A 114,926-nucleotide genomic window follows, 5' to 3' on the forward strand; every position below is an offset into this window, starting at 1 on the left:
CGATTTGCCGAGCCTGCGCGGCGCGTTCGCCGAGGACCTGCAGCGCCGGAAGGACAACGAGGCCCGCAAGCGACAGATCGACATCGACGGTGAGTTCCAGATCGCCTGGACCACCCACACCGATGACGACCGCGCCTTTTTCTCTCAGTTCTCCCACCAGTTTCGTCTCCGCCTCCCTCTGGTCGGAGCTGTACAGCATGACCGCAACCGTCTTTGCGTCAACGAGGCTGATCGGCCCATGCCGGTATTCCAGCGGGTGGAAAGCCTGGGTCATGATCTGGCTCATTTCCATGAGCTTGAGCGCTCCCTCCAGGGCGACGCCGAAGAGGGGGCCTCCACCGAGAAAGACGAAATGCGACCGGTCGGCGATAATTCCAGGAAGTGCCGCATCGAGAGCGCTCGCGAGCTGCCGGGCGGAATTCACGACAGAGGCAGGAACCTTCTGCCCGATCATCTGCAAACCGAGAAGGACCATGAGGCTCGCCGATACCGTCATGACGATACCTTCGTCCGGATGGGTTTCGGCCGCGATCATCCGATCGCAATTTTTCGCGAGAGAGCTTTCCTGTTCGACGGTTATCGCCGTCACGAAGGCGCCGGCGGCCCGGCTTGCCTTTGCCGCGGCGACTGTCTCCGTCGTCTCGCCGCTCCGGGAAAGCGCGACGACGTGCGTGTTGCGCCACTCCGGCCAGAAAGCCGACGGCCGGGTTTGCCATTCGGCACCGGGGACCGCGATTGCCTTGCGTCCGGCCATATTGGCATAGGCTGCCAGCGAGAGCGCAAGATTGAAGGATGTGCCGCAGCCGACGAAGACGAGCAGCTCCGCGCGGTCGTCGGCTGAATTCAATTCAATGGCCTTCTCCCAATAGGGAAATTGCTCGAAAATAACCTTTTCGGTCGTGCTCATGAAGTCTCCGATTATTTGACGGAACCAGCCAACAGGCCGCTGACGAGGTAACGGTTGAGGAAAATGACGACGAGGGCGGGGATGACGATCGCGATCGAGCCACTCGCGGTGATGAGCCCGTAGTCGATGAAGTTCTTCGTGACGAATTCCGGGATCAGAACCGTTAGGGGCTTCGTTGCCTGCGGCGAAAAAATGAGCGGTACGAGATACTGCCCCCAGGCACCCAGAAACGTAAGGATTGCCGCTGCCGTCAGACCCGGTCCGGCCAGCGGCAGGACGATGTTGAAGAAGATGTAGAGCCGGCCCGCTCCGTCGAGTTGCGCCGCCTCTTCCAGTGCGATCGGAAGAGCTTCAAACACGCTCCGCAACAGCCAGAGCGACAGAGGCAGGAAGGCCGAGACATAGATCAGCGAGACGCCCACATAGGTATCGACGAGATGCAGCTTGATCATGATCTGATAGAGCGGGATCAAGACAGCGTAGGCAGGAATGGCCAGCGTCGCGACGACAGCGATAAAAAGCACTTTGCGGCCAGGAAACTGAAGCCTGGTGAACGCGTAAGCCCCAAGAGAGGATATCGCGACGCAAAGCAAGGTGGCAGCGATTGAGGTCACCACGCTATTGAGCAACGCGGCCCGGAACTGTTTGAACACCTCCACACCTCCGATCCGCGCAATATTGATGCCAAGCAGCCGGGAGTAGTGATCGAGCGTAAAGTGCTGCGGAAAGAAGTTGATCGGTCGGGTCGAAAAGTCTTCGCTGGGCGTAACCGAACTCGCGATGGTCCAGTATATCGGCCCCAGAGACCAGATCAACAGGACGACGACACCGGTCCAAATTATCATTCGATAGGCAATAGTAGATCTCATCAGTCGAACCGTGTGTTGCGATAGACGCGAAGGACGTAAACGAGCGAAATCAGCAGAGACACGAGAGTGATCACGACCGATAGCGCCATGCCATACGAGAAGCGGAGATTCTGGAATGTTTCGAGGTAGATCTGCACGAGCACCGGTCGGGTCTCGAGGCTGGCACCCGCCAGAACCCACGCCTCGTCGAAGAGATTGAAAGCGTTCACGGTTGCGTTCGTCATGGCGACAGCGATCGCACTGCGAACCAGCGGAAGGGTTACCCATCCGAACATCTGAACGCGCGTCGCCCCATCGATCCGCGCAGCCTCATAGAGATGCGCAGGGATGCTCTGCATCGCGGCAAGGACGATGACGATCGTCAAAGGCATCATGCGCCAGACATGGACGACCGTTACGGCGACGATGGCGCTGGTGCGATCGTTGAACCAGACATGATTTTCGAAGGGGAGCCCCAGCGCAGAAAGAATACCGTTCAACAGACCCGCGCCCGGTTGATAAATCCAAAGCCAAATGACCGAATTCACAACGCCGGGCAGCGCCCAGGGCAAGATCACCGCTGCGAGAACCCACTGCCGCCCGACCTTGATCTGATTGATGAGAGCGGCGGCAAGAACGCCGAACACGGTTTCGGCGGCGACAGCCAGAACAACATACATGAGCGTGTTGCTCCAGGTCGTCGCGAGCTGGCCATCCGACAGCATTCGGCTGTAGTTCTCAAGACCGACGAATGGCGTGCCGGCCTGCATGGGGTTGACCCTGTGCAGGCTGTCCCAGACGGTTCTTCCCATCGGGTAGAAGACCAAAGCTGCCATCGTGATAATGATGGGCGACACCAACAGCAAGCCGAGTGTGGCGTCGGCGTTGAAGCCGACCCCACGCTTGCTCGTGGCCTCTTCGGACGCCAAAGCTGTCATTGCGCCATTGCCTGCTTGGCGGCGGAAGCGATAGCCTCCATCGCCTGGTCGACGCTCATCTGTCCCTTGGCAGCGCTATTGATCGCCGTGTTTACACCACTGGAAAATTGCGGGTACCAAGGCGGCGTGCCTTGCGGAAACAGCGGCTCAACCGTCTTCGACTGTGCCACCAGAGCGTCGCCGCTGTTGAGCTTTCCGGACTCGTTGAGTTCGGAAAGCGCCGACGTGCGTGTCGGCAGGAAGCCGTTCACAGCATTCTTCTTCTGGAAGTCCTTGCTGGTAAACCATTTGACGAAGGCGATCGCCGCCTCCTTGTTGGGAGAGACGTTTGGAATAGCCAGCGCTTCCGGAAGGCCGAAACTGCGCGTTTCACCGCTGGCCGTCGGCACGAGGATCGCCTCTACCTGGCCGGCGACTTTCGACTGCTTGGGATCGTTCATCTGGCCAAGACGACCAGGCTCACCGGAGATCATGATGCTGGTGATGCCCTGCGCGAACATGCTCTCATTGATCTGGCTGTCCTTCAGGCCAGTGGACGCCGGATCGACCAGCCCTTCCTTGAGGAGCATCAGCTCGAAAGCAAGCGCCTTGTAACCAGCCGAATCCGGCGAGGTGAAGAGCGGATTGAAATCCTTGTCGAAGAGTTCGCCACCGAAGGCCTTGGTCAGCAGATACCAGCTCGTAGACGCACCTTCCGTCGCTGAAACCGGCAGGCCGATCGGATACTCGACAGTGCCTTTTTCCTTGATCTTCTTGGCTGCAGCGACCAGGGCGTCCAATGTTTTCGGCATCTCGGTGATGCCTGCATCCGTGAAATGCTTCTTGTTGACGAGCATCACCCGGAAGTCGTTGGTATAGGGAATTCCCAATAATTTGCCGTCAACCGTGAAGATCTTGGCAACGCCGATATCTTTAACCGTATCGGCGTCGATCACGTCGTTGAGCGGCATATACCAACCGGCCGCGCTGAACTGACCGGTCCAGGACCAATCGAATTCGGTGACATCCGCTGGCGCTGTCCCGGCAACCAAAGCCGTCACCAGCTTCGGGCGGATGTCGTCCCACGACAGGGTCTGCAGGTCGACGTGAATGCCGGTTTCGGCTTCGAAGTCCGAGGCGATGTTCGGTCCCTGCGGCGATGGCATGAGCACCGTGATCGACTGACCGGCAAGCGGCTTGGCGTCCTGGCCAAGAGCGGGTACGGCGATTGCCAAGGTCGCCGATGCAAGTAGAGGCAAGATCAATTTATGCATGTTCCCATCCTTCATTATTCTTGAGCTCAATTCACTGGGATACGCAGTCACCGCCTTCGGCCGTGGCCACGATTTGCCCGAACCAGCCGTCGTCTAGTGGCCAGTCGAGAAGTTGGGCGGCAGCCAGGAGCGCGCCGCCAATCGGGGGAAGTTTCGGCAAAGCCGGAGGCCTGCCAATTCGCCGTTCGAGCGCCTCCAAAAGAAGCCGGCTCGAAAAAGTACCGCCGGCATAGGTCCAGTCGGCATCCGGATCACAGTGGCCGGCAATTGCCTTATGATGCTTCGCGAGTTCATCGGCGGCCTGCTCGATCAACCCGACCGCTCCTTTGTCGCCGCCAAGTGCGATCTGATCGACGAGGGCCGAAATCGCTGCAATGTCCGCCCGTTCATTCGCCAGGGAGCTGGCCCAATCGCCGAGCCCATTCATGGGATTGTTCAAGTCGATGCGAAGATGGTCAAACAGGGCCTTTGCGAGAGCCGTTGCCGGAGCACGCCCGTCCAGGCTTTGGCTGACGAGATTGAGCGCCCTCTGCCCGATCCAATGGCTGCTGCCCTCGTCACCGATGAGATCTCCCCAGCCGCCGGTCCGCGCCGACCGCCCTTTGGAATTACGCGCCCATGCCATTGAACCCGTGCCGGAAAGAATAAGGATACCCGGCTCGCCCGCAAAAGCACCGAGGTGCGCCGCGTCGACGTCGTTGAGGACGCGCCGGTGGACGTTTGGGAACAGGCGCTCGATCGCATCGCGCTGTAGAGCCGACAGGCGTTCGACCTCCCCGTAGGCGGGCAGCGCTGCGGCGACGGCCGCCAGATTTCCTTCATCGCGAAAGGGAAGGAGATGCTGATCCAGCTCCTGGAGCCAATTCGGATTGTCCATGGGATTGACGCCATGGCCTAGCGAACGCCGCAATATCCGGCCACGCTTGTCCGCGAGGGCAACCAACACCTTGCTTCCACCACCGTCGATGCCGAGGATCAGCGCGTCGCTCACTCTTTCGCCCTCAGATCCGCGATTGTTGCGTCAACGCCGAAGTTGACAAGCTCCTCGCGCCAATGCCGCGAAAGCCCGGAATCGGTAATGACTTTCGCGGTGTCCAGCGGCGCGACTTTGTAGGTCGCCGTGGTTCCGAATTTCGAGGAATCGGCCAGGACGAAACGATTGGCGGACCGAGCCAGCATGCGCCGGTTGAGGCTCGCTTCCGCACTGTCCACGCTGTAGATCGCACCGTCGGAGCTGATGGCGCTGGCGCCAAGAAAGAGCTGGTCGAACCATAATGTTTCCAGCATTGTCTCTGCCTGAGGTCCGACAAGCGACGCATTCTCGCTACGCAGCTGACCGCCGAGAAGCACCACTTCCAAATTCGGAATATTCAGGAATTCCTGCGCTACCGTCAGGCCGTTGGTGAATATCCTGAGCGGCATGGGGTTGATGCGAACGAGGCGCGCAAGCTGCAGGACGGTGGTTCCCGCGTCGAGAAAGATTGCCGTACGCGGATGAAGCAGGTCGTAGGCCGCAGTGGCAATCGCCCGTTTGGCCGATAGATGGCGCTTTTCGCGCTCCTGAAAGGCAACCTCAACCGATGATCCTTCGGCAATGCGTGCTCCACCATGCACGCGATCAATGGCGCCCTCCTGCTCGAGGATCTGCAGGTCTCTGCGAACCGTGGCAAGCGATGCTCCGATCGCATCGGCAAGCGCCTGGATGGTCGAAAAGCCGTTCGCGTAGAGGTGGCTGCGAATGGCGTCCAGCCGATCGACCTTCACTCCGACTGCCTGGCTCAACGAAAACCTCCCTCACGATAGATCTCAATTTCGGTCACATTTTCATCTCAAATGATCAGTGTCAATCAATTTTATGACGTTTTGTGATTTATTTGATGGGGCCTGGACATGAAAAAGACGCGCCGTGAATTCACGGCGCGTCTAAAACGAATGAATTGCCATCCGCACCAGTGCTTGTGGCGGGCTTACCCGCGGGATCTCACTGATATCTCGGCAACAAATCGCCGTGCGCGTCGATCAGGTCGTCGACAAGGTTCCAGATTTGGTCTGGAGACAATTCCGCAGACGTGTGCGGATCGAGCAGAGCGGCCTGGTAGATGCGCTCTCGGTTTTTTGTAAGAGCCGCCTCGACCGTCAACTGCTGCACGGAAACGCTCAAGTTCATGACGGCGGAAAGCTGAGAGGGGATCCGACCGACTCGGACCGGTTGAATTCCGTTTCTGTCGACATGGCAAGGCACTTCCACGATACATTCATCGGGCAGATTCTCGATTAGGCCGTTGTTTGGGACATTGCCGTATATCAGCGCCGGATTGCCAGTCACCGCGGCATGAATGATGCCGGCCGCGTATTCGTTGCTGCGGCACACCTCGATCGGCTTGTCGCCTTCCAGTTCCTTGCGCAGGGCATGCCACTCTTTGATCTGCACTTCGCAGCGCCGGATGTATTCGTCCAACGGGATATTGAGCTGATCGATGAGATCCCCCCGTCCCTCCTTGATGTACCAGGAGGTATACTCGGAGAAATGCTCGCTGGATTCGGTGACAAAGTGGCCGAGTCGTCTGAGCACATCGAACCGCACCCGATCGTCCGGCGGAACGCGGCCATCGGCGGCGAGCGCGTTCAGTCTCGGATAAAGGTCTTCCCGCCGTCCGTCGCTATGAACTTTCTCAAATTTCAGGAAGAAGGCGACGTGATTGATCCCGGCCGAAACGTAGTTCACGTCGGCAATGTCCTCGCCGAGGCATTGCGCGAGATGCCCGGCTGTGTGCTGCACACTATGACACAAGCCGACGGTGCGGATTTCCGGGGCCAGATCCTTGATCGCCCAGCAGTTGATGGCCATCGGATTGACGTACTGCATCAGAAGAGCCTGCGGACAAACCTCCTGCATGTCTCCGCAGATCCCCTCAAGGACTGGTATCGTCCGCAAGCCGCGGAAAATGCCGCCGATGCCAAGGGTGTCGGCGATCGTCTGACGCAAACCGTATTTCTTCGGAATGTCGAAGTCCGTGACGGTCGCCGGTTTGTAGCCACCGACCTGCATCATGAGGATCACGAAATCAGAACCGCGCAGTGCTTCCCGCCGGTCGAGTGTGGCGTCGATCCTGACGTTTGAAAGCTTAAGCGACTCGCAGATCCGGCGAGCGACGATCTCTGACGTCTTCAATCGCTCTGGATCGATATCGAAGAGGCTGATGACGTAGTCGCCGCCTCTCTGTGAGGACAGGACATCTCCCAGAATGTTCTGTGCAAAAACGGTGCTACCAGCGCCTACCAGGCAAATCTTCGGCATTGCAATCTCCCCATCGGTTGTGATTGCTTATTGCTCCTTCTAGATCAGAATTTCTTCCTGACATCGGCCTATTAATTCCGGAATTCGAGTCTCAGCCACATGAAACATCCCCAAAGCCGCGGCGAATGGATTGGATCCCGAGGGGAGTTCTTGATCGAGCGTCACATCGCTGACGCGATGGCCGCACCGCATTGGCATGACCACGTAGAAATAAACCTGCTCATGGCAGGCCAGATGACCTACCTTTTTAATGGAAGGCAGGAACAGGTGGAGGCCGGCCGCCTGGTTTTATTCTGGGCGGCAATTCCCCATCAGACGATCGCTGTTAGCCAAAATGCGCCGCTGGTATGCCTCTATCTTCCCCTTATAGATTTTCTGGGTCTGCCGGTGGACAGGAAAGCAAGGCAGTCGATCATGCAAGGGAGATTTCTGGCGCAGGCAAGTCAGGAAACGATGGACGCGTTGACCCTCCCACGATGGGAAAAGGAATGGCAGTGCGGCAGTGCGGCAAGACGGAGATTGGTCGTGGAGGAAGTACGACTGCGAATACGACGTCTGATCCTGGACAATGCTGAAAGCGACAATTCGCCAACCCATGTCTCTCCGACATCGTTGGCCGGCCAGGCGGTGCGACACGTCGAGTTGCTGATCGACCTCATCAATTCCGGCTACGCAGATCCGGTAAGCGTAGCCGATCTCGCAAAACTCGCGGGCATGCATCCAAGCACCGCCAACAGCGCTTTCCGAAAGGTTTTGGGAATATCAGTCAACGAATACCTGACTCGACATCGGATTGCCCGGGCGATGCAGCTGCTGACGGACACGGACGATCCGATCCTCCAGATCGGTTTTGACTGTGGGTTTGGTTCCAGCAGTCGCTTCTACGAGATTTTCAAGGAGCGAACGGGTACGACCCCCCGTCATTTCCGGGAAAGGGTGAGCTCCAAGAACACTCCAGTGCCCTGATGAGATTCCAACCGACGAGGTCGTGATGGCTCTGGGTGCCTACCTATTTCGGCTCACTACCTGAGCAGACGAGTGCGGCGTGCGCTTCGACCTCACGCGGATCCAGCGTCGCCGTTTGGTCCCGGCGATAGATCTCGGCGGAAATCACCGTCAGGCATCGATCAAAATCGGAGGGACGGATGAGGATCGCGCCACCAACGATGATCGCGGAAAGCAAGATCGCGCCTGCCAGCAGAATATCACTTCTGACCATGTTCCCTAGCGCGACCGTCGCACGGCTTTAGTGGAGCGTGCCGCTGATCACCATTTTTGACACGAATGCGGAAAGAAGCTGGCTATCGAAATGGCCCGGCGAATTCATCATCATGTTGATCGCCTCTGCTTGCGAGAAGGCGCGCTTATACGGCCTGATCGTGGTCAGCGCCTCGTAGACGTCACAAATCGCCGCAAGCCGGGCGACGTAAGGGATCTTCTTTCCGGCGAGCCGATCAGGATAGCCGGAGCCATCGAACTTTTCGTGGTGGTAGCGACAAATGTCGAGCACCGGCTTCGGAACGTGCGCGACATGAGAAACCAGCTCATATCCCCGCTGAGGATGCCCGCGGACAAGATCCATTTCCTCGGCCGTCAGCTTACCGGGTTTCGTCAAAATTTCGTCCGGGAGCGCCATTTTTCCAAGATCGTGAACCAGTCCACCCAGTCCCAATACCCGCACATCCTCTTCTCCATGACCGAGGCTGCGCCCTAGGGTGATCATCAGCGCGCTTACCGCCAGCGAGTGGAGGAACGTCAGCTCATCTTTTTCCTTCAGCTTTGCGACTGCGATCAGCGCTCCGGCGTTGTCGAAGGCTGCCGACATGATCCGCTCCACAGCTGCGCTTGCCGCATCGCTGGCGAAAGAGGCTTTGATCCTGGCGTGGGCAAGCATTTGACGGATCTGCGGTCTTGTATCCTCGACGCATTCCCTCGCCTGTTTGATATCCTTTGCCGAAAACACGGCACGAAGCTGGGCGTCAAACGCAGCCCGGTCGATGTCCTGTGCCCCGCCCGGATCGACATCCGCGCCTTTTCGGACGTCGATAACGACCGTCATCAGGCGGTTTGCCATCAAACTCTCGACCTGACCGGCGGCCGAGATCAGGAACGGCTTGAACCGGCGTGTCCTGTCTTCCCCCTCGATTTCGACGTCCTCGACATACATTCCTACCCGCAATTGGCTGACATGTATTCGTTTTCGCATCTCTGATCCGTTCAAAATGATCTTGGTACTCAAGCGTTGTCTCAGGTATCCGGGGCTGGCCCGAGCGCGAAAACTCGCTCAAGCTATAGGGCTCCGGCACGGGTCTTGTCTTGGTCGAGCCGTTGTCCATGCTGCTCTAAAATGGCCGCGGCAACCGTTCGATCGACTGCTTTCGAAAACAGATAGCCCTGTCCGAGCTTGCAGCCGAGCTGGCTCAATTGAACAGCTTGGGGTTCTGTTTCAATCCCTTCTGCGACGACCCGGATTCCCAGCTTGTGAGCTATTCCGATCAGGCCCTCAACGATGAAGGTCCCAGCGTCGCCCGGCACCATGCGGTCGATGAAGGACTTGTCGATCTTGATGATGTCGACCGGCACCGTCAGCAGGTGGGTCAAAGACGCGTAGCCCGTGCCAAAGTCGTCGAGGGCAACCCGCAAGCCCTTGGACCGAAGAGCCTTTATCTCGTCCGCTACGACATAGTCCCGTTGTCCGAGATAAACCGATTCCGTCACTTCGAGGATGATGTGCTTGAGAGGAACCTCCGCGTCCCCGAAAATTCGGCACAGCCTGTCTTGCAGATTACCGCCACGAAAATCTGCGGCGGACAGATTGATGCCGACATGCCGGAGAGGAAGGCCTCGGGCGAGCCAGCTGCGGATGTCTCTCGCAACTCTAATCAACATCCGTTGCGTCAGCTCAGCAGCGATATGCGCGTCTTTTGTCGCCTCATGGAAATGCGCTGCGGCTATGATTTCGCCTGAAGGCGTGGTCATTCGACACAAAGCTTCGAAACCGACAATTTCCCGCGTATCCAGGCGCAAGATCGGTTGGTAATGCGCGTCGATTCGATCGTCTTCCAGGGCGACACCCACGTCCCGAACCGCCCTGAAGCGTCTAGTCAGGGCGGTGCCCAGGCCGGGATAGTGTTGCACGTACCGGCCGCGGTTGTGTTCCTTCGCATGATAGAGCGCCACATCGGCGTTCTGGCGGGTCTGGTCAGGGTTTGTTTCCGTCTCCGCCAACGCACCGCCAATCGTCGCGGCGGGAAAGACAACATGACCGTCGCATGTTGAAGGAGAGGACAGTGCTTTGAAGATGTCGGTTGCCCTCGCATTCAGATCAAGGTCTTTGTCGTCCGACACAATGACAGCAAACTCATCTCCACCGAGCCTAAAGGTGTTTTTGGCGCCTGCTGTCGCGGAGATCCGGTCTGCGACCACTTGAATCAATGCGTCGCCGGCTGCGTGCCCGAACGTGTCGTTCACGAGTTTCAAATTGTCGATATCAACAAGCAAGAGGCCCCAGGCGCGCCCGGATCGAGGCAGATCTTCGGCGAGAAGCTGGTTGAAACGAGCGCGATTCGACAGTCCCGTCATAGCGTCGCTGTATGTCAGCCGCTGACGTTCCATCACCCGTTCTTCGCGATCGATGGCGATTGTACAGAGATGGACACAAGCCTCGACGAGGTCCCGTTCGACGGCCTTCGGACCGCCCTGGTCTCGATAGTAGAAGGCGAAGGTGCCGATCACCCGCTCGCCGCTCTTGATCGGGCTGGACCAGCAAGCCCGTAACCCCAACGGAAGAACCAGGGACTTGAAGTCCTGCCAACGAGGATCGGTCTCGATATCGGTGACAACGACCGCTTCTGCGAAATAGGCAGCAGCGCCACAGGAGCCCGCAAGAGGTCCGGCTTCAAGATTGTCGACAGCCGCTGAATAGTCAGGCGGAAGGGAGGGTCCAGCAAGTGTGTGAAGACGGCTCCCGTCGAACGTCAGCACCGAAGCGATGATCCCAGGAACGGCGGCCTCAACCCGGAGGCAAAGTTGCTCGATCGTTGCTGCCAACGGTTCCCCTTTGGCAATCATTTCCAGAATGGCATTCTGCAACTCAAGGATCATGACGTCACTTCCCGGAAGGAGACCCTCCGTACCAAACCGACTTTCAAATCAGGTTACGCCGTTGATTAGATTTTGATCGAATGAACGCACTCGCGAGCCATCAGCGACCGAGCCCCCAAGCGGGGTTAAAGGGTCCAGACCCGAGGCCGGGTCGATCGGCTCACGCAGACCTTGAATAATCGATTGTGGGACTCATCTCCTTTTGCTCGTGGAGCAGACGTTCCGGGCTGTGAATGGGTGTGATGCCCGGATGGCGCATGCCCGGCGCATAATCGCCTCTGGTTGGTTGGCGGGCTTGGTGCCCTGTTCCACGATGCCATGCCGTTTGAGGCAGACGTCCTCGACCGTCGGCTTGCTTCATTCAGATGTCACGGAGAGCAGAACATGACGAAAGTTCCAACTATCGCCCGTATCTGGCGCGGTCGCACGAAGCCGGAATTTGCCGATGAATACGAAGCTTACAATCGCGCTGAGGGAGTTCCGCCACTGCTAAAGACGGCACTCGGCGTCCAATTGCTGCGCGAAGATCGAAAGGATGAAACATGGTTCACAACGATCTCCTACTGGGCCGACATGCAATCGATGACGGCGTTTACGAAAGGTGATCCGGAGCAGGTTCATCATCTGGCGCGAGATGCCGAACTGCTGTGCGAACTTCCGGAGCGTATCCAGATACACAAGATCGTGGTCCCTCCAAATCTGCGTTGAGCGTTGTTAGCTGCCTTCCTACAGGTCCCGCGTTTTTTGCCAGCCAGAGATAAATCGTAGGATTCCCGTGGCTTTCATCAAGCCAAAACGTTTTGGCTTGACTCCCAAAACGTTTTGGAGAATCTTTTCGCACTTCGGGAGGAAGGATCTTGGCCAATCTCAAACAACTCGCGCAATCGCTGGGACTGTCGATCACCACGGTGTCACGTGCGCTCGACGGTTATGCCGATGTATCGGCTGCCACGCGCGAGCGGGTTCGCGAGGCCGCTGACAAGGTTGGCTACCGGCCGAATGCTTCGGCCCGCCGCCTCCGCAGGCAACGCGCTGAGCTCGTTGCCGTCACGCTGCCGAGCGATCCTGGCCATATCGGCCCTCCGCATTTCCTCGATATGTTGTCCGGCTGTGCCGAACATCTTGCTGCTGCCGGCCTCAATCTGGTGATTGCGCCCGTGCCGCGCGGCGAGAGCGAACTCAACATCTGCCGCCGCTTCGTCGATGGCCGGCGCGTCGACGCCATGCTTCTCGTCCGCACCAAGCGGAAGGACGAGCGCGTCGAATTCCTGCAGTCGCGTGGCATTCCCTTCGTTACCAACGGCCGCACCGAAAGCCTGCTGCCGCATCCCTTTATCGACGGTGACGGCTTTGCCGGCTTCCGGGCCGCGACGCTGCGTTTCCATGCCGCCGGCCACCGTCGTATCGGCCATATCGCCGGCCCGCAGGAATATTATTTCGCACATGACCGCTGCCGTGGCTGGCGGGCGGCAATGGAGGAATGCGGCCTTGCGCCCGACCTCTGCGCCGAAGGCGCGCCGTTGGAACAGGGCGGTTATCTCGCAGCACTCGAACTTCTGCGCCAACCGTCGCGCCCGACCGCACTCGTCTGCGCCACCGACGAAATGGCGATCGGGGCACTCCGGGCACTGCGCGAGGTCGATGGCGGCAGCCAGATCAGCATTGTCGGCCATGACGATCTGCCGATGGGCGCCTTCACCAGCCCGCCGCTCTCGACCATGCGCATGACCGGCGAACACCTCGGCGCGAGCTTCGCCTCGCTGCTGCTGCGCGCCATTGCCGGCGAACCCGCCGAAGAACTCCAGGAGCTTCACGCGATCGAATTCGTCGATCGCGACAGCCATCGCCGTCCCCTGAAGGCGGCATAGACAGCAGTGCATCTCAAACAAAGAACAATGAAGGAGGAGAAGATGAAACATATCATGTCATTTGGGATTCTGGCTTCCACCGTGCTGGCCTTCGCCTCGCCGGTGCTTGCCCAGACGGTTTTCGTATCCACCCAGCTTCGTCCAATCGAGGAAGCGACCGTCGTCCGCGAGGAACTCCTGAAGGACGTCGGCTCGGTTGACTACGTGGTCGAGGAGCCGCCGCAGTTTGCCGTCCGTATGGAAGCCGAACGCCAGGCCGGCAAGCACACCGTCAGCCTCGTCGGTGCGCTGCATGGCGAGCTTTCGCCGCTCGCCGACAAGGACACGCTCGAGCCGCTCGACGATCTCGCCAAGAAGCTGGCAGCGAGCGGCATGCCGCAGTCGTTGCTCGACCTCGGTAAGCTCGGCAAGTCGACCCAGCAGTACATTCCCTGGATGCAGGCGACTTATGTGATGGCTGCCAAGAAGGAAGCGCTGCAATACCTGCCTGATGGCGCCGACGTGAACGCACTGAGCTACGATCAGCTGATCGAGTGGGGCAAGAATATGCAGGAGGCGACGGGCCAGCCGCAGATCGGCTTCCCGGCCGGCCCGAAGGGGCTGATGGCGCGTTACTTCCAGGGCTATTTCTACCCCTCCTTCACGGGCGGTGTCGTGCGCACCTTCCAGAGTGCTGATGCGGCCGCCGGCTGGGAGAAGCTGAAGACGCTATGGGCCTATGTAACACCGAACTCGACCAGCTACGACTTCATGCAGGAGCCGCTGGCAGCCGGCGAAGTCATGGTCGCCTGGGACCATATCGCCCGTTTGAAGAATGCCATTTCTGCCGCACCGGATGATTATGTGGTCTTCCCGGCGCCTGCCGGTCCCAAGGGTCGCGGCTACATGCCGGTCGTTGCCGGTCTCGCAATCCCGAAGGGGGCGCCCGACAAGGCCGGCGCAGAAAAGATCATCGAACACCTGTCCATGCCGGACACGCAGCTCCTGACCGCCTCGAAGGTCGGCTTCTTCCCCACCCTGAATGTCAAGCTGCCGCCGGATCTCGATGCGGGCGTCGCCCTGCTTGCCGGTGCGGTCAGCGCCACCCAGGCTTCCAAGGACGCGGTCATCTCGCTGCTCCCGGTCGGCCTCGGCGACAAGGGCGGCGAATTCAACAAGGTCTACATGGACAGTTTCCAGCGCATCGTGCTGCAGAACGAGCCCGTTGCAGACGTGCTGAAGGCCCAGGGCGCCACGATGGCCAAGCTGATGACCGACACGAAAGCTGCCTGCTGGGCGCCCGATGCCAAGAGCGACGGCCCCTGCCCGGTCGAATAAATCCGCTTAGCAGGCGTCCGGGCGAAATGCCCGGGCGCTCCTTCACCACTCTGCTCGTCAAGGCGGGAGCCGATGACCAATAGCCGACACTGGATCCCCTATCTGCTGATCCTGCCATCCGTCGCCTTCCTGGCACTGCTCTTCGTCGTGCCGCTGGTGCAGACGATCTGGCTGGCGGTTTCGGACAATGGCGCGCCATCGCTCGCAAATGCCGAGCGCATGGTCACCGATATCAATTTCACCCGCTCGGTGAAGAACACCTTCCTGCTGACGATCGCGGTCGTGCCGGTACAGATCGCCATTGCGCTTGCCATGGGCACGATGGTCGCCAAGGTCGGCCGGGGACGCGAGACGATCCTGTGGATATGGACTATCCCGCTCGGCATTTCCGACCTCGCCGCCGGTCTCGTCTGGCTGTCGATCCTGCAGAATACCGGCTATCTGAATTCGCTGCTCTTCGGCCTCGGCATCATCGGCAGGCAGGCAAGCTGGCTTTCCTACCAGACACCGGTCGCGCTCTTCATCGCGATTGCGGTGGCCGAAATCTGGCGCGGCACGGCAATCGTCATGGTGATCATCGTTGCCGGCCTTAACCAGGTGCCGAAGGAATTCAGCGAAGCCGCCGAAATCTTCGGGGCTGGCCCGTGGACGCGCTTCTGGCGCATCACCCTGCCGCTGATCCGTCCGGCCCTGCAATCGGCGCTGATCCTGCGCACCGTGCTCGCCTTCGAGGTCTTCGCGGTGGTCTATGCGCTCGGCGGTCGCAACTTCCCGGTCCTCGTCGGCGAGGCCTATAACTGGCAGAACCAGAACCAGAACTACAGCGTCGCGGCCGCCTATGCGGTGCTGATCATGATCATCTCGCTTGCCGCCACGCTCATCTATCTGAAAGCCTTGAAGGTCGATCCGGAGCGCCTGCCATGACCACGGATACCATCAACACGGCTGCGGACACCTCCAACGCCGCCGGCTTCATCTCCTCGCGGCGCTGGTTGCTGTGGAGCGGCATTGCCGCACTCTGTGCTTGGGTGCTGGTGCCGATCTATCTGGTCGCGCTCGGCGCACTCGGCGGTCGCCAGGGCGTCTATGTCTGGCCAAAGACCGGTCTTCCCACCGGCATTTCACTGGAGCCCTTCCTTCTCTTCCTGAAGACGGAAGGCGTCGTCCAGTCCTTTCTCAATTCGCTGGGTGCGGCAGGCATTACGGTGGCGCTTTCGATCCTGCTCGGCGCGCCGGCCGGTTATGCGCTCGCCCGCTATGATTTCCGCGGCAAGGACAGCTACCGGCTTCTGGTGCTGCTGACCCGCGCCTTCCCGCTGGCGATCCTGGCGCTGCCGCTGACGGTCTCCTTCATCCGGCTCGGCCTCTACGACACGATCCTCGGCGTGGGCCTCATCCATACGGTCCTGGCGCTGCCGTTTGCCGCACTGGTCACACAAGGGATTTTCCTCGGCGTGCCGAGGGAATTGGAGGAAGCCGCCTGGGTGTTCGGCTGTACCCGCATCCAGGCCTTCTTCAAGGTGGTGGCGCCCTTGGCGCTTCCCGGCATCGTCGCGACCGCGGTCTTCGCCTTCGTCATCTCGTGGAACGAGGTTTTTGCCGCCTCGGTGCTGACGGTTCGCAACCGCACGCTGACGGCCTACCTGCTGACCGTGCTTTCGGAAAGCCCGATGCACTACCGCTTTGCCGGGGGCCTGATGCTCATCCTTCCCTCGGTTGTCTTCATCTTCGCGGTCAGGCGCTACCTCTTCGCGATCTGGGGCATTTCCTCCAAATAACGGGATCAGAGATATGGCCAATATTGTCATCGACCGCATCCGCAAGAGCTTCGGAGCCTTCCAGGCGCTGAAAGAGGTTTCGCTGACGATCAACGACGGCGAATTCGTCTCGCTGCTCGGTCCGTCCGGCTGCGGCAAGACCACGCTGCTGCGCATCATCGCCGGCCTCGAGACGGCAACCTCGGGAGATATCCGCATCGGCGACAGGTCGGTGATCGGCCTCGCGCCCCGGGATCGCGGGCTTGCGATGGTCTTCCAGAACTACGCGGTCTTTCCGCATATGACGGTTTACGAAAACGTCGCCTTCGGGCTGCGGATGCAGAAGGCCGACGACGCACGCGTGAAGACGCAGGTCGAGAAGGCGGCCGGCCTCCTTCATATCGAACAATATCTCGACCGCTACCCGAACAAGCTTTCCGGCGGCCAACGCCAGCGCGTCGCCGTCGCTCGTGCCCTTGCCGTCGAACCGAAGGTGCTGCTGATGGACGAGCCGCTTTCGAACCTCGACGCGCTGCTTCGCCTTGAAATGCGCACCGAACTCAAGACCGTGCTGCAATCGGCGGGGACTACGACGATCTACGTCACCCATGACCAGACGGAAGCGATGGGCCTTTCCGACCGCATCGCCGTCATGCATGGCGGCGTGGTCGAGCAGGTCGGCCATCCGGTCGAGATCTATAATCATCCGGCGACACGTTTCGTCGGCGGCTTCATCGGCAACCCGCCGATGAACTTCATCCAACTGCCGGTTACGAACGGCCATGTGGCGGCCGGTACAGAACGGCTTGTGGCGCCGCAGGAATCCGGCAATCAAATCATCCTCGGCCTGCGCGGCGAGGCCGTCGAACTCGCGCCATTGCCGCAGGGTCTCGAAATGAGGGTGCGGGTTGCCGAGCCGATGGGCTCGCACCTGCTTTTGACCGGTTCGATCCACGACCAGCCCGTCCGCGTCATCCTGCCGGCCTCGGAGACCGTGAAGAGCGGCGAGATGATCGGTCTGAAGCTTGACCAAAAGCGCATCACCTGGCTTTCGCCCGAAAGCGGCAAGTCCTTTCCGGCCGTGCTGGCCTAAGAATACCGGAGTACCCAGAATGAACATGCATATCGACCAGGCGAAGCGCATCCTCGCCGCCAACGATCGCGGCGGCTATACGGTGCCGACCGACCGGCTCTATCCCTTTCAGTGGAACTGGGATTCCGCCTTCGTCGCCATGGGCTTCGCGCTCTACGATATCGATCGCGCCTATCGCGAGCTGGAACGGCTGGTCGAGGGTCAGTGGGCGGACGGGATGATCCCGCATATCGTCTTTCACGCGCCAAGCGAAACCTATTTCCCGGGGTCGAACGTCTGGCGCACTGAGCATACGATCCCGACCTCCGGCATAACCCAGCCGCCGGTCTTCGCGATCGCACTGCGCAAGCTGCATGAAGCCGCTGGCAACGATGCCGAGACGCGCACCCTGCCCCTCTACGAGGCGGCGCTGAAATGGCACCGCTGGTGGTATTCCGCCCGCGATCCCGATGGCACCGGGCTCGTAGCACTCCTGCATCCCTGGGAAAGCGGCAGCGACAATTCTCCCGCCTGGGACATCGCGCTCGCTCGTGTACCTATCACCACTGATACCCCCGTCGTGCGCAAGGATACCGGCCATGTCGATGCCGACATGCGTCCGCGCGACGAGGATTACCGCCGCTTCATCCATCTCGTCGATACCTATGCTGCCTGCGGCTGGGATCCGGCGAGGCAATGGGAAAAGGCATCCTTTAAGGTCGCCGAGATCCAGACGACCGCAATCCTGCTCAAGGCGGGCGAAGATCTGGAACATCTTGCCCGCCTGTTCGGCCGGACGGAGGACGCGATCGAGATCGCGGCCTTCAACAACCGCACTCGCAAGGCGATGATGGCCCAATGGCGGCCGGAGCTTTCGCGCTTCGTCTCGCGAGACCTGATCTCCGGCGAAGATGTCGAAGCCGCAACGCAAGCCGGCTTCATCCCCCTCCTTTCGCTGGACCTCGACAAGCAGGTTGCCAATGCTCTGGTCTCGGAAATGAAGGCTTGGTCCAAGGATCTCAAGGTTGCCTTCCCGACGACCAAACCCGGCATCGCCAGCTGGGAGCCGAAGCGCTATTGGCGCGGCCCCGCCTGGGCGATCATCAACTGGCTGCTGATCGACGGACTGAAGCGCAATGGCCATGCGGATGCGGCCGAAGAGCTGCGGAAATCCACCATCGCGGCCATCGAAACGGAAGGTTTCGCCGAATATTTCGACCCGGTCACCGGCGAAGGCTGCGGCGGCCTCGGCTTTTCCTGGACGGCTGCAGCCTATCTGTGGCTTGAGCGTGGCAGAGTGCTCGCCTGAGCATCGATCCTCATCAATCCGGCTGCCATGGCTGCATGGTGAGCACGTTGCCGCCCAGCTTGGCGAAGGCGCGCTGGCGGCAGGAGAAGACCAGGATCTGCTGGTCGCGCGATTGGCGGTGCAGCGCATCGAACATCCGCTCGATCCGGTCGTCGTCGGAATAAACAAGCGCATCGTCGAGGATGACCGGCGCCGGCCGGCCGTCGCGGGCAAGCAGCCTTGCGAATGCGAGGCGGGTCAGCACCGAGAGCTGCTCCCGCATACCGCCGCTCAGCCGGTCGACATCCTCGTCCAGGCCGTTGCGGCGCACGATCTGCGGTAGCAGCGTGTCGCCGTCGAAGGTAATCGAGATGTCGTCGAACAGCAGGCCGACCAGCGGGGCGAGTTCGTTCATGACCGGCTTGAGATAGAGGTCGCGCGCGGCTGCCCGCGTCGCCGTCAGCGCCTTGCGCAGGCGATCGAGGACGGCGACCTCGGTTTCGAAACGCTTCACCTGCTCCCGCGCCGCGTCAAGCAAACCGCGAGTTTCCAACCAGTTTTCTTCCACCGCACTGTCTGAGCGGGTGCGAATTTGACCGCCGAGGTCGGCAAGCTCCTCGCGTAACCTGGCAATTTCACGCGCTGCGGCGTCGGCGACCGAACGTGCCCTGGCAAGGGCGGCTTCCGCGCCGGCGAGGTCCCGCCCGGCTCTGCGCAAAGGCCCGGCCCGGAGTTCAACCGCGTCGAGTTGTTCTTTGGCGCTGGAAAGCCTGGCCGCAAGGTCCCGTTGCAATTCCGGTCGGCCGGCTTCAGGACCGATGATCGCCGCGATGGCCTCGAGGTCATGGCCAAGTTTGGCGTGCTCCGTCTGCGCCCGAAATATTGCCTCGCCGGCCTCCGTGCCCATCACCGATGCTTCCCGCGCCCGGTTTCGCGCCAGTTCGATACGCTGCGTCGCATCCGCGAGACGGGCGCGCACCTCTTCCGGGTCGGCGTCGAGTTCGACTGGATCCTGGCTGAGTTCCGCAAAGCGTGCGGCATCGAGGTGAAGCTGGTCGATGCCATTCGGCGCCACGTCTGCGAATCGCTGGCGTGCCCGCACCAGTTCCTCCTGCTTGTTCCGGGCGGCAATATCGCGCTGTCGCGCCGCCCGCAAACTGTCGACTCCGAGCCTGGCAAGCAATGTTTGGCGCGTGGCTTCCGCGCTTTCGAGCGCCCCGTCCTGTTCTGCCTGTCGGCTGGAATGGATCGTCAGGGTGCCGACGCCTGCGATGTCGAGCCTCGCCACCCCGGCAAAACTCTTGTCCTCGCCCCCCGGCAAAGGCTGGCGGTCCATGCTCACCGATCCGGAGGCCTCCTTGAGGTAGTCGATCCTGAGCCTGGGAAGACCGACCTCGGCTGCTGCACGCAAGCCAACGATCTTGAGGTCCAACGCTTCGAGCCGTTCGATCGCATCGGCGGGAATGGCGAGCAATGCATGCGCAGCCTCCCCGTCCTCGATCTGCCGCCGCGCCGCTTCGGCCTGTTCGAGATGCAGACGAACCTCCGCCAGCCGCTCTGCGGCGTGGCGCGAACGAAGCGCCGCCTCCAGCCGGGCCAGCAATTCGCGGTTTACCCGCTCTTCCTCTTCGGCCGCCTGAACCTCCGCCGTTGCGGCCTCGCTTTCAACAAGCGATGCCGCGCGTCGCTCGGCTGCATGTGCAAGCTCTTTTTCCGTCACGGCGAAACGCCGCGCGAGTTCGTCACTGCGGTTCAATGCCGCGTGGAAGCGGTCGAATGCCTGCTGTGCCTCATCGCGGCGGCTGGCGGCCAAGGCAGCTTCGGCATCGAGTGCCTTGAGCTCCCTGTCGTGCAGTTTAGCGGCCACGAGCACCGACTCGGCATTGGCAATCGCCGTCTTTCGGCCGGCTTCCTCATCAGGGTTTTCCAGTTCGCTGAGTCTCGCTTGCACTGAGCGGCGTCGGTCGAGCGCGCCGTGCAGCATCTCCACCTCCTTGGCCAGCCGCGCCTCTTCCGCCTGCAGCCGGTCACGATCGTCGAGCGCGGCGGCAAAGCGGCCTCCCGCCTTTGGCCGGAGCGTGGCGGTGACAAGGCGGTTGAGTTCCTCCTCGCAGGCTTCGAGCACCGCCGACATGCGCCGTCCGCCGGTCAGCGCCTCCACCTCGCCCTGCACCGAAGACAGCAGGCTTTCACGCACTCGCTTGTCGTTTTCTTCCTCGCTCTTGCTGCGATTTTCGATGCCGGTGACGCCCTGGCGCACCCAGAGCAGGCCTGCCGGGCCGGCAGTTCCGCCGGAAATGAGATCGCCGATGAAAGCCTCGGCCTCGTCGGCCTGGGCGACGAGCCGGCCGCTGCCGAGATCGGTGACGCTGGCGCGCCGGCCGCCATAGAACTGCTTGGTCAGGCGGTAGCGTCCGGCTTCGATCGTGATATCGGCCTCGACGATCGGATTGCCGCCGCTATAGGGGCGCAGCATCTGCACGCTCTTTGGCGTGCCGCCGTGCGGCTGGAAGAACAGGGCATGCAGCGCCTCGAAACAGGTTGATTTGCCGTGTTCGTTGGCGGCGCTCAGCACATTGACGCCGTCGGCGATTCCTTCGACGGATATGCCGCGGCCGGCGAAGCGTTTGACATTGTGAAGGCGAAGAGCGTTGAGTTTCATCGATCAATCGCCTCGCAATAGGAAAACAGGCGGATCAACGCTTCACGCGCCACGCCCCTGTCATCGCCCGAGCGGGATTGGTCGAGGCTTTCGGCAAGCAGCAACTCCGCGGTATCGCGCAGCGCACCGGCTCGGTCGATGATCTCGAGATCATCGCTTTCGCAATCGGTCCCCAGCAGTTCCGAATCGATCTCCAGATGCGCAAATTCCGGCGCGACCTGCTCCAGCAGGCTGGTCATTGCTGTGCGCCCGTTCAGCCGGGTACGACCGGACAGCGCGACGCGCAACAGGGTTTGTCGCCGCGCGAACGGGTCCGGCAGCGCAGCCTTCAGCGCTTCAACACCGTCCTCCGACGCCAGCAGGGGAAGCTGCAACGTCTGCCAGGAAAAGCTGGCGGTCGCGACTGCAGTCGTCGTCGGCATCGCCCCCTGCCCGGCAATCGAAACGACCATCGCCTGTCCCGGCCGGTCATGCTTGAAACGGTCCGGCTCGGGCGCGCCACTATAATATGTTCTGGCGTCGACCGCGATCGATCCGTGCCAATCGCCGAGCGCCATATAGTCGAGGCCGGCCAGCGCCGCGCGGTTCGGCGCAATCACGTTCGTGGCCGTGGCATCCTCCGAAAATTCCTGGATCGGGCCATGGGCGAGGCCGATGCGGATCGCGCCGTCCGGCGTCCCGGCACCGGTCATCCATTCGGTCAGGTCGCGGCCCGGTCGCCTGGTCGTGCAAGGCGCCGGCAGCAGGATGATATCAGGTCCAAGCGGAAGCGGCGCCGCTTCCGTTGCCAGGATGACATTATCGGGCAGCACGCCGCGCGCAGCACTCCAGAGCTGGTCCGCCAGCAGCGAATCGTGGTTGCCCGGCAGCAGAACCCAGCGCAGCGGCGTATTCCGGGCCATCTCGCCAAGCGCCTGGCGAAGCACGGCAGGCGTCGGCGTCTCGGTATCGAAGGTGTCGCCCGCAAGCAGGATGACACCAGCCCCATGCTCTCGTGCCGCACCGGCAAGCCTGGCGATCACGCCATGCCGCGCCTCGCGCAGGCGCCCTCTCAAATCCTCGGGAAGATTGCCAAATCGCTTGCCAATATGAAGGTCCGAACTGTGCAGGAAGGAAAACATTAACCAGCCATGTTTGCGATGCGCCGCGAGCCTTCGAGCATGGTCTACAGCGCCGCGCGTATTCAGATGCGCGGCAATGAGCCCCGTCCGTAGTCTCGTGATTCCGCTGTTCCGGGACAGACCATGCCTCCCGACAACAGGCGAGGCAAGCCTATCCTGGCCGAACAAGCCGTTATCCAATGCTTGTCTAATTTTGAGTGATGTTTGACACCATATCGACACCCGTTCACCGATGAGGATCGCCGCTGATACCGCCCCAGAACCTCCGGCGGAATGCCGCCTGATCCTAGGTAGCCGGGTTGAATACCACCATCGTTTCGTCGGCCATCTCCATCGTGCCGTGTCGTCTCACGGCCGAACGCCTGTGGACCTTGCTGGCAGGCGGCAGCCTCAGGCCTCCAATATCGCGGGGAGCCGTTCGCGAAGCTCCTTTACCAGCACGCGTTCATTTTCCGAGTAGTCGACCGGAACGTTCACCAGATGAACGCCGCCGCCTGAGAATGCCTCTTCGAGAACCTTTTTGAACTGGCCGATATCGTCGACCCTGGTTCCCTTGGCGCCGTAGGATTCGGCATATTTCACGAAATCGGGATTGCCGAAGGTCATCCCGAAATCCGGGAACTCGTCCACCGCCTGCTTCCAGCGGATCATCCCGTAAGCATTGTCCTCGATGACAAGAACGACGAGGTTGAGCTTCAGCCGAACGGCGGTTTCGAGTTCCTGGGAGTTCATCATGAAGCCGCCATCGCCTGAGATCGCCATGACCCGCCGCTCCGGGTAGAGCATCGAGGCAACCATGGCAGACGGCAGCCCCGCTCCCATCGTTGCAAGAGCATTGTCGAGCAGCAGCGTGTTCGCCATTCGCGTGCGGTAGTTGCGGGCGAACCAGATCTTGTACATGCCGTTGTCGAGCGCCAGGATGCCATCATGCGGCATCACCTCTCTTATATCGTGAACCAGGCGCTGTGGCGTGAAGCGATCCTCCGTCGCCCGCGCGGCGATGCGCTCGAGAATGCGTTCCCGGAGATGAAGAAGCGCCTGCGCGTTCGGCAGCTTGCCCTCGAGGCGATCCGCCAGCGCCTTGAGCGAAGGGCCGATGTCGCCGATGACTTCGGATTGTGGGAAATAGACCTGCTCGACGGTCGCCGGCTGATATCCGACATGAACGACCTTCGGGCCGCCTTTGCCCATGATGAACGGTGGCTTCTCGATCGTGTCATGGCCGATCGTGATGATAAGGTCGGCCTGTTCGATGGCCTCGTGGACATAATCCCGCTCCGACAGCGCGGCGGTGCCCATATAAAGTTCGGTTCCGCCGGGAACCGTTCCCTTCCCCATCTGAGTGGTAAAGAACGGAATGCGCGTACGGATCACAAACTGGGCAATGTCGGAGGTCGAGCGGGGACGCGAGGCGGCGGCCCCGAACATCAGAAGCGGACGTTTGGCTGCGGCGATGAGGGCGGCAGCGCGATCGAGGGCCGCATCGCTTGCCGTCGGCAGTTCGAGCTGATGCGGCGCAATCAGCGCCACCTCCTGGCATTCCTCGGCCGCAATATCTTCCGGAAGCTCCAGATGCACCGGCCCCGGCCTTTCCTCCTGGGCGATGCGGAACGCCTCCCTGACCGTGGTCGGGATCATCTGCGGCGACACTATCTGCCTTGCGAGCTTGGTCAGCGGCTTCATCGACGCGACGACGTCGACCACCTGGAAACGCGCCTGGCGGGACGAGAGGATACCCTTCTGACCGGTTATCATCACCATCGGCATCGCACCGAGCAAGGCATAGGCGGCACCCGTCGAAAGGTTCAGAGCACCGGGCCCGAGCGTCGTCAGGCAGACGCCGGGCTTTCCAGTCAGGCGACCATAGGTCGCGGCCATGAAGGCCGCCGCCTGTTCGTGTCGGGTGAGGACGAGTTCAATCGACGACTTGCGGATGGATTCGACGACGTCGAGATTCTCTTCGCCGGGAATGCCGAAGATGCGCTCGACACCTTCGTTCTCAAGCGCTGCCACTAGAAGATCGGAGCCTTTGGTCATGGATCGTTGCCCGTGCTGTTTGGTTCGAGGCTTCCAGAAAGGAAGGCCCCTCGAAGATATGTTCTTTTCCGGGCCTGTCCATGCGTTCGGCGGCATCGGCGGCTTTTCGGTGGTCGCACGATGAAATCGTCGATGTTCAGCCACAGTTCCAGCTTGATTTTGGACTGTGACGGGTACTTGCGACGTCATTGAGCGCAATTGGCTGATATGGACGTCCCCAAGCGCTCCCTGAGAATGAAGTTCGCAGGAGTACTGCGGGTATTCGTAGCCAGCGCTCAGTCGAAAAATACGTCTTGGTCTTCACCTGCGAACTTGAAGTCGCCTTAAGACCAAGAACAAAATTAAAGATATTTGCGCTGCCTGCTTCGCGCGTGAAGCTGAGATAGGACCCGAATCGTTCGTATTCGACATTTCGAAGGTTTTGGATCGAGGCAAGAGTATCTTCGAAATCACGCCAGCAGGCCTGCTTCACAATGATCTCGAAAATGCGCAGGACGGCCGGGGCGAGACGTCCCTGAGCGTCGGTCGTCGGCCCAATGATCTTGGCGCGGATCTCAACAATATCGCCCATTTCATCTCCACGAACCTTAAGGAAGGTTGAGCTGAGGGGACGCACCTCGTCCCGTTCGTAGATGCGCTGAAAATAACATTCATAGCTGCGATTTCGCATCGATGCGGCTTTCCATTCGCTCATCTCGATGCCGGCCCCTCGAAGAGCACCGCAAATATTCGGCCCCGAGACGCGCCACATCCGCAGAAACTGACTTGCCAATTCCAGCTTCGGGACCTCGATCAGCTGCAGCGATATCGACGTCGGCGGGAGGGAAGAAGGAGCTTCCGGATCGGGGCGGGCGGCTATGCCAGAAGATCGGGCAGCCTTATTGAGAGCTCGATTTTCAAAGACCCCGACCGGATCTTCGAGGTGGTGGACTTGACGATAAAAAACAACCATGCCTGCAAGAAGCAAAACAGATATCAAAAGCCCCGCCCAAAGCAGAGACCAGCCGTTTCTCGGCAATGGGAAATTCCGGTTCCAAAGTGGGCTGTCGCGAGGAGGATCGACTGCTGATAGCACTTTATCCACGGCGCGACCCCACAAGCAAAATAGGAGCGGCTGCGAGTTCGAACTCAATCAACCTCGATCCTATTTGCGACCCACCCGCGTCGGTCGGCGCTTGGACCGATCAGCCCCTGCTGGCGACTCCTTCTAAGGTGAGCGACGGATGTGAAAAACGGTATAGTCTGTCCGACTCACCTTCGATACTGTAAGTGTGAAGTTGCGTTTGTCGAGCGTCAAGCGGCAATCCCAGTGGACGGCGTTCGCCCTCTAAAATTGGTGCGGAAGAGCGCACGGGCGGCCGACAACTGCACTGGCCCAGCATTGTGATCCAGCCCGTCAAGGAAGTGCTCGCCCGCCCGATGATTATTTTCCGTCCGTGTTTCCCGATTGTTTTGCGGCTGCCTTGAGCACGCCTTCCTGCAGATCCGCCTCGTCTGCAAGAATGGCGGCGGCCTCGTTCAGCAAGACGTCTTTTGCATTCTTGCGGGCATTCTCGATGGCAATATCGGCACTCAGGCTGCGCTCGCCTGCCTCCAGGCCGTCATCTCCAAGATCCTCGCCATCCCCTGCTTCCGCTCGATCCTTGAACCGTTTCTCGCGAGCCGTCGCTTCTTTGCGACGTTCGGCTTCATTGAGGGAAACGACCCCTTTTTCGCGCTGCGCCTTGAGGTCGGCAATGTCTTTTATCAGGCGTTGGAAGTCCGGATCGCTCTCAACCCGCGCATCATGGCGGCTTTGTAATGTCGGCAGCAACGTCGTGACGTTGTCGACAGCCGTGTACTTTGCAGGTTTAATCTGCGCCCACGGCAGGGCATTGTCATAACTGGTCTCGCCGAAGCTCTTCGGATCGAAAAGTCCTGGCAAGCTGATATCGGGCGTCACGCCGTGCAACTGCGTCGTACCGCCGTTGACCCGGAAAAACTGGGCAATCGTTACCTTTAGCTCCCCCAACTCGGGTTTGCTGTTGCGGACGATCCGGTCGAGATCGACGACGGTCTGAACGGTGCCCTTCCCGAAACTGGGTTCGCCGACGATCACGCCGCGGCCGTAATCCTGGATTGCCGCGGCAAAAATCTCCGAAGCCGACGCCGACCCGCGATTGATCAGGACACCCACCGGGCCTGTCCAAACAGGCGCTGCAAGCTCCGAGCTCCTGACCTCGACCTTGCCATCGCTGCCGCGTTGCTGAACGACCGGACCATTGCCGATGAACAGGCCAGTCAAATCGATCGCCTCGTCCAACGAGCCGCCGCCGTTGTTGCGCAGGTCGATGAGAACGCTGTCGACCTTTTCTTGGCTCAGCTCGCCGAGAAGCTTGGCGACATCGCGGCTGGCGCTCTTGTAATCCTTGTCTCCTTTGCGCTTGGCTTCAAAATCCTCATAGAATACCGGCAGGGTAATGATCCCGATTTTACGCGTGGCGTCGCCCGCTTTTACGGACAACACAGTCTTCCTGGCGGCCTGCTTGTCGAGACTGATCTTATCGCGCACCAGGCTGATGACGCGATGCGTGGCATCAGCTCCGGCATCTGCCGGCAGGATGTCCAAACGCACGATCGAACCTTTTTTCCCGCGTATCATCTGCACGACTTCATCAAGGCGCGTGCCCACCACGTCCTTGATCGCGCCGTCCTTGCCTTGACCGACGCCGGTAATGCGGTCTCCGACCGAGAGCTTGCCGGACAGCTGTGCCGGTCCGCCCGGCACGAGCTCGCGGATCGTCGTGTAGTCGTCGCGCTCCTGCAGAACCGCACCGATACCAAACAGCGAAAGCTTCATCGAGACATTGAAGTCGGCTGAAGCGGCCGTACCGAAATAGTCCGTGTGCGGATCGATCGACGTTGCGTAGGCGTCCATGAACGATTGGAAAACGTCGTCGCTTTTGAACTTGTAAGCGCGCTCGAGTGTGTTTTCATAACGTTTGTCGAGTGTTTCTCGAATGGCCGCGTCGTTTTGGCCGCCCAGTTTCAACCGCAACCAGTCGCTCTTGACGCGCTTGCGCCAAAGCTCATTGCTCTCGGCCTCCGACTGCGGCCACGGCGCTTTATCGCGCAGCACCGGATAATTTTCCTGCGCGCTGAAATCGAAGCCCTGTTTAAGCAGGTTGCGCGCATAGTTCATGCGGTCGACAACGCGCTGCTGATACGCTTTGAAGATCGCAAACGGGATCTTCAAGTCTCTCTCCTCGATGGCATCATCGATCTCGCTGCGGTCGGACATGAATCCGTCGATGTCGGCTTGCAGGAAGAGCATGCGGTCCGGATCAAGTGACTTGATGAACCCATCCATGATCCTGGCCGACAAGGCGTCGTCGAGTGGGACGGGCTTGTAGCTATACCGCGAAAGAAATTGCGCGCTCAACTCGGCGGCTTGCGCCTGTCGCTTTAGAGGCGCCAGTGCAGGCGGTGATGCAACTTCAGCATATGCGGACTGTGCAATTGCAAGAAATGCACCAAGGAAAAAGTAGGCTATGCGCATTCAGCGTTGATCCAATTCTTCATGCCGAGTGTCGATGTGCGATCTATGTGACGCAATCATGGTTTTTTGGCAACCAAATGGCAAACGACACAGTTTGCAAAGCTGCGGACATATCCGGCACGTGGTTGGCGTCTCCGCAGCCGGCGCTCAATCCGCCTGCACGTCTTGCCAGGAATCGAATGTCGCAGCCTGACCGCGACGGCATCCGCTGCGGTCGACAAGATCCCAGACGATGGCTTTTTCGATATAGAAACGCCGCCCCGACTTGGCGATGCGAAGTCCACGGTAGTCGGCGATAAAGCCATTCGCCGCCACGGCATTCAAAAGTCTCTCACGTTCCGCGCGATTGGGCGCCTCCGCCGAAAGACGCGATGGCAAAGTGATGAACTCGTCCCGTGAATATTCGAAGCAGGCCTGGGCCGCGCGGTTTGCGTAGATGAAGCGCGGATCGGCGTCGGTGTTGTGGGCAAGGACAACTGCCGGTGACCGGTCGTAAAGCCATTCGGCGCCTTGGCTTTCCGGCGCCAGACGCCGTCCTACGCTTCGTTCGAAGCTTTCTGCCATCAGTGCGTAAAATTCGGGGTCGTATGACAGGTCGAGGCCGGCGTCGTTGTAGTTGGCAATCATGCTGCGCATCCTGGATAGCGGCGAGAAATGTCGAAAATAATGTTCTCGCTTGAAAGGCTAGCTCCAAATGCGACGCGGTCAAGCTGGGCGATCGGGACTTCAGGCGTCGTCCTGGAGGTAGCGTTCCGCGAGCCTAGCCCACATTGCCGCGCCGACCGTCAGGCTGGCATCGGCGAAGTCATATTTGGCGCTGTGCAGGATAGCGGAATTCATGCCATTGCCGAGACGCAGGAAGCTGCCCGGCTTGTGCTCGAGAAAGTGCGAGAAATCCTCGCTACCCGGAATGAGCGGGCACGTCGCAACCTTGTCTTCGCCGACCAGTTCCATCGCGACGATCCGGGCAAAATCCGTCTCATCAGGCGAATTGACGACAACAGGATTGCCGCGATCGTAGTCGATCACGAGGGAAGCATTGTGCCCTTCTGTCACCGAGCGGGCGAGCTTGGTGATGCGTTCCTGCAGGAGGTCGCGAATGCCAGGCTCGAAGGAGCGCACGCTCAATGCGAGCTTGGCATATTCCGGAATGACGTTGACTGCATCGCCGGCATGGATCGTGCCGACGGTGATGACCGCCGTCTGGGTCGGATCGAGGTTGCGCGAGATGATGGTCTGCAGCGAGACGACGAGGTTGCACGCCACGACCACGGGATCGATGGACAGGTGCGGCCGCGAGGCGTGGCCGCCTTTGCCCTTGATCGTAATCTCGACGGTATCCGACGCCGCCATCATCGGGCCGGATCGCAGCAGGATGGTGCCTTCGGGAGCGCCGGGATGGTTGTGGAGGCCAAAGATGGCGTCGAAGGGAAACCGCTCGAACAGACCGTCGGCGATCATCGCCTGGGCGCCGCTATTCTTGCTCGCCTCTTCAGCCGGCTGGAAGATTAGCGTCACCGTGCCGTTGAAGCGGCGGGTGCGGGCGAGATATTCGGCTGCGCCGAGCAGCACGGTCGTGTGGCCGTCATGACCGCAGGCATGCATCTTGCCGGGGGTGCCGCTGGCATAGGCAAGTCCGGTTTCCTCGACGATCGGCAGCGCATCCATATCGGCGCGGATGGCGATGCCCTTGCTGCCCTTGCCTGCGCTGAGCCGGGCGACAACGCCATGACCGCCGACATTGCGGGTCACGTCATACCCCCAGCCTTCCAGCTTTTCGGCGACATACCTCGCTGTTTCCGCTTCTTCGAAGGAGAGTTCCGGATGGGCGTGCAGGTACTGGCGGGTCGCCTTCAGCTCTGCCTCCATGGCTTCGAAGTCGGAAACGCGGGCATAGGCATTGTCGAGCGTGGGCATGAAAACATCCAGTCTTGATCGAAAAGGGCGATTGCTCCGGCCCGAAGGTCGAAGCAGAAGCTGACACCAGTCAGAGAAAACGGGCGAGAAAAGCCTGGGTCCGGGGATGTTGCGGATTGCCGAGGACATCCTCGGGCTTGCCCATCTCGACGACACTGCCGCCGTCCATGAACACGACCCGATCGGCCGCTTCACGGGCGAAACCGATCTCGTGGGTCACGACGATCATCGTCAGGCCCTGTTTGGCCAGATCGCGCATGGTGGAGAGAACTTCGCCGACCAGTTCCGGGTCGAGCGCCGAGGTGGGCTCATCGAACAGCATCAGCTTCGGCTTGATCGCCAGGGCACGGGCGATGGCGACGCGCTGCTGTTGCCCGCCGGAGAGCTGACGGGGATAGCTACCCGCCTTTTCCGACAGCCCCACCCGCTCCAAAAGCCGCAGGGCGTTCTCGGTCGCGGCCGTGCGGCTTTCTCCGTGTACGCCGATCGGAGCCTCGACGATGTTCTGCAGCACCGTCATATGCGGATAGAGATTGAACTGCTGGAACACCATGCCGATCTTGCGCCGCTGGCTGGCGATCCCGTTGCTGGACAGCTTTTCCAGCCGGTCTTTGCGAAGGCGATAGCCGATCTGTTCGCCATCGACTTCGATGAACCCCTTGTTGATCGCCTCGAGATGGTTGATGCAGCGCAGGAAGGTCGATTTTCCCGACCCGGACGGGCCAAGCACGACGACGACTTCACCCGGCATGACGTCGAGGTCGATCCCCTTCAGCACTTCGAGCTGGTCGAAGGATTTGTGGACGTTGCGGGCTCTGACGAGAGGCTTTGCAATTTCGGCAGCGGTCAATGGCTTGCCTCCTCGACAAGGGTCTCGGATTTGGCGGCAGCGGCGGTGTTGCGCCGTTCGCTGCGACCGTAATACGCCTCGATATAGCTCTGGCCCAGATTGAGGATGGAGGTGATGAAGAGATACCAGAGGACCGCGACCAGCAGCATCGGCACGATCTCGAAGGTGCGATTGTAGATCGACTGGACGGAATAGAGCAGATCGGCCATGGCGATGACGCTGACGAGCGACGTCGCCTTGATCATGCTGATCAGCTGGTTGCCAGTCGGCGGCACGATCGAGCGCATCGCCTGCGGAATGATGATCCGCCACAGTGCCCTTGCCTTGGTCATGCCGAAGGCTTCCGCCGTCTCGAACTGGCCGCGATCGACCGAGAGCAGGCCGCCGCGAATGATTTCGGCCATATAGGCCGCTTCGTTCAAGGCAAGGCCAACGATCGCCGCCGTCATCGGCGTGATCACCGAATTGGTCTCCCAGCTGGCGAGCGTCGGGCCGAACGGAATGGCGATCGAAAGTTCGGGGAAGAGGGTCGAGAGATTGTACCAGAAGATCAGCTGCACCAGGAGCGGCGTGCCGCGAAAGAACCAAATGAACAGCGACGCCAGCGAACGTGCGAGCCGGTCATTCGACAGCCGGGCGATCGCCAGTCCGAGGCCGAGAACGATGCCGATGGCCATCGCAACCACCGTCAGGCCCAGGCTGACGTAAAGGCCGTTGATGACAGTCGGATCGAAGAAATAGGCCGCGACGACAGGCCAGCCGAAATTCTCGTTATGGGCGACGATCCACAGGAAGTTCGCGGCGATCAGGAGCACGGCCACCCATAGGACGAGCCGGCCCGTTTGAAAGGGCTTGTGGGCATGGGCAACGTCCCGGAAGTCTGCACCGCCCAAAGGCGGCGCAGCAGTCGTGCGGTCATTGCTCATTTCGGCAGGGCTCCACCAAGATTGATGCCGGGCTGCTTGATCATGTTGTTCTCAAGACCCCACTTCTTCATGATGGCGGCATAGGCGCCGTTATCCATCAACGCCTTGATCGAGTCGAGCAGAACGGGGCCGAGCGGCGAGCCTTTCGGCACGACGGCGCCCTGATAGAGATCGTCGAAGCCGTTCTTCTGGCCGACGCCGCTCAGTTCCAGCTGGCCGTTTGCCTGAGACACGAAATAAGTCAACGGCGCCTGCGACGAGAAGAAGGCATCGGCGCGTTTGGAGCGGACCGCCAGGATCGAGCTCGGCTGGTCGGTATAGGACTGCACTTCGGGCGCCAGCTTGCTCGCCGCCTTGCATTTTTCGACCTGGGCCTGGATCACCTTTTCGGCGGAGCCGCCGGCCATGACGGCGATGCGATTGCCGCAGGCGCTGTCGAGCGAGGTGATGGCCTTCGGATTGCCCTTCTGGACGGAGAAGACCACGTATTCCTGAACCCAGTCGATGAAATCATTGGCCTCTTCACGGGTCTTGAAGTCACCGATCGGGCCGAAGGCGAACTGGTATCGGCCGGAATTGATGCCGGCGAGCAACGCGCTCAACCCGCTGACGGTTTCGTGCTCGATCTCGACGCCGAGCATCTGGCCGATCGCATCGGTCAGATCAGCGCTGGCGCCGGTCAATTTTGTACCGGTGACGATCTCATAGGGAGGAAAGGAACCGTTGTTGACGGAGATCATCTTGCCGTCCGTGCGGATCTTCTCCGGCAGGCGGGCGCGAAGAGCGTCGTTGACGGTCTGCTTTGGTACGGCTGCCTCCTGAGCGAAGACCGAAGTCGTCATCATCAGACCCAGCAGGGCGGCGGAAGCGATCAGTTTCGAATGCATGTCATTCCCCTTTTTGGTTTTGCGAAAATAGTAATTCAACGATGAGGCCTGCGAGAGTTTCACCGGGCTTTGTTCATCTGGCCTTGGCATGCCACGGAAACAGATCGGCGGGCGTCAAAAGGCGCGGCATGATCTTCTGTTCGTAGAGTTCCTCGGCAAAGTCGGCGATCATCGCCTCGTTTTCGGCAAGCCCGCTGGCCCTCCAGGTCGGCGGTAAGTCGGCCGCGCAGCGGCGCAGCTCGTCGATCATCCAGGGCGTGGTGTCGGCGTATTTCTCACGCTTTTCCAGCCACAGACACTGGGACTCGTCGATCAGTTCGCTGAGTACATCCATGATCCAGGGATGCTCCCGGACGATGTCAGCCTTGAAGCCGATCAGATGCATGCCCGGGATATAGCCGACTTCGCGGAAATAAGTGACTTCAGCGGCGCGAAAATCATCCAGCACCTGGCGCAAGGGCGATTCCTGATGGAAGAAGCCCTTCGGCATGAAAGGCGTGAACACGGCGTCAAGCCCGCCATCCAGCAAAAGATCGACCATCGGACGCTCGCCGGGAGCAGGTTCGATGCGGCCGGGCCGTCCAAAACCATCGAGCCGGTCGACAATCGGGTGAGCCTCCGTCAGGCGCCCGGCATACCACATGGCATCCTCGACGCCGACGCCTTCCCGGCGCAACGCAGCACGGGTCCAGGTATTTCCTGAATCGCGCCAGCCGGTCACGCCGATGTTCTTACCGGCCAAATCGGACAGCTTGCGGATCGGACTGGCCTTGGCGGTGATAATGCAGCGATGGCGGAAGCCGCGCATGATGAAGTTCGGCATGCCAATGACCCGATCATCGCCGTCATGACGCATCTGCGAATAGCGGCTGAACGACATTTCCGCGGCGTCATGCGCTATGTCATCGGCAAGGCTGGAGACCAGAGTGCCCACACGATCCACTTTAATATCGAGACGGGAAGAGCTGACATCACCGAGCACAAGCGGTGTCATGTAATCCCAGTCTCTAAGGGCGATGCGAAGCGTCACAGGCATGCAAAAACTCACTGAAATGGCTCGACGAGGGGCAAATTAAATGTTCAAAATGGTAAGTACAAATGTTATTACGTTATTGAACATTTAAAGTGAGAAAAAAATGGGCGACGCGATCGAAGCCTCCTGGTTTGCCGAAAAAATAGCCGACCGAAGCATCAGGGGGATCGCTCTCGAAACGAGCGCGCTGATCCGTGCCGGTGTCCTGCCCATTGGGACGCGCCTGCCGGCGATCCGCGATATCGCTTACGAATTGCATGTCAGTCCGGCAACGATCTCCGAAGCCTGGAGCGAATTGCGGCGGCAGAAGATCATCAGCGGCCGGGGGCGCAACGGCACCTGGGTCAGCGGCGACCGCTTTGTCGCCAAGCCGGAGCGTCTCGCTAGCTCGGGAAATTATGCGGCAGGTGTGCTCGACCTCACCTTAGCTGGACCGGATGCAGCGCTTCTTCCTCGTCTCGCCGAAGCAATGGCCTATGGCGCGTCCGTTGATGACCTCAACAGCTATGAGCGCAGCCGGATCGTCCCTGAGTTGAAGGACGCCGTTTCAGAGCGATGGCCTTATGAGGCGGAAGCCTTTCTAGCTACCAATGGCGGTTACAACGCCGTCTATACGATATTGCATGCGCTGGTTTCCTCGGGTTCGTCGGTCGCGATCGAACATCCGACCGCGATGCGGCTGCTCGATATTCTGGAAGACCTCGGCGTAAAGATCATCCCTGTCGCCTGCGACGGCGAAGGCCCCTTGCCGGATTCGCTGCGCGACGCATTGCAGCAACGTCCGGCGGCTTTTCTATTCCAGCCGCGGCTGCATTCCGTGACCGGCGTTGCGGTCAGTTCATCCCGCCTCGGTCTGCTCGGAGATGTGCTGGAAGACAGCGATACGCTTATTATCGAGGATGACGGCGTCGGCGACGTGTCGGCGGCACCTCCGCAGTCGCTGGGCGGCCGATTTGCAGAGCGGACGATCCATATCCTCTCACTCTCGAAAAGCCTCGGCCCGGATCTGCGTCTTGCGGTTTTGTCGAGTTCCGCGCCGATCGTCGATCAGATCCAGTCTTACCGCTCCTTCAGCGCCGGCTGGACCAGCCGTATCCTGCAAGGTGCCACCGCCTGGCTACTGCGCGATCCGGCAACCTGGCGGCTCATCGCCGAGGCGCGCGAGATCTATCAGCAGAGGCGGGACGCTCTTGCCGTTGCGCTCGGCGAACGGGGCATAGCGATACCGCCAGGCCAGGGCCTGTGCCTCTGGGTGCCCGTCGTCTCCGAACCATTCGCGATGGTGACACTCGCCGCACGCAATATCGCCGTCAATCCAGGCAGCAAATTCTCGGTCCTGCCAAGCAGTCACATCCGTGTCGCGACCAGCACGCTCAGCGATCGCTGTGAGGAAGCCGCCGATGCGATCGCGCTTGCTCATACGCCGTGAAAGGCAGGACCGCAGCCCACCTCTCTGATCCCCAGTCATTCCACCTAAGTCCGGAAACTACTTTCCCTCAAGCCACTCCTGCAGCTCTGCCTCCGCCCGCTCCAGAGCGCTGTAGTTCAAAAGTTTGCGCAGGAAAGCGACCGTGACGGCGCGGGCGCGCAGATTGAAGCGGCCGTCCTCGTGGTCGTCGCCGGCGCTCTGGTAGACGTCGAGCTTGTCGTAGAGCTGCTGCAGGCGGTTCTGCACGCTGCGCAGCGAGAGACTCCGGCGTTTGGCGATGGCCCGGTCTGTGAGGCCGAGCGCGATATCGACGAGGATCTCGTATTCGGAATCGGTAAAGCCGTTCGTCTGGCCGAGGCTCTTCTGCTGCAGGCCCCGCACCTCGCGGTCGATGACGCACTGGCTCTCGATGAAGATCGAGCGCAGCGCAAGCTTCAGCCGCTCGTCGGAAGCGGATTTCAGCACGTAGCCATAGGCGGCGCCATCCGGCACGATGCGGGAGACGCCGCGCACATAGGCCTCGTCCGAGTAATTCGACCAGAACAGGATGCGGGTTTCCGGCCGCTCCTTCCAGATGGTGCGCGCCGCCTCGATGCCGTTGCGGTTGGCCATCTGCAGGTCCATGACGATATGCGCCGACTTGTGGTCGCGGGCGAGCTTCTCGCCGGCGGTTCCGTTCTCCGCCTCGATCACCGTGTCGCATTCCGGCAGGGCCGCGTTGACCGCCTCGTGCAGATAGGACCGGTGTAGCGGGTCGTCCTCGACGATCAGAACCTTCATGGTGCCCTTCTCCTCAGTTTGGCCCGCTCGGCGGGTCGTGCGGTGCGAGCGGTAGCACGACGCGCACCACAGTCCCGCGATTGTTGTGGCCGGGCCCGGTCGTGAAGCGCGCCGAAATCAGCCGCGCACGGGTCTTCATATTGTCGATGCCGCCGCCGATCCGTCCCCGCGCCTTGGCGAGCCCGGTCCCGTCGTCGGAGATTTCGATCGACAGCCGATCGTCGTCGGCCTCGAGCCGCACCGTGACGGCCAGCGGCGCGGCATGGCGCACCGCATTGTTGATCGCCTCCTGCGCGATCCGGAACAGCGCGACACTGACGGTCGGTTCCAGTCGCTCCAGCGCGCCGTGCGTCTCGTCGACAAGGCCCCATTCGATGCCCGATCCCGTGTCGCGGGTCGATCGGTCCAGATGATGCTCGATCGCCTGGGCGAGGCCGAAGAGCTGGAGCACGGAGGGTTTTGCCTGTTCGATGATCTGCCGCAGATCCTGCATGCAGTGCTGCAGGGAGCGGGAGATCGGTTCCAGCGTCTCGGGCGCCAGCTCGCCGTTGCGCGACAGCCGATCGATCCGGCGGGCGAGCCGCGTCAGGTCGGCGAGCGTCTGGTCGTGCAGGTCCATGCCGATGCGCTGGCGTTCCTGCTCCAGCGCTTCGGTAAGTTTCAGCGCACCTTGCCGTAAGCCCTCCTCGCGAGCGCGGGCCTCCGCCTCGACGATCGCCGAGCGTTGCGCCTGCTCGGCCGCCTGCAGCGCGAAGAAATAGGGCGTCAGCAGGTCGGCGATGATGCGGGCGCGTTCGATATCCTCCATCGTATAGACGCCCGCCCTGTGCGACGAACAGGAAAGCGCTGCGATGATCGTGCCCTGCACCTTCATGGGCACATGCAAGCGGCTTCTCAGCGACTGTTCGACGATCGGCCGCTTGAATGCGCCCTCGAAGTGGAAACGCGGATCGGTCATGGCGTCGTCCGCCAGCAGAAAATCAACCTCGCCCCGGAGCAGCGAGCGGATTGGGCTGTTGACAACAGGCGCGCCGGCCAGGCCGCCCCAGGCAGTCTCGATGCCCGTCTCATAGGCGGTGTGGTAGTTGCCGCCCTCGAGCAGCACGCAGACATCGAGATGGTCGTGCGGGATGATATGGGCGACCTCTGCCGCGACGGAACGGATAGCCGAGCGAAAGTCGAGCTGGCCCGCGAGCAGCCGGGAAATGCCGAGATAATGGTCGAACATGGCTGCGGGTACGAGATGCAGCATCGTCAGTTCCTCCCGAGACGGCGCCGGGCTCCTCAACCCGCCGCGACTCCTTCCCAGTAAGCGCCTGCGGGAGCGCCGCCGTCTTGCGTAAACCCGCAGCTTGTTGCGCAAAACCCGCAAACGGATTGCCGCCTTGCCCCTGTACAGGCCGATCGATCTCCCGCATCCTGCCCTTACTGAGAGGAGGAAGCTCAGTGCAAGAACAATTTTCACTCGGACCCGATTTGGCCGGCAGGAGTGAAGCGATCCGCCGACCGGCGCGATCATCAGGGAGGAAGACATGACAATCCGCAAGATGCTTCTGGCATCGGCCGCTATTGCTTGCGCCGCGATGCCCGTTTCCGCCTTTGCCGACACGTCGGCCAAGAAAATTGCCCTATCAAACAATTATGCCGGAAACTCCTGGCGCCAGGCCATGCTGACGAGCTGGGGCAAGGTGACGGGCGAAGCCGTGAAGGCCGGCACCGTTGCCGCAGCCGATCCTTTCACCACCGCCGAGAACCAGGCGACGGAACAGGCCGCGCAGATTCAGAACATGATCCTGCAGGGCTATGATGCGATCGTGCTCAACGCCGCCTCGCCGACGGCGCTGAACGGCGCGGTCAAGGAGGCCTGCGACGCCGGCATCACCGTTGTTTCCTTCGACGGCATCGTGACCGAACCCTGCGCCTGGCGCATCGCCGTCAACTTCAAGGAAATGGGTCGCAGTGAGGTCGAGTACTTGTCGAAAAAACTTCCCGACGGCGGCAACCTGCTCGAGATCCGCGGCCTTGCCGGTGTCTTCGTGGACGACGAGATCTCTGCCGGCATTCACGAGGGCGTCAAGCAGTTCCCGCAGTTCAAGATTGTCGGCTCCGTTCACGGAGACTGGGCGCAGGACGTGGCGCAGAAGGCTGTTGCCGGCATCCTGCCGAGCCTGCCCGACATCGTCGGCGTGGTGACGCAGGGCGGCGACGGTTACGGCGCCGCGCAGGCGATTGCCGCGACCGACCGGAAGATGCCGATCATCATCATGGGCAACCGCGAAGACGAGCTGAAGTGGTGGAAGGAGCAGAAGGACGCGAAGGGTTACGAGACCATGTCCGTCTCCATCGCGCCTGGCGTTTCCACGCTCGCTTTCTGGGTGGCCCAGCAGATCCTCGACGGCAAGGAAGTCAAGAAGGACCTCGTCGTGCCCTTCCTGCGCATCGACCAGGACAATCTCGAAACCAACCTCGCCAATACCCAGGCCGGCGGCGTCGCCAACGTGGAATACACGCAGGCAGACGCAATCAAGGTCATCGAGCAGGCAAAGTAATTCTCCCGGCGACTGCCGCGCGACTGCAGAAGGTCGCGCGGCATTTTTTGCAAGCAGGCATGGCGGGCAGCATGGATGACGTTTTGAATGCGGTGATCGCCGTCGATGGCGCCAAGGTGAGTTTCGGCGCAGTCAGGGCACTCGATGGCGTGACCCTTCGCGTCATGCCGGGAGAATGCGTCGGGCTTGTCGGGCACAATGGAGCCGGCAAATCCACCATCGTCAGCGTGATCAACGGCGGTCTCACACCGCACGAAGGAAGTGTGGCGAGCGACGGCGAACGGCTGGAGCGCTATGGCATCAACGCTGCGCGTGCCCGCGGTGTGCGCTGCGTCTTCCAGGAGCTTTCGCTCTGCCCCAACCTTTCGATCGTCGAAAACACGCGCATCATGCATCGCCATCTCGGTGGCTTCGGTTGGCGGAAGCGCGCCGCGAAAATCATCGAGACGAGTCTCGACGCCGTCTTTCCCGGCCACGGCATCGACAGAAGCCGGACCGTGGGAGATCTTTCTATCGCCGAACGGCAGATGGTCGAAATCGCCATGGCCTTTTCCGACGCCGGCATTGCGCCGAGGCTGGTGATCCTCGACGAACCGACCTCGTCGCTCGATGCAAGCCTTGCCCGGCAGATGCTCGACCATGTCCGCCGCTTCATCGCCACGGGCGGGTCCGTTATCTTCATCTCGCATATCCTGCACGAGATCCTCGAAACCGCCGACCGCATCATCGTCATGAAGGACGGTCGCGTCGTCGCCGAACGTCCGGCGCAGCGATTCGACCATTACGGCCTCGTGGAAGCGATGGGCACCGTTGCGAAGGAGGAGACCAAGCAGCGCTCGGGCCGTCAACAATCCACCGCTCCGCTCATTCTGTCCCATCAGGTGAAGGGCCTTTCCTTTGCGGCCCGCAAGGGGGAGATCATCGGACTGGCGGGTCTCGCGGGCCATGGGCAGACCGAGCTCCTGCTCGCGCTGCATGCCGCCCAGTCCGGCAATTGGCTGCCGGAGCGCGATCCGCGCGTCACCTTCGTCGCCGGCGACCGCCGTCTCAACGGTGTCTTCGAGCTGTGGAGCATCCTACGCAACTTCTCCATCGCCTCGCTCGGTGACCTGTCCCGGCGCGGCCTCATCCTCGCGGACGAAGAGCAGACGAAAGGCGCCGACTGGAAGCGGCGCATCGAGATTCGCACCCCCGATATGGACAACCGCATTCTGTCGCTTTCCGGCGGCAACCAACAGAAGGTGCTCTTTGCCCGCGCGCTTGCGACGCGCGCACCTGTCGTGCTGATGGATGATCCGATGCGCGGCGTCGACGTCGGCACCAAGCAGGAGGTCTACGCGATCATCCGCGAGGAAGCGGCGCGCGGCCGCACCTTCATCTGGTACTCGACGGAGATGGACGAGGTCCGCCTCTGCGACCGCGTCTACGTCTTCCGCGAAGGCCGCATCACGACCGAACTCGCCGGTGATGCCGTCAACGAGACGAATATCATCGCCGCCTCCTTCGAAGGGGTCGCCGCATGACGTTTCGGCTGTCGTCCGACGCCATGCGTCTTGCTATTCCCGCCCTGTCGCTGACGTTGCTGCTCGCCGCCGTCTTCTGGCTGCAGCCGCGCGCCATGAGCTATGTCGGGCTCAACCTGCTGTTCAACCTGGCTGTGCCGATCGCGCTTGCGACGATCGCTCAGATGATCGTGATGGCGGTGAACGATCTCGATCTCTCGATGGGCGCCTTCGTCAGCTTCGTCGCCTGCGTCACCGCGACCTTTCTGCGGGATGCTCCCGTGATCGGCGTGCTGATCCTTGCCGGCGCGATCGCCACCTATGCGGCGCTCGGCGTCGTCATCTATCTGCGCAACCTGCCCTCCATTGTCGTGACCCTCGGCATGAGCTTCGTCTGGGGCGGCCTTGCCGTATTGCTGCTGCCGGCACCGGGCGGGCAGGCGCCGGACTGGGTCCGCTGGCTGATGACAGTCAAGCCGCCGCTGGCGCCGATGGCGATCGTCGCCAGCATCGTCATCGCCGCCGTAGCCCATCTTCTCGTCATGCGCTCCTCGCTCGGCGTGCTGATGCGTGGCATCGGCGGCAACCAACGCTCGGTCGAGCGCGCCGGCTGGTCGATCGTCGGGGCGCGCGCGAGCGCCTATGGTCTTGCCGGCCTCTTCGCGGTGCTCGCCGGCATTGCCCTCGTCGGCCTGACCACCTCGGCTGATGCCAATATCGCGCTGCGCTACACGCTGCTGTCGATCGCCGGCGTGATCCTTGGCGGCGGCGAGTTCATCGGCGGCCGCGTCTCCCCGATCGGCGCCGTCATCGGCGCGCTGACACTGACGCTCGCCGGTTCGTTCCTGTCCTTCCTGCGCATCTCGCCGGACTGGCAGATCGGGGCTCAGGGCGCAATCCTGATCATCGTGCTGGCACTTCGCCTGATGCTGAATCGCCTGGAGAAGCGGGAGAAACGCCGATGACCCCGCTTCTGCGCCTGTTCGGCAAACCTTGGATCTGGTCGTGGCTTGCCGCCTTCATCGTCTGGTTCCTGACGATCATGGTGACGCTCGGCGCCAGCACGCTTGGCCTATCACAGGCAGCACTGACCTTCGCGGCCTTCTCGGTCATCGTCGGCATCGGCCAGATGTTCGTCATCACGCTCGGCCCCGGCAACATCGATCTCTCGGTGCCCGCCACCATGACGCTTGCCGGTACGGTGGCGTTGAAGCTGATGAATGTCGAAAACGGCATGATCTTGCCCGGGTTCCTAGTCGCCATCGTCATCGGCTTCGTCGTCGGCCTCGGCAACTATGCACTCATCAAGGCGCTGCGCATTCCGCCGATCATCGCCACGCTGTCCATGAGCTTCATCGTGCAGTCCGCGGCGATCTGGACGAACCGGGGACTGCGCATCAAGCCTCCGAGCGTGCTGGCGGAATTCACCACGTCGCACACGCTCGGCGTGCCGAACGTGGCGATCGTCGCACTCCTCATCTCGCTGCTGGCCTGGTTCCTGCTCGAGAAGACGATCTATGGGCGATGGATCTCGGCGATCGGCCAGAGCATGCCGGCCGCGCGCATGGCGGGCATACCGGTCGACGGCACGCGTTTTGTCACCTACCTTTTCTGCGCCGTGCTCGCTTCGGTCGCCGGCTATCTGCTCGCCTGCTTCTCGGGCGGCGCCGCACTCAACATGGGCTCGGAATATCTGCTGATGTCGATCGCCGTCGTCGTGATCGGCGGCACGGCGGTTGCCGGCGGCGATTCCAACGTGCCGGGCATCTGGGGCGCATCGCTCTTCATGTTCCTGGTCGTCTCCATGCTCAACACGTACGGGCTCGGCGCGGGTATCCGCCTGATCATGACCGGCCTCATCATCATCAGCGTCATCATGCTCGCCGGCGGTCGCCGAGCCGGCATGCGATAATTAGGAAGACCGCTATGGCCGAGGCCAGCATTTATGAAATCCACGACCCGCGCTTCCGGCAGATGATCGTAACCAGCGCCGGCCTCGACGAACTCTATTCCGGCTGCCGCTGGGCGGAGGGTCCCGTCTGGTTCAACGACGCGAACCAGCTGCTCTGGAGCGATATTCCCAACCAGCGCATGCTGCGTTGGACGCCCGAGAGCGGCGTTTCCGTCTATCGCCAACCGTCGAACTTCACCAACGGCCATACGCGCGACCGGCAGGGACGGCTGATCTCCTGCGAACATGGAACGCGCCGCGTCACCCGCACCGAGGTCGACGGCTCGATCACCGTGCTCGCCGACCGCTTCGAGGGCGGCAGGCTTAATTCGCCGAACGATGTGGTGGTGAAATCAGACGGCACGATCTGGTTCACCGATCCGACCTACGGCATCATGTCGGACTATGAAGGCTATCGCGCCGAGCCGGAGCAGGCGACCCGCAACGTCTACCGGCTCGATCCGATGACCGGCGCGCTTGCGGCGGTCGTCACGGATTTCACCCAACCGAACGGTCTCGCCTTCTCGCCCGACGAGACAATCCTCTATGTGGCGGATTCGGCCGCCAGCCATGACGAAAGCCTGCCGCGTCACATCCGCGCTTTCGACGTGGTCGATGTCAACAGGCTGACGAACGGCCGCGTCTTCTGCCTCATCGACAATGGCATCCCGGACGGCATCCGCACCGACGTCAACGGGAACCTATGGTCGAGTGCCGCCGATGGCGTGCATTGCTTCGACCCGGCAGGCAAACTAATCGGCAAGATCCGCGTACCCCAGACCGTCGCCAACCTCACCTTCGGCGGGCCTCAACGCAACCGGCTGTTTATCGCGGCGACGCGGTCGGTTTATTCGGTTTACGTTGCTGTGAGCGGGGCTCAGCTGCCGTGAGGTTGGTCGCCTTGAACAGGTTCGAACGAGCGGCCCCTTGGGAACAATAGAGCTGTTGAAAAGCCGGGGCCGTCGGGTGCAGCAATATCCGTTTCGAAAACCTTTAAAAACAAACCCGGTTCATTCGATTGCCGAAAAAAACGCCGGGATCTGTTGCTCGAAGAACTTTGAGAACGAGGCGATACGCGGCGGTAGTGCCTGATACGGGGGGTAATAGAGTGTCAGCCACAAGTCCGGCGGCGACCAGTCCGGCAGGACGTGGACAAGCCGTCCGGTCCGAAGATGCTCGGCCACATGGAACTTGGGTAGCATGGCGACCCCGGCGCCGTCGGCGGCCATGCTCGCCAGCACCTCTCCGCTATTGGCGCTGAATGCCCGGCCCGCAGAAAACGTGGCGCTACCACTGCCGTCCGACAGCGTCCAGGTTTCCCGCTTGCTGTCACCGCTGTAGGCCAGGCAATCGTCGGGAATGAGCTCGTTCGGATGCTTCATGTCGGCAAACCGGCTGCCCGGCGCTGCGACGAGGATACGGCGCACGACACTGATCTTGCGCCAGATCGTGAACTTGTCCGAGGGTGCCGCGGAAATGCGGATTGCCAGATCATAGTCGTCATCGATGATGTCAACGAGTCCATCCGCAAGCGAGATCTCGAAGCTGATCTTCGGGTAGCGTTCCTTGAATGCCGAAAGGATGGGCGGCAGGACCTGCCGGCCGAACCAGGTCGGCGCGCTGATTCGCAGGCGGCCATGATCCGCCTTGTGGGTATTCATCACGTCCTTGCGTGCGTTGTCCAACGCCTGCACCACCGGCTGTATCTGGGCGGCGAAGATCGCGCCGTCGGTCGTCAGCGATACCTGGCGCGTGGTCCGCACGAAGAGTTGCACGCCCAGGTCTTCTTCCAGGGCTGCGATCGCCCGCGTGACGGCTGCGGGGGTCATGTCGAGTTCGCGCGCGACCTGCGCGAAGTTCCGTTTCTCGGCGGCCAGCAGAAAGGTTCGCAGCAGCTTGTAGTCGTTCATTGATTATTTCATCCATGGCAATTCACTAACAATTATTATTGCAATTCCGACCGATGATCAACGGGCGTAGGTTTTCAATCACACCAGACAAACCAACGCCGCCGCGGAAGGGCAAGCATCATGATCAAGGATATCAAGGGACTGCATCATATCACGTCGATGGCATCGGATGCCCGCCAGAACAACGCATTCTTCACAGACACGCTCGGCCTGCGCCGCGTCAAGAAGACCGTGAATTTCGACGACCCCAACGTCTACCACCTCTATTACGGTGACGAGGCCGGCACCCCCGGCTCCGTCATGACCTACTTCCCTTTTCCCGACGTGATGCGCGGCCGCCCGGGCGTCGGCGAAGTCAGCGAAACACAGTTCGCGGTGCCCAAGGGCTCACTCTCCTTCTGGCAGGATCGCCTGTCGGCAAAGGGAGCCGGTAACCTGCATACCGACACTGCCTTCGGCGCTGCCCGCCTCCTGTTCAAAGGGCCGGACGGCGAAGGGTTTGCCCTTGTCGAAACGGAAAACGATGGCCGCAAGGCCTGGAATGGCGCCGGCATCGACGAAAGCGTCGGCATCCGCGGCTTCACCGGTGCCAAGTTCCGCCTGCATGACGCCGCTGCCACGTCCGAACTGCTCGGTTTCATGGGCTACCAGCGCGCTGAGACGGATGGCGATGTGACCCGCTTCATCATGCCCGGCGGCAATGGTGCCGATACGATCGACCTCGAGGTTCTTGCGAAAACGCCTTTCGCAAGGCAGGGCGCGGGTTCGGTGCATCACATCGCCTTCGCCGTCGAGAACCGCGCAAAGCAGCTCGAAGTTCGCAAGGCCCTGATGGATACAGGATACCAGGTGACACCTGTCATCGACCGCGATTACTTCTGGGCTATCTACTTCCGCACACCCGGCGGCGTCCTGTTCGAAATCGCCACGAACGAACCCGGTTTCGACCGCGACGAAGACACGGCACACCTCGGCGAGGTTTTGAAACTGCCGGCTCGTTACGAGCCCTATCGTGACCAGATCGAAGCCGGGCTAACACCGCTCGCCGCCTGAGGTCGCTTTCCAACAATAAGGCGGCATAACTTTCAAGACGTGCCGCCTTCCCTGCCCCATTACCTACCTTCAACCCAGTCAAAGGAAGACACGAGATGTCCAGCAAGCTTCAGGTCCTCACCCCGCAGAACAGTCAGATCATCTTTATCGACCAGCAGCCGCAGATGGCCTTCGGCGTCCAATCGATCGACCGCCAGGTCTTGAAGAACAACGTGGTCGCTCTTGCCAAGGCAGCCAGGATCTTCAACATCCCGACGACCATCACCACCGTCGAGACCGACAGCTTCTCGGGCAACACTTTCCCGGAACTGCTCGCTGTCGTCCCGGACAATGATATCCTTGAGCGCACGTCGATGAATTCCTGGGACGACCAGAACGTCCGCGACGCGCTTGCCAAGCAGGCTGCCGATGGCCGCAAGAAGATTGTCGTCGCCGGCCTCTGGACGGAGGTTTGCAACACGACCTTCGCACTCTCCTGCATGAACGACACCGACTATGAGATCTACATGGTTGCGGATGCTTCCGGCGGCACGTCCGTCGATGCGCACAAATATGCGATGGACCGCATGGTACAGGCCGGCGTCGTTCCGGTCACCTGGCAGCAGGTCCTGCTCGAATGGCAGCGCGACTGGGCTCGCAAGGAAACCTACGATGCGGTCACGTCGCTGGTGAAGGAGCATTCCGGCGCCTACGGCATGGGCATCGATTATGCTGTTACGCATGTCCACGGTGGTGCCGAACGCGTCAAGCACGGCAAGCGGATCGGCCCGAACCCTGCCAAGTAAACCGTCAATCACTCCGGCCGGCTGCGTCCTGCCGGAGTGATTTTCTTTCACCACGCGAGGTTCCCCCATGAAACTCTATCTTCTTTCACTTGGTGCCGGCCTGCTGGTGGGCGTGATCTACAGCCTGCTCAATGTCCGCTCGCCTGCCCCGCCTGTCGTCGCGCTCATCGGGCTGCTCGGCATCCTTGTCGGCGAGCAGCTCGTACCGCTGGCAAAGAGCATCTGGGCTCGAGAGGCTGTCGCCGTCTCCTGGTTTCATCAGGTCAAGCCGCACATGTTCGGTCACCTGCCGAAAGGTGGGGAAACCGTGGTGGCGGTGAACCCACCCCATCAAGATTTAACATCGGGGAAAAGCTGATGACGACGCGCCGCACATTCCTGGGCGCAGCATCGAGCCTCGCCTTTTCAAACTTGTTTTCACAGGCCGATGCCGCCGATCCCATCAAGACCGGAGACGCTTCCATGTATGCAGATATCGTTCTTCACAATGGATTGATCACGACGCTTGATCGCGCAAATCCGAACGCCACCGCAGTCGCCGTCAAGGACGGCCTATTCATGGACGTGGGTACCGACCGCGACGTCATGGTGCTCGCCGGACCGGATACGAAGATCGTCGATCTCAAGGGCAAGCGTGTACTGCCTGGTCTGATCGACAATCACACCCACGTTGTGCGGGGCGGTCTCAACTTCAACATGGAGCTCCGCTGGGACGGCGTCCGCTCGCTCGCCGATGCGATGGACATGCTCAGACGGCAAGTCGCCATCACGCCTGCCCCACAATGGGTGCGTGTCGTCGGCGGCTTCACCGAACACCAGTTCGCCGAAAAACGCCTGCCGACGATCGACGAGATCAATGCTATTGCACCCGATACGCCTGTCTTCCTGTTGCATCTCTATGACCGCGCACTACTCAACGGTGCCGCCCTTCGCGCCGTCGGCTATACCAAGGACACGCCGAACCCTCCGGGCGGCGAGATCACGCGCGACGCCAGTGGCAATCCGACGGGACTTTTGCTTGCCAAGCCGAATGCGGGCATTCTCTATTCGACTTTGTCAAAGGGCCCCAAGCTTCCGTTCGAATATCAAGTCAATTCCACCCGCCATTTCATGCGCGAACTCAACCGGCTGGGCATCACCGGCGTCATTGATGCCGGCGGCGGATTTCAGAATTACCCGGACGACTATGCGGTGATCCAGAAGCTTTCGGACGAGGACCAGCTTACGGTACGTCTGGCCTACAATCTCTTCACGCAGAAGCCGAAGGAAGAGAAGCAGGATTTCCTCAACTGGACGCAGTCGGTCAAATACAAGCAGGGTAACGACTATTTCCGCCACAACGGTGCGGGGGAGATGTTGGTCTTTTCCGCCGCCGACTTCGAAGACTTCCGTCAGCCCCGCCCGGACATGCCGCCGGAAATGGAAGGCGAACTGGAGGACGTCGTTCGGGTGTTGGCCGAAAACCGCTGGCCTTGGCGGCTTCACGCCACCTATGACGAAACGATCAGCCGCTCGCTCGATGTGTTCGAGAAGGTCAACAAGGATATCCCGCTCGAGGGCCTCAACTGGTTCTTCGACCATGCCGAGACGATTTCCGATCGCTCGATCGACCGGATCGCAGCGCTCGGTGGCGGCATCGCCACGCAGCACCGCATGGCCTATCAGGGCGAATATTTCGTCCAGCGATACGGCCACGGCGTTGCAGAAGCGACACCGCCGATCAGGCGCATGCTTGATAAGGGCATCAACGTCTCCGCCGGCACCGATGCGACGCGCGTCGCCTCCTATAACCCCTGGGTCTCGCTTTCATGGATGGTGACCGGCAAGACCGTTGGCGGCATGCAGCTCTATCCACGTGCCAACTGCCTCGACCGCGAGACGGCGCTGCGCATGTGGACCGAGAAGGTCACCTGGTTTTCCAACGAAGAAGGCAAGAAGGGCCGGATCGAAAAGGGCCAGTTCGCCGATCTCGTCGTGCCGGACAGGGACTTCTTCACCTGCGCAGAGGACGAGATCTCGTTTCTCACCTCGCAGTTGACCATGGTCGGCGGCAAGATCGTCTTCGGTGCGGGCGACTTCAAGTCTCTCGACGAGAACGACGTGCCTCCCGCCATGCCGGACTGGTCTCCCGCGCGCACGTTCGGCGGCTACGCTGCATGGGGCGAACCGCAGGGCGCAGGCATGAACTCGTTGCGCCGTACCGCGATCTCGACGTGCGGTTGCGCCAGTTCCTGCAACGTTCATGGTCACGACCACGCCGGTGCCTGGACATCGAAGCTGCCGATTGCCGATCTCAAGGGCTTCTTCGGTGCGCTTGGTTGTGCCTGCTGGGCCGTCTGACCCCGCGCGGTTAGCGACCACATTGAGTGGGCAGCGGCCTCCGCTGCCCAATTTGCTCTACCAGATCGTTTATTGCGACAATCGCAACTAAATCGAAATAATTAATGCAATTGCTGGAGGTAATCTTTCTGGCCAATATCGCTCCACTAACGGCAAACAAAGCCCCTTGTTTCGATCGACTACACGACAGGAGCAGACATGATTGATCATTTTTCGTCCACCCGCCACCGGGACTCGCTTCTTGCGCGGATCATCGCTGCACCAGCGACACGGTTCATCGCGCTGCTCGCTCTCTGCGCGGCCTATATCCAGGGGCCGCTCACCAAGCTCTTCGATTTCCAGGGCGCAATCGCTGAAATGAACCATTTCGGCCTGCGTCCCGCGGCACTCTTCGCAGTCACCGTTATCGCCTTCGAATTGGCGGCCTCGGCCATGGTGGTGTCGGGGATCCTTCGCTGGGCAGGAGCGCTGGCGCTCGCCGGGTTCACGCTCTTTGCCACCCTTATCGCCCTTCGTTTCTGGGAGCTGCCCCCAGGCATGGACCGCATGATGGCAACCAACGCTTTCTTCGAACATCTCGGGCTCGCTGGCGCTTTCATCATTGTCGCCGCAAATGATCTGACCAAGGGAGCTGGCAAATGAGCGCTACCAAATCCTCCGGGGGCAGCTTTGCTCCCCTTGCCCAGCCAGTCTTCGCAGTACTTTGGGCTGCAACCGTCCTCGGAAATACCGGCAGCTTCATGCGCGATGTCGCCAGTTCCTGGCTCATGACCGATCTATCGGCCTCCCCGGCCGCCGTCGCGCTGGTGCAGGCGGCCGGAACCCTGCCGATCTTCCTCCTGGCAATTCCTGCGGGCGTGCTCACCGATATTCTTGATCGTCGCAAGTTTCTGATTGCCGTGCAGATTTTGCTCGCGTCAGTCAGTGTAAGCCTGATGATCCTGGCAAATACCGGCATGCTTTCGGTCAGCGCGCTGATCGGCCTGACCTTCCTTGGCGGGATCGGCGCCGCGCTAATGGGGCCGACCTGGCAGGCGATCGTGCCGGAGCTGGTGAAGAGAGAGGACGTCAAGAGCGCCGTCGCGCTCAACTCGCTCGGCATCAATATCGCGCGGTCGATCGGACCGGCCGCCGGGGGACTTCTCCTTGCAGCCTTGGGTGCAGGCGTCACCTATGGCGCGGATGTTGCGAGCTATCTCGTCGTCATTGCGGCGCTCGTCTGGTGGCCGCGGGCAAAGAATGCAAATGATACGTTGGCTGAAGGCTTCTTCGGCGCGTTCCGTGCAGGCCTGCGCTACACCCGCGCCAGCAAGCCCTTGCATGTCGTACTTTTGCGCGCGGCGATCTTCTTTGCCTTCGCCAGCGCCATCTGGGCACTCCTGCCGCTCGTCGCCCGACAATTGCTCGGTGGTGACGCAGGCTTCTACGGTATCCTGCTTGGCGCCGTCGGCGCTGGCGCAATCGGCGGCGCATTGCTCATGCCTAAATTGCGCGAACGCTTTACTGCCGACGGCCTGCTGCTCGGTGCCGCTGTTATCACAGCACTCGTCATGGGCGCTTTGTCGTTCGCGCCGCCGAAATGGGTCGCCATCATTGTTCTGCTCTTTCTCGGAGCTGCGTGGATCACGGCCCTGACCACGCTGAATGGGGCAGCGCAGGCCGTGCTACCGAACTGGGTCCGCGGTCGCGGTCTGGCGGTCTATCTCACCGTCTTCAATGGCGCGATGACGGCAGGTAGTCTTGGCTGGGGTGCCGTTGGTGAAGCTGCTGGAGTGCCGGGAGCGCTGCTGATCGGCGCGGCGGGACTGCTCATCGCGGGCTTCATCATGCATCGCTTAAAGCTGCCGGCCGGCGACGCGGATATGGTGCCATCCAATCACTGGCCCGAACCCTTGGTCGCCGAGCCGGTAGCCCATGACCGTGGCCCGGTCCTGATCCTCATCGAATACCATGTCGAAAAACATCATCGCACAGCCTTCCTGCATGCGCTGGATGAGATGTCCCACGAGCGGCGGCGGGACGGGGCCTATGGATGGGGGGTGACCGAAGACTCCGCCGATCCGCAAAAGATCGTCGAATGGTTCATGGTCGAATCCTGGGCCGAGCATCTTCGCCAGCACAAACGGGTTTCAAATGCCGATGCTGATCTGCAAGGCCAGGTCCTCGCCTATCACTCGGGAACGGACAAACCGGTCGTGCGGCATTTCCTGACAATCAACCGGCCGGGAGCCGCCTAACAACGCGGGATAGCAGCATCCCCCCCTACCCTCGAATCATAGCCACTAAAGGATCACGGTACCGGAAAATGACCGAGAACATCCCCTCCATCACCCGCCGCAGCGCATTGCTTTCCGGAGCTGCCGCCGCAGCCACCATGGTACTTCCCACATCGTTTGGCCTAGCAGCCAACGCTGCTTCCACCACCACCTCAATCAAAGGAGACAATAGAATGGGCTATATCACCACCAAGGACGGCGTCGAAATCTTCTACAAGGATTGGGGTCCGAAGGATGCCCAGCCGATCGTCTTCCACCATGGCTGGCCGCTCTCCTCGGACGATTGGGATGCGCAGATGCTGTTCTTCCTGGCAAAGGGCTTCCGCGTCGTGGCACATGACCGCCGTGGCCACGGCCGTTCTGCTCAAGTTTCTGACGGTCACGACATGGACCACTATGCCGCCGATGCCTTCGCGGTCGTAGAAGCGCTCGATCTGAAGAACGCCGTTCATATCGGCCATTCGACTGGCGGCGGCGAAGTTGCTCGTTATGTTGCAAAATTTGGCCAGCCGGCCGGCCGCGTCGCCAAGGCCGTTCTGGTCTCCGCCGTTCCGCCGCTGATGCTGAAGACCCCAACAAATCCGGGCGGCCTGCCGATCGAAGTGTTCGATGGCATCCGCAAGGGCGTCGCCGAGAACCGCGCACAGCTCTTCGTCGATTTCCCCACGGGTCCGTTCTATGGTTTCAACCGTCCTGACGCCAAGGTCTATCCGGGCGTTATCCAGAATTGGTGGCGGCAGGGCATGATGGGCAGTGCGAAGGCCCATTACGATGGGATCAAGGCCTTTTCCGAGACGGACCAGACGGAAGACCTGAAGGCAATCGCCGTTCCGACCCTCGTCATGCACGGCGACGACGACCAGGTCGTGCCGATCGACAACGCGGGCAGGCTGTCCGTGAAGCTAGTCCAGAACGGCACTCTGAAAGTCTACAAGGGTTATCCGCACGGCATGCTGACAACCCACGCTGACGTCCTGAACGCCGACCTCTTGGCATTTATCCAAGCGTGATTGGACTGTCCGGGTGTGACTGCCTTCGCCGCACCCGGATCCGGCCGAACAAACCCGACGAAGCTGGCTGTCACCAGGACAGTCCTGAGCGGTCCGTTCCGAAGTTTAGCTCAAAGCCGAGCGGCGCTGCTTGACGGTTTTCTGTCAGTGTCGGTTACGCAAGCGCCAGTCTGCAGGAGGCACTCCGACGGCCTTCGTGAAGGTTGCGACGAATTCATTTTCCTCCGGAAACCCACACTCTGCAGCGATCCGGGCAATAGTTTCACCGGTTCTGCTCAGTTGCGATTGGGCTTTGCTCATTCGATATGACGCAATCCATTCCGAAACAGACTGCCCGGTCGTGCTCAGAAATCCGGAACAGAGCTCATCGACTGAAAACCCGCATGCTTCGGCGATCTTATCGACCGGAGTGCCGCCTGACAGGTTGGCAGCTATGTACGCCTTGATGCGCTTTTCCTGCAGCGGAGACAACTGACCGGTGCCCGAAAGGTGCTGGATGGGGGACCGCCCGTAACGATGCGCAAGATGGGCGCTTAACGCTAATCCGATATGAGGAAGCAGTGTGTCCCTGACCTCTTCCGGCATGTCGAACATCGGTATCAGCGCACCGCCGATATTGCGGACCACCTGATCGTTTATCCCGCGGCAGGTTGTCAGGTCATCAATACGCGGCTCGCCTGCTTCCTCAAAGAGCTCGATAAAAAGCGCGCTTGGGATATGAAACACGAGTGCTTCGAAGCAGCCACGAATCGAAATTGCGGCGCCATTCCTCAGACTGATGAGACACATAGAGCCTCTGGAATAGGTCTTCAGAGGTGTCCGTGTTCCGTCGGGCAGAACGTCGCGATGATCAACGTCGACGAGATAGAGCATGAGCAGAAAAGCGTCATCAGCCGGCAGGACGATTGTATGTTCGCCATTGCCATAGGAATGCTCGAGATGGACGACAGCCAGCTTGGCTTCGCAAAGGGGCCTGATTACCAGCGCCCTTGCGGCCGTAATCTCAAAACATGCCGCAATTCTCTCACTGACCGTCAACGCTTCACTCACATGTGTCTCGATCATCCTGGCTGGGGACTATATAGCCGTACCGACGAGATGCCGCGCTTCCAAATTTCCTACACAGGTTTCAAACGGCAATCTTGAACAAAAGGATCCTTGCGGAGCCGATTGAACAAATTGTCGTGAGGCAAGCATAGCGTGGGAAAGCTACCAAAACCGGTAGGTCCCGTGTTCGAGTGTCTAAAAATGAAAGAACTGCGTCGTGGTCCAAGTTCTCCCCCACCGCCACCAATCTTCCACTCGAAACTCGATCGACGGGTTCGGGTGCTCGTTGAAGCAGTTGTCGATCAACCAAAGCCTGCCTGGTTCAGACATTGATATCTTTCGGAAGGCGACAGCCAAAACTGAACTTGATCAGGTCATGACGCCGGCAAGCGATCGAGGTTTTGTCGTCGGGGTTTCCTCGCTCGGTGGCCACACGCGGCGCATCTTCCACGAACATCACGCGACAACCCACGACTTTGCCGAAAACTCGATTTATATCCGTGATCTCTCGGAACCGTACAAGGCAGACCTGGGCGGGCCCTTCGATTTCGTTTTGTTTGAAATCTCGCCAGCGTCTCTCATCAAAATTGCCGATGATGCAGAGATACCACGCGTGACCTCCCTGTCAGCCGAAATCGCATCGAAAGATGTCGTGCTTGCCAATCTTGCTCGGGCGCTGATTCCGGCACTCGAAAAACCGGAAGAAGCCAACGCGCTGTTCGTCGACCAGATGACGACAGCCATCGGCACCTATCTGCTCCAGCGCTACGGCGGCCAGCCCGTTAAAGTTTCCGATAGGTCGCAAAAGCTTTCCCGCTCACATGAGGATTTGGCGAAAAGTCTGCTTCGCGAAAACCTAGATGGCAACGTGTCAATTTCCGAGGTTGCAAAGCTCTGCGACCTTTCACGCGGATATTTCATTCGCGCATTTCGCGACACAACCGGCATGACGCCTTACCAGTGGCTTCTTCGTGAGCGAATAGACCGTGCCCGCGACCTCTTGCGGACCTCAAATGCTCCGCTCGCCGAAGTGGCCATCGCCTGCGGTTTTGCGGACCAAAGCCATTTCACGCGCGTCTTTGCAGGTATAGTCGGCACTACGCCTGGCAATTGGCGGCGTAACGCCTGATCCAGACAAGCCCTTGGTAAGGTTCTGCCCAATAGAGGGTCTTGACCCAATACGAACCGTCGTCCCGGCACTGTGCAAAAAAAGCTCGGCGGCCCGCGTATGCTGGCCGCTGAGCTCCACGTAAATCTCTTCATCAAGTGGGCTGAGTGAGCCCTCCGCTCAGGTCTGGCAGGCTATGCATCTTTCGGATCAGATCAGCCGCCCGCTCTCCAATGACAACGCAGGGCGCCATTGTATTACCGGTGGTGATCCTCGGCATGATCGAGGAGTCTGCGATGCGCAGGCCATCGACGCCGTACACCTTGAGTTCGTTGTCGACCACCGACATGCTGTCGCGTCCCATTTTGGCTGTGCAGGATTGATGCCAGTAGGTGACCGCCGAACGCCGGATAAAGTCGATCGTCCCTGACCTGTAGCGCGCGCCCGGAGCCGCCTCGCCTGTCACCAGTGGCGTGAAGGCATCGCTGTTTCCGAGTTCGCGACACAACTCGACCGCAGCCAAGGCGGCCGCCATGTCTTCCGGCGCGCTGAGCGAATTCGGTTCGATCAGGATGGGGTCATTCGTATTGGGGCCGGAGAGCCGCAATCGACCACGGCTTTTTGGCTGGGCGAGACCGTTAAACATCGTCCACCCATGTTGCGGCGTTTCGAGGCCCGTCTCGATCGGTGACGGCACAGCGAACTCCAACTGGCACTGAAGAATGTCCGGCTGCGCAAGACGCGATTCGCTTTTCCAGTAGAGTTTTGCTTCGCAGCCGCTACCACCGACGGCTTCTGGTTTTCGATATGCCCAGGTGCACCCGAATGCGAGATGATCCTGATGATTGCGCCCAACGCCAGGTAAGTGTTGAACCACGGGAATGCCGTGGGCTTGCAGCTCATCTTCTGGACCTATGCCCGACTGCATCAACACTTTCGGAGTGTTGATCGCGCCTAGCGACAGTACCGTTTCGCAACGCGCAGTGAATTGACGCAACCGATCATCGACGAGAACCTCGATCCCCGTCACGCGCTTGCCATCGAAGATGAGGCGCGTGACCAGTGCGTTGGTCAGCACAGTCAGGTTTGGGCGCGACATGAGCGGGCTGACATAGGATCCAAAGACAGACTCCCGCTTGCCATCCCGGATCCGCAGTTCAGCGATAGATGCGCCGCCCGGGGCCTCCATCATTTCACCGTTCGGGCTATCGTAGACGGGAATGCCGATAGTGGATGCCGCACTCAACAAGGCCTCTGCGATCGGTTGGGGCGCCTGCGGCTGCGCTACGTAGGCCGGTCCTCCCATGCCGCGACGCGTTGGGTCCGGAGCGCCCTGCCAATCTTCGATCCGGCGATAGTAGCCGAGGATAGACTGATAGCCCCACGCGTCATCGCCGGCTTCAGCGGCAAAGTGGTCCCAGTCCCCCTTGTGTCCTCTGGCCCACACCATGACATTGATGCTCGAACCGCCACCGAGCCCCTTGCCCATGCTGAGAGGAAGACGTCGTCCATCCAGGCCGGGGGTCGGTTGTCCAACAAAGCCCCAGTCACGGCTCGAGCCGAGATTGAGCGGCCACTGCGCAGGGTTCGTAACGGTTTCGGCCGCATCGTCCCCACCCGCCTCGAGCAGCAGAACGCTCGCGTTCCCATCCTCTGCTAGTCGCGCAGCGACAACGGAGCCGCTGGACCCGGCGCCGCAGACAATGAAGTCGAAAACATCACCGACCTCGCGCTGAGGAGTGGGCGGATTTTCGGGTGCATTCTGGTCATGGCTATTCAGCTTCACGTGACTACCTCCGTGAATGGATTCAAAATAAATAGCGAAATTGCTGGGGATCCCGGGGGCGAATGCGGGCAATGGATCCCAGTCCGAGATCGTGCGGCCTTCCATGTGCTCGCTTCGGCGCGACCTCGCTCGATTCGACAGCCCCTGCTCGTCGTCATCGGGATAGTGCGGACTGTCCCGATGAGGCTACGTCTGTCATTGCTTCTTCGCCGAAACGGCCTTAGCGGCCTGATCAATGGTATCGGCGACGACCTTCGGCTGCGTCATGAACAGGGCGTGGCTTGCCGAAACCTTGGTGATCTTCGCCTTGATGCGCTCTGCCATGTGGATCAGCATCGCCTGATCGAATGCCTTGTCTTCGGTAGCGATGACGGCCCAGCTCGGCTTGGTGCGCCATGCAGCATTTTCCAACTTCGTGCCGAACGCCGACATGTTGATCGGGACCTGCGCATCCCTCATGAATGCAACATCCGCATCGCTGACGTCATGAGCAAAGCCAGCCTTAAACTTTTCCGGGCTGACATATCCAAAGCCATCTTTCGTGGTCTCAATGACGAATTCCGATGCAGGAGCAAATCCTTGGTATTGCTGTGCCGTTGTCTCGCCGGCATCGGGGGACAGAGCAGAAACATAGACGAGGCCAGCAACCTTTGCGTCGACGCCCGCTTCCGTGATGACCGTGCCGCCCCAGGAATGTCCAACGAGAATGACCGGACCATCCTGCCGTTCCAGCGCACGTTTGGTGGCGGCAACGTCGTCTTCGAGGGAGGTCAGCGGGTTCTGGACGATCGTAACGCGATAGCCGCGCTTGGTGAGATTGTCGTAAACACCCTTCCAGCCAGAACCGTCTGCAAACGCGCCGTGGACAAGCACAACGTTTCTGACGGACTGGTCTTGAGAGATGGTGTCCGCTGCGTTCGCCGGCAATGCGGCAGCGGACAGTGAGGCTGCAGCAACAATTGCGGCTACGGTGGTCGTGGTCTTGCGTGTCATGGCTATCTCCTCGTTAACTGCGATAACTGTTATCGCGATATATGTAAGCTCGCAGACTTTAGATTGCTCGTCAAGATAATTCTTATCGCGATATTTATTTTTGCTATTGCATAGGCTATATGGAGATCTACAGGAGCTCAGAATGACCGACCGCCACAACGACCCGCCCGCTCTGCACGACCAATTGTGCTACGCAATTTATACAGCTGGTATTGCCATCCAGCGTGCTTACAAGCCCCTTCTCGATGAGCTGGGCCTGACATACCCGCAGTATCTCGTGCTCAACGTGTTATGGAGCGAAGATGGACAAACGGTGGGTGCCATTGCCAACGCCCTTGCCCTGGAATCCAGCACGCTGACGCCGCTTCTAAAGCGCCTCGAGGTATCCGGCCTCCTGCGTAGGACCAGAAACCTGAGCAACGAGCGCCAGGTGTTGATTGAATTGACCGACGAAGGCCGGGCATTGCAGCACAAGGCAGGCTGTCTCAGCGATACCTTGCTTGCTGCCTCGACCCAGAAACCGCAGGACTTGGCCGCTCTGAACCGCGACGTGCGTTATCTCCGCAACGCGATCTATTCCCACATCGGCGGATGGGACGCGCCGACCTGATTTGCCGTGCATGCCGGCGCCTAGGCTGTTGGCACTGTCCCTCCATCGATCGTATATTCGGTACCAGTGATCGAAGCAGCCCGGTCGGAGGCGAGGAAGGCAATCAGGTTTGCGACCTCTTCCGGTTTTGCCGGACGACCGAGCGGAATGCCGCCCAGCCCGTCCATGATGATCTTTTTGCCGCCCTCGAGGTCAGTACCGGCCTGCTTCGCCAAGCGCTCTGCAAGGTGGACCGAAGCTTCCGTTTCGATCCAGCCTGGCGACACCCGAACGACCCGGACACCTTTGGGCGAAACTTCCTTCGAAATTGCCTTGCTGTAAGTGGAAAGCGCTGCCTTCGCCGCAGCATAGGCCGTCGTCGATTCCGGAAGCGGCAGGACTCTCTGGATGGATGTCACATGCACCACCACACCGTTTCCTTGAGCGACCATGTCCGGAACCAGTTGCCGATCCAGGCGAACGGCTGGAAAAAGGTTGAGCGACAGCTCCTTATGCCAGTCGTCTTCCGACAGCGCAGAAAATCCACCGCCGGCCGCTGACGAACCGCCTAGCATGTGCACGATGATATCAACGCCGCCCAGACGTTGGCGCGCGGCATCCGCGACGATTGCACAGCCTTCCTCGGTGGTCAGGTCCGCTTCAACGAACAATTCATCCGGCAAGGCTTCCGGACGCGCCCGCGCTGTCGTCAGCACCTTCGCGCCGAGTTCCTGAAACAAACTGACGGTCGCAGCGCCGGCGCCCTTGGTCCCAGCCGTAATGAGGACGCGTTTGCCTTCCAAATTGAGAAAGTCAGTCATTATTGGATCTCCAGCCTGACGATCTTGCCGTCTTTGATGGCAAAGTCGTAGGCGAGGGTCACCGGGCTACCGGGAAACTGGCCGCTCACTTTGGCTCGGATGAGCGCTTTGTCACCGTCGACCGTGCATTCCAAAGGTTCAGCAACGTACTGAGCCGACTTCTTCGCAGCCACCCACCATTCTCGGATTGCGGCGACGCCTTGATGGCGCGCTCGTTCGTCTTCGACGACGGCTTCGACCGCAAAGGTGTCCAGCAGCGCATTCGCGTCATTGCGACGGTCTGCTTCAAAGTACGTGTTAATGATACCGGGCATATCCATTGTGTTCTCCTCATAACCTAACCGATACTTATCCCTCGACCATTGCATAAATAAGTGGGATAAACCGGCATGCGATGATGAACAGATCGGGACAATGGAACTAACCAGCCTGAAGGAACTTGAAGCGGCCATTGCAATTGCCAGGCGCGGGACTTTTCGAGCAGCGGCCATTGATCTCGGCATGTCCACGACCGCGTTGAGCCACACGATTAGCAGGCTCGAGGCGGGACTTGGCGTGCGGTTGTTCAACCGCACCACCCGCAGTGTGTCGCTAACGGACGCCGGCCGGTTGTTTGTGCAGCAGGTCAGGCCCTCGCTGCAGGATCTCCATGCTGCTCTGGATCTGGTACGCTCCCACCGCGAGACTCCTTCCGGAACCATACGGATCAACGCAGCGCCGTTTGCGGCGCGCGCCATCATCTCACCGCTCGTGCTGGAGTTCCTGCGCCGCTATCCGGACATGAATGTCGATATCGTTACCGAGGGTAAGATGGTCGATATCGTCAAGGACGGGTTCGATCTGGGCGTCAGGGTTGAAGGCCTCGTTCCCAGCGATATGATTGCCGTTTCGCTCGGCCGGCCTCAGCGACACGCAGTGGTTGGGTCTCCCGAGTATTTCGGGAAACATGGTAAGCCCATGGTCCCTCCGGATCTTCTCAATCACAGGTGCATTCGTGTGCGCCTGCCAGACGGCTCCTTGTTTCGATGGCGGTTCGAAAAAGACGGCGAGCCGGTGCAGATAGACGTGCGGGGGCCAATCGCACTCGATGAGGCCAGCCTTACGCGGACAGCCGTGCTCGAAAGCGCCGGCGTGGGCTATCTCTTCGAACAGGACATTCTCTCGGACATAGAGGCGGGGCGCGTTGTTCGTGTTCTCGAAGATTGGACGCCGCCGTATCCAGGGTTGTGCCTATACTATCCTGGACGCCGAAATCTATCGGCCGGCGTCAGAGCATTCCTCGACCTAGCTCGTGAGTTCTCCCGAAATGCGACTTGACCCACGGCCTTCACCTTGACGGTTTCGAACCGTTCAAGGTGAATCCTCCTGCGTCGCTCCTGTCTACCGCCCGCCCTGCTACTGCGCTGGCTCCAGCATGGCGCAATCTTCACCGCCGGTGCACTCGCCCGACAGGGTGCGCTGACCAAGGGCAATGATAAGGACGGTCGCGGCCCCGGCCGCCGCAGAGACCCAGAATCCGCTCTGGGGACCATAGCTGTCGACGACCCAGCCCGAGACGAAGGCGCCGAGCGCCATACCGATACCGATGCCGGTCATCACCCAGGTGACACCTTCCGTCAGCACCGATTCCGGCACGCGACGCTCAATCAGTCCGAAGGCCGTTATAAAGGTCGGCGAGATCGCGATGCCGCTGACGAAGACGGCGACAGCAAGCAGGGTTACCGAGCTGCCGGCGACGAGCAGCGGCAGCGAGGTCAGTGCGAGAATAGCAACAGCGATCAGCAATTGACGATGCAAGGGGATGCGCAGATTGAGCGCGCCGAGAGTCAAACCCAATAGGAAGGAGCCGAGGGCATAGACACCGATGACCAGGCTTGCCGCATTCGGCTGACCAAGCTCCTTGGTAATAGCGACAACACTCACTTCAGCGGTTGCGAAGATCGAGCCGACGAAGATCAGCGCGAGTGTGATGATCTGCACCGGACGCTGCCGGATCGCCGAGCCAACCGAAGCCGCGCCGGCGACATAACGCACCTTCGGCTCGGTGCCGCGCTGCACGATGAAGGCGGCCGTCCCGAGCGCTAGAAAAGCTGTGCTCACCATCATGCCGGCTTCCGGGAAAAGTGACACGGCGAGCCCCACCGACAGCGAAGCGCCGGCGATATAGACCAGTTCGTCCGCGGCACTTTCGAACGCGAAGGCCGTGTTGAGCTCAGGCTGGTTGCGAAACAGTTCCGTCCAGCGCGCCCGCATCAGCGCCGGGATGCTTGGCATGGCTGCCGCGAGGAAGGCTGAGGCAAACAGCGTCCACACCGGCCAGTTCTGGTTGGCCGCCGCGATCAGCGCGATGAACGCCAATACTGATACGATGGTTGTGGGAACGACCACTGCCGTCTGGCCCAGCCGGTCGACCGCTCGCGAAATCTGCGGCGAGATCACCGCATTGGTGAGCGCATAGGTCGCCGACACGGCGCCTGCCAGCCAATATTCACCATGCGCCTGGGAGAGCATGGCGACGATGCCGATCGGCGCCATGGCGATGGGAAGCCGTGCGAAAAAGCCGGCTGCGGAGAAGCCCTTGGCCCCAGGTGCCGCGAATATTTGTCTATACGGATTTGACATGGCACGATCCTTCCAGTTATCGGACAGAGCACTTATATACGGAGCGTATGTGTTTAGATAATGCATACGTCCCGTATGTCAATGAAAAAGATACGCGGCGTATGCCAATGGAGAAGCCATGCGCAAACCGCGCCAGGAGATGATCGCAGAGACCCGCGGCAAACTTATCGCAGCCGGGCGGCGTGCCTTTGGCACGATTGGCTACGCGGAAGCCTCAATGGACGATTTCACCGGCGAAGCGGGACTGACGCGCGGGGCCCTCTATCACCATTTTGGTGACAAGAGGGGCCTGCTCCAGGCCGTCATCATGGAAATCGACGCGGAGATGACTGAACGGCTGAACGAAGTTTCGGCCACCGCTCCCACGCGCTGGCAGGGCTTTGTCGACGAGTGCTCCGCTTATATCGAAATGGCGCTTGAGCCCGAAATCCAGCGTATCATGTTTCGCGATGGCCCGGCTGTACTCGGCGATATCTCGCAATGGCAGAACACCCCCGGCTGTATCGCCGCCCTCTCCCGCAGCCTCGACCGTCTCAAGGCCGATGGCGAGATCATCGACATCGACACCGAAACCGCCGCTCGCCTCATCAATGGCGCCAGCAGCCATATGGCGCTGTGGATCGCCAATGCGGAGGATCCGGAGGGGGTTTCGAAGCGGGCGGTTGCGGGATTCAAGGCTATGCTGGGGAGCCTCCGCAGCCAGCAATGAGGTGTTTGACTTCCCGTTCAGGCGCGGCGGCTGGTCCACCAGATGGGTCCGGTGCCACCTTTAGCCGCGTCCTGTTTTCGACGACGTGGCGGATCCTCCAGGCAAAGGCTGTCCACGTCGAAAGCTTCGATAGCGGCGCGCCACCGGGCTGCGCGCTGTCTTCCCCGGGTCAGTTCATTGCGCCACCCGCGGCCAATACCTCGTCCGGCGTGTCGACGTCGAGCAAGGCCGCGTCGCCAACATCCACATCGAGCACAAGCAAGCCTGACGTCGCAATGATATCGCGCGCGCCGACATCGCCTTCAAGCCTGAGGACTGCCTGATTGAGAGAACGTGGTAGGATAACGGGATTGCCGGGCTTGCCCTGCGAAACGGCGCGCACGATGGCCTCGCCGCCCGCGTTGCGGAAGGCGGAAATCAGGGCATCGAGATGTGGAAATGCCGGGCATATCGGCGAGCATGACGAGAATGCCTTCGGCGCTGTCAGCGTCCCTCGATGAGAATCCGGCTATGAGTGAGCTCGCCATGCCGCTGGCGTAATCGGGATTATCGATGAAAGTCAGATCGAGCCCATCGAGCGCGGCCTCGATCTCGCTCCTGCGATGACCCGTGACGACAATAACGGAGGCTGCATCCGCACCGAGCGCGGTCGATGCCGACCGCCGCACGAGCGGCACGCCGTCGAACTCGGCCAGCAGCTTGTGCTTCCCGCCCTCACCCATCCGGCTTGCCTTGCCGGCAGCGAGAATGACGATCGCAACTGACGCCTTACGCATAAGCCACCAGTCTTGCCGCAGCGATATCAGCCAGAACCGACAGGGCGAGCGAGGTCGCATCCCGCGTCGGGCCGAACATCCCGATGGGCGCCTTGATGCGACCGATGTCGTCCTTTCTGAAAGCCATGGCTCTCAACCACTCGACACGCCGATGATGCGTCCGGGTGCTGCCGAGTGCGCCGATGTAAAAGGCAGGCGAGTGAAGCGCGGTCTCGAGAATGGCGGCTTCGGCGTCGAGGTCATGATGCAGGAGCACGACGGCCGTGAAGGGGTCGATGATATCGGCTGCAACCCTGCTCCCCTCGCCCTGTCCCCTGACGATCACGTCGTAGCAGGAAGCTTCGGCCAGTCGTGCGACGGCCTGCGCTTCGATCGTCTGCCCGGAAAGGACGACGCGGGTGCGGGGACGGTAGACGGTCAGAAAATCTCGATCGAGCCAGCACGCCCGTGGCAGTGGGTCTACCGGTTCGAGCGTCTGCCGCTCTGGCGAATAGGCAAGGCCGGCTGCCTGCCGCCGTCGGAGACGATCCAGAACATGCTGCAAAGCTCCGACATCCTTCAGGACATGGATCGCGACGGAGATTCCGCCACCGCAGGGAAGGACAATGTCGAAGAAGGGAGAGCCGTCGCCGAACTTGACCGTGCGGTCCTGTTCTTCCGCCATTGCCAGAAGCGCTTCGGAAGCCACGGCGGCTTCGACGCATCCGCCGGAGACATAGCCGCAGAACCGCCCGTCTGCGGCAACCGCCATATGAGCGCCGAGCGCACGCGCAGCCCCGCCTCGGACATCGACGAGGGTTGCAAGCGCCACCGCGCAAAGACGATGCGCGTCGATCGCGAAGCGAAGCAGATCCGCAGGATCGTCGGTGGACGATGCCCTGACGGGAATTGGCGCCGTGATGGGCGCGAGTGTCTGATCCATGGGAAATCCTACGGGAAGTGACGGCGGTCCGGGTCTGAGACCGCCGTCGACATCATCAGGCCACGTCCGGCAGGCCGCCGATGAGCTTGTCAAGCGTCAGCGGATAGTGCCGAACTCTGACACCAGTCGCGTTATAGACGGCGTTGGCGATGGCCGCTGCGACGCCGCAAAGACCGAGCTCGCCGACGCCCTTGGCCTTCATCGGCGAGGACATCGGATCGGTCTCGTCCATGAAGATCACCTCCTGGTGCGGAATGTCGGCATGCACCGCCACTTCGTAGCTGGCGAGATCGTGGTTGACGAAGAAGCCGCGGCGGGTGTCGACCGCCAGTTCCTCGGATAGCGCGCCGCCGGCCCCCATCGTCATCGCGCCGATGACCTGGCTGCGGGCCGTGATCGGGTTGAGGATCCGACCTGCCGCGCAGACTGCGAGCATCCTGCGGATGCGGCTTTCTCCTGTGGCAATGTCGACGCCAACCTCCACGAAGTGTGCACCGAATGTCGATTGCTGATGCGTCTCGGTGAGCTCGCCCCATTTGATCGTGTCCTCGCCGACAAGACCATCCGGACCGGCGGCCTCGGCAAGGGGCACGGAACGATTGCCCGAGCGGACTCCTCCATTCTCGAAGACGATGTCTTCGGAGCTGAAGCCGAGTTTCTTGGCAATGGCCTCACGCAGCTTGACACAGGCTGCGTAGACGCCGGACGTGGAAGAGTTCGCGCCGAACTGTCCGCCGGAACCCGCCGAAACAGGAAAACGCGAGTCGCCCAATTGGACGGCGACCTTGTCGATGGTGACTCCCATCATCTCGGCGGCCGTCTGGGCGATGATCGTGTAGCTGCCGGTCCCAATGTCGGTCATATCGGTTTCGACCGTCACGATGCCTTCCCGGTCGAGCTTTACCCGCGCTCCGGAGGGAAGGACAAGGTTGTTGCGGAAGGCAACGGCGACGCCCATGCCGACAAGCCAGCTGCCATCCCGTCTGGAGCCCGGCCTTCCTCTTTCACGCCAGCCAAACCGCTCCGCCCCGAGCGTGAGGCAGCCGACGAGATTGCGCTGGGAAAAAGGCCGCTGCGGCTTCTCCGGATCGACCTGCGTGTCGTTGATGATCCGAAACTGCACAGGATCGATACCAACTTTTTCGGCAATCTCGTCGATGGCGATTTCGAGCGCCATCAGTCCGGGGGCTTCGCCCGGAGCGCGCATGGCATTGCCCTCCGGGAGATGAAGCGTCGCCAGCCGCATCGCGGTCATCCGGTTCGCACCGGCGTAGAGGAGCCGCGTCTGGTTGACGGCGGTCTCCAGTCCGCCGCCCGGAAGGTCGCCGGACCAGCTTTCGTGGGCAATGGCGGTTATCTTGCCGTCACGCTCGGTTCCAATGCGGATCCGCTGGATCGTCGCCGGCCGGTGGGTGGTGTTGTTCATCATGAACGGGCGCGGCAAGGCGACCTTGACGGGGCGCCCGATCGCGCGCGCGCCGACAACTGCAAGCACGGCATCGGCCCGCAGAAACAGCTTGCCACCGAAGCCGCCGCCGATGAAGGGCGACATGAGATGGATCTTCTCCTTGTCGATGTCGAGCGTTGTCGCAAGGTCGGACCGCCACCAGTCGATCATCTGGCTGGACGTCCAGACGGTCACCTCGTCGCCGTTCCAGGCTGCGATCGATGCGTGCGGCTCCATCATCGCATGCGACTGGTCGGGCGTCGTGTAAGACGCGTCAACAGTGACGGGAGCCGATCTGAAGGCAGCCTCGAAGTCGCCGACCGCGGTATCGGGCTGCTGCGATTCATCCGGCTTGACGGCCGAATCCTTTGCCTGGCCGAGGTCGAATGCACCCTCTTCTTCGGCATAGTCGACCTTGACCAGGGAGGCTGCGGCGCGTGCCTGCTCGAAGGTCTCGGCGACGACGACCGCGATTGCCTGGTGATAATGCTGAACCTCGTCGCCGCCGAAAAGCTTGGCGGTGTTGAACTTGCCCTTCTTCCGCTCGCCGATATCGAGCGTCGTTACGACGGCAAGCACACCCGCAGCCTTCTTGGCGGCGGAAACGTCCATGGACGTGATGCGGCCCTTGGCGATGGCCGCGCCGACCGGATAACCATAAGCGTAGCGCATATTCGGATCGTGCCACTCATAGGCGTACATCGCCCGGCCGGTCGTCTTGAGCTGGCCGTCGATGCGGTGGATCGGCTGGCCGACGACCTTCAGATTGTCGATCGGGTTGGTTGTCGCTGGCGTATCGAACTGCATGGCTCAACCCCTTGCTTCGGCAATGACCGCGCCGAGCGTGCGCTCGACCAGGTCGACCTTGAAACGGTTCTGTTCGGTCGGACGGGCGTCGGCAAGAAGAACGCCTGCCGCCGCCCGCGCGCCTTTCGGCAGCTCGGCTTCGGCGGCCTCGATGCGCCACGGTTTGTGGGCGACGCCGCCGACGGCGACCCGTCCTGTGCCGTCCGGCTGGATGACGGCTCCGACCGAGACCAGCGCAAAGGCATAGGAGGCGCGGTCTCGCACCTTGCGATAGATGTGCTTACCGCCGACAGGGGGCGGCAGCAGGACCGCCGTGATGAACTCGCCGCGCTCAAGAACGGTCTCGATATCAGGCATGTCGCCGGGCAACCGATGAAAGTCGGCGATCGCAATCGCGCGACGACTGCCGTCGGCCTTGACCGTTTCCACAACGGCATCGAGCGCCCGCATGGCGATCGCCATGTCACTCGGATGAGTGGCGATGCAGCTCTCGCTTACCCCGACCACTGCATGCTGGCGGCTGAAGCCGCCGATGGCGGAACAGCCGCTGCCCGGCTGTCGCTTGTTGCACGGCTGGTTCCTGTCATAGAAATAGGGACAGCGCGTGCGCTGCAGGAGGTTGCCGGCCGTCGTCGCCTTGTTGCGCAATTGCCCGGAGGCGCCCGCGACAAGCGCCCTGGAGATCAGGCCGTAGTCACGGCGAACGGTTTCATGCGCTGCAAGATCGGTGTTGCGGACCAGGGCGCCGATGCGCAGCCCGCCCTCCGGCGTGGATTCGATCTTGTCGAGGCCGACACCGTTGACATCGATCAGATGCGTTGGCGTTTCGATCTCGAGCTTCATCAGGTCGAGGAGATTGGTGCCGCCGGCGATGAATTTGGTTTCAGGATTGGAGGCTGCCGCCTTGGCCGCAGCCTCGACGGACGAGGCGCGTTCGTAGGTGAAGGCTCTCATACTTTTATCCCCGCGACTTCCGAAATGGCATCGACAATGTTGGAATAGGCGCCGCATCGACAGATATTGCCGCTCATGCGTTCACGGATCTCGGCCGCAGTGACGGCCGCCTCAGCCGTAAGATCGCCGGTGACGTGGCTCGGTATGTTCGCCTTGATCTCTTCGAGCACCGCCACGGAGGAACAGATCTGTCCCGGCGTGCAGTAGCCGCACTGGAAGCCGTCATGCTTGACGAAGGCCGCCTGCATCGCATGAAGGTTTCCTGGCTGGCCGAGGCCTTCGATCGTGGTGATTTGATCGCCTTCGTGCATGACCGCCAGTGTCAGGCAGGAGTTGATGCGGTGGCCGTCGACCAGAACGGTGCATGCGCCGCATTGGCCGTGGTCGCATCCCTTTTTCGTGCCGGTCAGATGCAGGTGCTCGCGCAGCGCGTCGAGCAGCGACGTTCTGTTGTCGACCTCGAGATCGCGGTTCTCACCGTTCACCGCGAAGGAAACTTTGGATGTATAGGCCATGTCATTTCCTGGGGACTGTGCCGCCGCGGGCGCGACGGCTCCGGTGACCGCAATCGTTGCGGCCGACGAGATAAGCAGATCTCGACGGGAAAGTTCCAGTTGTATCTGGCTTGGCATGAACTGTTCCACCTTGCTCGTTGGACATAGGCGCGCGTCAACGCCGTCTGCTGAGGTAGTGCAACTCCGCCTTCTGATTAGACCCTATCCGTTGCATACGGTTATCGATCTGGCTCATGAATTCCCCGAGCCGCGGTCATAAGATGCCGTGACCCACATTTTCAATAAAGGTGGCTTGGATGCAGAAGCGCCAGCGGAGTAACGCCCGCCGACGCGCGCGAAAAAAAGCAGCGCCATGCGCAAAAAATGATGCTTTTCGGGCCCATCATTATTCCCTACTCCCTATCGAAGCAGGTGACGAAAGGGGAAGACCGCATGCCCACGCCGTTTTACTGGAACGAACTCAATACATATGATTTTGCCGGCCTCTCCCCCGAGACCACGATTGCCGTTCTGCCCATCGCCTCGACCGAACAGCACGGCCCGCATCTGCCGATCGCAACGGATGTTGCCATCGCGACCGGCATGCTGGCGGAGCTGAAGAGGCAGCGGCCGGAGGATCTGGACCTTCTGGTCCTCCCGACACAGGAGATCGGCAAGGCCAACGAACATATCTATGGCCCCGGCACGCTGTCGCTCAGCGCCGAGCTGCTCATCCCCGTCTGGACGGCGATCGGCACAAAGGTTGCCGAAGCCGGGCTGCGCAAGATGGTGATCGTCAATTCCCACGGCGGCAATGTCGACATCATGAGCATCGTCGCGCGCGAACTGCGCGTGCGCCATCAAATGGCGGTGGTCTCCACGCAATGGGGCCGTTTCGGCCATCCGGAAGGCATGGTCAGCGATCACGAGAGCAAATACGGCATCCACGGCGGCGATGTCGAGACATCGTTGATGCTGCATTTCCGCCCCGAGCTGGTGCGCATGGACAAGGCCCAAAACTTTGCCTCGAAGGCCGAATGGATGCGGGAGCAATCCAAATTTCTTCAGCCTCTGCCGCCGCATTCGCTGGCCTGGATCGCGCATGACCTCAATCCCCTCGGCGTGGTCGGCGATGCCTCGATTGCCACTGCCGAAAAGGGCGAGGCGATCTGCCGCCATCAGGTCAGGGGGTTCGTCGAGCTGCTCCGGGACCTCAAGGCCTATCCGCTTTCGAATCTCTATGTGAAATAGGCTCAGCCGCGGGTTTCACATCCGCCGGAATATGACCCTTGGCCTGCAATTCCTGCACCAGGCCGAGCAGTTCGGCGAGCAGATATTCGACGAAAAGGCTGGTGGCCGCGTCGAGGGGCGCACGGGCGCGCGCAAACAGCTTCATCTGCTGGTAACGCGCATGCGGCTCGGCGATCGGCCGGAAGACGAGTTCGCCGCGCCGGCATTCGGTAATGACGTCAAGCGGATTGAGCAGCGTCAACCCGGTGCCGCATTTGACGAGCTGTTTCAGCATCTCCGACGCATTGGTTTCCAGCACCGGCTCGACCGAGATGGGCAGACGCGCAAAAGCAAGGTTGATCACTTCGCGCAGACTGGTGCCCGGCTGCGCCAGAACCAGTTTTTCCTGGGTGACATCGGCGAGGTTAATCGGCCCGGGACCGATCAGGTGGTGCCCCGGCGGCAGCACGACACCGATCGGGATATCGAAATTTCCGAGCGTGCGAATGCCGGGCATAGCGGGGATGTTGAAGCCGAGACCGATATCTACCTCGCCTGATACAACGGGGCTGGCCGTCGTGCCGCCGGTGTCGTTGCGCAGCTGGACGAAGACGCGCGGATGCTCTGAAAGAAAGCGCGCGATGATTTCGGGCAGCGGCCCGGCGGCAAGCCCAACGGTCGTCACCATGCGCACCTTGCCCGCCTGCTGCATCTTGAGGCTGCGGATGCGCCCCTCCAGGCGCTCATAATTCTTCAGCACGTCCCGAATATGCTCGATGCAGAGTTCGCCGGCAGCCGTCAGCCGCAAGCCACGCGGCAGCCGCTCGAAAAGCGGCGCCCCGATCTCCTCCTCCAGCGCCAAAATCTGCCTGTTGACCGCCGACGACGCCACGTTGAGGCGCGCGGCCGCCTTGCGGATCGAACCGCAACGGGCAATCTCGTTGATGTAAAGGAGGCGTCTGGAGTGCAACATGATCTCTCCGATGCATAAATTTTGCGCAGGGCGCACAAATTATCTTCAGCTTTTCCAGAGATGCCGAAAAGGCATCAATGCGCACGAATTTTGATGCTTTTCAAAGCGCATGGCAATGGCTCAAATTCCCTGAAAAGGAGGCCGACCAAGGCCTCCCTCGGTCAAAAAGGGGAACTGCCGACCATGTTGAAAGCACAGACGAAGACCCAATTCCTGAGCTGCCTCGGCCTCGCCTCGATGCTTGCCGCCGCCTCGCCGGCGCTTGCCCTCGACAAGGTGAGCTACGGAACGAACTGGCTTGCCCAGGCGGAACATGGCGGCTTCTACCAAGCCGTCGCCGACGGCACCTATGCGAAATACGGCCTCGACGTTACCATCGTCCAGGGCGGCCCGAATGCTGCAAACAGCGCGCTCTTGATCTCCGGCAAGCTCGATTTCTACATGGGTGGTCCTCAGGGAGAGATATCCGCCGTCGAGCAGGGCATTCCGCTGGTCGACGTCGCCGCGATCTTCCAAAAGGATCCACAGGTACTGATCGCCCATCCGGACAATGGCGTCGACAAGTTCGAGGACCTCGCCAAGCTGAAAACGTTGTTCCTCAGCAAGGACGGCTACCTCACCTATTTCGAATGGATGAAAGCCAACTTCAAAGGCTTCAAGGACGAGCAGTACAAGCCCTATAACTTCAGTCCCGCCCCCTTCCTTGCAGACAAGGACTCTGCTCAGCAGGGGTATCTGACCTCCGAACCTTACGAGATCCAGAAGCAGGCAGGCTTCGAGCCGAAGGTCTTCCTGCTCGCCGACAACGGCTATTCGCCCTATTCGACGATGATCACGACGACGCAGGCGATGATCGACGGCAAGTCCGACGTCGTGCAGCGCTTCGTCGATGCCTCGATCGAGGGCTGGTACAACTACCTTTACGGCGACAACGCAAAGGCGAACGCGCTGATCAAGAAGGACAATCCTGAAATAACGGACGGCCAGATCGCCTATTCGATCGCCAAGATGAAGGAATACGGCATCATCGAATCCGGCGACAGCCTCGACAAGGGCATCGGCTGCATCACTGACGCTCATTACAAGAAGTTCTTCGACGAGATGACGGCCATCAAGGTGTTCAAGACCGATACCGATTACACCAAGGCCTTCACGACGAAGTTCGTCTGCAAGGGCACCGGAATGTCGCTGAAGAAATAAGCCGACCGACGGCTCTCCTGGTCCGCCATTGAGGACGTGGCGGGCCGTATCCTCCCGCATGAACGAGACAGCAATGCTCCCAGCAAAAGCCCAGGCGGTATCCCCGAAAGAGACGCGCAAGCGGCCGCTTGTTATCATGCAGTCGGTCTCGAAGGTCTTTTCCAGCGGCACTGTCGCCCTTTCGAACATGTCGCTCACCGTCGAAAGCGGCGAGTTCGTCAGCCTGCTCGGCCCTTCCGGCTGCGGCAAGTCGACGGCGCTGCGCATCATCGCCGGTCTCGGCGATGTCACCTCTGGAACGATCGACTGGCCGAGTTCGCGCATCAATTCGAAGGGCCTGCCGGAGGGCGATATCGGCTTTGTCTTCCAGGAACCGACGTTGATGCCCTGGAAGAACGTGTTCGACAATGTCCATCTGCCGCTGAGGTTGAGGCGCGTTTCGAAGGCAGCCGCGCATGATCAGATCATGGAAGTGCTGACTACCGTCGGCCTTCAGGATTTTGCCAAGGCCTATCCGCGCGAACTTTCCGGCGGTATGAAGATGCGCGTCTCGATCGCCCGTGCGCTGGTGACGAAGCCGAAGCTGCTGCTGATGGACGAGCCTTTCGCCGCGCTCGATGAGATTACCCGCCAGAAGCTCAACGACGACGTGCTGCGGCTGTGGAAGGCGACCGGCATTACGGTGATTTTCGTGACGCATTCGGTCTTCGAGTCAGCCTATCTCTCGAACCGCATCGTCGTGATGAAGGCAAGGCCCGGGCGCGTGCATGCCGACGTCCCGCTGATCACCAGCCTCGAACGCGACGCGCACTACCGCACCTCGGAAGAATACCGCAAGGCCTGCGAAACGGTATCGCATTCGCTGATCGGGGCGATCAATTCGGCAGGGGATCATTGATGAGTGACGAAACGGACACATCGCCGCTGCTCGGTAAGGGTACCGCAAACGCAAGGCGCCGCAATCTTGCGCTGCGCATCGCCATCCCCTTCCTCGTCATCGCCCTGTTGATCCTCGTCTGGTACGCCTATGTGAAACTGTCCGGCGTGCCACCCTATATCCTGCCGGGACCGGCTGCTGTGGCAAACGCCTTCGTGACGGATTGGGGTACGCTCGCCCCTGCCCTCTGGGTCACCACCAAGATCACCTTCATGTCGCTGATGCTGGCGCTTGTCGGCGGCGTCGGCTTTGCGATCTTTCTCGTGCAGTCGCGCTGGGTCGAGCTTGCCTTCTATCCCCTTGCCGTCATCCTGCAGGTGACGCCGATCGTGGCGATCTCGCCGCTGATCCTGATCTACGCTCCCTCCACGCAGGTCGCGCTGCTCATCTGCGCCTTCCTCGTCGCCTTTTTCCCGATCCTTTCGAATATGGTTCAGGGACTGAAGAGCGTCGACCATAATCTCATCAACCTCTTCGAGCTTTATGGTGCCTCGCGCTGGCAGACGCTGCTCTTTCTCAAACTGCCAGCCGCCCAGCCCTATTTCATGACCGGTCTTCGCATCGGCGGCGGCCTCGCACTGATCGCGGCCGTCGTCGCCGAATTTGCCGCAGGCTCGGCCGGTGCGGGCTCCGGCCTCGCCTTCCGCCTGCTCGAAGCGCAGTACCGGATGAACATCCCGCGGCTCTTCGCCGCCCTGTTGATGCTCTCCATGCTCGGCGTAGCAATCTTCGGCCTCACCACCCTGATCGCCTGGCTGAGCCTTCACCGCTGGCATGAAAGCAGCATCAAACGGGAAAACTGATGACCTATTCCTTCATATCCCCGCCGAATGCGGCCCGCTTCGTGCTGAGCAATGCGACAGTGCCTGCCGTCACCCTCGAGCCTATCGACGTGCCGGTCACGGAAGGGTTGGCCACGGTCGATATCGTCATCAGCGACGGCATGATTGCCGACATCCGGCCGGCCGGCGCCGCACCCGCCGATTATGCCAGGAGCGACCTCAGGGACGGCATGGTCTGGCCGTGCTTTGCCGATATCCATACCCATCTCGACAAAGGCCATATCTGGCCGCGCCAGGCCAATCCCGACGGTAGCTTCATGGGCGCGCTCGATGCCGTCAGGGCCGACCGCGAAGCCAACTGGTCGGCCGCAGACGTCAAACGGCGCATGGAATTCTCGCTGCGCTCCGCCTATGCCCATGGCACCAGCCTGATCCGCACGCACCTGGATTCGCTTGCACCCCAGCATCGCATCTCCTTCGAGGTTTTTGCCGAAATCCGGGATGCCTGGAAGGACAGGATTGCACTGCAGGCGGTCGCTCTCTTCCCGCCGGATGCCATGGCAGACAGCACCTTCTTTGCCGATCTCGTCACAACAATCCGGCAAAACGGCGGCCTGCTTGGCGGCGTCACCAGGATGGGACCGGAGCTTGTCTGGCAGCTCGACACGCTCTTCAGGACTGCTGCAGAGCAGGGCCTGGATGTCGATCTGCATGTCGACGAGACGGATGACCGCGGCGCCGAGACGCTGAAGGCAATTGCCGAGGCCGTGCTGCGCAACGCCTTCGAGGGCAAGGTGACCGCCGGCCATTGCTGCTCGCTAGCCCGCCAGGACGAAGACACCGCCGCGCGCACCGTCGAATTGGTCGCCAAGGCAGGGATCGCGGTCATCGCGCTGCCGATGTGCAACATGTATCTGCAGGATCGCTATCCCGGCCGCACCCCGCGCTGGCGCGGCGTCACTCTGTTCAAGGAATTGGCCGCCGCCGGCGTCGCGACCGCGGTCGCATCCGACAATACCCGTGACCCCTTCTATGCCTATGGCGATCTCGATCCGGTGGAGGTCTTCCGTGAGGCCGTGCGGATCCTGCATCTCGACCATCCGCTCGATACCGCCGCCCGCGTCGTCACCACCTCGCCCGCCGCCATCGTCGGACGACCGGACAAGGGCCGCATCGCCGCCGGCGATCCCGCCGATCTCGTGCTCTTCAGCGCGCGGCGCTGGAGTGAATTCCTGTCCCGTCCTCAGGCTGACCGCGTCGTGCTTCGCCGCGGCAAGGTGATCGACCGCAGCCTGCCGGATTACCGTGAACTCGATAGCGTCGTTGGAGCCTGACATGGCCGATTATCAGAAAATCAAAAAAGAACTCGAAGGCATCGCCGTTGAGGACAATCCGGCGCTGGTGCGCCAGAAGAGCCGGGATTTCTATTGGTACTCGCCGATCCTGAAGGCGCAGCTCGACAATGTTTCCGCCGATCTCGTGGTCACGCCGAAGACCGAGGACGAGGTCATCCGGACGCTGAAGGTCGCCTATGCCCATGGCGTGCCGGTCACGCCGCGCGGCGCCGGCACCGGCAATTACGGCCAGGCCATGCCGCTTTCCGGCGGCATCGTGCTGAATCTTGCCGCCATGGACAAGATCAAGGAGATTCATCCCGGCCGCGTCATCTGCGAACCGGGCATTGTGCTTGCCCAACTCGACAAGCAGACCAAGGCCCATTCCGGCCAGGAGCTGCGCTTCCACCCCTCCACCGCCCAGACGGCGACGGTCGGCGGTTTCATCGCCGGCGGTTCCGGCGGCGTCGGCTCGATCACCTGGGGCGGCTTGCGCGACCTCGGCAATATATTGCGCCTGCGCGTCGTCACCATGGAAGCCGAACCGCGCGTGCTCGACCTCACCGGCTGGGATCTTCAGAAGGTGAGCCACGCCTATGGCACGAACGGCATCATCACCGAGATCGAGATGCCGCTTGCACCTGCCTATGACTGGGTCGATGTGCTGGTCGGCTATGACGACTTCATGGAAGCGGTGCGTTTCTCCGATGCGCTGGCGAAATGCAACGGCATCCTCGTCAAGGAGATCGCGCCGATCGCCGCTCCCATTCCTTACGACTATTTCACCCGCCACAAACCCTACATCCGTCAGGGCCAGTCGATCGTCGTGCTGATGATCGCGCCTCACTCCCTAGATGCCTTTCTCGCCTTCGCGGCGGCGCAGAAGGGCGAGATCATGTTCCGCTCCGACAAGGTGGAAAGCATGCGCGGCATCCCGCATGCCTATGAGCTTGCCTGGAACCACACGACATTGCGTGCGCTGAAGGTCGACCCGAGCTTCACCTATCTGCAGGTGCAATATCCGGGACCGGATCATGTCGCCAAAGTCCGCAAGATGGTCGAAATCTTCGGTGACGAAGTGCCGGGTCATCTCGAATTCATCAAATTCGACGGCCAGATCCAGTGCTCCGGTCTGCCGCTGGTGCGCTATACCACCGAAGAGCGGCTGGAGGAGATCATCAAGATCCACCAGGACAATGGATGCCCGATCTTCAACCCGCACCGCTATACGCTTGAAGAAGGCGGCATGAAGCGCACCGACGCGGTTCAACTTGCCTTCAAGCAGGAAACCGATCCGAAGGGCCTGCTCAATCCCGGCAAGATGATTGCCTGGGAAAATCCCGATTTCGATTTCAACGCCGGCAAGAACTATCTCTTCCCAGGCCTGGCGGCCCTGATGGAGGCCTCATGAGGGTTCTCGTCCTCCACTCTCACCCGGTCGAGGAAAGTTACGGCAAGGCGCTTTACCGGCAGACCGTCGAGAGTCTGCGGAAGGCCGGGCATATGGTGGACGCTTGCGACCTCTATGAAGAGCAGTTCGATCCGGTGCTCTCGCGCCACGACCGGCTCGTCTATCACGATTATCCGGAAAACCTGAAGCTGGTGGGATCGCATGTCGAAAGGTTGAAGGCGGCCGAGGGGCTGGTGATCTGCACCCCGATCTGGAACTTCGGCTTTCCGGCGATCCTGAAGGGATATTTTGACCGCGTATGGCTGCCGGGCGTTTCCTTCGAACTGGTCAACGGCAAGGTGGAATCGCGGCTGCGCCACATCCGCAAGCTCGCAGCCGTCCTGACTTATGGCGCAACGCCCTTCCGGGCGTTTGCCGCCGGCAACCCGCCGAAGAAAATCGTCAAGCGCGTGCTGAGGGCGCAGATCAATCCGGTAAGGCCGGTGACGTTCCTCGCCCATTACGACATGAACAATTGCACGCCGGAGACGCGGGCAAAATTCCTCGCCCGTGTCGGAGGGGCAATGGAGCGCTTTTAAAAGATCTTCGCAGCCGTCACCTCGACCTCGACGAGGAATTCCGGACGCGTAAAGCCGCCGACGACGATCAGGGTGGAGACCGGCTTTGGATCGAGCGTATAGCGATCCCGTACGGCCATATAGGCCGGGAAGTCCTCGCGACGGGTGACGAAGCCTGAAATCCGTATCACATCGGCAAAACTCATCTCCGCCTCTTCGAGGATCGCCTTGATCGCCTCGAAGCAGAGTTCCGCCTGCGCGTTGACGTCACTCGGAACAGCATCGTCGAGACCGATGCCAAGCTGGCCTGACGTGACCAGAAGCGATGCCCCAGGCGGAACGAGCAGGCCGTGATTGTAATTCCCGAAAGGCCGGCGCACCGAGGGCGGATTGAAGGTCTTCTTCATCGATCTGAAATTTCCTGAGGGCTGCAGATATCGAGCCTACAGGATGCTGCAGGTTATGAGAATATCGCCGTGCCCATAATGTCTTGCGACAAAAAAGCAGGACGACTGCCTTCGCACCGTGCAGATCAAAATGTCGGCGAGGCTGCCGCCTGACATGCTGGTGGCGGAGGTCGCAAATATGGTGGCAGTATCACTTCGGGCTATGGGACTTGCGCTCGCCGGAATTTTAGCCAAAATCCTGATCGTAATACGCAGGCTCCCGACAGCAGTGCGGCACGCCTGAAGAATATTAATTTAATAAGTTAAAGATGATTTCCAGCTTGATGGCAGCGTGGCGGCGGCAATCGGCCCGCCGAGACTGAACAATTCGAGTTTAGATCTATCTTCACGGCGTGGATGCGACATGACTTTCGTAGAATCGCAAGGGGACAGAAAGTATCGAACCAGCGAGCGAGTGGGCGGGCTCGTTGAATGCTCATCGCTGCAGGTCGAACTCCGACGTTTCGATCCGGGCTGGCAGGTCGATCTTACGCTCGAATGCACGGAGATAGCCGTCCTGCTCTCGGGTCAGTCGAAGATCAGATGGACCGGTGACGGTCATCGGAAGGAGGCTATCGCTCGCCCCGGCGTCGCTTGGATATGTCCCGCGGGTGTTCATGAAAGCGACGTAGAAATCATTGGCACCATGCCCGAGTCCCTGCACATCTTCCTGCCGCCGTCGCTCGTCGGTGAGAGCGCGCTTTCAAACTTTGAAATCGACCCGGCCCGGGTGCAGCTCGCCTATGCGGGCGGCGTCCCCGATCCCATGGTGCTGCAGATCGGCCAGCTTTTTCGTGGTTTGTTGAATCGAAGCTTAGAAGCGGCCGATCGACTCTTCCTCGACGGGATTCAGATGGCGCTGGCGGCGCACCTGCTGGGCACCTATTCGTCTGCTCGGTGGCATCCTGCCGCGCGGGTGCCGACCATCGATCCAAAACGGCTGCAACGCGTCTTCGATTTTATCGAAGCCCGCATCGCCGCAGAGATCTCGCTGAATGACCTTGCCGCCGAGGCCTGCCTTAGCCCCTTTCATTTTGCCCGTATGTTTCGCAAGGCCACCGGCCTGGCGCCACATCGCTACGTCACCGAGCGACGGATCGAGGCGGCCAAGGAAAAGCTGCGGCTTGCGCGATCCTCGATTGTGGAGATCGCGCTCGACACCGGCTTCGGCTCGCAGGCGAATTTCACGCGCGTCTTTCGCAAGATGACCGGCTTGACACCCGGCCAGTACCGCGCGCTCATCACCGGCTAGCGGTTTCCGCCTGCCGGAGAGAGTTCGCCCGTTGGTGCGCGCACGCACGCCGGAGCGCAAGATTTGCACATAGCGCAGCAAGAGCTGAAAATACTGCAAAACCCTTTTCGGCCTACACCTGTCTCATCGAGCGGGGAGCACTGGTCCCCAAACGAAAAGGGAGACAGGGAGATGATTACCATCGACCAAGCTCGCGGGATCATCGCTGCAGGCGAGGCGCGCGCTCAAGAAATCGGCGTGTCGGTCAATATCACGGTCCTCGACGCCGGAGCCCATCTCAAGGCGTTCAGCCGAATGGATGGCGCCGTGCTCGGCTCGATCGACCTTGCCATGGGCAAGGCCCGGACGGCCGTATTGTTTCAAACCACAAGCGAGGCCGTCTGGGAATATTGCAAGCCCGGCGCTCCCGCCCATGCCCTCGAATTATCCAACGGTGGCCTCACTCCCTTTGCCGGCGGCATCCCACTCTTTGCCCGCAACGGCACGGTGCTCGGCGCCGTTGGCGTTTCCGGCGGAGCGGTTCCGCAGGACCTGGAAATCGCGCAGGCAGCGGCTGCAGCCGTCGCGTGATGCTCTTGCCAGCGCTTGATTTTAACCAACCCCGAAATATCGAAAGGAATGTCGCATGACCAGGACCATTTTGATCACCGGTGCAGGCTCCGGCTTCGGCAAGGCTGCCGCCATCGGCATGGCCAAGAACGGCCACAGCATCATCGCGACCACACAGGTTTCGTCGCAGGTCACGCCGCTGCGTGAGGAAGTCGCCGCCCTCGGATACAAGAACTTCCGCGTCGAGCGTCTCGACCTCACCGACCCCTACGACATCAGGCAGGCGCAGGGCTGGGACTTTGACGTCCTCTGGAACAATGCCGGCATGGGCGAAGCCGGCCCGGTTTGGGAAATCCCGATCGAGCTCGTTCGAAAGAACTACGAAGTCAACGTCTTCCTGCCGCTGGTGCTGACCCAGGGCGTCGTCCAGAAATGGGTGCGCGAACGCAAGCAGGGCAAGGTGGTCTTCACGTCCTCGATGGGCGGCCTCTTCACTCCGGCCAACTGGGGCACCTATGTCTCCACCAAGCACGCTTTGGAATCGATCGCCGAAGCGCTGCAGCAGGAACTCGCCTCCTATGGCATCAAGATCCAGACGATCAATCCGGGCGCCTACTACACCGGCTACAACGAGACGATGGCCGACAATCCGTTCCGTTGGCTGGATGACAGCAAGAACTTCACCAAGCGCGGCGATCTTCGCAAGGGCTTCGACGATTTCTTCGCCACCCCCGAAGGTAAGATGGACCCGAAGGAAATGATCGACCGTATGATCGACATCGTTCCGGCCGACACCGGCAGGTTCCGCAACGTGGTTCCGAAGGTCATCGAGGACATGCTGAAGGAGCATCAGCTGAGAGCCTGGGAAAACCAGATCTGAGCAGAGTTTTTGGCGGCGAGCGCTGCAAGCGGCATCCGGCCAGCGGGTGTCGCGCCACCAACCCGACCCTTGGAGGAAACCATGTCCACAACCGCAACTGTCCGCAGCCCGGAATCCTTTCTCCGCCGCATCTTCAACGCTGCCCTCGGTATCGCCGCCACCATTCTGGCTCTGGGTGGGCTGGAAGCGCGCGCTGCACCGCAGACGCTGACCGAAACCGAACGCCGCAACAAGACGACCGTCGAGGCTGGCTTTGAAGCGTGGGCGGCCGGCACAGGCAGCCCTTATGACCTCCTCGCCGACGACGCCCGCTGGACGATCGAGGGCTATTCGCTGGCATCGAAGACCTATCCTAGTCGCGAGGCGTTTTTACGCGAAGTGATCCGCCCGTTTAATGCCCGCATGAAGGCGCCGCTGAAGCCCGCGATCCGCAACGTCTATGCCGACGGCGACACTGTGATCGTCGTTTTCGACGCTCGCGGCATCGCTCGCGACGGGGAGCCTTACGCCAACACCTATGCCTGGTTTCTCGACATGCGCGACGGCCGTATTGTCCGCGCCTCGGCCTTCTTCGATTCGGTCGTGTTCAACGCGTTCTGGACCCGCGTGACCCCGGCCGATTAGCCGGAATGGCCACATGCTGGATCCATGCAGCAATCGTCAGGACGGAGGTCAACTTATCTCGTGTATCTGATCTGACGTCATCCGCGCGTCATCTTTGCGTCACGCGCCGCGAAGAGACCAAGTGGATTGGCGTGTTGCCTTCAAAGGCCCGTCCGCTGCGCTGCACGTCCGCCGTGCTTTTGTCGCCGTCCAATTGAAACTGGTTGACCAGATCCCGCAGGCGGCCTGCCTCGGAGGACAACGAGGCAACGGCAGCCGTCGACTGCTCGACCATCGCCGCATTTTGCTGGGTCGCCTGGTCCATCTGATTGACGGCCGTGTTGATCTCGGCAAGTCCAGTCGACTGCTCGCGCGCCGATGTGGCAATCGCGTCCATGAGTTGGTTGATCTGGGCGACGTACTCACCGATCGACTTGAGCGAGGTTCCGGTTTCAAGAACCAGTTTCACGCCATTTTCCACATCAGTTGATGACTTTTGAATAAAGCCCTTGATTTCCTTGGCCGCTTGGGCGGCTCGCTGGGCGAGCTCACGGACTTCCTGGGCGACAACAGCAAAACCCTTGCCCGCCTCACCCGCACGGGCAGCCTCAACGCCGGCATTCAGCGCCAGGAGGTTCGTCTGAAAGGCGATTTCATCGATTGCACTAATGATGTTCGAAATCTGCTGTGAACTGTTCTCGATGCGTCGCATGGCCCCTTCCGCCTCCGAGACGACCGCTGCCGACCGCTGGGCGCTGATATCGGCTTCTTTGGCGACATTGCGCGCCTCGTCGGTGCGTTTGGTCGCCATCGTCACATTCGACGTGATCTCGTCCAGGGCTGCGGCCGTCTCCTCGAGGGAGGCGGCTTGTTGTTCGGTGCGTTTGGAAAGATCCTGCGCGGCAGATGCAATCTCACCCGTACCATTATCGATGCTGTGTACCGTCTGGAGCACGGCGCCGATGGTCGCGCCCAATTGCCGGAGCGAAGCGTTGAAGTCTTCGCGCAGGGCTTCATATTCGGCCGCAAATTGCTCCGAAAGCTGGAAGGAGATGTCGCCTGATGCAAGCCGCCGGAGGCCTTCGCCCAATGTCGTGGTCGCGAAGCGCAATTGTTCCGCCTCGCGTTCGGCGCGCTGCTGGGCTGCGGCGCGCGCTGCCTCGCTCTCGCTGCGGGATTCGGCGGCTTCCTTCTCGAGCCTGACGACGTTGAGGGCATTCTGACGAAAGATTTCAACCGCACCGGCCATTTCGCCGATTTCGTCGGCGCGACCGGCATAGGGAATATCACTGTCAAGATCGCCATCCGACAGGCGCCTCATGGCGGAAGCGATGCTTCGGATTGGGTTGGCGATGCCCGATATCGCAAATAAGATGCCGGCTATGGCAAGAAGCACGGCCAGCGCTGCGATCGCGGCCGTCAGCGTGAAAGCGGATTGCGCGGAAGCACCGCTCGCGGCTACAAAGCCTTCGGCCTGGCTGAGAATGAAAGTGACCAGATCCGCCACCGCCTTGTTCACCAGCTCGGCTTGTGGCTCCATATTTTCCTTGAAAAGACGGATTGCTTCAGGCGTCTTCCCGTCATTTTCAAGCGCGATCATTTGCTCTGCCAGCGCGCGATATTTGGCGAGTTCCGGCTTCATCTGGTTGATCAGTTCGCGTCCACGCTCGGTGCGGAGGCCTTTTTCGTATTCGGTGACGACTTTCTCGACCGCAGCGCCGGCGGCATCGATTTTTTGTTGTCCGACCATCCGCTCCTCCGCCGTATCCTCCAGGAGGTACTGGGCATAGACCAGTTTCAGGTCGAGGAAGTCATCCTTGATCTCGCGAGCCGTCACAAGCCGCTGCATCCAGAAGGTCCCGATCTGCTCGGTATTGGCACGAAGCGTCGAAATCGTGCTCAGCGAGACATAGGACAGGCTAACCATGAACAGAGTGATGATCGACAACTTTAAGATCAGGGCTTGCTTGATACTCGGGCGTTTCATGCGGGTCTCCTCGAAGATAGCTGGGACGAGCTGCGTGCCGGCTTATGCAAGATCTCGCACCGGATTCCATAATTTAGTATTAACTAAACAATGTTCTGGCCGCATTTGCGAAGATCTTCTGAGTTGACCAATACTTCCGCGATCAATTAAACGCGTTACGACCCAGAGTTCTTGAAAATTCAGGGAGATAGCTGCCACGGCGAGTGAAAATGCACCAACCTGAAGATCAAGCTGCCGGCATTGAAATCGCGCTTTGGCCGTATTCCAAGAACGAAGGAGACTGGAACCGCTGGATGCAGTCGCTCTCACCGGATGAACGGGAGCGGGCTGCGACCTACCGGTTCGAGCGCGATCGGATCTCCTTCATTGCCGGCCGGTATCTCCTGCGGCGGTTGTTGAGCGTGCATACCGGGATATTGCCGGGCAAGCTCCTGTTGTCCCCGGACAACCGCGGCAAGCTGAGGCTTGAGGGGCGTGAGAGGCCGCATTTCAGCCTCGCAAATACCGACGGGCTTGTCGCGGTCGCTGTCGCTTCAGGATGTGACCACCTGGGAATAGACTGCGAACGCGTCGATACCGAGATCGAAGCGGCGGCAGTGGATAACTATTGCAGCGCGGACGAACGGCGCTGCCTTGCGGAATTGCCTGCGCGCGAACGCGCGCGCGCGGCCATTGCACTCTGGACGCTGAAGGAGAGCCATCTGAAGGCACTCGGCGTCGGGCTGCGCGAGAATCCCCGCAACGTCGCCTTTTCCTGGAAGGATGGTATCCCCGTCATGGTCGATGGCGGCGATCGTGACCGGCGATGGCATCACCGTCTGGTCGAAAGCGGCAGCCAGCACGTCGTCGCGCTGGCTGCTTGCTCTCAATCCGGGTTCCCCGGCATTTCGACACGCCTGTTTCAGGACGACAGCATGCCGTCCGAATAGCCGGTTCGGAGCTGATGAGGCATTGCGGAAGCGGTCTCCGTCGCCCAGGCGAGTTGCCCGTTGTCGGGTTCCGCATCGAAGTGCTGCCGGCCGAGAAGCGTATTGACGATAGTTGCGCTGCGCCAGGCCATGAGGCTGAGCTGAGAGTCGGCGATACCGTGCGAGTACCGGCCCGCATTCTGCGCAAACAGCCGGTTGGCCCTCGGACCCGTCCACTGCATCGTGTAGTCGTCATTGAGAAGCGGATAGCCGTTTCTGTCGAGCGTTATCCTGTCGCCCAGCGAGCCGAGAGCATCGGGCAATCGGAACCGGTAGCCGGTTGCCAGAACCACCGCATCCGCATGGAGCACCTCGATCCCACCGTCGAATTGGTTCCTGACGATGAGCCGATAGGCATTGCCGTTCCGCTCCATCTGGATCACATCACGATTTGGGGCCAGAGATGCGTTGAGCGTGCTCGGCTCGAGATAACGCAACGCATAGAGGCGTCGATAGATCGCGTGAATCGTCGAAATCGACAAGCCGTCGCTGGTCAGGATCGAGTTCTTCAAAGCGGCCTGCTTCTGCTCGCCGCCGAGCTTCAGATAGGCCCGCACGTATTCCGGTGAGAAAACCTGGTTCGAAAACGGTGTGTCGTTAATCGGCTCGAAATTATGACGCCGGCTGATCCATGTCAGCTCCTGCATGGAACCAGGATCGGCAAGCAGGGCTTCGACGACCTCACCGCCGCTTTGACCGCCGCCGACCACGACGATGCGGGCGGCGCCGAGATCGCTGAGACGCGATTTGGCCTCGCTGTTATGAAAGCAGTCGGCGCCTAGAAACGGTTTTGCCCAGTCGGGCACGAAAGGTGAAGACCCCGTGCCGATTACCAGGTTTCGCGCCTCTTCCTGCCCATTGTCGAACCGCAGGAAGAAGCGGTCGTCGCGGTGCTCGACGTTGCGGATCTCCGTTCCAAAGCGCAGGCCGTCCACGCCGTTAGCGACCCAAGCGAGATAGCGCGCGAACTCCTGCCGGGGAACGGCGTCATAATTGGCGTTCAGGAAGGCGTAGAGCCTCTTATGGGCAACCAGATAGGAGACAAATGACCAGCGGCTGGTCGGCAGGACCGGGGTGACGAGGTCTTTCAGAAAAGACGATTGCAGCTCGACGCCGGGCATCATCATACCCGGATGCCAGTCGAACGAGTCTCGTCGCTCGAAGAAACGGCTTCTGATCTCGGGCACCGACTCGAACAGGCAGGCGAGGCTCAGATTGGAGGGGCCGATGCCGATGCCGGCAATATCCAGCGGTTCGGCATCCCTGCGGGCAAAAGCGACGGTCATGCGATATCCTTCTCTGTTTCCTTGAGACGCAGGGCGAGCCTTGAGTGGAAGGCGGGAGACCCGATCATGTGCAGATGGTTGGTGCCGGTGATGATTTCGGCCGCACGTGCCCGCGGCGACAGGCGGCGCCAGTCGATCAGGTTGAGGCCGCGGTTGAGGCTGTCGTCGGCAGCCCAGGGGTAGATCGGCACATCGTGAGGAACGAGCCGGTGCTTGCGGAAGATCAGGGCATTGTCGATCAGCACCCAGAAGGTATGCTCGCGGCTGCTGATATCGGGTCCGTCGGTCGGAAGAGGGTCCTTCTCGTCGCCGACGAAGCGCAGGAATTGATCGTAGGTATCCGCGTCCATCGTTGACAGCAGCCGGTCCCATTCGGGGCGCATCGCCGTCTTTTGAAGCCATGCCTGTACGTCTCGATGGAGCGCATCGCGCTCGCCCGGTCGGAAGCGCGGCTTGGCGCCGATCGCGAATTCCGATCCGAGGTCGCAAACATCGACCATCGCCATCATCCTGACGTCGACTTGGCCACCGAGGGCGCGGGCAGCGTCATAAGCAAGAAGACCGCCCCACGACCAGCCAAGGAAATAGCAGGGCGCTCCCTGACTATGCGTCCTGATATAGTCAACATAGCTCTCGATAATCTCTTCGACCGGAGCGCCGACTGCCTTTTTCTCTGAAAGCGAGTGGCAAATGAAGCCGGTCGCCGGCTGATCGGCTCCGAGATAGTCGACGAGCTTGACATATTCGCGGGTGCTGACGAGAAGCCCCGGGAAGCAATAGAGCCGCGGCTTGCTGCCGGAAGCGCGCAGCACGATCACCTCGGAGAGATCCCGTTGGTCCCCCTGCTCCATCACGCCGGCAAAAGAGCGTATGGTCGGATTGTTGAAGATATCGGCGACAATGAGCGGGGTTTTCGGCCGGCGCTGCCGCAGCTGCGAAAGGATGCGGATCGCGCCCAGCGAATTGCCGCCGATCGCGAAGAAATTGTCCTCGACGCTGATTGCTTCCAGCTTGAGAACCTGCCGCCAGACATCCAGCACCTCCTCTTCGAGCACGGTCGCCGGCTCGACGATGGCACGTTTGACCGGTTGCGGCGCCGGCAGCGCGAAGCGATCGAGCTTGCTGTTCGGATTGGTCGGCATTTTTTCCAGTTCGACCACGGCAGACGGCACCATGTAGGATGGCAGGCTGCGTTCGAGGCCGGCGCGGATCGTCTCGACGTCCAACGTCTCGTCTTTCTTGGGAACGACGTAGGCAACGAGCGCCTTGTCGCCGCCGGCATCGTCATCGCGCAGGACGACCAGGGCTTCGCCGACGCCGGGTTGCTGGAGGAGAGCCGCTTCGATCTCGCCCAGCTCGATCCGGTAGCCGCGAAGCTTCACCTGATGGTCGACACGACCGACGAATTCGACGGTTCCGTCATCACGCCAACGCGTCAGGTCGCCGGAGCGATAAAGCCGGCCGCCGTCGCTTGAGAACGGATCGGGGATGAAGCGGTCCGCCGTCGTGTCCGGCTTGCCGAGATAGCCGCGTGCGATACCCTCGCCGCCGATATAGAGCTCGCCGGTCACGCCGATCGGGCACGGATTGAGATCGGGGTCGAGCACATAGACGCGCCTTAACCCGACAGCGCGACCGAGCGGAGCATAGACCCCCTGGAATTTCGTGCCGGCCCTCACCTTCCAGACCATCGGCGTCATGATGGTTTCGGTCGGCCCGTAGCCGTTGATCAGCCATTCCGATTTCAGCGCCCGCGACAATAGATCGAAGGTCGGCTGCGCCAGCCCTTCGCCGCCGAAGGAGTAAAGCCGCATCGGCGGCGCGCCGCCCGTCACATCTGCCCATTCCGCCAGTTGCTGCAGATAGGTGGTCGGAATGCTGGCATTGTTGGCGCCGTGCTTGCGCATCGCCGTCAATGTCTCTTCCGGTGTCCAGAGCGGCTGGTCAGGCAGGATGATGCTGCCGCCCTCCATCAGCGGGTTCATCCATCGCTCATGCCCGCCATCCGAACTGAAAGGCAGGAACGGCAGCTCGCGGGAGTCAGAGCTCATGCCATAGATACGCGAGGTGTTTTGCAGATGGTGCGTCAGCGGCCCGTGCTCGACAGCCACGCCCTTCGGCAATCCTGTCGATCCGGAGGTGTACATGACGTAGGCGAGCTGATCCTTGTGGATCGGAATATCAAGCGGCGTATCCGGCTCGCCGTCGAGGTCGATCTTGTCGAGTTCGAGGATGATGGTGTCGAGCTCTTCCGGCAGCCGATGGCGAAGCCAGCTGTGGGTCAGAACGATCTTGACACCGCCATCGCGCAGAATGTGGTGGTTGCGCACCGGCGGATGGTCGGGCTCGACCGGGATATAGGCACCGCCCGCCTTCAGCGTCGCGAGGATCCCGACGATTGCCTCCGGAGAGCGCTTGATGAAGATGGCGACCGTCACCTCGGCGCGAACGCCCAGATGCCGCAACCGGCGTGCGAGACGGTTGGTGCTGGCTTCCAGCCAGCCATGGCTCCATTCCTCGTCGCCATAGACGATCGCCGTCTTCCCCGGCGTCTGGCGCGAATGGGCCGATATCAGCTCGTGGACCGGCCTGTCATCGTTGACAACTTCGTCTTCGTAGGGCGCCGACAAATGATCGAGCTCATCACTCCCCACGAGTTCGATGTCCTTGATGCGGACATTCGGCCGTGCGACGAACTGTTCGAGCGCAAGGATGAAATGCCGGGAAACGCGGGCAATCAGGGCGCTGTCATAGAGATCCTGGGCATAATCGATGAGCCCGGATGCGGTCCCATCCAGGCCCGCCTCGATCACCAGGGAAAGCTCGCTATCGGCGCGTGCGCCCAGAGGTTCCAGATTGGTTGCGTGCCCGGGGACCGGATACGACTCACGGAATTCGAACAGCGCCTTGACCACGGCTTCCTGGGCAGCCGCTTCGTCGACGACCAGTTCCTGCGTGATGCGCTCCAGCGGAACGAGCCGGGCAAGCCCCTCCTCCGTTGCCGATGAGATCGCTCCAATGACATCGTCGAGAGAGCTTCTTGATGTCAGCGACAGGATAAGGGGAAGAACCTGTTCGGCACGGCCGCGGTTCGCAAAGTGTTCTTTCCCCGGCCGCGCGATCAGGAGCCCGGTCAGCAAAGCATAGTTGCCGCTGTAGCGCGCCAGCAGCGCGCAAAAGGCGGCGTGAAGTACGCGCTCGACCTGATATCCCTTATGCTGCGCATGTCGACCGAGCTTTTCCCAGAGACCGGGCTCGATCGAAAATCGATGCTGAGCGCGCGCCACGCCTGCCAGCCCGCCGCTGTTGAAGCGGGTGGGAAAGGTCGAGGCGGCGTAGTCGAGACCGATCCTGTTCCGCCAATAGGAGAGGGATTCCAGCGCCTGCTCCGTCTGCAGCCAATCGGCCTCCCGTGTCCCGGCCGAGATTTCTAGCGGATGCATGTCGCCGACGGGCTTGCCATCGAGAATTCGCGCCAGCGACCCGGCAAGAACGGATTTTTCGCAGTCGTCGCAGATGATCGGATGAAGCAGGATCGTCAGAAGAGACTGCCCATCGGCAAGCAAGACAATCTGAACGCGCGCCGGCGGAGCAGCAAGGAGATCGAAGCGCCGGTCGCGGAAGGCTTTCTGGGCGGCCAACGCATCGGCCTCCGCAAGAGCAGCACGTTCGCCGACAATCTCGATCGGTACTGCGGTCAATGCGCCGCAGTATTGCTCGACGCGGCCGCCCGCCAGCCGGCGGAACCGGGTGGCAAGCGACGGATGTTGCGCCATCAGCGTCCGCCAGGCGCCGGCAATCGTCTTGACGTCAACCGCCGGGCTCAATCGCAGCGAAATGACCTGGTCGGGAAACACCGTGTCGTTGCCGATCTGCTCCAGCGACCAGATACGCTTCTGCGCGATCGTCAGCGGGAAGCTCTCGAAGACCGTGTCCGTTGCCGCATCGGTCGGGTAGGCATCTGCGAAGTTTGTGATCTGTTTGTTCATCCGTGCCATCCAGCCGTTTTCAGAGACGCGCATCGCCGGCGATTGCCGAGCGCAAGGAGAGGGGGCGCGGATCTGCCCAGACGACAGCGATATGCGCCAGGCATTGCTGGCGCGAACCGGCAAAACCCGCCGGCTCCCAGCCCAGGGGAATCCGCTTGTCCTGCGGCCAGACCGAGTAGCGACGCTCGGTGTCGATGACGGCGATCCAGAGATCGTCGTGAGGGTCAAGATTATCCATTCGCAGCTCCTGCGGTGATGATGATCATGCGCAAGTGACGGATCCGGCAGGCTGCAGTTTAGAAAATTGATGAGAATTTTTTTCTTCGTTTACCCCTAAACCCAGCGGGAGACGGATCGTCATTCTACTAAATCGGCGCATGAGCACGCTTCATGCTCGCAGCGCCAAAAGCCCGACCGAACCCCGACCGGCCAAGGAGAACATCATGGATTTCGACGCCGTCAAACAGAGGCGCGCTCTGCAGTCGCGCAGCTACGTCAGCCTCGCCCCCAATCTCATCCACCTCAAGACCGCTTACGGCCACCACGAAGCCGCATTCGAGGTCGAGGCCGGCATCGCGTCTGTGACCTTCTACCATGGCGATCCGGTGCAATCGGCAGAGCTTCTCATGGCGGCGGCCGAAGCCGTGACGGCAGAAGATCGCTCGATCACCTCAGTCGTCTTTGAAGGGCATCAGGCAAGCCTACCGCCGCACATTGCGGCCCCGGACGGAAGGCTCGATTCGGCGATCCTGTGGCAATGGCCTTCACTGTGGCTGCCGCAGCTGTCCTATCCGCTGCCGCCCGTACAGGAGATGACCGCGGGCCGGTATCATCCGCGTCGACCCTCAAAGCCGAAGGGCACGATCTACAAGCGTTTCATCCCCTGGCTGGAACGGGAAATCACCTTCACGGTGGCCGATCCGGAGACCGATCTTGCAGCATTTCATCGCTGGATGAACGACGAACAGGTCAACACGATCTGGGAGGATGCGGGTTCGATCGACAAGCACCGGGAGATCCTGGAAGAGAGGATCGCCGATCCGCATGTCCTGCCGCTGATCGGCAGTTTCGCCGACATCCCCTTCGGCTATTTCGAGGTCTACTGGGCCAAAGAGAACCGGCTCGGTCCCTTTTACGACGCTGACGACTATGATCGCGGATGGCACGTCGCGATCGGCGAGCCCGGCTATCGCGGCAAGAAATGGATCAGCGCATGGCTTCCCTCGCTGATGCATTTCATCTTCCTCGACGACCCGCGCACGAAGCGCATCGTCGGCGAGCCGCGCGCCAGTCACGAACAGCAGATCCGCAACCTCGATCGTTCGGGTTTTGCCAAGGTCAAGCACTTCGATTTTCCGCATAAGCGGGCGCTCCTGGTCATGCTCGGCCGCGAGCGCTTCTTCGGCGATCGTCTCTGGGTGCCGGCATCATGAACGATATGAGCGACGCAAGCGGCAGCTTCCGGAGACGGCCGCGTCTCGCACCGGAGGACCTTGCCAGTCCTGAGCTTCTCAGGCTGCTGCTTCGGCTCGGACTGCCGGCCATGTTCGGCCTGTCGATCAACGCCGCCCATCACACGATCAACATGATCTTCGTCGGCATGATCGGTGAAGACCAGATCGCGGCGATCATGATCGTCTTGCCGGTCCTGATGCTCATCGCCGCCTTCGGCGAAGGGATCGGCGTCGGTGTCGCAACCGAGGTCGGGCGGATGCTCGGTGCCGGCAATCGAGCCCGGGCCGGCACCATTGCTTCGATCAGCCTTGCGGCCGGCGTCGTCTTCGGCGCGGCCAGCGCTGTCGCAATCGTCGCATTTCCAGATCTATTGCTGTTCGGCGCCACGCCTGCCCTTCAGCCGCTCGCGCAACATTATCTGATGATCATTGCGGTCTCGGTGCCACTGACGATGGCGCAGATCATTCTCGATTTCCTGGCGATAGCTGAGGGCAATGCCCGCTTCAGCATGTGGACGCTGGTCGCCTGCTTTGCGCTGAACATGATCCTCGACCCGATCATGATCTTCGGTTTCGGTCTCGGCCTGCAGGGCGTGGCAATCGCAACCATCCTGTCGCAGCTCGTTGCGCTTTGCATCTATGCTGTTTACCACGCAAGGCGGCTTGGGACGGTCCGGCTGACTCTTGGCTGGCGGTGGAGGGATATCGGTTATCTCAGGCCTGTCCTTGCTGTGAGCGCACCGACGACGCTGACCAGCCTCGCAACCGCAGGCGCGATTGCAGCCGTGGTATCGCTCGCCGGCACCTATCACGGCGAAGCCGGTATCGCCGGTGTCGGGATTGCCTTGCGGCTGCTTGCTGTGGGAACGCTCCCCGTTATCGGTATTTCACTCGGGGCCCAGTCGATCTTGAGCTTTGCCTGGGGCCGAAGCGATATGGCCCGGGTGCTGTCGGCAGCCCGCATCCTGACAGTGGTCACCACTGCGGTGAGTGGCGCCTATGGGCTCGCAGCGCTCGCCTTCTCCAAACAGCTTGCCGCATTCTTCACCGACGATCCGACAGTGATTGATATTGCGGGGCAAGCGATCATCGCAACCCATCTTCCGCTTCTGCTATTCGGCCTGCGGCAAACGGTGCTGATCCTCTTCCAGGCTCAGGGCAAACCGAAAGCGGCGGTTGCCATCGGTCTGGCGCAGAATGGGTATCTTCTCTTTCCGCTGCTTGCTCTTCTGCCGCCGTTCTTCGGCTTTTCAGGCCTGCTGGCAGCAATATTCCTGGCCTCTGCTTTGACCGGCCTGCTGTCGGCCGTCTGCCTGGCGAGGACGCTCAGCGCGCTCCGGCAGCGTTCTGCCGACCATCTGACCTCCATCCGTCCATATCCCAGCTTTTGTCCATGAGAGGATGACCATGAACCAGTCAATCAACCCGCACGACCTTGGCGCCCATGCGGCCGCTGACGATCTCTTTACGCCTGTCGATCCGGCGGCATTCAACGCCGTGTCTCCGCCGATCTTCCAGACATCGCTCTTCACCTACGACAGTTACGAGGCGATGGAGGATGTCTTTGCCGGACGCACGCGCAACTACATCTATTCGCGCGGCGACAATCCGACGGTCCGCGAATTCGAACTCCTGGTCGCCCGCCTCGAGGGCGCAGAGGATGGACGTGCCTTCTCCAGTGGAACGGCCGCCATTACATCGACAATCCTCAGTCTTGTTGAGGCGGGAGATCGGGTCGTTGCGGTCCGCCATCTCTATAACGACGTCTACCGCCTTCTGGTGAAACTGCTTGCCAGGCTCGGTGTCGCGGTGGATTTCGTCGATCCCGCCGACCATGACGAGGTCCGCAAGGCGCTGTCGGGTGCCAAACTGCTCTACCTTGAAAACCCCACATCTTTCGTCTTCGAGCTTCAGGACATTGCGGCGCTGTCGGCCATGGCGAAGGAGGCCGGCGTCACCACCATTATCGACAATTCCTGGGCAACGCCGCTCTTTCAGAAACCGATCCAGCATGGCGTCGATATCGTCATTCACGCCGCCTCGAAATATCTCGGCGGTCACAGCGATACGGTCGCCGGCGTCGTCGTCGGCTCGAAAGAGGCCATCGCCAGGATCAATTCAACGTCTTACCCCTATGTCGGTGCCAAACTGTCACCGTTCGAGGCCTGGCTGCTGCTGCGCGGCATGCGCACGCTGCGTGTCCGTCTCAAGGAGCATGAGCGCAGCGGGCTTTTGCTGGCCGGGCGGCTGAAGGAGCATTCTGCGATCGGACGCGTTCGTCACCCGGCATTCCAGAAGCATCCCGAAAGGGCGACGCTGACGGGTTATGCCGGGCTGTTTGCCTTCGACCTCAATCCCGATATCGATGTCGCACGGTTTGTGAATAGCCTTCGCGACATTCGCCTCGGTGTCAGCTGGGGGGGACCAGAAACGCTGGTGGTCCCCGCCAAGGTCGCGCTGCAGATCCCCGACCGGATGACTTCGTTCATCCGGTTCGGCGTGAGCGAGCAGACAGTTCGTTTCGCTGTTGGCCTGGAAGAGCCGGAACTGCTGTGGAGCGATTTGCAGCAGGCGCTGCACGCGGCGAAACGCTAGGCTCCTGTCGGTGTGCATGATCGGGGCGGAAGGCAGGTTCGGCGATCGCCAGATGGCAATGTTCCTCTGCCGCCTTGATCATGAAGTTGACGAGGGTCCTTGAGACGCCGAGTTCGGCTGCAATATCCTTCTGCGGCACGCCGTTGAGGCGATGGCGAATGAAGGCATCGTTGGTTCGCTTCGGCAACGCCTCGAGCGAGGCAAGCACATTGCGCAGGGTCTCGGCAGCGACGATCTGGTCGAGCACGGTGGGGATGGGAGCCGTAATCTCCTGAATCTGGTCTATCGACCTATGGTTGTTCATCTTCTGACGTCGCCGGCGGCTCTCGTCGAGTGCGAGATTGTAGACCATTCGGAAGGCGTAGCCGATCGGGCAACGAATGTCGTCGGTCTTGACCCCATAGGCTTTAATGACTCCATCTTGAAAGATATCCTCGGAATATGACTTTGATTTGGCAACGCTTTCAATCGTTTTAAGGAGCTTGTCCTTGTTTTCGATCATGGCGTTGACCACGGCATTTCCGTTCACATCACGATGCAATGCGTGCATTGTCCTGTACCCTTTTTACAAATGGAAAATCAGGCTCTGTCGTTGCTGGCCGGTTCGGTGTCGGCCTCCTTTTTTGAGCTGAAGTACACGATTTGATTGCAGTGTCTATTTTAAGGTGATAACAGGAGTCAAGTTTAAATCGACCGAGCGGAGGCGAGAAAAAAATGGGAAAAACAGTTGAGATCCTGACCGGCAAGGCGGAGCTCTGCCGATCGATCATGGGGGCTTTGCCCGACTGGTTTTCAGAACCCGAGGTTATCGAAGCGAGCGCCCAGGCGATCGAAGACCTGCCGGTGTTCGGCTATGTCGAAGCGGATGTCGTGACTGCGTTGATGGCCTTGAAGCCGCACCCGCCCGGCGCTGTCGAGATCGCGCTGATCGCGACACGACCCGAACATCACGGTCGCGGCGCAGGACGCCATCTCATCGATGCGGCCGAACGTTTCGGCCATGAATCGGGTGCGCGGCTGTTGACGGTCAAGACGCTCGCCCCGCGCGGCCTCGACGAACCGCAGTTCGAGGCGACGCGGCGCTTCTATGACCGGGCCGGATTTGTGCGGGCTGAGGTCTTTGCAAAGCTCTGGCACGAGGACCATCCATGCCTGTTTATGGTCAAGCCACTCGCCGGCGTCCAGGCAGGCGAGGCTACGCTTTGAGACGAGGGAACTTTCTGCTTGGCGCGCATTGGCAATAACTGGCGCGCAGGGCACCCGTCTCTGCGCGCGGTGGACGATAGGAGCTAGTGGCGCCCCTCCGGCAGCGGGCAGGCTTCGCCGCAGCCGCCGACGCCCGGCAGGTTATAGCGCAGGCAGCAGACTTTCCTGCGCACGAATTCGAGCCCGCATTGCTGGCGTGCAATGCGGATCATGCCGAACATCGGGTTGCGCTCGCCGCCCGGCCATTGAGCTTCTTCCAGCAGTGCCAGGCCGCCTTCAACGAGGACGGGCTCATGGCGATGAGCGATCTCCTTCAGAATCCAGGAGAGATAGGCCGCTACATTGTTCCAGAGAAGCTTCGGTGCGACTCCGGCGTTGGCGGCGATCGCCGCGATGATGGGCTCGGCGTGACCGAGCATCAGCCGGTGAAGCTCGCCGGCCGGGTCAGTCGTCACCTCCGGCCTCCCTGACATCACGAATGCTTCCGGCTCGCCCGTATGCTCGTTGCAGACGAGCGAAAGCCGGTCGATCTCCAACGACAGCCCGATCCGGTGCACGAACATATGGACGCTCGGGGCAATCGTCAGCATGCTAAAATAGTAGAGTGTCCACATCGAGACGATCGCACGACGGTCGCTGCCCGGAAATTTTTGCGCATATCGGCCAATGATCTCGTCGAAGATCGCTCGGTCGCAAAGATCCCTGCAGGAAATGACGATGCCCATCTGGGGAAGAGCGCTGAGCAGCTTGCCGCGGCAATAGGAGAACGGGCCGTCGCCCACCAGACCGTCGAGGTCGACGGCCTGATGGGCGACAGGATGGTCAGCGATCAGGGTCGGGCGCTGGAAGACCCCGTTTGTCTCCATTGCCGTGCCTTACCACCGGTATTTCAGGGTGCCGGTCATGTTGCGGCCCTGGCCGAGATAGCAAAAGCCTTCTTCGCAAACTGTTTCGCGCTCGTCGGCGATGTTGCGGATGGCAAAGGCTGCCGTCAGGCCCTCGTATTTCTTGTCGACCGCGCCGAAATCATACGAGGCGGATGCATCGACATAGAAAGTCTCAGGGTTCTTCGAGGTATTGGCCACATCCGTCCAGGTCTCACCGATGTAGCGCACGCCCGCGCCAACCGACAGACCGTTGAAGGGATTGCTTTCCTGGAAAGTGTAGTTTGCCCAAAGGCTGGCAATATGGGTCGGGGTGATGGCCGGAGTATTTCCGACGTTGTTGCCCCCGGTCACCTCGGAGTCGTTGTAGGTGTAGGCCGCAATGATATCGAGACCGTCGGCGATTGCCGCGCGGGCTTCAAGCTCGATGCCCTTTCCGGTCACCTCGCCTTGGGAGTCGTAGGCAAAGGTCAGCGGATCGGCGAGCCTCGGCTTGTTCTGCTCGACAATGTGATAGGCGACGGCCGACAGCAGGATATCGGAGCCGGGAGGCTGGTATTTCACGCCGAGCTCGTATTGCTCACCCTTCGTCGGCGGAAGAATTGTGTTGGTTCTCGACCGGTTGGTGACCGGATCAAAGGAGGTGGCGTAGGAAACGAACGGCGCGATGCCGTTGTCGAAGAGGTAAAGCGCGCCTGCCTGTACAGAGAAGGCATTCTTGTCGACCTCCTCCGAGCTGGCCGAGGGCAAGGTCGCATCTCGCGTCTGGTTCACCCAGGTCTGCCGGCCGCCGAGGTTGAAACGCCAGTTTCCGACCTCGATCTGGTCCATGGCGTAGATGCCGACCTGCCGCATATCGGCATCGGAAGCCAAGAAATTATAGTCCGGGGTAGCGCCCGAGACTCCATAGGTCGGATTGGCGATATCGAAGTCGAATGCCGGATCGGCGGCTCCGAGGCCATAGCCAAAACTCGACTGGAGATTGGTGTAGTCGAGCCCGAACAGCATCGTGTGGGCAAGCGGGCCGGTATCGAACTTCGCCTCGAGCTGGTTGTCGACCTGGAAGACGTTCATCTCGTCGCGGATCGAATTCGGGTACCGATGCGCAACAGTGTCCGTCCAGCTCAAGACGCCGAGGTAGCGAGCCTTGAGATCGAGATGCGAATAACGCAGGTTCTGCCGGAATGTCAGGCCATTGTCGAATTCATGCTCGAACTGATAGCCGATCTGCTGCTGCTTGACCTTCTGATAGTCATAGTCGGGATCGCTCGCCCTGATGTCGAGGATCCTCCCGTCCGAGGTCGTGATCGCGCCGACATTCGAGTCGGTCTCGTCGGCCTGCGCCAGGCCGTACACCGTGAAGGAGGTGCCCTCGTCCGGTTTCCAGGTGAAGGACGGCGCCAGGAAGTAGCGGTCGTCGGCAATATCGAAATTGGTGTCGCCGCGGCGGGCAAGGCCGACGATGCGATAGAGGAAATCGCCGTTATCTTCGCTGATTGGTCCACCGAAATCGAACATCGCTTGAGCCCGGTCCTTGGTGCCGTAGGATACACCCACTTCACGGATCGGCTCTTCGGTCGGAAGCTTCGATATCTTGTTGACGAGGCCGCCCGGCGATCCCGAGCCGTAGAGCACGGATACCGGCCCCTTGATCACCTCGATGCGCTGCAGTTGATAGGGATCGGTGCGGAACGTGCCGTAGTTGATGTAGGGCTGGCGCAAGCCGTCACGATAGTCGCCGACCGTCGTGGCGTTGTAGCCGCGAATGTAGATCTGGTCGAAGCGCGGATCGAAGCCGTTCGGCCCGGTCGTCACGCCGGCCGAATAGCGCACGGCCTCGATGATGCTCTGGGCGCCGCGCTGCTCGATTTCCTTCTCGGTGGTCACCGAAACCGAACGCGGCGTCTCGACGAGCGGCGTGTTGATCTTGGTCGCAGCCGAACTGTTCTTGGCGGCAACGGACGTCCGGTCGGTCTTGCTATCAGAGGATGCGCCTTGAATGACGATCGGTTCCAGCGTTGTGGCGCCAGCATCTCCGGATGCGCTCTGGGCTGAAGCCGGCGATGCTGCACTTCCGATCAGGACGATCGCTGTCGTTACAAATAGGCTATCTCTATAAATTCGCGATACATTATTAGAAACATTCAAAAAAACACGCGCCATTGCTTGGTCCCTACGCCACGGATGCGGGCGGAACCTATGGAGCGAAATTGGCCTTGTCAACATAAGATGATTATTTTAGTCACCTTTTAATCGATAAAATCTGTGCCCCCAGCACTCCCGAAGGGGTTGCACTCAGCATCGAGGCCCGTAACGTTCTGTGCGGGTAAATTGCCAACGCAGGCGGTTCTGTCGTGCGAGAGATCACGTGCGGACCGACACGACTGTTAATCTGCAGGTTTTGATGGGAATCGAACCGTGTATTCGTCCTGGCACAAGTGAGACTTTGGCCCGATATGACACGTTAACGACATACTGTCGTCCCCTGGCACAAAATCATTAGGGCAAGCACGTCGTCTTTTCTGGCGAACTCCGCGGCTCGTCTTGCCTCCGGTCGTCTGCTCCCTAGATCCGACACATGGATACCGAGCGAACCACAGCTCCTATCAAACCGGTAAGGGCGTCTTCGCGGAAACCTCTCCAGAGGTTGAGCCCGGCCATTGTAGAGCAAGTCGAGCGCCTGCTCGGTGGACGCACGCGTGATATCCGCTTCAATGGGGAACTGGCTCAGCTTTTTCGCGAACGCTCCTGGCCGCGGACTGCCAAGATCATCCGCGCGTGGATGGTTTGGGTCATCGTGCTCGACGTTCTGACGCTGGGTCTCAATGCGATCTTGCTTCCGACCCAAACCGTCATGTCGATGCTTTGGCCAGCGTCTATCCTTCCCCCCGCAGCTCTTGTCGCCGCGATAGCCTTCCTGCGGCCGCACGCTTTGTGGGTGCAGGGAGTTTTCCTCCTCTCGGCAGTTTTTCTGATCCTCCTGTCGGTCGCCTTGGTGGGTGTTAACACCGGTGGGGAGTTTTATGAGCGGCATTTGACCATCATGCTTTTTGTGGCCGTCACTGCCATTATCATATTTCCCGTCCCACTCGGTTGGGCGATGGCGATCGGCGCTGCTGCCCTCGGCATCTACCTTGTGTTTCAACTGCGCAATCCAGACATTGAAGCGGGAAGTGCTCTGGCCGGGACGCTGTTTTTCGCGAGCGGTGTGGCTGCAACCGTCGTTGCCCGCCGCACCGCAACCATCTTCGCTCAGAAGACTTTCTTGCTCGAGTTGCGAGATCGAAGTCGCCTCGCGGAGCTTACCGATGCCAACTCACAGCTGGAATTGCTGGCACGGACCGATCCGCTGACCGGTGTCGCCAACCGGCGTTCGATGATGGAAACGCTAAATCACTTCTGGGACGAGGACCTTAAACGAACGAGCGGCGCGGCGATGCTGATGTGCGATGTCGACGACTTCAAGCGCCTCAACGATAATCTCGGGCATGCCGAAGGCGACCGCTGCCTGGTGAAAGTTGCCGGCATCATTCAGAGCAGCATGAGAGACGAGCGGGACCAGGTCGCCCGGTACGGAGGCGAAGAGTTTCTCGTCTTTCTCCCAGGCTCTGATGAACAAGAGGCCGGGGTGATCGCTGAGAGAATTCGCAGCCGAGTAGAAGCGGCGTCTCTTCCAAATCCTGCCTCCCGCGTCGGTCCCTGGGTCACTGTCAGCATCGGGTTAGCGATATTGATGCAAAACAGTGAGCTCGTGTCAGCAGAGCACATGCAGCGACAAGCGGATGCGGCGCTCTACCTTGCCAAAAAGACCGGCCGCAACCGCGTGGTGCTCCACTCTCCAGAGGTCGAGCAAAGCCTCCAATGAAGTAATTCCGGCAAAAACGCTGTTCCTGCTGTCCTTCTGGTGCCCAAAACGACCGCCTTAAACGGCTTCGAGCCGGTTCGGTTCAGCCGTGCAAGCTTGCCCATTTGACAGATATCCTACAAGTCGATAAGTAACATCCATCTTATCGGCGATGCGGGAAAGTGACCGGGGCATGACATTGAAATCGATGAAGCCGCTGACGCGCGCGCCGCTGCTGTATGTCTCCGTGCAGGAGAGTCTGCGCGCCTATATCGATGATAATGGCCTCGCGCCCGGAACCTTGCTTCCGGCGGAAGGAGAGCTTGCCACCCAGCTCGGTGTCAGCCGCAATTCGCTGAGGGAAGGCATCAAGGCGCTGGAATCGCTCGGCGTGCTGGAGACGCGGCGCGGCGTCGGCATCTTCGTGAAGGCCTTTTCCTTCGAGCCGCTTCTCGACAATCTCGCTTACGGCCTCGGCGGAGCCCTGCGGCAGATCGAGGAGGTGCTCGAAATCCGGCGCACGCTGGAAGTGGGATTGATCGGCAAAACGATCGACGTGATCGGCGCGGAGGACATTGCCGAGCTGCACGCCACCGTCAATCGGATGCGCGCCCATGCCGAGCGGGGCGAAACCTTTGCGGAAGACGACCAGCTGTTCCACCGACTGCTGTTTCGCTGCCAGGACAATGAAACGCTCGTGCGGCTGATCGATGTCTTCTGGCTCGCCTTCTACAAGGCATCGGATTTCGTCAATCTTGAAAATGCCGATCCGATGGCGACGTGGCGCGACCATGCCGCGATCGTCGATGCGATCGAGGCAAAAGATCTGGAGGAGGCGCGCAGACGCCTGGATCGTCACTACGAGGGCATTGCCCGGGTGATTGCCAACAACAAGACAAGTTCAAACGTGGGAGGAACACATGAAAAGACTGTCTAGATTATCCCTTATTGCGCTTGGCGCCCTGCTGTCGACGGCTGCCGTTCCGGCTCTTGTCGTTTCCGGCGTTGCAGTTGAGGCGCAGGCAGCCACGCTGTCCGGCGGCTTCGATGTCGGCCCAGGAGGCTTCCAGGGCAACTTCAATCCGCTCGCCGCGACCGCCGGCTACACCTGGCTCAGCGTCTACTACGAACCGCTGATCACCTATGACGAGAAGCTGCAGAAGGTCGTCGGCGCGCTGGCAAGCTCCTACGAGGTCAGCTCCGACCAGACCTACACGTTCAAGCTGGCGGACGCCAAATGGCATGACGGCAAACCGTTCACCGCCAAGGACGCGAAGTTCACCATGGGCCTTGCTATGGATGCGAAAACCGGCTCGGTGCTCGCTGCCCGGCTGAAAGGTATATCCTCCGTCGAGACGCCGGATGAGCACACTGTTGTCATCAAGCTCAGCGCCCCCAGCAGCAGTTTTCCCGACACGATGACCAAGGTGATGATGCTGCCCGAGCATGCGCTCTCCTCGATTCCGGCCGACCAGCTGGCGAAGAACACCTGGTGGTCGACCGCTCCGATCGGCACCGGTCCGTTCAAATTCACCAAATACGTCTCGGATCAATATGTCGAACTTGCCGCAAACACCGATTATCGCGGTGGCAAACCCGCACTGGAACGCGTCATCAATCGCTATTTCGCCAACCCGGCCGCGGCGATCGCGGCGCTGAGATCCGGCGAAATCCAGTTCACCTATGTCGATTCCAACGACGTGCCGACCTTCAAGGACAACAAGGACTTCCAGGTCATCGAAGGCAACTCTTTCGTCGTCAACTATCTCGGCTTCAACCACGATTCCCCGCTCTGGAAGGATGTGCGCGTCCGCCAGGCGGTGATGTACGCGATCAATCGCGATGCCATCATCCAGAGCCTCTATGGCGGCGCGGCCAAGCCTGCCAATTGCGCCTATGTCGCCGAACAGCTGATACCTCAGGGCATCGACAGCTATGCCTATGATCCTGAGAAGGCCAAGAAGTTGCTGACGGAAGCCGGCTGGGACCAGATCAATGGCGGCAAGCCGATCACGCTTCTGACCTATTACACCACGCCGCTGGCCACCAACGTGCTTGCCGCAGTCCAGGCGATGCTTGCCCAGGTCGGCATCAACATTGTCCCGCGCGCCGTCGATGCGCCAACCTATAACAGCATCGTGCTCAATGCGGCGCCGGACATGGCCCAGTTCCAGTTGGTTTATGCCGGGCTGCAGAACGGACCGGATGCCGGAAGTATCAATGTCGGCCTCAACGAGAAGCAGATCCCTCCGGCCGGACCGAATGTCGCCAGGGTTCGCATGCCTGACCTCACCAAGGCGCTCGATAGTGCCTTGGCCGAGCCGGATAGCGCCAAGCGGGATGCCGCCTACCAGGACGTCTGCAAGGTGATGAACACGAACCTGCCCTGGGCGACTCTCTGGGTGGCAAATCGCTACGGCATCGTCTCGACCAAGGTGAAGGATTTCGTCTGGACGCCGGCGCCGGGCGGCGGCCCCTACCAGGCCAACCCGCAGAAATGGTCGATCGCCGAATAGGCGTTTTCCGGGAAAGCCTTGGGGGTGGCTTCGGCCACCCTGACAGGATGGCCTGACAAGACGGCCGACAAGACGGATTGCCGATGCTCCAATACAGTCTCAGACGCCTGATCATCGGAATGGGCATGCTCGTCGCCCTGAGTGTGCTGATCTTCCTGCTGCTGCGCCTGACACCCGGCGATCCGATCGATGCCTATATCGATCCGAACCTGCCGATGTCGCCGTCAGACCTTGCCGATCTGCGCAGAAGCCTCGGGCTCGATCAGCCCTTGCCCGTGCAATATCTGGGCTGGTTGCAGCAGGCGCTGACCGGCAATCTCGGCTATTCGATCAAGCGTCTCGATCAGCCGGTTCTGGGCCTGGTGCTGTCACGGATCGGCCCGACAGTGCTCTTGATGGGCACCGCACTTGCCTTTGCCATCGTCGCAGGCATCACCTGCGGGGTGATCGGCGCCGTCCGCCGCAATTCGCTGGCCGATCTCTCCTTGTCGGTGGTTGCGCTTGCCGGCATTTCGAGCCCGGCCTTCCTCAGCGCGCTGATCGGCCTTTATATTTTCTCCGTCCGCCTGCACTGGATGCCATCAGGCGGCATGCTGACGCCGGGCGAGGAATTCTCGGTGGGCGATCTCCTCCACCATCTGATCCTGCCGGCGGCACTTCTGTCTGTCGCGCAAGCCGCATTGATCATGCGTTACATGCGCGCTTCGCTGCTCGAAGTCCTGAACCAGGATTACGTGCGCACGGCCCGCGCCAAGGGCGTTCGCGAGTTCTGGGTCATCAGCAAGCATGCCTTGCGCAATGCGCTTCTGCCGATCGTCACGCTGATCGGCTCCACCATCGGGCTTGCAATCGGCGGCGCCATCTTCATCGAGAGCGTCTTCAACTGGCCGGGCATGGGTCTGTTGCTCGTCGATGCCGTCCAGACCCGCGACTACCCCGTCATCATGGGGGCGACGCTCGTCATCGGTACTTGCGTTATCGTCGTCAATCTTCTGACCGATATCACCTATGCGGTCGTCGACCCGCGCATCAAGGTGGGCTGATCATGCTGGCACGCTCTTCCGAACGCCGGAGCCCGGGACCACTGACCCGCGCCTTCAGTCGGTTTCTGCTCAACCGCGCAGCCGTTGCCGGCGTCTGCATTGCCATTCCAATGCTGCTGTTGATCCTTTCCTATCCGCTATGGTGGGCTTTCCGGCCGAACGACATCGATCTTCTGGCGATGAATAGCGGCCCGACGGCAACGCACTGGTTTGGAGCCGACGGCGTCGGTCGCGACGTCTTCGCCCGCGTGCTCGAAGGCGGCCGGATTTCGCTGCTGGTCGCCGTCGCATCGACCGCGCTTTCGGCAGTCATCGGGTTTCTTTTCGGGGCAATCTCGGCGCTTGCCGGACGCTGGACGGACGCCGTCTCGATGCGCTTCGTCGATCTGGTGATGACCCTGCCGCCCGTCATCTTCCTGCTTGTGCTCGCCTCGATCGCCGGCACCGGCATCTGGCCGACGGTGCTGGTCATCTCGCTGCTCTCCTGGCCGCTGCTTGCGCGCATGATCCGCTCGCGGCTGCTGGAATTGCGTGAACGCGACTTCGTCATGGCCGCCCGCGGCATGGGCGCCGGCATCGGCCATCTGCTCTTTCGCCACGGCCTGCCGAACTCGATCGATATCCTCGTGGTCTATGCAACGCTGCAGATCGCCAATGCCATCCTGCTCGAGGCGGGGCTGTCCTTTCTCGGTCTCGGCATCGCCCCGCCGGCGGCAAGCTGGGGCAACATGCTGAACGCGGCCCGCTCAACCGCCGTGCTCGAACAATATCCCTGGCAATGGCTCTTCCCCGGTGCCGCATTGATCCTTGCCGTGCTTGCAATCAACTTCATTGGCGATGGCCTCAGAGATGCCTTCGACCCGCGTGCCGAACTGAACTGACAATCGAAAGAAGCGAAAATGACCAAATTCAAGGGTGTCGTCCCCCCCGTCGTAACACCGCTCAATCCGGATCTCACCATCGACTACCCATCTTATACACGCGTGCTCGAGCATCTGATCGATGCCGGCTGCCATGGCGTATTCGTGCTCGGCTCGACGAGCGAGGTGATCTTCCATGACGAAAAGACCCGGCGGGACATCATCGAACATTCGGCCAGGGTGGTGAATGGTCGGGTGCCGCTGATCGTCGGGGTCATCGATCCGACCACGGATCGCGTCATCGCCCATGCGAAGGTCGCAAAGGCGGCCGGCGCCGATGCGGTTGTGGGGACGGCCCCATTCTATACGGTCACCAGCCAGTCCGAGATCCTCGACCACTTCCGTTATATCCGCGACGCGGTGGACATTCCGCTGATCGCCTACGACATTCCCGTCTGCGTTCACGTCAAGCTGCAGCGCCAGACCGTCGTCACGCTTGCCAGGGAAGGCGCGATTATCGGCCTCAAGGATTCCAGCGGCGACGACGGCAACTTCCGCTATGCGCTCCTCGATCTTGCCGAACAAAAAGACGTCTTCCTGATGACGGGCTCCGAGATCGTCGTCGACACTGCCTTGCTGATGGGCGCCCATGGCGTCGTTCCTGGTATCGCCAATGTCGATCCGCATGGCTATGTCCGCCTTTGGGATGCTGCCCAGCGCGGCGACTGGGTCGCCGCGAAGAAGGAACAGGAGCGCCTCTGCCGCCTGTTCGAAATCGTCTGGGTCGCGCAGGGCCGTGTCAGTGGCGGCGCAGCCGGCATCGGCGCCTTCAAGACCGCCATGCGCAGCCTCGGCATCATCGATTCCGCCGTCATGCCGCGACCGCGTGCCTCTCTCAACGATGCCGAAACGGCGCGGATCGACGAGATCCTGCGTGCAACCGGTCTGCTGAACTGAGCCAGTTGATGGAACAGACCGCCGAACCCGTACTCGACATCAGAGGATTGCGAACGATCTTCCGCATCCGCGGCGGCGAGATCACGGCGGTCAACGATATCGACCTGACCGTTGCCGCCGGCGAGACGCTCGCGCTCGTCGGCGAATCCGGCTCCGGCAAATCGGTCACCAGCCTGTCCGTTATGCGGCTGCTGACCCGCAACATCGGCGTGATCGCCGCAGGCAGCATCCGCCTTGCGACGGGGGACGGCGTGGTCCGCGATCTCGTCTCCCTCGATGAAGAGAGCATGCGCAGGATCAGGGGCGACGACATCGGCATGGTGTTCCAGGAGCCGATGTCGAGCCTCAATCCCGTCTTCACCATCGGCGACCAGATCGCCGAGCCGATCCGCATCCATCGCGGTAGCGACCGCAAGGCGGCGATGAACGCAGCCGTCTCGCTGCTTGAAAGCGTCGGCATACCGGACGCTCGACGCCGCGCCGGCCAATATCCGCACGAACTGTCGGGCGGCATGCGCCAGCGCGCGACGATCGCCATGGCGCTCGCCTGCGATCCGGCGCTGCTGATCGCCGACGAGCCGACCACGGCGCTCGACGTGACGATCCAGGCGCAGATTCTCGACCTACTCCTCAAGCTGCAGCGCGATCGCGGCATGGCCATGCTCTTCGTCACCCACAATCTCGGCGTCGTCGCCGAAATCGCCCATCGCGTCGCGGTGATGTATGCCGGCCGGATCGTCGAAGAAGGGCCGGTCGGCGAGGTGTTTCGCAATCCGAAGCATCCCTACACGATGGGCCTTCTCGCCTCGATGCCGCGTCTTGGCGATGCGGCGCAGATGAAACAGGCGGGCGAAAAGCTCGCCGCCATTCCCGGCATGGTCCCGAGCCTGATGAACATGCCGATCGGCTGCGCCTTTTCCCCGCGCTGCAAATTCGCGATCGATGCCTGTCGCGCTGCCGTTCCCGCGCTCGAACAGGTCAATCCGCAGCACCGCAGCCGCTGCATCAGATGGCAGGAGATCTAGATGAGCGCACCGCTGCTCTCCGTCCGCGACCTTTCGAAACATTATACTTCCCGCGGCACGCGGCTGAACATTCTTGAGGGCATCTCCTTCGATATCGGCAAGGGTGAAGTCGTCGGGCTTGTCGGCGAATCCGGCAGCGGAAAGACCACGATCGGGCGTTCCGTCCTTCGCCTCGTCGAACCGTCGTCCGGCAGCGTCCGTTTCGACGGGACGGAACTCACAGCGCTTTCCGCCTCCGCGCTCAGACGGCAGCGGCCGCGCATGCAGTATATTTTCCAGGACCCCTTCGCCAGCCTGTCGCCGCGCATGACGATCGGCGAGATCCTGACGGAAGGCCTGAAGATCCAGGGGATCGGCACCGCCCGCGACAGGCTCGAGCGGGCGCGGTCGGCCTTGGCAAAGGTCGACCTGCCCGCCGATGCGATCAATCGGTACGCGCATGAATTTTCCGGTGGGCAGCGCCAGCGCATCGGGATTGCCCGCGCCCTGACCTTGTCGCCTGAATTCATCGTCGCCGACGAGCCGGTCTCGGCGCTCGACGTATCGATCCAGGCGCAGGTGATCAACCTGCTGCGCGACCTGCAGCAGCAGCTTGGCCTGACCATGCTGTTCATCTCGCATGACCTTGCCGTCGTCGAATATATCTGCGACCGGGTGATCGTGCTCTATCTCGGCCGCATCATGGAAATCGCGCCGAGTGCCGATCTCTATGCGAGACCGCAGCATCCCTATACGCGCGCGCTGCTCTCGGCGATTCCCTCGCCCGATCCTGATGCCCGCCGTAACAGGCAGATCCTGAAAGGCGATATTCCAAGTCCGGCCAATCCGCCGAGCGGATGTGTTTTTCGCACTCGCTGTCCGAGCGCGCTCGATGCCTGCGCCGGCGCCGTTCCGCAATTGCGGGAAATTGCGCCCGGCCACTTCAAGGCCTGCATCCGCGACGACCTCAATTGATCCGTCATCCATCGGAGAAACAAGAGATGAATGCGAAGACGCCGCGTCCCGCCATCAGCGGAAACTGGGCGAGCCTGCTTCTGCCGATCGCGGCCGATGACAGCATTGAATTCGACAAGCTCGGCGAAGAGATCGACATCCTCATCGATGCCGGCGTCGACGGTATCTATTCGAACGGCACTGCCGGCGAATTCCACAATCAGACGGAAGCGGAGTTCGACAGCATCCAGGCAATGCTGGCCGAGCGCTGCAAGGCATCTTCAACGCCATTCGTCATCGGCGCCTGCCAGCCCGACCCGCTGATCATGCTCAATCGCGTCCGCCGTGCGGCCGCGCTAGATCCGCGCGCCATTCAGGTCATATTGCCGGACTGGTGGCCGCTCACCGATGCCGAAGCGGTCGACTTCCTGAAACGAACGGCCGAGGCTGCCGACAGAATTCCGCTCATCCTCTACAATCCGCCGCATGCAAAACGGGTGCTGGCGCCAAGGGAGCTCGGCATGGTCTGCGCGGCAGTGCCTGAGGTGATCGGCATCAAGCTCGCCGATGGCGACGCCTCCTGGTATGCCGAGGCACGCCGGCATCTGTCCGGGCTGTCACTCTTCGTCCCCGGCCATCATCTCGCAACCGGCACCAAGGAAGGTGTGGCAGCAGGCTCTTTTTCCAATGTCGCCTGCCTTAGTCCCCGCGGTGCTCAGGCCTGGACGGTCTCGATGCGCAACGATATCGACGCCGCACTCGATCTGGAACGACGCATCTGCACGTTTATGGACGCGCATATCGTCCCGTTTCGCCAGGAATTTGGCTATTCGAATGCCGCTCTCGACAAACTTTTGAGTGCCATCGGCAATTGGGGACCCGTGGGCACCCGTTTGCGCTTTCCCTATCGGTCGATAGACATGGCGGAAGCGGTCAGGTTGCGACCCATCGCACGCTCCGAACTCCCCGATCTTTTCCCCTGAATTTGTTGAGAGCAATTTCGGAAAAACTGCGAAGCGGTGTTTCGTCCATCATCGCGTAAAACGAAAGGTTAGATCGCCTGCGCCGGGCTTGGCACGAAATCAACGTCGTTTCTTGGCCAGATGCGAGTGTTATCCGGAGGTGGAAATCAAAATCGGTTAGAGCAGCGCGCATCCGATGCTGCCCCTTCCTGCTGTTAGAGCATGGCGCCGGAGGCACTATGCTCTAACTGTTTAATTCAGGCCTAAAATCATCCCGCTCTAATGTGCATGAGCGCCGCCCGGTCGGGACACTTTTTTCAACCCGGCTCCAGCTGCAGCGGTGTCCGCCAGGGACGCATCGCCGAGCGAGATGACGCCGGTAAGCCGTTTGTCACGATTGACGACGGGAAGGCGGCGGACCTGGACCTGCCCCATATTGCGGGTCACCTCGTCGACATCTTCGTCTTCGAAGCAATATTTGACATCGCGCGACATGACATCGCGCACCTTTGCATCGCCCCCGAGTCCGTCGGCAAGCCCGCGCACGACGAGATCGCGGTCTGTGATGGTTCCGACGAGCCGGTCGTTGTCGCCGACCGGCAGGAAGCCGATCTGCCTGTCGGCCATGCATCTCGCGATCTCGGCTATCGTCTGATTAGGGTTAGCGATTTCTACATCGCGCGACATGATCTCTGACACTTTCATGGTCTTTCCTCCTGCCTTTTGCGGTTAGTGGACGTCGAATGTTCCGGTGAGAGTCGTTTCAGACACGATGTGGTTGCGGCTCCTGCTGCGCACCCGGCAGACGATCTCTCAGCGTATGAAGAACCGCGCCGAGCACATGCCAGACGAGCTGCCAATGAGGCCCCTGCTCGGCGATCAGATCGTCGTACCGCATATTTGCGGTTTGCAGCGTTTATCGAAGACGGCGACACCCCAAGCGCTCATGGCTGCCACCCCCCATGATGATGGTTCGAATCTATCAAACCAGTCAGGGAGACGAAAGTTCCGGAAGCCATCGATAAATGCTCCGGCCGCATCGTCAGGAATCCGACGTGCCCTCCTCCTCCACGAATATCCCCCAAGCGGCGATGAAGAGAGCGGCTATCAGCGGCCCGATCACGAAACCATTGATGCCTATAGAGAAATGCCGCCAATGGTGGAAATGAGGACAACATAGTCGGGAAGCTTGGTCTTCCTGCCGACCAGGGACGGCCGCAGAAGATTATCGACAAGACCGATGACGAGGGCGCCTACCGCAACCAGTACAATTGCCTTCACCCAAAAGCCGGCCAGAGCCAGCTAAATGGCCGTGGGGACCCAGATCAATGCGGCGCCAACCGCAGGCAGCAGCGACAGGAAACTCATCAGCACGCCCCACAGAAGGGCTGGCTCGACGCCGAGGGCCAAGGCGATCCCGCCGATCGAACCCTGGATGATGGCGATGATAATATTGCCTCGCACGGTCGCGTGAACGACCGAAGTGAATTTGGAGGTGAAGCGAAGTGTATGGGCATCGCTGAGAGGCAGCGCTCTTCTGATGGCGCGGGCAAGGGCGCGCCCATCCCGGAACATGAAGAACAGGAGATAGAGCATCACGCCGAAGGTGACGAAGAACCGCAGGGTGTTCTGACCGAGGCTCAGGGCGCGTCCGGCAAAAAAACCGCTGCCCTGCATCAATGCCGAGGAAACGCGGTCTTGAAACGTATCGACGCCGTTCAGCTCGATGCTCCGGAGCCAGTCGCGAAGGAACAAGGGCAATGCTTCCTGCAGGTTATGTATAAAGCTCCGGACGTCGATCTCGCCAGTGTCCATACGTTGGTAGAGATGGTTGCCCTGCTGGACGAGTGAACTGAGGACGATCAGCCCGGGAATGATAACGACGCAGAGACAGATTAACACAGTCAGCGCTGCAGCAAGGTTTCCCCGCCCACCCAGCCGAGCCTCGATACGGGCGTGAAGCGGGAAGAAGATGATAGCGAGGACGACTGCCCAGAATATCGCCGAATAGAACGGTAGCACGACGGCGACGAACGCAATGGTCACGAGGACCAGAAGCACATAGAAACTGACACGCTGAAGGAGCATTCGTTCTTTCCGCTTCGAGACCGCGATGATCGTAGCACAGATAAGGCGACAACGCTGGGCCTCCCTTCCATCCTACTCTAACGGCTCATTGCCGTAGGCGCCGTCCCGCAACCGGCCGGAACTTCTTCTTCCGACTTTAGTTATGCGGTTCATGTTAGTGAAGCCACTCCAGCCGACGCTCGGAACAACAATTCACGTTGAAGATCAGGATGTTCACATCCTCGACGGTGGCAACTCACATGGCATTCCAGTCGTCCTCCTGCATGGCTGCGGCAGCCTTGCGCAGGAAATTTTGCTTCCCTTCGACAACAGCGATTTCCGGATCATTGCACCCGACCGGCCTGGCTATGGACTGAGCACGCCGCTTGCACCGGCTGAGCGTGGACCTGAGGGACAGTCCTTCTGGCTTGAACGCCTTCTCGCGTCTCTTGACCTGCCGGAGGTGAGGATCGTGGCGCACTCGATCGGCAGCGCAGCGGCATTACACCTTGCTGCAAGAAGACCAGACCTCGTCAGCGGACTTTTTCTCATTTCCCCATGTTGCGCGCCTGTGCCATCGAAGCCATTGATTGTGCTTAGATCGGCGGTCGCTCCGGTGGTCGGGCCGTTGATCCGCCAGCACGTCATCGGCCGGTGGCCAGCATTCTTTCTTGATCGAGGTCTGAGGTCGTCCTCTTTTCCAAATCCCCTGCCTTCTCATCTCTCGGGCCTGCCGGCCTCACACGTGGTCAATCCCATTACCATACGCACGATGGCCGACGAGTTGCGCGCCTTCAACCGAGACATGGAGCGCCTTCCAGATCTGCGTGGCGATCTTCCTCTGCACGTTCTCTTCGGGATGGCGGATCGCGTGATTTCACCGAACTGGCATATTGATTGGCTTTGCAGGAAGCATCCGGGGCCGATCGTCAGATTGCTGGAAGGTGTCGGGCATTTGCCCCATCATGTGGTTCCTGGCGTTGCGCGAGAGATGCTTTGTGATCTTGTGGAGGCATTCAAAAGAAACGGAACTGCCGCGTGTGAAGAGCATCGGCTCGCAGGCGGTTGCGGAGAGAGTACATGCCGATCTTCAGAGGAGACGAATGCCCGGCCCTTTAACTCGAAGCGCCGCGGTATTCCAGAGTAACGATGCGGCAATATCAGACACAGGAGGCCCGTGACCCGATCTCCGCCTTTAGGGAGGAGATGATTTTTCTGTTGTGGCAAATGAAAAATCTGATTTACTGACGCTTCGCTGCTTGGCTTTAAGGGGGATATTGCCGATGCCGTGGACTCGCAGAAATATTGTGCTTGGTGGGTTGGCGTTGCTTGGTGCGGGCGCGATCCGGAAACCGGCATTCGCCGCCGCGTCTTCCTATTTCGATGGCACCGCTGTCGACAATGGAGTGACGTTCCGAAGAACCAACTTCGCCAAGATCGACAGGAAGTGGCACCGCCAAGTCGTCAAATATTTCAGCAGCGAGCCGATCGGCACCGTCGTCGTCGATACGAGGCACCATTTTCTCTACGTGATCATGGAGAACAAGACGGCCATCCGCTACGGCGTCGGCGTCGGCCGCGAGGGCTTCAAATGGTTTGGCCGCGCCACGATCGACGCCAAATCGCTTTGGCCGCGCTGGACACCGCCGCCGGAGATGCGCAAGCGCCATCCCGAACTGCCCGAATTCGTGGCAGGAGGCTCGCCGAAGAACCCACTCGGCCCCCGCGCCATGTATCTGCATCGCGACGCCGTCGACACGGGCTATCGCTTCCACGGCACGTTGGAGCCGTGGAGCATCGGCAAGGATGCCTCCAGCGGCTGTATCCGCATGTTCAACGAAGACGCCATCGATCTTTACCAGCGTTGCCCGATCGGGACGGCTGTGCAGGTTTTGCCGCATATTGCCGACCAGGCTGAAAGCGCCACTCAGGTCAGCCAAACAACCCCGGTCGAATAAGGAATATTCCCCGATGTCTGCTACAACAGGATACGCGAGGCGCCTTCTCGCCGCGGCCATGCTCTTGGCGCTCGCCGCCTGCTCCACCACTGAGATCGCCTCTTTGGAAGAACCTGCGGCTGCGCCGATGACCGGGCAAACCAACGATCCCGCCCCCGGTTTCGAGAATGTAGGGGCCGGCAGTGAAGAGGATTTCATCCTCAATGTCGGCCGACGGATTTACTTCAAGCAAGACTCTGCCGCGCTCGATTCTGTCGCCATGGCGACCTTGGATAACCAGGCCATCTGGCTGAACAAGAACCCGACTTGGCTGCTCAAGCTGCAGGGATTTGCCGACGATTCCGGTTCCGCATCCCAAATGGAGGCCTTGTCGCAGAAGCGCGCCGATGCGGCGATGGCTTATCTTGCCTCCAAAGGCGTGGATGCCAGGCGCATGTGGGCAAAGGGTTACGGGAATGAACGCGAAGTCCGCGACTGCACGGAGCGCTCCTGCAAAGTGCAGAACCGGCGCGTCGTCTCCAATCTCCGCAAGCAGCCCGACGCCGTCTGATCTCTTCGCGAATGCCCTCCGTGCAAAAGGGGATGAAGCCACGTAATTTGCGGCAAGACGACGTCGCGTAGGAGCATTTGCGGGGAATGCGGCGAAGCCGGTATGGTGGTCCGCCGGACAAAGGGCCGGCCACCAAGCCGGCCCTCCTGCATCCAACTCAATTCAGGATCGCGCTACCGGAGCCGCGGCTCCGGAGCGGAGCTTGTCAAGAAGCTTCGAGAGCACACGCTTTCCCGCATCCTTTGCGTTTGCCCCACGGCGTTTCCTGATTTCGACGGTAAACGGCTTTTTCCGGGACTTCATCGAGAAGCGCTCCTTAAGCCACCTGGCGCTCGGCTTCGATCTGAAGGGGCGCTTGCTGAAAGGAGCCATCTCCGATGGCGATTTTGCGCGGCTTCATGGCTTCCGGCACCTCACGCTTCAGCGCGATGGCGAGAATACCGTTCGTCAAGGACGCGTTCTCAACCCTGACGTGGTCCGCGAGTTCGAAGCGACGTTCAAATGCGCGTCCGGCAATGCCGCGATGCAGATATTCGCCATCCTTCCCTTCGGTCCTCTGGCCTTTCACCACGAGCACGTTCCGCTCCTGGGTGATATCAAGGTCGGCCTCGGCGAAACCGGCGACTGCCATCTGGATGCGGTAGTCGTCTTCGCTCGTCTTGACGATGTCATAGGGTGGCCACGTCTCGATCGCCTGCAGCCGCTGCGCATTGTTCAGGAGATTGAAGACGCGGTCGAAGCCGATGCTGGACCGATAAAGGGGTGCGAAGTCAAGTTCGTTTCTCATAGCCATATCCTCCGTAAAGCAACATGGAATGGAGACGCGTCGAAAGCCGCGTCCCCGGTCTGGTCGACCCGCCTTTGCGCTGCCGACGAAAATGATCTGGTTTCGAGCGTTTTTCGATTCAAGAGGACGTCTAAAAAATTTTTTGTCGACGCTTCAGGCAGACCGCATGCCTCTTGAACGCTGTTTTCCTTCACCTAAATCGGGTGGTGCCTGGAGATGTTCTTCGCTTGTGTGGAAATTTTTGGGAGAAGTTCATGACCGGCAAAAGCATCAGCACGACCACTCCGGATGGCGTCATCGAGGCGATCTCCGCCTCGCACATCCTTCATCCCCATCTCCATTTCACCTCTCTGAACGAAGTTCTCGCCGCCGACATCTCTGCGCAGGAGAAGAGAGCGATCCTGGCGTCATGGGCTTCGGATCTCTATGCGGTAGAGTCTGTTCCGGAACTGCGGCAGCCGCCTGGCGTACCATCCCCGGTGCATTATGCCGACATCCTCGCCGCGCTCAAAGCCCTTGATGGCGGAGGTGGTATGGCAGGTCCTGTCGGAAAAGGGCTCCGACGCTCTTGTCCTTGGATGACGAGCCATATCCGAGCTCGTTGAACTCTGGTGGAGCGATAGTCGCGCTCCTGTCGACTTATCGAGCGCGCCCCTTGGCGATCGAATGCGACCGCGACGCGACATGGCGGCGTATCCGGTGTGCGACTACGGCTTACTGCGAAGGCGGCAGCAGATAGGCGCGTGGTGACGGCAGATCGATGACGAACCTGATATCCGCGGCATTTGCCGCAACGATCAGTTGGTAGTCGCCGGGCTCAATGCGGAAGGCCCCGGCTTCGACATCGAAATAAGCGAGATCACGTGGCAGGATCTTCAATTCGGCCGTGCCGGTCTCGCCGGGCTGCAGCGAGAGTTTTGCGAAGGCGCGCAATTCCTTCTCCGGCCGCTCGACGTTGGACTTTGGCGAGCGCACATAGAGTTGGACCAGTTCCGACCCGGCCCGGTCGCCGATATTGGTCAGATCGAGGTTGACGGTCACGCCTTCGGGACCCATTTCACTCGCCGACAGCTGCGGCTCGCTCCAGCCGAAGCGCGTATAGCCAAGGCCGAAACCAAAGGGGAAGAGCGGCTCGACAGCGCGTGTATCGTGGTGACGGTAGCCGACGAATACGCCTTCGGCATAGCGCACATGCCCATCCTTACCCGGATAGACGGCACGATCGCCCGTCATGGCGGAATTGTCGGCAAGCGCTTTCGGGAATGTCTGCGGCAGGCGCCCGCCGGGCTCGACGTCGCCGAAGAGGACATCGGCGACGGCATTGCCCAGTTCCTGCCCGGGATACCAGATCTGCAGCACGGCGCGAACCTTGCCGAGCCAGGGCATTTCCACGGGGCCGCCGGTCTGCAGCACGACCACGGTGTTGGCGTTGACGGCCGTAACCCGCTCGATCAGTTCCTCCTGCTTACCCGGAAGCCGCATGTCGGGCAGGTCCAAGCCTTCGGTATCCCATTCGCCGTCGCGGCCGACGAAGAGAAGCGCCACATCGGCATTCAGCGCCGTCTCGACGGCGTCCGCGATATCGGCCTCGCCCAAAGGCTTTTCGACGCCGAAGCGAATGGCCGTGAGGTTGATCCCCTCTCCGGTCGCCACCGGCGGATCATACTCGACGGTGACGGCATGAGCTTTGCCCGCATCGAGCGCTACCGTGCCGCGCTGTTCGTCATTGGCCGTGCCGAAATAGTTTTCGCCGCGCGTCCAGCCGTCATGGCCATCGACCATGAGCCTGCCATCGACGAAGAGCCGCGCGAGTCCGGCATTGGTCATGCCGAAGACATGATCGCCGCTCTCTTCCGGCACGAATTGCATCGTCATCCGAGCCGAGAAATCGGTGGGGTCGAGCTCGGCCGACGGCAGCTCGAACCAGAAGAGCTCACCCTTGTCGACGGTCTCGACGTGAAGCGGAGTGCCCTGGCACCCACGCCCCTTGAAATATTCGACGGTGATCTTTCCCTTGGCCACTTCGATCAGACGGTTATGGCGGCAGCCGACGGCGTGGCTGACGCTGTTGGCATTGGAAAGGGCGGCTCGAATCCCTTCGAGCGGGCTGACTGTGTAATGGGCGGCGATCTGGGCGCTGCCGCCGCCCATAACGCGCGCGCTCGCGGCATTGGGTCCGATGACGGCGATCCGGTCGAGCGACGTCTTGGCAAGTGGCAGTATGCCGTCGTTCTTCAGCAGAACTGCGCCTTCCGCGCCGATGCGCCGGATCAGCGCCCGATCTTCCGGCAGATCGATCGCCTGCTCCGCGAGGTCGGGCTTCTTCTCGAACGCGCCGACCCGCTCGAGCAGAAGCAGGATGCGCCGCGCTGCCGCCCGCACGGTGGCGGCTTCGACCTTCCCTTCACGAACGGCGGCAACCAGTTTCTCGCCGCGATCGCGCGCCGGGCCGGGCATTTCGAGATCGAGACCGGCATTGATCGTCTCGGCCGTAGAATGCGAACCGAACCAGTCGGACATGACGATGCCGTCGAATCCCCATTCCTGGCGCAGCACCTTGGTCAGCAGCCACTCATGCTCGCTCGTATAGGTGCCGTTGAGGCGGTTATAGGAAGACATGACGGCCATCACGCCGGCGCGCCGGACGGCCTGTTCGAAGGGCGGAAAGTAGATTTCGCGTAGCGTCCGTTCGTCAATATCGGAAGACATGGTCTGCCGCTCGATCTCGGATTCGTTGCCGGCGAAGTGCTTGATCGTCGCCGCGATCCCCTGGCTCTGTACGCCCTTGATATAGGCGACGGCGAGTTCCGCGGTCAGCATCGGATCCTCGGAATAACATTCGAAATTTCGCCCGTTGAGGCCGGAACGATGAATATTCACCGTAGGCGCGAGCAGTACGGCGGCACCCTTGCTCTTTGCCTGGTGGGCAATCGCCACGCCCATACGCTCGACCAGATCGGGATTCCAGGTGGCGCCGAGCGCGATGGCGACAGGAAAGCAAGTCGCCTTGACGCCGCCGACCAGCGAACCGGCGCCGCGGGCGCCATTCGGTCCGTCCGTCACCTTGATCTTCGGCACATCAAGACGCTCGACGGGAACCGTCGTCCAGAAATCGGCGCCGGACAGCAGGGAGACCTGCTCCTCAAGCGTCATCTTATCGAGAATGGATTCGATCATGCAAACCTCCCCTTCAATGGAATTCGGGCATTGCGCATTGCTGCCCTCTGCCAATCCATCCGCTGCCGGCGCCTATTTTCCTGGCAAGGCAGTTCTTAAACCTACCGATTACTCGGTATTTTTAAGATGTCAACCGATGAAGCCTGATATAGGAATAGAGAGCGCCGGAGAAATCGGTGCGAGGGTTGCCGATCGGTAGCTTGCCGCTAGAAGAAATCGACGGGAGAGACGATGGCAGAGTTTCTTGAATCGAAGACCGGACAGGACGAAAAGCGAAGGCGCAGATCTCGCAAGGGCGAAGCGCGCCGCGCGGAGATCCTGACGGCAGCGATGCGGCGTTTCGCCGAAGACGGCTTCCAGAATGCCGCCATCGGCGATGTGGCCCGCGACGTCGGCCTGTCGCTGCCCGGCCTGCTGCACCATTTCCCGACCAAGGTCGATCTCCTGCTTGCCATTCTGGACAAGCGCGATCGCGAAAGCGAAAGCTTCATCGGGCCCCATCGTTCCGATCTCCGCGGCCTGCTCAATGGCATGGTCGAGGTCTTCCGTCGCAACGCCGCAATGATCGAGGTCATCAGGGCCTTCGCCATCCTGAATGCCGAGAGCCTGATGAAGGATCACCCGGCCAAGGCATGGTTTCTCGATCGCGCCACCCAGCTGCAGAATGACATCGCCGCGACCTTCGAACAGGCCGTTGCCGATGGGTCGATAGACGGCAAGATCGATGGCAGAGCGATGGCGGCCGAACTGATCGCCGTGATGGACGGCCTTCAGATGCTCTGGCTGCGCGACCCCGCGCGCTTCGATATGGTCGGCGGGTTGGAAGCCTATATCAGCCGCCTGTTGAGCAGCCTTGGCCTGCAGGGCTGAGCCTTGGCTAACAGCTCTGCTCGCGGGGTGGTCGAGGATAGCGCCTTATCGAAACCTGCCTTCCATCAAAGCGCGCTAACCAGACCATAATGCGGCTTACAGCTTCGTAATACCTCTGCCCGACAAGCAGACCCGTATGTGTCGTACCCCAGAGACCTAGATATTCCCCACCGATGTGGCGTGCTGTCGCCAGGCCTCGATGATCATCGGGTTCGTCGTTGACGGCGCAAATGACGAGGCCGGGGCACGTGATCTTCTCGCCTTCGATGGAAATCCCCTCAGCCCCGAAATGAAAGGAAAATGCACTGAATGCCTTTGCAGATTCCATGGACAGGTACTTCCGCTGGAATTCGATATCCTCGAATGTTTCATCGACACTGATTTGCTCGTCGCGCATGGGAGCAGGCACGACGAGGCCGGGCATTCGCAACGCGAGATCGCGATAGGGCGCCTCCGCATGCACTTGCCTGCAAATGCTGGAATCGATCAGCACGAGCCCGGCTATCTTCACGCTTTCCGCCAATTTCTGGCTCAGGATTCCGCCCATGCTGAATCCGATCACGATGGGAGGAG

Annotated in this window: 102 protein-coding genes and 3 pseudogenes (2 of these 105 only partly in view); 55 read left to right on the top strand and 50 right to left on the bottom strand. The window is 60.7% G+C overall.

From position 1 onward, the window contains the following. The 7 genes from G9X64_RS14020 to G9X64_RS14050 all read right to left on the bottom strand — a co-directional run. Window positions 1-907, bottom strand: the 5' portion of a protein-coding gene (locus tag G9X64_RS14020) for an SIS domain-containing protein (protein ID WP_171376733.1). The gene continues 47 nt to the left of window position 1, outside the view; 907 of the gene's 954 nt are visible here — the first part of the coding sequence; its start codon is at window positions 905-907; the stop codon falls past the left edge of the window. 11 nt (window positions 908-918) lie between these two features. Next, complete coding sequence (locus tag G9X64_RS14025) at window positions 919-1,752, bottom strand: carbohydrate ABC transporter permease (protein ID WP_171376873.1); 834 nt, start codon at window positions 1,750-1,752, stop codon at window positions 919-921. Window positions 1,753-1,775: 23 nt separating this feature from the next. Continuing rightward, window positions 1,776-2,693, bottom strand: coding sequence for a carbohydrate ABC transporter permease (locus G9X64_RS14030; protein WP_168309024.1), 918 nt, complete (start codon window positions 2,691-2,693; stop codon window positions 1,776-1,778). Continuing rightward, complete coding sequence (locus G9X64_RS14035) at window positions 2,690-3,946, bottom strand: ABC transporter substrate-binding protein (protein WP_168315773.1); 1,257 nt, start codon at window positions 3,944-3,946, stop codon at window positions 2,690-2,692. Before G9X64_RS14035 ends, G9X64_RS14030 begins: the two co-directional genes overlap by 4 nt. Before the next feature lie 31 nt (window positions 3,947-3,977). Continuing rightward, the gene (locus tag G9X64_RS14040) at window positions 3,978-4,937 is read right to left on the bottom strand and encodes an N-acetylglucosamine kinase (protein WP_168309022.1); all 960 of its coding nucleotides are present in this window, start codon (window positions 4,935-4,937) and stop codon (window positions 3,978-3,980) included. Continuing rightward, window positions 4,934-5,728, bottom strand: a complete 795-nt coding sequence (locus G9X64_RS14045) for a DeoR/GlpR family DNA-binding transcription regulator (RefSeq protein ID WP_168309021.1) — start codon at window positions 5,726-5,728, stop codon at window positions 4,934-4,936. The genes G9X64_RS14040 and G9X64_RS14045 overlap by 4 nt, the downstream gene beginning before the upstream one ends. Before the next feature lie 199 nt (window positions 5,729-5,927). Next, window positions 5,928-7,244, bottom strand: a complete 1,317-nt coding sequence (locus G9X64_RS14050) for an alpha-glucosidase/alpha-galactosidase (RefSeq protein WP_171376734.1) — start codon at window positions 7,242-7,244, stop codon at window positions 5,928-5,930. A gap of 99 nt (window positions 7,245-7,343) precedes the next feature. On the opposite strand from G9X64_RS14050, the gene G9X64_RS14055 reads away from it, so the two are divergent. Continuing rightward, window positions 7,344-8,210, top strand: a complete 867-nt coding sequence (locus G9X64_RS14055; RefSeq protein WP_171376735.1) for a helix-turn-helix domain-containing protein — start codon at window positions 7,344-7,346, stop codon at window positions 8,208-8,210. 43 nt (window positions 8,211-8,253) lie between these two features. Here the strand turns inward: G9X64_RS14055 and G9X64_RS14060 are convergent, their stop codons facing one another. The 3 genes from G9X64_RS14060 to G9X64_RS14070 all read right to left on the bottom strand — a co-directional run bounded on the left by G9X64_RS14060 (window position 8,254) and on the right by G9X64_RS14070 (window position 11,348). After that, window positions 8,254-8,463 carry a hypothetical protein gene (locus G9X64_RS14060; RefSeq protein ID WP_168315775.1) on the bottom strand — a complete coding sequence of 70 codons (210 nt, stop codon included), beginning with the start codon at window positions 8,461-8,463 and terminating at the stop codon, window positions 8,254-8,256. Between the two features lie 27 nt (window positions 8,464-8,490). Next, window positions 8,491-9,450 carry an HD-GYP domain-containing protein gene (locus tag G9X64_RS14065; protein ID WP_171376736.1) on the bottom strand — a complete coding sequence of 320 codons (960 nt, stop codon included), beginning with the start codon at window positions 9,448-9,450 and terminating at the stop codon, window positions 8,491-8,493. 83 nt (window positions 9,451-9,533) lie between these two features. After that, complete coding sequence (locus G9X64_RS14070; RefSeq protein ID WP_171376737.1) at window positions 9,534-11,348, bottom strand: putative bifunctional diguanylate cyclase/phosphodiesterase; 1,815 nt, start codon at window positions 11,346-11,348, stop codon at window positions 9,534-9,536. 384 nt (window positions 11,349-11,732) lie between these two features. Here G9X64_RS14070 and G9X64_RS14075 point away from each other — a divergent pair, with 384 nt between their 5' ends. The 7 genes from G9X64_RS14075 (at window position 11,733) to G9X64_RS14105 (ending at window position 18,671) form a co-directional block, all read left to right on the top strand. Next, on the top strand, window positions 11,733-12,056 hold the full coding sequence (locus tag G9X64_RS14075; RefSeq protein WP_062941623.1) for an antibiotic biosynthesis monooxygenase family protein: 324 nt from the start codon (window positions 11,733-11,735) through the stop codon (window positions 12,054-12,056). A gap of 149 nt (window positions 12,057-12,205) precedes the next feature. Continuing rightward, a complete protein-coding gene (locus G9X64_RS14080) occupies window positions 12,206-13,216 on the top strand; it encodes a LacI family DNA-binding transcriptional regulator (RefSeq protein ID WP_171376738.1) in 1,011 nt (336 codons plus the stop codon). Window positions 13,217-13,258: 42 nt separating this feature from the next. After that, a complete protein-coding gene (locus tag G9X64_RS14085; RefSeq protein ID WP_168309014.1) occupies window positions 13,259-14,533 on the top strand; it encodes an ABC transporter substrate-binding protein in 1,275 nt (424 codons plus the stop codon). A 72-nt stretch (window positions 14,534-14,605) separates the two neighbouring features. After that, window positions 14,606-15,457, top strand: coding sequence for a carbohydrate ABC transporter permease (locus tag G9X64_RS14090; protein WP_168315777.1), 852 nt, complete (start codon window positions 14,606-14,608; stop codon window positions 15,455-15,457). Continuing rightward, window positions 15,454-16,311, top strand: coding sequence for a carbohydrate ABC transporter permease (locus tag G9X64_RS14095; RefSeq protein ID WP_168309012.1), 858 nt, complete (start codon window positions 15,454-15,456; stop codon window positions 16,309-16,311). Before G9X64_RS14090 ends, G9X64_RS14095 begins: the two co-directional genes overlap by 4 nt. A 13-nt stretch (window positions 16,312-16,324) precedes the next feature. Continuing rightward, window positions 16,325-17,383, top strand: coding sequence for an ABC transporter ATP-binding protein (locus G9X64_RS14100; RefSeq protein WP_168309011.1), 1,059 nt, complete (start codon window positions 16,325-16,327; stop codon window positions 17,381-17,383). A 19-nt stretch (window positions 17,384-17,402) separates the two neighbouring features. After that, window positions 17,403-18,671: an MGH1-like glycoside hydrolase domain-containing protein gene (locus G9X64_RS14105; RefSeq protein ID WP_168315778.1), complete on the top strand. Its 1,269-nt coding sequence runs from the start codon at window positions 17,403-17,405 to the stop codon at window positions 18,669-18,671. 13 nt (window positions 18,672-18,684) lie between these two features. Here G9X64_RS14105 and G9X64_RS14110 read toward each other — a convergent pair whose 3' ends face one another. The 11 genes from G9X64_RS14110 to G9X64_RS14160 all read right to left on the bottom strand — a co-directional run bounded on the left by G9X64_RS14110 (window position 18,685) and on the right by G9X64_RS14160 (window position 33,624). Next, window positions 18,685-21,312 carry an AAA family ATPase gene (locus G9X64_RS14110; RefSeq protein ID WP_171376739.1) on the bottom strand — a complete coding sequence of 876 codons (2,628 nt, stop codon included), beginning with the start codon at window positions 21,310-21,312 and terminating at the stop codon, window positions 18,685-18,687. Continuing rightward, a complete protein-coding gene (locus G9X64_RS14115; protein WP_168315780.1) occupies window positions 21,309-22,433 on the bottom strand; it encodes a metallophosphoesterase family protein in 1,125 nt (374 codons plus the stop codon). The genes G9X64_RS14110 and G9X64_RS14115 overlap by 4 nt, the downstream gene beginning before the upstream one ends. A 390-nt stretch (window positions 22,434-22,823) precedes the next feature. Beyond that, entirely contained in the window at window positions 22,824-24,470 is a 1,647-nt protein-coding gene (locus tag G9X64_RS14120; protein WP_168309007.1) for an acetolactate synthase large subunit, read from the bottom strand. 136 nt (window positions 24,471-24,606) lie between these two features. Beyond that, on the bottom strand, window positions 24,607-25,488 hold the full coding sequence (locus G9X64_RS14125; protein ID WP_171376874.1) for a DUF6030 family protein: 882 nt from the start codon (window positions 25,486-25,488) through the stop codon (window positions 24,607-24,609). A gap of 405 nt (window positions 25,489-25,893) precedes the next feature. Beyond that, complete coding sequence (locus G9X64_RS14130; protein ID WP_168309006.1) at window positions 25,894-28,008, bottom strand: carboxy terminal-processing peptidase; 2,115 nt, start codon at window positions 28,006-28,008, stop codon at window positions 25,894-25,896. 147 nt (window positions 28,009-28,155) lie between these two features. Then, window positions 28,156-28,635, bottom strand: a complete 480-nt coding sequence (locus tag G9X64_RS14135) for an MEKHLA domain-containing protein (protein WP_168315781.1) — start codon at window positions 28,633-28,635, stop codon at window positions 28,156-28,158. 99 nt (window positions 28,636-28,734) lie between these two features. After that, window positions 28,735-29,925, bottom strand: a complete 1,191-nt coding sequence (locus tag G9X64_RS14140; protein ID WP_168309004.1) for a M20 aminoacylase family protein — start codon at window positions 29,923-29,925, stop codon at window positions 28,735-28,737. A 70-nt stretch (window positions 29,926-29,995) separates the two neighbouring features. Further along, complete coding sequence (locus G9X64_RS14145; protein ID WP_168309003.1) at window positions 29,996-30,775, bottom strand: amino acid ABC transporter ATP-binding protein; 780 nt, start codon at window positions 30,773-30,775, stop codon at window positions 29,996-29,998. Beyond that, window positions 30,772-31,701, bottom strand: a complete 930-nt coding sequence (locus G9X64_RS14150; RefSeq protein WP_168309002.1) for an amino acid ABC transporter permease — start codon at window positions 31,699-31,701, stop codon at window positions 30,772-30,774. Before G9X64_RS14150 ends, G9X64_RS14145 begins: the two co-directional genes overlap by 4 nt. Beyond that, window positions 31,698-32,588 (bottom strand): ABC transporter substrate-binding protein, encoded by an 891-nt coding sequence (locus tag G9X64_RS14155; RefSeq protein WP_168309001.1) that lies wholly within the window; start codon window positions 32,586-32,588, stop codon window positions 31,698-31,700. Before G9X64_RS14155 ends, G9X64_RS14150 begins: the two co-directional genes overlap by 4 nt. Before the next feature lie 73 nt (window positions 32,589-32,661). Then, entirely contained in the window at window positions 32,662-33,624 is a 963-nt protein-coding gene (locus G9X64_RS14160) for a substrate-binding domain-containing protein (protein ID WP_171376740.1), read from the bottom strand. A 100-nt stretch (window positions 33,625-33,724) separates the two neighbouring features. Between G9X64_RS14160 and G9X64_RS14165 the strand changes: the two genes are divergently transcribed. Beyond that, window positions 33,725-35,050: an aminotransferase-like domain-containing protein gene (locus G9X64_RS14165; protein ID WP_168315783.1), complete on the top strand. Its 1,326-nt coding sequence runs from the start codon at window positions 33,725-33,727 to the stop codon at window positions 35,048-35,050. Window positions 35,051-35,107: 57 nt separating this feature from the next. On the opposite strand, the gene G9X64_RS14170 is transcribed toward G9X64_RS14165, so the two are convergent. Together G9X64_RS14170 and G9X64_RS14175 are read right to left on the bottom strand one after the other, a co-directional pair. Then, a complete protein-coding gene (locus tag G9X64_RS14170; protein ID WP_094088061.1) occupies window positions 35,108-35,830 on the bottom strand; it encodes a response regulator transcription factor in 723 nt (240 codons plus the stop codon). 13 nt (window positions 35,831-35,843) lie between these two features. Beyond that, complete coding sequence (locus G9X64_RS14175; protein WP_168308998.1) at window positions 35,844-37,082, bottom strand: GAF domain-containing sensor histidine kinase; 1,239 nt, start codon at window positions 37,080-37,082, stop codon at window positions 35,844-35,846. Window positions 37,083-37,362: 280 nt separating this feature from the next. On the opposite strand from G9X64_RS14175, the gene G9X64_RS14180 reads away from it, so the two are divergent. The 5 genes from G9X64_RS14180 to G9X64_RS14200 all read left to right on the top strand — a co-directional run bounded on the left by G9X64_RS14180 (window position 37,363) and on the right by G9X64_RS14200 (window position 42,722). Next, window positions 37,363-38,379 carry an ABC transporter substrate-binding protein gene (locus G9X64_RS14180; protein ID WP_168308997.1) on the top strand — a complete coding sequence of 339 codons (1,017 nt, stop codon included), beginning with the start codon at window positions 37,363-37,365 and terminating at the stop codon, window positions 38,377-38,379. A gap of 71 nt (window positions 38,380-38,450) precedes the next feature. Beyond that, a complete protein-coding gene (locus G9X64_RS14185; protein ID WP_168308996.1) occupies window positions 38,451-39,902 on the top strand; it encodes a sugar ABC transporter ATP-binding protein in 1,452 nt (483 codons plus the stop codon). After that, complete coding sequence (locus G9X64_RS14190; RefSeq protein WP_168308995.1) at window positions 39,899-40,846, top strand: ABC transporter permease; 948 nt, start codon at window positions 39,899-39,901, stop codon at window positions 40,844-40,846. Before G9X64_RS14185 ends, G9X64_RS14190 begins: the two co-directional genes overlap by 4 nt. After that, a complete protein-coding gene (locus G9X64_RS14195; protein WP_168308994.1) occupies window positions 40,843-41,793 on the top strand; it encodes an ABC transporter permease in 951 nt (316 codons plus the stop codon). The genes G9X64_RS14190 and G9X64_RS14195 overlap by 4 nt, the downstream gene beginning before the upstream one ends. A gap of 14 nt (window positions 41,794-41,807) precedes the next feature. After that, window positions 41,808-42,722, top strand: a complete 915-nt coding sequence (locus G9X64_RS14200; protein ID WP_168315785.1) for an SMP-30/gluconolactonase/LRE family protein — start codon at window positions 41,808-41,810, stop codon at window positions 42,720-42,722. Between the two features lie 120 nt (window positions 42,723-42,842). Here G9X64_RS14200 and G9X64_RS14205 read toward each other — a convergent pair whose 3' ends face one another. After that, window positions 42,843-43,742 (bottom strand): LysR family transcriptional regulator, encoded by a 900-nt coding sequence (locus tag G9X64_RS14205; protein ID WP_171376741.1) that lies wholly within the window; start codon window positions 43,740-43,742, stop codon window positions 42,843-42,845. A gap of 120 nt (window positions 43,743-43,862) precedes the next feature. Between G9X64_RS14205 and G9X64_RS14210 the strand changes: the two genes are divergently transcribed. From G9X64_RS14210 to G9X64_RS14240, 7 genes are all read left to right on the top strand, one after another. Further along, the gene (locus G9X64_RS14210; RefSeq protein WP_171376742.1) at window positions 43,863-44,795 is read left to right on the top strand and encodes a VOC family protein; all 933 of its coding nucleotides are present in this window, start codon (window positions 43,863-43,865) and stop codon (window positions 44,793-44,795) included. A 95-nt stretch (window positions 44,796-44,890) separates the two neighbouring features. Beyond that, complete coding sequence (locus G9X64_RS14215; protein WP_168308990.1) at window positions 44,891-45,580, top strand: hydrolase; 690 nt, start codon at window positions 44,891-44,893, stop codon at window positions 45,578-45,580. A 67-nt stretch (window positions 45,581-45,647) separates the two neighbouring features. Beyond that, window positions 45,648-45,938 (top strand): XapX domain-containing protein, encoded by a 291-nt coding sequence (locus G9X64_RS14220; RefSeq protein WP_168308989.1) that lies wholly within the window; start codon window positions 45,648-45,650, stop codon window positions 45,936-45,938. Next, window positions 45,938-47,920, top strand: coding sequence for an amidohydrolase (locus tag G9X64_RS14225; RefSeq protein ID WP_171376743.1), 1,983 nt, complete (start codon window positions 45,938-45,940; stop codon window positions 47,918-47,920). The genes G9X64_RS14220 and G9X64_RS14225 overlap by 1 nt, the downstream gene beginning before the upstream one ends. A gap of 198 nt (window positions 47,921-48,118) precedes the next feature. Further along, window positions 48,119-48,562 carry a DoxX family protein gene (locus G9X64_RS14230; protein ID WP_168308987.1) on the top strand — a complete coding sequence of 148 codons (444 nt, stop codon included), beginning with the start codon at window positions 48,119-48,121 and terminating at the stop codon, window positions 48,560-48,562. Continuing rightward, window positions 48,559-50,157, top strand: a complete 1,599-nt coding sequence (locus tag G9X64_RS14235) for an MFS transporter (RefSeq protein ID WP_168315789.1) — start codon at window positions 48,559-48,561, stop codon at window positions 50,155-50,157. Before G9X64_RS14230 ends, G9X64_RS14235 begins: the two co-directional genes overlap by 4 nt. A gap of 212 nt (window positions 50,158-50,369) precedes the next feature. After that, window positions 50,370-51,206, top strand: coding sequence for an alpha/beta fold hydrolase (locus G9X64_RS14240; RefSeq protein WP_376766395.1), 837 nt, complete (start codon window positions 50,370-50,372; stop codon window positions 51,204-51,206). Between the two features lie 144 nt (window positions 51,207-51,350). On the opposite strand, the gene G9X64_RS14245 is transcribed toward G9X64_RS14240, so the two are convergent. Further along, entirely contained in the window at window positions 51,351-52,256 is a 906-nt protein-coding gene (locus tag G9X64_RS14245) for a helix-turn-helix transcriptional regulator (protein WP_312864039.1), read from the bottom strand. Between the two features lie 292 nt (window positions 52,257-52,548). Between G9X64_RS14245 and G9X64_RS14250 the strand changes: the two genes are divergently transcribed. Next, window positions 52,549-53,382 carry an AraC family transcriptional regulator gene (locus G9X64_RS14250; RefSeq protein WP_171376876.1) on the top strand — a complete coding sequence of 278 codons (834 nt, stop codon included), beginning with the start codon at window positions 52,549-52,551 and terminating at the stop codon, window positions 53,380-53,382. A gap of 133 nt (window positions 53,383-53,515) precedes the next feature. On the opposite strand, the gene G9X64_RS14255 is transcribed toward G9X64_RS14250, so the two are convergent. Beyond that, window positions 53,516-55,147, bottom strand: a complete 1,632-nt coding sequence (locus G9X64_RS14255) for a GMC family oxidoreductase (RefSeq protein ID WP_171376744.1) — start codon at window positions 55,145-55,147, stop codon at window positions 53,516-53,518. 195 nt (window positions 55,148-55,342) lie between these two features. Continuing rightward, window positions 55,343-56,140: an alpha/beta fold hydrolase gene (locus G9X64_RS14260; RefSeq protein WP_168308984.1), complete on the bottom strand. Its 798-nt coding sequence runs from the start codon at window positions 56,138-56,140 to the stop codon at window positions 55,343-55,345. 142 nt (window positions 56,141-56,282) lie between these two features. Between G9X64_RS14260 and G9X64_RS14265 the strand changes: the two genes are divergently transcribed. Then, window positions 56,283-56,750 (top strand): MarR family winged helix-turn-helix transcriptional regulator, encoded by a 468-nt coding sequence (locus G9X64_RS14265; protein WP_168308983.1) that lies wholly within the window; start codon window positions 56,283-56,285, stop codon window positions 56,748-56,750. Window positions 56,751-56,770: 20 nt separating this feature from the next. On the opposite strand, the gene G9X64_RS14270 is transcribed toward G9X64_RS14265, so the two are convergent. After that, window positions 56,771-57,550 (bottom strand): SDR family oxidoreductase, encoded by a 780-nt coding sequence (locus G9X64_RS14270; RefSeq protein WP_168315790.1) that lies wholly within the window; start codon window positions 57,548-57,550, stop codon window positions 56,771-56,773. Then, entirely contained in the window at window positions 57,550-57,870 is a 321-nt protein-coding gene (locus tag G9X64_RS14275) for a nuclear transport factor 2 family protein (protein WP_168308981.1), read from the bottom strand. The genes G9X64_RS14270 and G9X64_RS14275 overlap by 1 nt, the downstream gene beginning before the upstream one ends. 94 nt (window positions 57,871-57,964) lie before the next feature. On the opposite strand from G9X64_RS14275, the gene G9X64_RS14280 reads away from it, so the two are divergent. Continuing rightward, a complete protein-coding gene (locus tag G9X64_RS14280) occupies window positions 57,965-58,867 on the top strand; it encodes a LysR family transcriptional regulator (protein WP_168308980.1) in 903 nt (300 codons plus the stop codon). A gap of 78 nt (window positions 58,868-58,945) precedes the next feature. Here the strand turns inward: G9X64_RS14280 and G9X64_RS14285 are convergent, their stop codons facing one another. Continuing rightward, on the bottom strand, window positions 58,946-60,172 hold the full coding sequence (locus G9X64_RS14285; RefSeq protein ID WP_168308979.1) for an MFS transporter: 1,227 nt from the start codon (window positions 60,170-60,172) through the stop codon (window positions 58,946-58,948). Between the two features lie 118 nt (window positions 60,173-60,290). On the opposite strand from G9X64_RS14285, the gene G9X64_RS14290 reads away from it, so the two are divergent. Continuing rightward, on the top strand, window positions 60,291-60,881 hold the full coding sequence (locus G9X64_RS14290; protein WP_168308978.1) for a TetR/AcrR family transcriptional regulator: 591 nt from the start codon (window positions 60,291-60,293) through the stop codon (window positions 60,879-60,881). Window positions 60,882-61,050: 169 nt separating this feature from the next. Here G9X64_RS14290 and G9X64_RS14295 read toward each other — a convergent pair. The 5 genes and pseudogenes from G9X64_RS14295 to paoA form a co-directional block, all read right to left on the bottom strand. Beyond that, window positions 61,051-61,657 (bottom strand): annotated as a pseudogene (locus G9X64_RS14295) (nucleotidyltransferase family protein). After that, window positions 61,650-62,579 (bottom strand): XdhC family protein, encoded by a 930-nt coding sequence (locus G9X64_RS14300; protein WP_168308976.1) that lies wholly within the window; start codon window positions 62,577-62,579, stop codon window positions 61,650-61,652. The pseudogene G9X64_RS14295 and the gene G9X64_RS14300 overlap by 8 nt, the downstream one beginning before the upstream one ends. A gap of 55 nt (window positions 62,580-62,634) precedes the next feature. Next, window positions 62,635-64,833: an aldehyde oxidoreductase molybdenum-binding subunit PaoC gene (gene paoC / locus G9X64_RS14305; protein ID WP_171376745.1), complete on the bottom strand. Its 2,199-nt coding sequence runs from the start codon at window positions 64,831-64,833 to the stop codon at window positions 62,635-62,637. Window positions 64,834-64,836: 3 nt separating this feature from the next. Continuing rightward, window positions 64,837-65,787 (bottom strand): FAD binding domain-containing protein, encoded by a 951-nt coding sequence (locus G9X64_RS14310; protein ID WP_171376746.1) that lies wholly within the window; start codon window positions 65,785-65,787, stop codon window positions 64,837-64,839. Beyond that, entirely contained in the window at window positions 65,784-66,431 is a 648-nt protein-coding gene (gene paoA, locus G9X64_RS14315; RefSeq protein WP_171376747.1) for an aldehyde dehydrogenase iron-sulfur subunit PaoA, read from the bottom strand. The genes G9X64_RS14310 and paoA overlap by 4 nt, the downstream gene beginning before the upstream one ends. 234 nt (window positions 66,432-66,665) lie before the next feature. Here paoA and G9X64_RS14320 point away from each other — a divergent pair, with 234 nt between their 5' ends. Then, window positions 66,666-67,532 (top strand): creatininase family protein, encoded by an 867-nt coding sequence (locus G9X64_RS14320; protein WP_171376748.1) that lies wholly within the window; start codon window positions 66,666-66,668, stop codon window positions 67,530-67,532. Here G9X64_RS14320 and G9X64_RS14325 read toward each other — a convergent pair. Then, on the bottom strand, window positions 67,495-68,484 hold the full coding sequence (locus G9X64_RS14325) for a LysR family transcriptional regulator (protein ID WP_168308971.1): 990 nt from the start codon (window positions 68,482-68,484) through the stop codon (window positions 67,495-67,497). The two genes, G9X64_RS14320 and G9X64_RS14325, sit on opposite strands and share 38 nt — an antisense overlap. A gap of 183 nt (window positions 68,485-68,667) precedes the next feature. Here G9X64_RS14325 and G9X64_RS14330 point away from each other — a divergent pair, with 183 nt between their 5' ends. From G9X64_RS14330 to G9X64_RS14355, 6 genes are all read left to right on the top strand, one after another. Next, complete coding sequence (locus G9X64_RS14330) at window positions 68,668-69,684, top strand: ABC transporter substrate-binding protein (protein ID WP_168308970.1); 1,017 nt, start codon at window positions 68,668-68,670, stop codon at window positions 69,682-69,684. A gap of 73 nt (window positions 69,685-69,757) precedes the next feature. Then, window positions 69,758-70,582 carry an ABC transporter ATP-binding protein gene (locus tag G9X64_RS14335; protein WP_168308969.1) on the top strand — a complete coding sequence of 275 codons (825 nt, stop codon included), beginning with the start codon at window positions 69,758-69,760 and terminating at the stop codon, window positions 70,580-70,582. Continuing rightward, window positions 70,582-71,424 carry an ABC transporter permease gene (locus G9X64_RS14340; RefSeq protein ID WP_168308968.1) on the top strand — a complete coding sequence of 281 codons (843 nt, stop codon included), beginning with the start codon at window positions 70,582-70,584 and terminating at the stop codon, window positions 71,422-71,424. Before G9X64_RS14335 ends, G9X64_RS14340 begins: the two co-directional genes overlap by 1 nt. After that, window positions 71,424-72,737, top strand: a complete 1,314-nt coding sequence (locus tag G9X64_RS14345) for a cytosine deaminase (RefSeq protein WP_171376749.1) — start codon at window positions 71,424-71,426, stop codon at window positions 72,735-72,737. The genes G9X64_RS14340 and G9X64_RS14345 overlap by 1 nt, the downstream gene beginning before the upstream one ends. A 1-nt stretch (window position 72,738) precedes the next feature. Next, complete coding sequence (locus G9X64_RS14350) at window positions 72,739-74,148, top strand: FAD-binding oxidoreductase (protein ID WP_168315797.1); 1,410 nt, start codon at window positions 72,739-72,741, stop codon at window positions 74,146-74,148. Then, window positions 74,145-74,726, top strand: a complete 582-nt coding sequence (locus tag G9X64_RS14355) for an NAD(P)H-dependent oxidoreductase (protein ID WP_168308965.1) — start codon at window positions 74,145-74,147, stop codon at window positions 74,724-74,726. The genes G9X64_RS14350 and G9X64_RS14355 overlap by 4 nt, the downstream gene beginning before the upstream one ends. Here the strand turns inward: G9X64_RS14355 and G9X64_RS14360 are convergent. Further along, a complete protein-coding gene (locus G9X64_RS14360; RefSeq protein ID WP_168308964.1) occupies window positions 74,723-75,112 on the bottom strand; it encodes a RidA family protein in 390 nt (129 codons plus the stop codon). The genes G9X64_RS14355 and G9X64_RS14360 overlap by 4 nt on opposite strands. Before the next feature lie 403 nt (window positions 75,113-75,515). Here G9X64_RS14360 and G9X64_RS14365 point away from each other — a divergent pair, with 403 nt between their 5' ends. The 4 genes from G9X64_RS14365 (at window position 75,516) to G9X64_RS14380 (ending at window position 78,456) form a co-directional block, all read left to right on the top strand. Continuing rightward, window positions 75,516-76,403, top strand: a complete 888-nt coding sequence (locus tag G9X64_RS14365) for a helix-turn-helix domain-containing protein (protein WP_171376750.1) — start codon at window positions 75,516-75,518, stop codon at window positions 76,401-76,403. A gap of 171 nt (window positions 76,404-76,574) precedes the next feature. Then, window positions 76,575-76,973, top strand: a complete 399-nt coding sequence (locus tag G9X64_RS14370) for a GlcG/HbpS family heme-binding protein (protein WP_168308962.1) — start codon at window positions 76,575-76,577, stop codon at window positions 76,971-76,973. A 55-nt stretch (window positions 76,974-77,028) separates the two neighbouring features. After that, a complete protein-coding gene (locus G9X64_RS14375) occupies window positions 77,029-77,832 on the top strand; it encodes an SDR family oxidoreductase (RefSeq protein WP_168315799.1) in 804 nt (267 codons plus the stop codon). A gap of 81 nt (window positions 77,833-77,913) precedes the next feature. Then, entirely contained in the window at window positions 77,914-78,456 is a 543-nt protein-coding gene (locus G9X64_RS14380; protein WP_168315800.1) for a nuclear transport factor 2 family protein, read from the top strand. A gap of 88 nt (window positions 78,457-78,544) precedes the next feature. Here G9X64_RS14380 and G9X64_RS14385 read toward each other — a convergent pair whose 3' ends face one another. Then, a complete protein-coding gene (locus G9X64_RS14385; RefSeq protein WP_171376751.1) occupies window positions 78,545-80,422 on the bottom strand; it encodes a HAMP domain-containing methyl-accepting chemotaxis protein in 1,878 nt (625 codons plus the stop codon). A 209-nt stretch (window positions 80,423-80,631) separates the two neighbouring features. Between G9X64_RS14385 and G9X64_RS14390 the strand changes: the two genes are divergently transcribed. Next, window positions 80,632-81,351: a 4'-phosphopantetheinyl transferase family protein gene (locus G9X64_RS14390; protein WP_171376752.1), complete on the top strand. Its 720-nt coding sequence runs from the start codon at window positions 80,632-80,634 to the stop codon at window positions 81,349-81,351. On the opposite strand, the gene G9X64_RS14395 is transcribed toward G9X64_RS14390, so the two are convergent. The 3 genes from G9X64_RS14395 to G9X64_RS14405 are packed head-to-tail and all read right to left on the bottom strand — an operon-like array spanning window position 81,324 to window position 86,903. Further along, on the bottom strand, window positions 81,324-82,676 hold the full coding sequence (locus G9X64_RS14395; RefSeq protein WP_171376753.1) for a lysine N(6)-hydroxylase/L-ornithine N(5)-oxygenase family protein: 1,353 nt from the start codon (window positions 82,674-82,676) through the stop codon (window positions 81,324-81,326). The genes G9X64_RS14390 and G9X64_RS14395 overlap by 28 nt on opposite strands. Continuing rightward, window positions 82,673-86,665 carry a non-ribosomal peptide synthetase gene (locus G9X64_RS14400; RefSeq protein ID WP_171376754.1) on the bottom strand — a complete coding sequence of 1,331 codons (3,993 nt, stop codon included), beginning with the start codon at window positions 86,663-86,665 and terminating at the stop codon, window positions 82,673-82,675. The genes G9X64_RS14395 and G9X64_RS14400 overlap by 4 nt, the downstream gene beginning before the upstream one ends. Before the next feature lie 19 nt (window positions 86,666-86,684). Next, window positions 86,685-86,903: an MbtH family protein gene (locus G9X64_RS14405; protein ID WP_171376755.1), complete on the bottom strand. Its 219-nt coding sequence runs from the start codon at window positions 86,901-86,903 to the stop codon at window positions 86,685-86,687. 205 nt (window positions 86,904-87,108) lie between these two features. Between G9X64_RS14405 and G9X64_RS14410 the strand changes: the two genes are divergently transcribed. From G9X64_RS14410 to G9X64_RS14420, 3 genes are read left to right on the top strand one after another with little or no spacing between them, the layout of a single operon-like run. Further along, window positions 87,109-88,098 carry a GNAT family N-acetyltransferase gene (locus G9X64_RS14410; protein ID WP_171376756.1) on the top strand — a complete coding sequence of 330 codons (990 nt, stop codon included), beginning with the start codon at window positions 87,109-87,111 and terminating at the stop codon, window positions 88,096-88,098. Beyond that, window positions 88,095-89,516, top strand: coding sequence for an MATE family efflux transporter (locus G9X64_RS14415; protein WP_171376757.1), 1,422 nt, complete (start codon window positions 88,095-88,097; stop codon window positions 89,514-89,516). The genes G9X64_RS14410 and G9X64_RS14415 overlap by 4 nt, the downstream gene beginning before the upstream one ends. Before the next feature lie 10 nt (window positions 89,517-89,526). After that, the gene (locus tag G9X64_RS14420; protein WP_171376758.1) at window positions 89,527-90,714 is read left to right on the top strand and encodes a PLP-dependent transferase; all 1,188 of its coding nucleotides are present in this window, start codon (window positions 89,527-89,529) and stop codon (window positions 90,712-90,714) included. Here G9X64_RS14420 and G9X64_RS14425 read toward each other — a convergent pair. Next, entirely contained in the window at window positions 90,605-91,264 is a 660-nt protein-coding gene (locus G9X64_RS14425) for a sigma-70 family RNA polymerase sigma factor (protein WP_171376759.1), read from the bottom strand. The two genes, G9X64_RS14420 and G9X64_RS14425, sit on opposite strands and share 110 nt — an antisense overlap. A 164-nt stretch (window positions 91,265-91,428) precedes the next feature. Here G9X64_RS14425 and G9X64_RS14430 point away from each other — a divergent pair, with 164 nt between their 5' ends. Next, the gene (locus G9X64_RS14430; protein ID WP_171376760.1) at window positions 91,429-91,920 is read left to right on the top strand and encodes a GNAT family N-acetyltransferase; all 492 of its coding nucleotides are present in this window, start codon (window positions 91,429-91,431) and stop codon (window positions 91,918-91,920) included. Between the two features lie 83 nt (window positions 91,921-92,003). On the opposite strand, the gene fhuF is transcribed toward G9X64_RS14430, so the two are convergent. Both fhuF and G9X64_RS14440 read right to left on the bottom strand, forming a co-directional pair. Continuing rightward, window positions 92,004-92,786 (bottom strand): siderophore-iron reductase FhuF, encoded by a 783-nt coding sequence (fhuF, locus tag G9X64_RS14435; protein WP_171376761.1) that lies wholly within the window; start codon window positions 92,784-92,786, stop codon window positions 92,004-92,006. Window positions 92,787-92,795: 9 nt separating this feature from the next. After that, window positions 92,796-94,967: a TonB-dependent siderophore receptor gene (locus G9X64_RS14440; protein WP_171376762.1), complete on the bottom strand. Its 2,172-nt coding sequence runs from the start codon at window positions 94,965-94,967 to the stop codon at window positions 92,796-92,798. Window positions 94,968-95,382: 415 nt separating this feature from the next. Between G9X64_RS14440 and G9X64_RS14445 the strand changes: the two genes are divergently transcribed. The 9 genes from G9X64_RS14445 (at window position 95,383) to G9X64_RS14485 (ending at window position 104,965) form a co-directional block, all read left to right on the top strand. Further along, the gene (locus G9X64_RS14445) at window positions 95,383-96,669 is read left to right on the top strand and encodes a GGDEF domain-containing protein (protein ID WP_376766396.1); all 1,287 of its coding nucleotides are present in this window, start codon (window positions 95,383-95,385) and stop codon (window positions 96,667-96,669) included. A 172-nt stretch (window positions 96,670-96,841) separates the two neighbouring features. Further along, window positions 96,842-97,585 (top strand): FadR/GntR family transcriptional regulator, encoded by a 744-nt coding sequence (locus G9X64_RS14450; protein ID WP_171376764.1) that lies wholly within the window; start codon window positions 96,842-96,844, stop codon window positions 97,583-97,585. After that, window positions 97,569-99,164, top strand: a complete 1,596-nt coding sequence (locus G9X64_RS14455; RefSeq protein ID WP_171376765.1) for an ABC transporter substrate-binding protein — start codon at window positions 97,569-97,571, stop codon at window positions 99,162-99,164. Before G9X64_RS14450 ends, G9X64_RS14455 begins: the two co-directional genes overlap by 17 nt. An 83-nt stretch (window positions 99,165-99,247) precedes the next feature. Next, window positions 99,248-100,207: an ABC transporter permease gene (locus G9X64_RS14460; protein ID WP_168308944.1), complete on the top strand. Its 960-nt coding sequence runs from the start codon at window positions 99,248-99,250 to the stop codon at window positions 100,205-100,207. A gap of 2 nt (window positions 100,208-100,209) precedes the next feature. Next, window positions 100,210-101,088 (top strand): ABC transporter permease, encoded by an 879-nt coding sequence (locus tag G9X64_RS14465; RefSeq protein WP_171376766.1) that lies wholly within the window; start codon window positions 100,210-100,212, stop codon window positions 101,086-101,088. A gap of 18 nt (window positions 101,089-101,106) precedes the next feature. Further along, complete coding sequence (locus G9X64_RS14470) at window positions 101,107-102,024, top strand: dihydrodipicolinate synthase family protein (RefSeq protein ID WP_171376767.1); 918 nt, start codon at window positions 101,107-101,109, stop codon at window positions 102,022-102,024. An 8-nt stretch (window positions 102,025-102,032) separates the two neighbouring features. Then, entirely contained in the window at window positions 102,033-103,049 is a 1,017-nt protein-coding gene (locus tag G9X64_RS14475; protein WP_171376768.1) for an ABC transporter ATP-binding protein, read from the top strand. Continuing rightward, the gene (locus G9X64_RS14480) at window positions 103,050-104,003 is read left to right on the top strand and encodes an ABC transporter ATP-binding protein (protein WP_171376769.1); all 954 of its coding nucleotides are present in this window, start codon (window positions 103,050-103,052) and stop codon (window positions 104,001-104,003) included. It abuts the gene before it with no gap. Between the two features lie 26 nt (window positions 104,004-104,029). Then, window positions 104,030-104,965, top strand: coding sequence for a dihydrodipicolinate synthase family protein (locus G9X64_RS14485; protein ID WP_171376770.1), 936 nt, complete (start codon window positions 104,030-104,032; stop codon window positions 104,963-104,965). Between the two features lie 258 nt (window positions 104,966-105,223). Here G9X64_RS14485 and G9X64_RS14490 read toward each other — a convergent pair whose 3' ends face one another. The 3 genes and pseudogenes from G9X64_RS14490 to G9X64_RS14500 all read right to left on the bottom strand — a co-directional run bounded on the left by G9X64_RS14490 (window position 105,224) and on the right by G9X64_RS14500 (window position 107,032). Beyond that, on the bottom strand, window positions 105,224-105,649 hold the full coding sequence (locus G9X64_RS14490) for a CBS domain-containing protein (protein WP_171376771.1): 426 nt from the start codon (window positions 105,647-105,649) through the stop codon (window positions 105,224-105,226). Window positions 105,650-105,707: 58 nt separating this feature from the next. Continuing rightward, a complete protein-coding gene (locus G9X64_RS36995) occupies window positions 105,708-105,842 on the bottom strand; it encodes a hypothetical protein (protein ID WP_281360225.1) in 135 nt (44 codons plus the stop codon). A gap of 144 nt (window positions 105,843-105,986) precedes the next feature. Further along, a pseudogene (locus G9X64_RS14500) lies at window positions 105,987-107,032 on the bottom strand (AI-2E family transporter). 142 nt (window positions 107,033-107,174) lie between these two features. Between G9X64_RS14500 and G9X64_RS14505 the strand changes: the two are divergent. From G9X64_RS14505 to G9X64_RS14515, 3 genes and pseudogenes are all read left to right on the top strand, one after another. After that, window positions 107,175-108,130 (top strand): annotated as a pseudogene (locus tag G9X64_RS14505) (alpha/beta fold hydrolase). A gap of 164 nt (window positions 108,131-108,294) precedes the next feature. Next, window positions 108,295-108,969, top strand: coding sequence for a L,D-transpeptidase (locus G9X64_RS14510; RefSeq protein ID WP_171376772.1), 675 nt, complete (start codon window positions 108,295-108,297; stop codon window positions 108,967-108,969). A gap of 13 nt (window positions 108,970-108,982) precedes the next feature. Further along, the gene (locus tag G9X64_RS14515) at window positions 108,983-109,519 is read left to right on the top strand and encodes an OmpA family protein (RefSeq protein ID WP_168308938.1); all 537 of its coding nucleotides are present in this window, start codon (window positions 108,983-108,985) and stop codon (window positions 109,517-109,519) included. Window positions 109,520-109,835: 316 nt separating this feature from the next. On the opposite strand, the gene G9X64_RS14520 is transcribed toward G9X64_RS14515, so the two are convergent. Continuing rightward, a complete protein-coding gene (locus tag G9X64_RS14520; protein WP_171376773.1) occupies window positions 109,836-110,306 on the bottom strand; it encodes an Hsp20 family protein in 471 nt (156 codons plus the stop codon). 254 nt (window positions 110,307-110,560) lie between these two features. Between G9X64_RS14520 and G9X64_RS14525 the strand changes: the two genes are divergently transcribed. Next, on the top strand, window positions 110,561-110,911 hold the full coding sequence (locus tag G9X64_RS14525; protein WP_171376774.1) for a hypothetical protein: 351 nt from the start codon (window positions 110,561-110,563) through the stop codon (window positions 110,909-110,911). Between the two features lie 109 nt (window positions 110,912-111,020). Here the strand turns inward: G9X64_RS14525 and G9X64_RS14530 are convergent, their stop codons facing one another. Continuing rightward, the gene (locus tag G9X64_RS14530; RefSeq protein WP_171376775.1) at window positions 111,021-113,483 is read right to left on the bottom strand and encodes a glycoside hydrolase family 3 C-terminal domain-containing protein; all 2,463 of its coding nucleotides are present in this window, start codon (window positions 113,481-113,483) and stop codon (window positions 111,021-111,023) included. A gap of 231 nt (window positions 113,484-113,714) precedes the next feature. On the opposite strand from G9X64_RS14530, the gene G9X64_RS14535 reads away from it, so the two are divergent. Next, complete coding sequence (locus tag G9X64_RS14535) at window positions 113,715-114,353, top strand: TetR/AcrR family transcriptional regulator (RefSeq protein ID WP_171376776.1); 639 nt, start codon at window positions 113,715-113,717, stop codon at window positions 114,351-114,353. A gap of 7 nt (window positions 114,354-114,360) precedes the next feature. On the opposite strand, the gene G9X64_RS14540 is transcribed toward G9X64_RS14535, so the two are convergent. After that, window positions 114,361-114,926: the 3' portion of an alpha/beta hydrolase gene (locus G9X64_RS14540; RefSeq protein ID WP_171376777.1), read on the bottom strand. It continues 322 nt past the right edge of the window; only the last 566 of its 888 coding nucleotides appear in the window; its start codon lies off the right edge, out of view — the gene reads right to left on this strand; the stop codon is at window positions 114,361-114,363.

The sequence above is a fragment of the Rhizobium sophorae genome (assembly GCF_013087515.1).
Lineage (GTDB): Bacteria > Pseudomonadota > Alphaproteobacteria > Rhizobiales > Rhizobiaceae > Rhizobium > Rhizobium sophorae.

Bases quoted from the DNA above. Each gene is read 5' to 3' on its own strand.
- G9X64_RS14230 (WP_168308987.1), top strand. From the start codon at position 48,119: ATGATTGATCATTTTTCGTCCACCCGCCACCGGGACTCGCTTCTTGCG.
- G9X64_RS14360 (WP_168308964.1), bottom strand. From the start codon at position 75,112: ATGAAGAAGACCTTCAATCCGCCCTCGGTGCGCCGGCCTTTCGGGAAT.
- G9X64_RS14185 (WP_168308996.1), top strand. From the start codon at position 38,451: ATGGATGACGTTTTGAATGCGGTGATCGCCGTCGATGGCGCCAAGGTG.
- G9X64_RS14450 (WP_171376764.1), top strand. From the start codon at position 96,842: ATGACATTGAAATCGATGAAGCCGCTGACGCGCGCGCCGCTGCTGTAT.
- G9X64_RS14325 (WP_168308971.1), bottom strand. From the start codon at position 68,484: ATGTTGCACTCCAGACGCCTCCTTTACATCAACGAGATTGCCCGTTGC.
- G9X64_RS14085 (WP_168309014.1), top strand. From the start codon at position 13,259: ATGAAACATATCATGTCATTTGGGATTCTGGCTTCCACCGTGCTGGCC.
- G9X64_RS14320 (WP_171376748.1), top strand. From the start codon at position 66,666: ATGATGCTTTTCGGGCCCATCATTATTCCCTACTCCCTATCGAAGCAG.
- G9X64_RS14365 (WP_171376750.1), top strand. From the start codon at position 75,516: ATGACTTTCGTAGAATCGCAAGGGGACAGAAAGTATCGAACCAGCGAG.
- G9X64_RS14150 (WP_168309002.1), bottom strand. From the start codon at position 31,701: ATGAGCAATGACCGCACGACTGCTGCGCCGCCTTTGGGCGGTGCAGAC.
- G9X64_RS14470 (WP_171376767.1), top strand. From the start codon at position 101,107: ATGACCAAATTCAAGGGTGTCGTCCCCCCCGTCGTAACACCGCTCAAT.
- G9X64_RS14135 (WP_168315781.1), bottom strand. From the start codon at position 28,635: ATGATTGCCAACTACAACGACGCCGGCCTCGACCTGTCATACGACCCC.
- G9X64_RS14105 (WP_168315778.1), top strand. From the start codon at position 17,403: ATGAACATGCATATCGACCAGGCGAAGCGCATCCTCGCCGCCAACGAT.
- G9X64_RS14220 (WP_168308989.1), top strand. From the start codon at position 45,648: ATGAAACTCTATCTTCTTTCACTTGGTGCCGGCCTGCTGGTGGGCGTG.
- G9X64_RS14530 (WP_171376775.1), bottom strand. From the start codon at position 113,483: ATGATCGAATCCATTCTCGATAAGATGACGCTTGAGGAGCAGGTCTCC.
- G9X64_RS14190 (WP_168308995.1), top strand. From the start codon at position 39,899: ATGACGTTTCGGCTGTCGTCCGACGCCATGCGTCTTGCTATTCCCGCC.
- G9X64_RS14310 (WP_171376746.1), bottom strand. From the start codon at position 65,787: ATGAGAGCCTTCACCTACGAACGCGCCTCGTCCGTCGAGGCTGCGGCC.
- G9X64_RS14460 (WP_168308944.1), top strand. From the start codon at position 99,248: ATGCTCCAATACAGTCTCAGACGCCTGATCATCGGAATGGGCATGCTC.
- G9X64_RS14375 (WP_168315799.1), top strand. From the start codon at position 77,029: ATGACCAGGACCATTTTGATCACCGGTGCAGGCTCCGGCTTCGGCAAG.
- G9X64_RS14280 (WP_168308980.1), top strand. From the start codon at position 57,965: ATGGAACTAACCAGCCTGAAGGAACTTGAAGCGGCCATTGCAATTGCC.
- G9X64_RS14140 (WP_168309004.1), bottom strand. From the start codon at position 29,925: ATGCCCACGCTCGACAATGCCTATGCCCGCGTTTCCGACTTCGAAGCC.
- fhuF (WP_171376761.1), bottom strand. From the start codon at position 92,786: ATGGAGACAAACGGGGTCTTCCAGCGCCCGACCCTGATCGCTGACCAT.
- G9X64_RS14520 (WP_171376773.1), bottom strand. From the start codon at position 110,306: ATGAGAAACGAACTTGACTTCGCACCCCTTTATCGGTCCAGCATCGGC.
- G9X64_RS14260 (WP_168308984.1), bottom strand. From the start codon at position 56,140: ATGACACGCAAGACCACGACCACCGTAGCCGCAATTGTTGCTGCAGCC.
- G9X64_RS14175 (WP_168308998.1), bottom strand. From the start codon at position 37,082: ATGCTGCATCTCGTACCCGCAGCCATGTTCGACCATTATCTCGGCATT.
- G9X64_RS14070 (WP_171376737.1), bottom strand. From the start codon at position 11,348: ATGATCCTTGAGTTGCAGAATGCCATTCTGGAAATGATTGCCAAAGGG.
- G9X64_RS14060 (WP_168315775.1), bottom strand. From the start codon at position 8,463: ATGGTCAGAAGTGATATTCTGCTGGCAGGCGCGATCTTGCTTTCCGCG.
- G9X64_RS14395 (WP_171376753.1), bottom strand. From the start codon at position 82,676: ATGACCGTCGCTTTTGCCCGCAGGGATGCCGAACCGCTGGATATTGCC.
- G9X64_RS14340 (WP_168308968.1), top strand. From the start codon at position 70,582: ATGAGTGACGAAACGGACACATCGCCGCTGCTCGGTAAGGGTACCGCA.
- G9X64_RS14350 (WP_168315797.1), top strand. From the start codon at position 72,739: ATGGCCGATTATCAGAAAATCAAAAAAGAACTCGAAGGCATCGCCGTT.
- G9X64_RS14410 (WP_171376756.1), top strand. From the start codon at position 87,109: ATGGATTTCGACGCCGTCAAACAGAGGCGCGCTCTGCAGTCGCGCAGC.
- G9X64_RS14035 (WP_168315773.1), bottom strand. From the start codon at position 3,946: ATGCATAAATTGATCTTGCCTCTACTTGCATCGGCGACCTTGGCAATC.
- G9X64_RS14275 (WP_168308981.1), bottom strand. From the start codon at position 57,870: ATGGATATGCCCGGTATCATTAACACGTACTTTGAAGCAGACCGTCGC.
- G9X64_RS14345 (WP_171376749.1), top strand. From the start codon at position 71,424: ATGACCTATTCCTTCATATCCCCGCCGAATGCGGCCCGCTTCGTGCTG.
- G9X64_RS14430 (WP_171376760.1), top strand. From the start codon at position 91,429: ATGGGAAAAACAGTTGAGATCCTGACCGGCAAGGCGGAGCTCTGCCGA.
- G9X64_RS14165 (WP_168315783.1), top strand. From the start codon at position 33,725: ATGGGCGACGCGATCGAAGCCTCCTGGTTTGCCGAAAAAATAGCCGAC.
- G9X64_RS36995 (WP_281360225.1), bottom strand. From the start codon at position 105,842: ATGCGGTACGACGATCTGATCGCCGAGCAGGGGCCTCATTGGCAGCTC.
- G9X64_RS14405 (WP_171376755.1), bottom strand. From the start codon at position 86,903: ATGGATAATCTTGACCCTCACGACGATCTCTGGATCGCCGTCATCGAC.
- G9X64_RS14065 (WP_171376736.1), bottom strand. From the start codon at position 9,450: ATGCGAAAACGAATACATGTCAGCCAATTGCGGGTAGGAATGTATGTC.
- G9X64_RS14515 (WP_168308938.1), top strand. From the start codon at position 108,983: ATGTCTGCTACAACAGGATACGCGAGGCGCCTTCTCGCCGCGGCCATG.
- G9X64_RS14390 (WP_171376752.1), top strand. From the start codon at position 80,632: ATGCACCAACCTGAAGATCAAGCTGCCGGCATTGAAATCGCGCTTTGG.
- G9X64_RS14425 (WP_171376759.1), bottom strand. From the start codon at position 91,264: ATGCACGCATTGCATCGTGATGTGAACGGAAATGCCGTGGTCAACGCC.
- G9X64_RS14195 (WP_168308994.1), top strand. From the start codon at position 40,843: ATGACCCCGCTTCTGCGCCTGTTCGGCAAACCTTGGATCTGGTCGTGG.
- G9X64_RS14170 (WP_094088061.1), bottom strand. From the start codon at position 35,830: ATGAAGGTTCTGATCGTCGAGGACGACCCGCTACACCGGTCCTATCTG.
- G9X64_RS14110 (WP_171376739.1), bottom strand. From the start codon at position 21,312: ATGAAACTCAACGCTCTTCGCCTTCACAATGTCAAACGCTTCGCCGGC.
- G9X64_RS14240 (WP_376766395.1), top strand. From the start codon at position 50,370: ATGGGCTATATCACCACCAAGGACGGCGTCGAAATCTTCTACAAGGAT.
- G9X64_RS14490 (WP_171376771.1), bottom strand. From the start codon at position 105,649: ATGAAAGTGTCAGAGATCATGTCGCGCGATGTAGAAATCGCTAACCCT.
- G9X64_RS14485 (WP_171376770.1), top strand. From the start codon at position 104,030: ATGAATGCGAAGACGCCGCGTCCCGCCATCAGCGGAAACTGGGCGAGC.
- G9X64_RS14120 (WP_168309007.1), bottom strand. From the start codon at position 24,470: ATGACCAAAGGCTCCGATCTTCTAGTGGCAGCGCTTGAGAACGAAGGT.
- G9X64_RS14090 (WP_168315777.1), top strand. From the start codon at position 14,606: ATGACCAATAGCCGACACTGGATCCCCTATCTGCTGATCCTGCCATCC.
- G9X64_RS14130 (WP_168309006.1), bottom strand. From the start codon at position 28,008: ATGCGCATAGCCTACTTTTTCCTTGGTGCATTTCTTGCAATTGCACAG.
- G9X64_RS14455 (WP_171376765.1), top strand. From the start codon at position 97,569: ATGAAAAGACTGTCTAGATTATCCCTTATTGCGCTTGGCGCCCTGCTG.
- G9X64_RS14180 (WP_168308997.1), top strand. From the start codon at position 37,363: ATGACAATCCGCAAGATGCTTCTGGCATCGGCCGCTATTGCTTGCGCC.
- G9X64_RS14525 (WP_171376774.1), top strand. From the start codon at position 110,561: ATGACCGGCAAAAGCATCAGCACGACCACTCCGGATGGCGTCATCGAG.
- G9X64_RS14300 (WP_168308976.1), bottom strand. From the start codon at position 62,579: ATGGATCAGACACTCGCGCCCATCACGGCGCCAATTCCCGTCAGGGCA.
- G9X64_RS14445 (WP_376766396.1), top strand. From the start codon at position 95,383: ATGGATACCGAGCGAACCACAGCTCCTATCAAACCGGTAAGGGCGTCT.
- G9X64_RS14385 (WP_171376751.1), bottom strand. From the start codon at position 80,422: ATGAAACGCCCGAGTATCAAGCAAGCCCTGATCTTAAAGTTGTCGATC.
- G9X64_RS14265 (WP_168308983.1), top strand. From the start codon at position 56,283: ATGACCGACCGCCACAACGACCCGCCCGCTCTGCACGACCAATTGTGC.
- G9X64_RS14270 (WP_168315790.1), bottom strand. From the start codon at position 57,550: ATGACTGACTTTCTCAATTTGGAAGGCAAACGCGTCCTCATTACGGCT.
- G9X64_RS14030 (WP_168309024.1), bottom strand. From the start codon at position 2,693: ATGACAGCTTTGGCGTCCGAAGAGGCCACGAGCAAGCGTGGGGTCGGC.
- G9X64_RS14380 (WP_168315800.1), top strand. From the start codon at position 77,914: ATGTCCACAACCGCAACTGTCCGCAGCCCGGAATCCTTTCTCCGCCGC.
- G9X64_RS14095 (WP_168309012.1), top strand. From the start codon at position 15,454: ATGACCACGGATACCATCAACACGGCTGCGGACACCTCCAACGCCGCC.
- G9X64_RS14055 (WP_171376735.1), top strand. From the start codon at position 7,344: ATGAAACATCCCCAAAGCCGCGGCGAATGGATTGGATCCCGAGGGGAG.
- G9X64_RS14415 (WP_171376757.1), top strand. From the start codon at position 88,095: ATGAACGATATGAGCGACGCAAGCGGCAGCTTCCGGAGACGGCCGCGT.
- G9X64_RS14510 (WP_171376772.1), top strand. From the start codon at position 108,295: ATGCCGTGGACTCGCAGAAATATTGTGCTTGGTGGGTTGGCGTTGCTT.
- G9X64_RS14025 (WP_171376873.1), bottom strand. From the start codon at position 1,752: ATGATAATTTGGACCGGTGTCGTCGTCCTGTTGATCTGGTCTCTGGGG.
- G9X64_RS14480 (WP_171376769.1), top strand. From the start codon at position 103,050: ATGAGCGCACCGCTGCTCTCCGTCCGCGACCTTTCGAAACATTATACT.
- G9X64_RS14355 (WP_168308965.1), top strand. From the start codon at position 74,145: ATGAGGGTTCTCGTCCTCCACTCTCACCCGGTCGAGGAAAGTTACGGC.
- G9X64_RS14115 (WP_168315780.1), bottom strand. From the start codon at position 22,433: ATGTTTTCCTTCCTGCACAGTTCGGACCTTCATATTGGCAAGCGATTT.
- G9X64_RS14075 (WP_062941623.1), top strand. From the start codon at position 11,733: ATGACGAAAGTTCCAACTATCGCCCGTATCTGGCGCGGTCGCACGAAG.
- G9X64_RS14100 (WP_168309011.1), top strand. From the start codon at position 16,325: ATGGCCAATATTGTCATCGACCGCATCCGCAAGAGCTTCGGAGCCTTC.
- G9X64_RS14290 (WP_168308978.1), top strand. From the start codon at position 60,291: ATGCGCAAACCGCGCCAGGAGATGATCGCAGAGACCCGCGGCAAACTT.
- G9X64_RS14235 (WP_168315789.1), top strand. From the start codon at position 48,559: ATGAGCGCTACCAAATCCTCCGGGGGCAGCTTTGCTCCCCTTGCCCAG.
- G9X64_RS14210 (WP_171376742.1), top strand. From the start codon at position 43,863: ATGATCAAGGATATCAAGGGACTGCATCATATCACGTCGATGGCATCG.
- G9X64_RS14160 (WP_171376740.1), bottom strand. From the start codon at position 33,624: ATGCCTGTGACGCTTCGCATCGCCCTTAGAGACTGGGATTACATGACA.
- G9X64_RS14370 (WP_168308962.1), top strand. From the start codon at position 76,575: ATGATTACCATCGACCAAGCTCGCGGGATCATCGCTGCAGGCGAGGCG.
- G9X64_RS14420 (WP_171376758.1), top strand. From the start codon at position 89,527: ATGAACCAGTCAATCAACCCGCACGACCTTGGCGCCCATGCGGCCGCT.
- G9X64_RS14225 (WP_171376743.1), top strand. From the start codon at position 45,938: ATGACGACGCGCCGCACATTCCTGGGCGCAGCATCGAGCCTCGCCTTT.
- G9X64_RS14330 (WP_168308970.1), top strand. From the start codon at position 68,668: ATGTTGAAAGCACAGACGAAGACCCAATTCCTGAGCTGCCTCGGCCTC.
- G9X64_RS14475 (WP_171376768.1), top strand. From the start codon at position 102,033: ATGGAACAGACCGCCGAACCCGTACTCGACATCAGAGGATTGCGAACG.
- G9X64_RS14400 (WP_171376754.1), bottom strand. From the start codon at position 86,665: ATGAACAAACAGATCACAAACTTCGCAGATGCCTACCCGACCGATGCG.
- G9X64_RS14440 (WP_171376762.1), bottom strand. From the start codon at position 94,967: ATGGCGCGTGTTTTTTTGAATGTTTCTAATAATGTATCGCGAATTTAT.
- G9X64_RS14155 (WP_168309001.1), bottom strand. From the start codon at position 32,588: ATGCATTCGAAACTGATCGCTTCCGCCGCCCTGCTGGGTCTGATGATG.
- G9X64_RS14285 (WP_168308979.1), bottom strand. From the start codon at position 60,172: ATGTCAAATCCGTATAGACAAATATTCGCGGCACCTGGGGCCAAGGGC.
- G9X64_RS14205 (WP_171376741.1), bottom strand. From the start codon at position 43,742: ATGAACGACTACAAGCTGCTGCGAACCTTTCTGCTGGCCGCCGAGAAA.
- paoC (WP_171376745.1), bottom strand. From the start codon at position 64,833: ATGCAGTTCGATACGCCAGCGACAACCAACCCGATCGACAATCTGAAG.
- G9X64_RS14215 (WP_168308990.1), top strand. From the start codon at position 44,891: ATGTCCAGCAAGCTTCAGGTCCTCACCCCGCAGAACAGTCAGATCATC.
- G9X64_RS14535 (WP_171376776.1), top strand. From the start codon at position 113,715: ATGGCAGAGTTTCTTGAATCGAAGACCGGACAGGACGAAAAGCGAAGG.
- G9X64_RS14200 (WP_168315785.1), top strand. From the start codon at position 41,808: ATGGCCGAGGCCAGCATTTATGAAATCCACGACCCGCGCTTCCGGCAG.
- G9X64_RS14335 (WP_168308969.1), top strand. From the start codon at position 69,758: ATGCTCCCAGCAAAAGCCCAGGCGGTATCCCCGAAAGAGACGCGCAAG.
- G9X64_RS14050 (WP_171376734.1), bottom strand. From the start codon at position 7,244: ATGCCGAAGATTTGCCTGGTAGGCGCTGGTAGCACCGTTTTTGCACAG.
- G9X64_RS14465 (WP_171376766.1), top strand. From the start codon at position 100,210: ATGCTGGCACGCTCTTCCGAACGCCGGAGCCCGGGACCACTGACCCGC.